The organism is Pseudomonas sp. FR229a, assembly GCF_030209115.1.
Classification (GTDB): domain Bacteria; phylum Pseudomonadota; class Gammaproteobacteria; order Pseudomonadales; family Pseudomonadaceae; genus Aquipseudomonas; species Aquipseudomonas moraviensis_A.
The window spans coordinates 1-115,343 of record NZ_JARVSP010000009.1; the positions used below are offsets into that span (position 1 = coordinate 1).

Annotated in this window: 92 protein-coding genes and 1 pseudogene (1 of these 93 running past the window's edge); 45 read left to right on the top strand and 48 right to left on the bottom strand. The window is 61.2% G+C overall.

The annotated features are described in order from the left end of the window. Nucleotides 1-215 precede the first annotated feature (215 nt). The 9 genes from QRN33_RS09055 to argS form a co-directional block, all read right to left on the bottom strand. Nucleotides 216-836 (bottom strand): TetR/AcrR family transcriptional regulator, encoded by a 621-nt coding sequence (locus tag QRN33_RS09055; RefSeq protein ID WP_042608683.1) that lies wholly within the window; start codon nucleotides 834-836, stop codon nucleotides 216-218. A 30-nt stretch (nucleotides 837-866) separates the two neighbouring features. Further along, complete coding sequence (gene phaC, locus QRN33_RS09060; RefSeq protein ID WP_285408161.1) at nucleotides 867-2,549, bottom strand: class II poly(R)-hydroxyalkanoic acid synthase; 1,683 nt, start codon at nucleotides 2,547-2,549, stop codon at nucleotides 867-869. Nucleotides 2,550-2,689: 140 nt separating this feature from the next. After that, complete coding sequence (phaZ, locus tag QRN33_RS09065) at nucleotides 2,690-3,544, bottom strand: poly(3-hydroxyalkanoate) depolymerase (RefSeq protein WP_042608685.1); 855 nt, start codon at nucleotides 3,542-3,544, stop codon at nucleotides 2,690-2,692. Nucleotides 3,545-3,638: 94 nt separating this feature from the next. Further along, a complete protein-coding gene (phaC, locus tag QRN33_RS09070) occupies nucleotides 3,639-5,318 on the bottom strand; it encodes a class II poly(R)-hydroxyalkanoic acid synthase (protein WP_042608686.1) in 1,680 nt (559 codons plus the stop codon). A gap of 257 nt (nucleotides 5,319-5,575) precedes the next feature. Then, nucleotides 5,576-5,953 (bottom strand): gamma-butyrobetaine hydroxylase family protein, encoded by a 378-nt coding sequence (locus QRN33_RS09075; protein WP_285408163.1) that lies wholly within the window; start codon nucleotides 5,951-5,953, stop codon nucleotides 5,576-5,578. A 124-nt stretch (nucleotides 5,954-6,077) separates the two neighbouring features. Beyond that, nucleotides 6,078-7,415 (bottom strand): ATP-dependent protease ATPase subunit HslU, encoded by a 1,338-nt coding sequence (gene hslU / locus QRN33_RS09080; protein ID WP_016772060.1) that lies wholly within the window; start codon nucleotides 7,413-7,415, stop codon nucleotides 6,078-6,080. A gap of 55 nt (nucleotides 7,416-7,470) precedes the next feature. Beyond that, on the bottom strand, nucleotides 7,471-8,001 hold the full coding sequence (gene hslV / locus QRN33_RS09085) for an ATP-dependent protease subunit HslV (RefSeq protein ID WP_007968352.1): 531 nt from the start codon (nucleotides 7,999-8,001) through the stop codon (nucleotides 7,471-7,473). A gap of 289 nt (nucleotides 8,002-8,290) precedes the next feature. Next, entirely contained in the window at nucleotides 8,291-9,001 is a 711-nt protein-coding gene (locus QRN33_RS09090) for an SPOR domain-containing protein (RefSeq protein WP_016772059.1), read from the bottom strand. A gap of 1 nt (nucleotide 9,002) precedes the next feature. Then, nucleotides 9,003-10,739 carry an arginine--tRNA ligase gene (argS, locus tag QRN33_RS09095; protein WP_285408166.1) on the bottom strand — a complete coding sequence of 579 codons (1,737 nt, stop codon included), beginning with the start codon at nucleotides 10,737-10,739 and terminating at the stop codon, nucleotides 9,003-9,005. Between argS and QRN33_RS09100 the strand changes: the two genes are divergently transcribed. Beyond that, nucleotides 10,738-10,860, top strand: a complete 123-nt coding sequence (locus tag QRN33_RS09100) for a hypothetical protein (RefSeq protein ID WP_016772057.1) — start codon at nucleotides 10,738-10,740, stop codon at nucleotides 10,858-10,860. The two genes, argS and QRN33_RS09100, sit on opposite strands and share 2 nt — an antisense overlap. A gap of 102 nt (nucleotides 10,861-10,962) precedes the next feature. Here the strand turns inward: QRN33_RS09100 and QRN33_RS09105 are convergent, their stop codons facing one another. Then, a complete protein-coding gene (locus QRN33_RS09105; protein WP_285408168.1) occupies nucleotides 10,963-13,182 on the bottom strand; it encodes a primosomal protein N' in 2,220 nt (739 codons plus the stop codon). A 285-nt stretch (nucleotides 13,183-13,467) separates the two neighbouring features. Here QRN33_RS09105 and rpmE point away from each other — a divergent pair, with 285 nt between their 5' ends. From rpmE to QRN33_RS09120, 3 genes are all read left to right on the top strand, one after another. Further along, a complete protein-coding gene (gene rpmE / locus QRN33_RS09110; RefSeq protein WP_041477565.1) occupies nucleotides 13,468-13,689 on the top strand; it encodes a 50S ribosomal protein L31 in 222 nt (73 codons plus the stop codon). A gap of 41 nt (nucleotides 13,690-13,730) precedes the next feature. After that, nucleotides 13,731-14,513, top strand: coding sequence for a thermonuclease family protein (locus QRN33_RS09115; RefSeq protein ID WP_285408287.1), 783 nt, complete (start codon nucleotides 13,731-13,733; stop codon nucleotides 14,511-14,513). Between the two features lie 184 nt (nucleotides 14,514-14,697). Next, complete coding sequence (locus tag QRN33_RS09120; protein ID WP_064363273.1) at nucleotides 14,698-15,966, top strand: malic enzyme-like NAD(P)-binding protein; 1,269 nt, start codon at nucleotides 14,698-14,700, stop codon at nucleotides 15,964-15,966. 357 nt (nucleotides 15,967-16,323) lie between these two features. Here QRN33_RS09120 and QRN33_RS09125 read toward each other — a convergent pair whose 3' ends face one another. Then, complete coding sequence (locus QRN33_RS09125) at nucleotides 16,324-18,768, bottom strand: penicillin-binding protein 1A (protein ID WP_502944973.1); 2,445 nt, start codon at nucleotides 18,766-18,768, stop codon at nucleotides 16,324-16,326. A gap of 219 nt (nucleotides 18,769-18,987) precedes the next feature. Here QRN33_RS09125 and QRN33_RS09130 point away from each other — a divergent pair, with 219 nt between their 5' ends. The 11 genes from QRN33_RS09130 to hemE all read left to right on the top strand — a co-directional run bounded on the left by QRN33_RS09130 (nucleotide 18,988) and on the right by hemE (nucleotide 34,781). Continuing rightward, the gene (locus QRN33_RS09130; RefSeq protein WP_042608693.1) at nucleotides 18,988-20,052 is read left to right on the top strand and encodes a pilus assembly protein PilM; all 1,065 of its coding nucleotides are present in this window, start codon (nucleotides 18,988-18,990) and stop codon (nucleotides 20,050-20,052) included. Beyond that, nucleotides 20,052-20,618 (top strand): PilN domain-containing protein, encoded by a 567-nt coding sequence (locus QRN33_RS09135; protein WP_042608694.1) that lies wholly within the window; start codon nucleotides 20,052-20,054, stop codon nucleotides 20,616-20,618. The genes QRN33_RS09130 and QRN33_RS09135 overlap by 1 nt, the downstream gene beginning before the upstream one ends. After that, nucleotides 20,615-21,238, top strand: coding sequence for a type 4a pilus biogenesis protein PilO (gene pilO, locus QRN33_RS09140; protein ID WP_042608695.1), 624 nt, complete (start codon nucleotides 20,615-20,617; stop codon nucleotides 21,236-21,238). Before QRN33_RS09135 ends, pilO begins: the two co-directional genes overlap by 4 nt. Next, nucleotides 21,235-21,759, top strand: a complete 525-nt coding sequence (locus tag QRN33_RS09145; RefSeq protein WP_285408175.1) for a pilus assembly protein PilP — start codon at nucleotides 21,235-21,237, stop codon at nucleotides 21,757-21,759. Before pilO ends, QRN33_RS09145 begins: the two co-directional genes overlap by 4 nt. A 13-nt stretch (nucleotides 21,760-21,772) precedes the next feature. Next, nucleotides 21,773-23,851 (top strand): type IV pilus secretin PilQ, encoded by a 2,079-nt coding sequence (locus QRN33_RS09150; protein ID WP_123419831.1) that lies wholly within the window; start codon nucleotides 21,773-21,775, stop codon nucleotides 23,849-23,851. A gap of 4 nt (nucleotides 23,852-23,855) precedes the next feature. Then, nucleotides 23,856-24,374: a shikimate kinase AroK gene (gene aroK / locus QRN33_RS09155; protein ID WP_027611316.1), complete on the top strand. Its 519-nt coding sequence runs from the start codon at nucleotides 23,856-23,858 to the stop codon at nucleotides 24,372-24,374. Nucleotides 24,375-24,526: 152 nt separating this feature from the next. Next, nucleotides 24,527-25,627, top strand: coding sequence for a 3-dehydroquinate synthase (gene aroB, locus QRN33_RS09160; RefSeq protein ID WP_285408178.1), 1,101 nt, complete (start codon nucleotides 24,527-24,529; stop codon nucleotides 25,625-25,627). Between the two features lie 10 nt (nucleotides 25,628-25,637). Continuing rightward, nucleotides 25,638-27,224, top strand: coding sequence for an AAA family ATPase (locus QRN33_RS09165; protein ID WP_039756683.1), 1,587 nt, complete (start codon nucleotides 25,638-25,640; stop codon nucleotides 27,222-27,224). Between the two features lie 351 nt (nucleotides 27,225-27,575). Beyond that, on the top strand, nucleotides 27,576-32,021 hold the full coding sequence (gene gltB, locus QRN33_RS09170) for a glutamate synthase large subunit (RefSeq protein ID WP_065615445.1): 4,446 nt from the start codon (nucleotides 27,576-27,578) through the stop codon (nucleotides 32,019-32,021). A gap of 33 nt (nucleotides 32,022-32,054) precedes the next feature. Beyond that, complete coding sequence (locus QRN33_RS09175) at nucleotides 32,055-33,473, top strand: glutamate synthase small subunit GltD family protein (RefSeq protein ID WP_007909438.1); 1,419 nt, start codon at nucleotides 32,055-32,057, stop codon at nucleotides 33,471-33,473. 240 nt (nucleotides 33,474-33,713) lie between these two features. Continuing rightward, on the top strand, nucleotides 33,714-34,781 hold the full coding sequence (gene hemE / locus QRN33_RS09180; protein ID WP_025110257.1) for a uroporphyrinogen decarboxylase: 1,068 nt from the start codon (nucleotides 33,714-33,716) through the stop codon (nucleotides 34,779-34,781). A gap of 176 nt (nucleotides 34,782-34,957) precedes the next feature. Here hemE and QRN33_RS09185 read toward each other — a convergent pair whose 3' ends face one another. Continuing rightward, nucleotides 34,958-36,232 carry an MFS transporter gene (locus QRN33_RS09185; RefSeq protein WP_285408183.1) on the bottom strand — a complete coding sequence of 425 codons (1,275 nt, stop codon included), beginning with the start codon at nucleotides 36,230-36,232 and terminating at the stop codon, nucleotides 34,958-34,960. Between the two features lie 118 nt (nucleotides 36,233-36,350). Between QRN33_RS09185 and QRN33_RS09190 the strand changes: the two genes are divergently transcribed. Further along, nucleotides 36,351-37,253 (top strand): LysR family transcriptional regulator, encoded by a 903-nt coding sequence (locus tag QRN33_RS09190; protein WP_285408185.1) that lies wholly within the window; start codon nucleotides 36,351-36,353, stop codon nucleotides 37,251-37,253. A 262-nt stretch (nucleotides 37,254-37,515) separates the two neighbouring features. Here QRN33_RS09190 and QRN33_RS09195 read toward each other — a convergent pair whose 3' ends face one another. From QRN33_RS09195 to QRN33_RS09295, 21 genes are all read right to left on the bottom strand, one after another. Beyond that, complete coding sequence (locus tag QRN33_RS09195; RefSeq protein ID WP_064363258.1) at nucleotides 37,516-37,959, bottom strand: hypothetical protein; 444 nt, start codon at nucleotides 37,957-37,959, stop codon at nucleotides 37,516-37,518. 29 nt (nucleotides 37,960-37,988) lie between these two features. Beyond that, entirely contained in the window at nucleotides 37,989-39,215 is a 1,227-nt protein-coding gene (locus tag QRN33_RS09200) for a beta-ketoacyl-ACP synthase (RefSeq protein ID WP_083354036.1), read from the bottom strand. Continuing rightward, nucleotides 39,215-39,943 carry a 3-oxoacyl-ACP reductase FabG gene (gene fabG / locus QRN33_RS09205; RefSeq protein ID WP_042608704.1) on the bottom strand — a complete coding sequence of 243 codons (729 nt, stop codon included), beginning with the start codon at nucleotides 39,941-39,943 and terminating at the stop codon, nucleotides 39,215-39,217. The genes QRN33_RS09200 and fabG overlap by 1 nt, the downstream gene beginning before the upstream one ends. Beyond that, the gene (locus QRN33_RS09210; RefSeq protein WP_285408188.1) at nucleotides 39,936-40,400 is read right to left on the bottom strand and encodes a hotdog family protein; all 465 of its coding nucleotides are present in this window, start codon (nucleotides 40,398-40,400) and stop codon (nucleotides 39,936-39,938) included. The genes fabG and QRN33_RS09210 overlap by 8 nt, the downstream gene beginning before the upstream one ends. Beyond that, nucleotides 40,397-41,593 carry a beta-ketoacyl-[acyl-carrier-protein] synthase family protein gene (locus tag QRN33_RS09215; protein ID WP_285408191.1) on the bottom strand — a complete coding sequence of 399 codons (1,197 nt, stop codon included), beginning with the start codon at nucleotides 41,591-41,593 and terminating at the stop codon, nucleotides 40,397-40,399. The genes QRN33_RS09210 and QRN33_RS09215 overlap by 4 nt, the downstream gene beginning before the upstream one ends. Continuing rightward, nucleotides 41,590-42,060, bottom strand: a complete 471-nt coding sequence (locus QRN33_RS09220) for a hypothetical protein (protein WP_401202108.1) — start codon at nucleotides 42,058-42,060, stop codon at nucleotides 41,590-41,592. Before QRN33_RS09220 ends, QRN33_RS09215 begins: the two co-directional genes overlap by 4 nt. A gap of 110 nt (nucleotides 42,061-42,170) precedes the next feature. Further along, nucleotides 42,171-42,908, bottom strand: a complete 738-nt coding sequence (locus QRN33_RS09225) for a class I SAM-dependent methyltransferase (RefSeq protein ID WP_285408193.1) — start codon at nucleotides 42,906-42,908, stop codon at nucleotides 42,171-42,173. Then, nucleotides 42,905-44,152 carry an NAD(P)/FAD-dependent oxidoreductase gene (locus QRN33_RS09230; protein WP_285408194.1) on the bottom strand — a complete coding sequence of 416 codons (1,248 nt, stop codon included), beginning with the start codon at nucleotides 44,150-44,152 and terminating at the stop codon, nucleotides 42,905-42,907. The genes QRN33_RS09225 and QRN33_RS09230 overlap by 4 nt, the downstream gene beginning before the upstream one ends. After that, nucleotides 44,139-45,302, bottom strand: a complete 1,164-nt coding sequence (locus tag QRN33_RS09235) for a cation:proton antiporter (RefSeq protein WP_285408196.1) — start codon at nucleotides 45,300-45,302, stop codon at nucleotides 44,139-44,141. Before QRN33_RS09235 ends, QRN33_RS09230 begins: the two co-directional genes overlap by 14 nt. Beyond that, nucleotides 45,299-47,629 (bottom strand): MMPL family transporter, encoded by a 2,331-nt coding sequence (locus tag QRN33_RS09240; RefSeq protein WP_285408198.1) that lies wholly within the window; start codon nucleotides 47,627-47,629, stop codon nucleotides 45,299-45,301. The genes QRN33_RS09235 and QRN33_RS09240 overlap by 4 nt, the downstream gene beginning before the upstream one ends. Then, on the bottom strand, nucleotides 47,613-48,215 hold the full coding sequence (locus tag QRN33_RS09245; protein WP_285408199.1) for an outer membrane lipoprotein carrier protein LolA: 603 nt from the start codon (nucleotides 48,213-48,215) through the stop codon (nucleotides 47,613-47,615). Before QRN33_RS09245 ends, QRN33_RS09240 begins: the two co-directional genes overlap by 17 nt. Further along, nucleotides 48,212-48,637 carry an acyl-CoA thioesterase gene (locus tag QRN33_RS09250; RefSeq protein ID WP_042608713.1) on the bottom strand — a complete coding sequence of 142 codons (426 nt, stop codon included), beginning with the start codon at nucleotides 48,635-48,637 and terminating at the stop codon, nucleotides 48,212-48,214. The genes QRN33_RS09245 and QRN33_RS09250 overlap by 4 nt, the downstream gene beginning before the upstream one ends. After that, the gene (locus QRN33_RS09255) at nucleotides 48,630-50,174 is read right to left on the bottom strand and encodes an HAL/PAL/TAL family ammonia-lyase (RefSeq protein WP_285408202.1); all 1,545 of its coding nucleotides are present in this window, start codon (nucleotides 50,172-50,174) and stop codon (nucleotides 48,630-48,632) included. The genes QRN33_RS09250 and QRN33_RS09255 overlap by 8 nt, the downstream gene beginning before the upstream one ends. Continuing rightward, nucleotides 50,155-51,102 (bottom strand): lysophospholipid acyltransferase family protein, encoded by a 948-nt coding sequence (locus QRN33_RS09260; protein ID WP_285408203.1) that lies wholly within the window; start codon nucleotides 51,100-51,102, stop codon nucleotides 50,155-50,157. Before QRN33_RS09260 ends, QRN33_RS09255 begins: the two co-directional genes overlap by 20 nt. Continuing rightward, on the bottom strand, nucleotides 51,099-51,833 hold the full coding sequence (locus tag QRN33_RS09265) for a glycosyltransferase family 2 protein (protein ID WP_285408204.1): 735 nt from the start codon (nucleotides 51,831-51,833) through the stop codon (nucleotides 51,099-51,101). The genes QRN33_RS09260 and QRN33_RS09265 overlap by 4 nt, the downstream gene beginning before the upstream one ends. Nucleotides 51,834-51,856: 23 nt before the next feature. Then, on the bottom strand, nucleotides 51,857-53,536 hold the full coding sequence (locus QRN33_RS09270) for an acyl-CoA synthetase family protein (protein WP_285408205.1): 1,680 nt from the start codon (nucleotides 53,534-53,536) through the stop codon (nucleotides 51,857-51,859). Next, nucleotides 53,533-54,078 carry a COG4648 family protein gene (locus tag QRN33_RS09275; protein WP_042608716.1) on the bottom strand — a complete coding sequence of 182 codons (546 nt, stop codon included), beginning with the start codon at nucleotides 54,076-54,078 and terminating at the stop codon, nucleotides 53,533-53,535. Before QRN33_RS09275 ends, QRN33_RS09270 begins: the two co-directional genes overlap by 4 nt. Next, a complete protein-coding gene (locus QRN33_RS09280) occupies nucleotides 54,075-54,329 on the bottom strand; it encodes an acyl carrier protein (protein WP_123419848.1) in 255 nt (84 codons plus the stop codon). Before QRN33_RS09280 ends, QRN33_RS09275 begins: the two co-directional genes overlap by 4 nt. Before the next feature lie 9 nt (nucleotides 54,330-54,338). Further along, complete coding sequence (locus tag QRN33_RS09285) at nucleotides 54,339-54,614, bottom strand: phosphopantetheine-binding protein (protein ID WP_285408209.1); 276 nt, start codon at nucleotides 54,612-54,614, stop codon at nucleotides 54,339-54,341. Further along, nucleotides 54,592-55,404, bottom strand: coding sequence for a lysophospholipid acyltransferase family protein (locus tag QRN33_RS09290; RefSeq protein ID WP_042608718.1), 813 nt, complete (start codon nucleotides 55,402-55,404; stop codon nucleotides 54,592-54,594). Before QRN33_RS09290 ends, QRN33_RS09285 begins: the two co-directional genes overlap by 23 nt. Further along, nucleotides 55,380-56,105: a beta-ketoacyl synthase chain length factor gene (locus QRN33_RS09295; protein WP_285408211.1), complete on the bottom strand. Its 726-nt coding sequence runs from the start codon at nucleotides 56,103-56,105 to the stop codon at nucleotides 55,380-55,382. The genes QRN33_RS09290 and QRN33_RS09295 overlap by 25 nt, the downstream gene beginning before the upstream one ends. A gap of 356 nt (nucleotides 56,106-56,461) precedes the next feature. Between QRN33_RS09295 and QRN33_RS09300 the strand changes: the two genes are divergently transcribed. Then, nucleotides 56,462-57,232: a ParA family protein gene (locus QRN33_RS09300; RefSeq protein WP_064363225.1), complete on the top strand. Its 771-nt coding sequence runs from the start codon at nucleotides 56,462-56,464 to the stop codon at nucleotides 57,230-57,232. A gap of 133 nt (nucleotides 57,233-57,365) precedes the next feature. Here QRN33_RS09300 and trxC read toward each other — a convergent pair whose 3' ends face one another. Further along, nucleotides 57,366-57,800, bottom strand: a complete 435-nt coding sequence (gene trxC, locus QRN33_RS09305; RefSeq protein WP_285408215.1) for a thioredoxin TrxC — start codon at nucleotides 57,798-57,800, stop codon at nucleotides 57,366-57,368. 192 nt (nucleotides 57,801-57,992) lie between these two features. On the opposite strand from trxC, the gene QRN33_RS09310 reads away from it, so the two are divergent. Together QRN33_RS09310 and QRN33_RS09315 are read left to right on the top strand one after the other, a co-directional pair. Next, nucleotides 57,993-58,289, top strand: a complete 297-nt coding sequence (locus QRN33_RS09310) for a type II toxin-antitoxin system HigB family toxin (RefSeq protein ID WP_285408217.1) — start codon at nucleotides 57,993-57,995, stop codon at nucleotides 58,287-58,289. Next, nucleotides 58,286-58,687 carry a helix-turn-helix domain-containing protein gene (locus QRN33_RS09315; protein ID WP_123419853.1) on the top strand — a complete coding sequence of 134 codons (402 nt, stop codon included), beginning with the start codon at nucleotides 58,286-58,288 and terminating at the stop codon, nucleotides 58,685-58,687. Before QRN33_RS09310 ends, QRN33_RS09315 begins: the two co-directional genes overlap by 4 nt. Nucleotides 58,688-58,693: 6 nt before the next feature. Here QRN33_RS09315 and selO read toward each other — a convergent pair whose 3' ends face one another. The 5 genes and pseudogenes from selO to QRN33_RS26695 all read right to left on the bottom strand — a co-directional run. Continuing rightward, the gene (gene selO / locus QRN33_RS09320; RefSeq protein ID WP_285408219.1) at nucleotides 58,694-60,157 is read right to left on the bottom strand and encodes a protein adenylyltransferase SelO; all 1,464 of its coding nucleotides are present in this window, start codon (nucleotides 60,155-60,157) and stop codon (nucleotides 58,694-58,696) included. 48 nt (nucleotides 60,158-60,205) lie between these two features. Further along, complete coding sequence (gene mscK / locus QRN33_RS09325; RefSeq protein WP_083354048.1) at nucleotides 60,206-63,559, bottom strand: mechanosensitive channel MscK; 3,354 nt, start codon at nucleotides 63,557-63,559, stop codon at nucleotides 60,206-60,208. Nucleotides 63,560-63,593: 34 nt separating this feature from the next. Then, nucleotides 63,594-65,336, bottom strand: coding sequence for a potassium/proton antiporter (locus tag QRN33_RS09330; protein ID WP_042608725.1), 1,743 nt, complete (start codon nucleotides 65,334-65,336; stop codon nucleotides 63,594-63,596). A gap of 324 nt (nucleotides 65,337-65,660) precedes the next feature. Then, the gene (locus tag QRN33_RS26690; protein WP_371919857.1) at nucleotides 65,661-66,533 is read right to left on the bottom strand and encodes a methyl-accepting chemotaxis protein; all 873 of its coding nucleotides are present in this window, start codon (nucleotides 66,531-66,533) and stop codon (nucleotides 65,661-65,663) included. 30 nt (nucleotides 66,534-66,563) lie between these two features. Beyond that, nucleotides 66,564-67,286, bottom strand: a pseudogene (locus tag QRN33_RS26695) (MCP four helix bundle domain-containing protein); the annotation flags it as partial. A gap of 277 nt (nucleotides 67,287-67,563) precedes the next feature. On the opposite strand from QRN33_RS26695, the gene QRN33_RS09340 reads away from it, so the two are divergent. Both QRN33_RS09340 and QRN33_RS09345 read left to right on the top strand, forming a co-directional pair. Continuing rightward, on the top strand, nucleotides 67,564-67,794 hold the full coding sequence (locus tag QRN33_RS09340) for a hypothetical protein (protein ID WP_016772015.1): 231 nt from the start codon (nucleotides 67,564-67,566) through the stop codon (nucleotides 67,792-67,794). After that, nucleotides 67,791-68,093, top strand: a complete 303-nt coding sequence (locus tag QRN33_RS09345; protein WP_064363216.1) for a cell division protein ZapA — start codon at nucleotides 67,791-67,793, stop codon at nucleotides 68,091-68,093. The genes QRN33_RS09340 and QRN33_RS09345 overlap by 4 nt, the downstream gene beginning before the upstream one ends. A gap of 182 nt (nucleotides 68,094-68,275) precedes the next feature. Here QRN33_RS09345 and QRN33_RS09350 read toward each other — a convergent pair whose 3' ends face one another. Beyond that, the gene (locus QRN33_RS09350; RefSeq protein WP_285408224.1) at nucleotides 68,276-70,078 is read right to left on the bottom strand and encodes an acyl-CoA dehydrogenase; all 1,803 of its coding nucleotides are present in this window, start codon (nucleotides 70,076-70,078) and stop codon (nucleotides 68,276-68,278) included. A 311-nt stretch (nucleotides 70,079-70,389) separates the two neighbouring features. Further along, the gene (gene putA / locus QRN33_RS09355) at nucleotides 70,390-74,343 is read right to left on the bottom strand and encodes a trifunctional transcriptional regulator/proline dehydrogenase/L-glutamate gamma-semialdehyde dehydrogenase (RefSeq protein ID WP_116657549.1); all 3,954 of its coding nucleotides are present in this window, start codon (nucleotides 74,341-74,343) and stop codon (nucleotides 70,390-70,392) included. A 458-nt stretch (nucleotides 74,344-74,801) separates the two neighbouring features. Here putA and putP point away from each other — a divergent pair, with 458 nt between their 5' ends. The 5 genes from putP (at nucleotide 74,802) to QRN33_RS09380 (ending at nucleotide 80,998) form a co-directional block, all read left to right on the top strand. Beyond that, nucleotides 74,802-76,286 (top strand): sodium/proline symporter PutP, encoded by a 1,485-nt coding sequence (gene putP, locus QRN33_RS09360; RefSeq protein WP_065615468.1) that lies wholly within the window; start codon nucleotides 74,802-74,804, stop codon nucleotides 76,284-76,286. A 351-nt stretch (nucleotides 76,287-76,637) separates the two neighbouring features. After that, nucleotides 76,638-78,650, top strand: coding sequence for a type VI secretion system Vgr family protein (locus QRN33_RS09365; RefSeq protein ID WP_285408227.1), 2,013 nt, complete (start codon nucleotides 76,638-76,640; stop codon nucleotides 78,648-78,650). Then, nucleotides 78,640-79,353, top strand: coding sequence for a DUF4123 domain-containing protein (locus tag QRN33_RS09370; protein WP_285408229.1), 714 nt, complete (start codon nucleotides 78,640-78,642; stop codon nucleotides 79,351-79,353). Before QRN33_RS09365 ends, QRN33_RS09370 begins: the two co-directional genes overlap by 11 nt. 331 nt (nucleotides 79,354-79,684) lie before the next feature. Then, a complete protein-coding gene (locus QRN33_RS09375; protein ID WP_123419859.1) occupies nucleotides 79,685-80,005 on the top strand; it encodes a hypothetical protein in 321 nt (106 codons plus the stop codon). 156 nt (nucleotides 80,006-80,161) lie between these two features. Then, the gene (locus tag QRN33_RS09380) at nucleotides 80,162-80,998 is read left to right on the top strand and encodes a 23S rRNA (adenine(2030)-N(6))-methyltransferase RlmJ (RefSeq protein WP_122508537.1); all 837 of its coding nucleotides are present in this window, start codon (nucleotides 80,162-80,164) and stop codon (nucleotides 80,996-80,998) included. A gap of 73 nt (nucleotides 80,999-81,071) precedes the next feature. Here QRN33_RS09380 and msrA read toward each other — a convergent pair whose 3' ends face one another. From msrA to aceE, 5 genes are all read right to left on the bottom strand, one after another. Beyond that, on the bottom strand, nucleotides 81,072-81,722 hold the full coding sequence (gene msrA, locus QRN33_RS09385; RefSeq protein WP_281922172.1) for a peptide-methionine (S)-S-oxide reductase MsrA: 651 nt from the start codon (nucleotides 81,720-81,722) through the stop codon (nucleotides 81,072-81,074). A 195-nt stretch (nucleotides 81,723-81,917) separates the two neighbouring features. Then, nucleotides 81,918-84,614 (bottom strand): putative bifunctional diguanylate cyclase/phosphodiesterase, encoded by a 2,697-nt coding sequence (locus QRN33_RS09390; RefSeq protein ID WP_065615472.1) that lies wholly within the window; start codon nucleotides 84,612-84,614, stop codon nucleotides 81,918-81,920. Between the two features lie 243 nt (nucleotides 84,615-84,857). Further along, complete coding sequence (locus tag QRN33_RS09395; RefSeq protein WP_285408236.1) at nucleotides 84,858-86,255, bottom strand: alkaline phosphatase D family protein; 1,398 nt, start codon at nucleotides 86,253-86,255, stop codon at nucleotides 84,858-84,860. 277 nt (nucleotides 86,256-86,532) lie between these two features. After that, a complete protein-coding gene (gene aceF, locus QRN33_RS09400) occupies nucleotides 86,533-88,485 on the bottom strand; it encodes a dihydrolipoyllysine-residue acetyltransferase (RefSeq protein ID WP_252875483.1) in 1,953 nt (650 codons plus the stop codon). 11 nt (nucleotides 88,486-88,496) lie between these two features. Further along, nucleotides 88,497-91,142 (bottom strand): pyruvate dehydrogenase (acetyl-transferring), homodimeric type, encoded by a 2,646-nt coding sequence (gene aceE, locus QRN33_RS09405; protein WP_042607752.1) that lies wholly within the window; start codon nucleotides 91,140-91,142, stop codon nucleotides 88,497-88,499. 262 nt (nucleotides 91,143-91,404) lie between these two features. Between aceE and QRN33_RS09410 the strand changes: the two genes are divergently transcribed. The 12 genes from QRN33_RS09410 to QRN33_RS09465 all read left to right on the top strand — a co-directional run bounded on the left by QRN33_RS09410 (nucleotide 91,405) and on the right by QRN33_RS09465 (nucleotide 106,105). Beyond that, nucleotides 91,405-91,530, top strand: coding sequence for a hypothetical protein (locus QRN33_RS09410; protein ID WP_285408237.1), 126 nt, complete (start codon nucleotides 91,405-91,407; stop codon nucleotides 91,528-91,530). Continuing rightward, nucleotides 91,527-94,466, top strand: coding sequence for a bifunctional [glutamate--ammonia ligase]-adenylyl-L-tyrosine phosphorylase/[glutamate--ammonia-ligase] adenylyltransferase (gene glnE, locus QRN33_RS09415; protein WP_285408238.1), 2,940 nt, complete (start codon nucleotides 91,527-91,529; stop codon nucleotides 94,464-94,466). Before QRN33_RS09410 ends, glnE begins: the two co-directional genes overlap by 4 nt. A gap of 175 nt (nucleotides 94,467-94,641) precedes the next feature. After that, the gene (waaF, locus tag QRN33_RS09420; protein WP_285408239.1) at nucleotides 94,642-95,676 is read left to right on the top strand and encodes a lipopolysaccharide heptosyltransferase II; all 1,035 of its coding nucleotides are present in this window, start codon (nucleotides 94,642-94,644) and stop codon (nucleotides 95,674-95,676) included. 1 nt (nucleotide 95,677) lies between these two features. Next, nucleotides 95,678-96,739 carry a lipopolysaccharide heptosyltransferase I gene (waaC, locus tag QRN33_RS09425; protein ID WP_123419864.1) on the top strand — a complete coding sequence of 354 codons (1,062 nt, stop codon included), beginning with the start codon at nucleotides 95,678-95,680 and terminating at the stop codon, nucleotides 96,737-96,739. Continuing rightward, nucleotides 96,739-97,860: a glycosyltransferase family 4 protein gene (locus QRN33_RS09430; RefSeq protein WP_042607756.1), complete on the top strand. Its 1,122-nt coding sequence runs from the start codon at nucleotides 96,739-96,741 to the stop codon at nucleotides 97,858-97,860. Before waaC ends, QRN33_RS09430 begins: the two co-directional genes overlap by 1 nt. Next, nucleotides 97,860-98,666, top strand: a complete 807-nt coding sequence (gene rfaP, locus QRN33_RS09435) for a lipopolysaccharide core heptose(I) kinase RfaP (protein ID WP_064363185.1) — start codon at nucleotides 97,860-97,862, stop codon at nucleotides 98,664-98,666. Before QRN33_RS09430 ends, rfaP begins: the two co-directional genes overlap by 1 nt. Next, entirely contained in the window at nucleotides 98,666-99,400 is a 735-nt protein-coding gene (locus tag QRN33_RS09440; RefSeq protein WP_252873771.1) for a lipopolysaccharide kinase InaA family protein, read from the top strand. Before rfaP ends, QRN33_RS09440 begins: the two co-directional genes overlap by 1 nt. Continuing rightward, on the top strand, nucleotides 99,397-100,149 hold the full coding sequence (locus tag QRN33_RS09445; RefSeq protein ID WP_123419866.1) for a lipopolysaccharide kinase InaA family protein: 753 nt from the start codon (nucleotides 99,397-99,399) through the stop codon (nucleotides 100,147-100,149). The genes QRN33_RS09440 and QRN33_RS09445 overlap by 4 nt, the downstream gene beginning before the upstream one ends. Then, on the top strand, nucleotides 100,149-101,600 hold the full coding sequence (locus QRN33_RS09450; RefSeq protein WP_285408240.1) for a lipopolysaccharide kinase InaA family protein: 1,452 nt from the start codon (nucleotides 100,149-100,151) through the stop codon (nucleotides 101,598-101,600). Before QRN33_RS09445 ends, QRN33_RS09450 begins: the two co-directional genes overlap by 1 nt. 336 nt (nucleotides 101,601-101,936) lie before the next feature. Then, a complete protein-coding gene (locus QRN33_RS09455; protein ID WP_116657168.1) occupies nucleotides 101,937-103,691 on the top strand; it encodes a carbamoyltransferase family protein in 1,755 nt (584 codons plus the stop codon). Further along, entirely contained in the window at nucleotides 103,684-104,592 is a 909-nt protein-coding gene (locus tag QRN33_RS09460) for a glycosyltransferase family 2 protein (protein WP_285408243.1), read from the top strand. Before QRN33_RS09455 ends, QRN33_RS09460 begins: the two co-directional genes overlap by 8 nt. Before the next feature lie 76 nt (nucleotides 104,593-104,668). Beyond that, a complete protein-coding gene (locus QRN33_RS09465; RefSeq protein ID WP_259740534.1) occupies nucleotides 104,669-106,105 on the top strand; it encodes a hypothetical protein in 1,437 nt (478 codons plus the stop codon). Nucleotides 106,106-106,108: 3 nt separating this feature from the next. Here the strand turns inward: QRN33_RS09465 and QRN33_RS09470 are convergent, their stop codons facing one another. After that, the gene (locus tag QRN33_RS09470; protein ID WP_285408246.1) at nucleotides 106,109-106,762 is read right to left on the bottom strand and encodes a lipopolysaccharide kinase InaA family protein; all 654 of its coding nucleotides are present in this window, start codon (nucleotides 106,760-106,762) and stop codon (nucleotides 106,109-106,111) included. Between the two features lie 125 nt (nucleotides 106,763-106,887). Here QRN33_RS09470 and msbA point away from each other — a divergent pair, with 125 nt between their 5' ends. The 7 genes from msbA to QRN33_RS09505 all read left to right on the top strand — a co-directional run bounded on the left by msbA (nucleotide 106,888) and on the right by QRN33_RS09505 (nucleotide 115,145). Then, nucleotides 106,888-108,714: a lipid A export permease/ATP-binding protein MsbA gene (gene msbA, locus QRN33_RS09475; protein WP_064363171.1), complete on the top strand. Its 1,827-nt coding sequence runs from the start codon at nucleotides 106,888-106,890 to the stop codon at nucleotides 108,712-108,714. After that, nucleotides 108,708-109,604 (top strand): GNAT family N-acetyltransferase, encoded by an 897-nt coding sequence (locus QRN33_RS09480; RefSeq protein ID WP_042607766.1) that lies wholly within the window; start codon nucleotides 108,708-108,710, stop codon nucleotides 109,602-109,604. Before msbA ends, QRN33_RS09480 begins: the two co-directional genes overlap by 7 nt. Before the next feature lie 4 nt (nucleotides 109,605-109,608). Beyond that, nucleotides 109,609-111,009 carry a PIG-L deacetylase family protein gene (locus tag QRN33_RS09485; protein WP_285408250.1) on the top strand — a complete coding sequence of 467 codons (1,401 nt, stop codon included), beginning with the start codon at nucleotides 109,609-109,611 and terminating at the stop codon, nucleotides 111,007-111,009. Between the two features lie 64 nt (nucleotides 111,010-111,073). Then, on the top strand, nucleotides 111,074-112,495 hold the full coding sequence (hldE, locus tag QRN33_RS09490; protein WP_042607768.1) for a bifunctional D-glycero-beta-D-manno-heptose-7-phosphate kinase/D-glycero-beta-D-manno-heptose 1-phosphate adenylyltransferase HldE: 1,422 nt from the start codon (nucleotides 111,074-111,076) through the stop codon (nucleotides 112,493-112,495). 130 nt (nucleotides 112,496-112,625) lie between these two features. Further along, nucleotides 112,626-113,600, top strand: a complete 975-nt coding sequence (locus QRN33_RS09495) for a glycosyltransferase family protein (RefSeq protein ID WP_064363163.1) — start codon at nucleotides 112,626-112,628, stop codon at nucleotides 113,598-113,600. Beyond that, nucleotides 113,601-114,287, top strand: coding sequence for a hypothetical protein (locus QRN33_RS09500; protein WP_064363161.1), 687 nt, complete (start codon nucleotides 113,601-113,603; stop codon nucleotides 114,285-114,287). Between the two features lie 57 nt (nucleotides 114,288-114,344). Then, nucleotides 114,345-115,145, top strand: coding sequence for a hypothetical protein (locus tag QRN33_RS09505; RefSeq protein ID WP_042607771.1), 801 nt, complete (start codon nucleotides 114,345-114,347; stop codon nucleotides 115,143-115,145). On the opposite strand, the gene QRN33_RS09510 is transcribed toward QRN33_RS09505, so the two are convergent. Further along, nucleotides 115,142-115,343 carry the 3' portion of a hypothetical protein gene (locus QRN33_RS09510; RefSeq protein WP_042607772.1) on the bottom strand. The gene runs 764 nt beyond the window's last position, so 202 of the gene's 966 nt are visible here — the last part of the coding sequence; its start codon lies off the right edge, out of view; the stop codon is at nucleotides 115,142-115,144. The two genes, QRN33_RS09505 and QRN33_RS09510, sit on opposite strands and share 4 nt — an antisense overlap.

Genomic DNA, 115,343 nt, shown 5'->3' on the forward strand with positions numbered 1-115,343 from the left:
GCTCGCTCAGGTCGGCGTAGCTCTCGAACATCCCCCAATCAATCCCCTCTCCCTCAGCGAGAGGGCTAGGGTGAGGGGCTTTTGGAGTCAGCCGTAATCTTCGGGTAGTTGATTATGGATTCAACGAAGCTCGCTCAGGTCGGCGTAGCTCTCGAACATCCCCCAATCAATCCCCTCTCCCTCTGGGAGAGGGATAGGGTGAGGGGCTTTTCAGGTCAGTCGTGATCCTCAAGGTATTGCAGCGCCATCCGCTCTGTCGCCACCTTCACCGGCGGCAGCAGATGCGGCGCCACCAGCATCATGATCTGATAAACCACCAACCGAACCTCACCCTCACGATCGAGGATCCGCTGGTAATCCAGTGAGAACAGCAACGTCATGGTCACCTGCTCCACCAGTTGCCCCAGCGCCTGGGTATCGCTGACCAGTTGCCCGGCAGCCTTCAACCGCGCCAGCAGCGACGCCAGCGTCCTCTTCAACGCGTTAAGCAGGTTGCGAATGCCCTTGGCCAGTTTCGGCAGGCGTCCGGCGAGGTTCGACAGGTCCTGGAACAGGAACCGGTATTGCGCCAGCCTCTCGACGATCAAATGCAGAAACAGCCAGTAATCCTCCGGTGCCAGTTCCACCTCCGGCGGTGGGTCGAGCAGTGGCGCGAGTTCATGCTGGAAGCGCTCGAACAGACCGAGAATCAGTGGTTCCTTGCCGTGGAAGTGGTAGTAGAGGTTGCCGGGGCTGATCCCCATTTCGTTGGCCACTTCCATGGTGGACACGTTCGGCTCGCCCTTTTCGTTGAACAGTTGCAGCGCACATTCGAGAATCCGGTCGCGGGTTTTCATCCAGTCTTCTTAGAAAAATTCGGTTGAGCGTCAACGTACATGCACGTAGGTGCCGGGTGCCGCTTCCATCGGTGGATAATTCGGGCTGCCGAGGGTGGTACGGGTCTCGTGCAGGGCGCCGGAGCGCTGCGCGACCCACTCCAGCCACTGCGGCCACCAACTGCCCTCAACATGTCTGGCGTCGTAGTACCAGGCGCGCGGGTCGCTGCTCAGTCTGGCGTTTTCGACGTAGGCAGCTTTCGGATTGCTCGGCGGGTTGAGGATGCTTTGCACGTGGCCGCTGTTGGACAGCACGAAGCGCCGCTCGCCACCGAGCAGCAGGGTCGAGCGGTACACCGCGTCCCATGGCGTGATGTGGTCGTTCATGCCGGCGACGCTGAAGCTGTCGACATTGACCTTCTGCAGGTCGATCGGCGTGCCGCACACCTCGAGACCGCCAGCGTGGGTCAGCGGGTTGTGCTTGAAAAAGTCCAGCAGATCACCGTGCAGCGCCGCAGGCAGGCGCGTGTTGTCGTTGTTCCAGTAGAGGATGTCGAAGGCTGGTGGCTCTTTGCCCAGCAGGTAGTTGTTGACGAAGTAGCTCCAGATCAAATCGTTGGGGCGCATCCAGGCGAAGACCCTGGCCATGTCGCGACCGTCGAGCACGCCCCTCTGATAGGAGCGACGCTTGGCTGCTTCCAGTGTTTGTTCATCGGCGAACAGCGTGGCCTGGGTGTCGATCTGGCTGTCGAGCAGGCTGACCAGATACGTCGCGCTGGCGACCCGACGCAGTTGCCGTTTGGCCTGCAGATGGCCTTGCAGGGCGGCGATGGTCAGGCCGCCGGCGCAGGCACCCATCAGGTTCACTTCGCGCGCGCCGGTAATCGCCCGGCAGATGTTCATCGCTTCTTCGACCGCTTCGACGTAACTCGACAGGCCCCACTCGCGATGGCGCACATCGGGGTTGCGCCAGCTGATCATGAAAGTCTGCAGGCTGTTTTTCAGGGCATACTGGACGAAGCTGTTCTGCGGGCTCAGGTCGAAGATGTAGTACTTGTTGATTTGCGGCGGCACCACCAGCAACGGCTTGGCGTACTGCTTTTCGCTCATCGATTTGTACTGGATCAGTTCGAACATTTCGTTGCGGAATACCACCGACCCGGTGGTGGTCGCTACGGTTTTGCCGACCTCGAACGCCTGCCTGGTCACTTGCCGTGGCAGGCCGTCGTTGTGCAACAGATCATCGAACAGGTGGCTGAGACCGCGCACCAGACTCTGCCCGCCGGAGTTGAACAGCTCCTTGACCGCCAGCGGATTGAGCAGCGTATTGGAAGGCGCCACCGCGTCATTGAGCAGGGTGAAAGCGAAGTGCGCACGGGCGCGATCTTCGGGACTCATGTCGCCTTCGTCGATCCAGCTCTTGACCTGTTTCTGCCAGGCCAGATACGCCTGCAGGCTGCGCCGATAGAACGGGTTGAGGCTCCACGCCGGATCGGCGAAGCGGCTGTCTTGCGGATTGGTCGGATGCAGGGTTTCGCCGAGCAGAACGCGGCCCAGTTGTCCGCCCAATGTCAACGCGTGCCTGGCGCTGTGCAACGGATTGCGCAAGCCGTGGGCGGCGACGCTGCGCAGTGTCGACAGCAGATCCCTGCCACGCAGGCCGGCGATCGCGCTTTGGGCGTTGATAAACACGGCGGGGCTGGGCACCACGCCCGTCGCTGGTTTTTCGCGCATGACTCAACACTCCTTCGTCTTCAGGGCAAAAACACACTCACCGAACCAGAACACCATAGACGCTGTTGCCGGTTGCTGCCTGCGCGGCGTCCTGCCGCGCGCTTGATATTAAAAGTGCTGCATAAAGCCTGCCGCCGCCATCAGCCGCCCAGCGGTGTCGGATGCGGGTGCATGACCGCGCGCAGACGCTCCTCCTCGAGAAACTTCATGATGATCGGCGCCACTGCTTCGGCGCGGGTGATCAGGAACAGATGGCCGTCATCGATGATGTGCAACTGCGCGTTGGGAATGCGCCAGGCAAGCATGCGCATGTTGATCAGCGGGATCAGCGGATCGTCATCGCCGGCCAGTACCAGCGTCGGCTGATGGATCTTGTGCAGCCAGTGAATGCTGGTCCAGCCGAGGCCGGCGAACAGCTGCCAGTAGTAACCGAGCTTGCCCGCCGAACGCACTTTCGCCGCATGGCTGGCCGCCAGCGTCGGGTCGCGGCGGAACGAGCCGCCGTAGATCATCGGCGCGATGCGAATCACATGGGACGGCTGAATGTAGCGGCGCGGGCTGGCCATCATCCACAGCACTTTCGGTTTGCCCGGCACCATCACCGCACCGGCAGCGGTGGCCGCCAGCACCAGTTTCTTGCAGCGCTCGGGGTAGTCGTAGGCAAACTGCTGCGCCAGGGCGCCGCCCCACGACACGCCGATCACATTGACCTGACCGTAGTCGAGATAATCGAGCATCCGCGCCGTCAGTCTGGCCAGACCGGGAAAGCGATACGGCCGGTTTGGCGTCGACGAACCGCCGACCCCGGGCACGTCGAAGGCAATCACTTCCAGATCCGGGTCCAGCGCCGCGACGAATGGAAACACCAGCTCCAGGTTGGCGCCGATGCCGTTGAAAATCAGCAGAGGCGTCAAATGAGGCTTGCCGGGGCGCACCGCCGTGCGGAGGGTCTGGCCATCCAGATCGACGGTGCGGAATATGAACGGTTGCGGCATGGGTCAAACCCTTCGGGTCAGTTGGGAGCAGCTGCAAGCCGCAAGCTTCAAGCAGAACCCGCTCAGATTGTCGCTCGCAGCTTGAAGCTTGCCGCTATCTTTCATGTACATAAGTGCCCGGCGAAGCCTCGCCCGCCGGATACGCCTTGTTGCCCAGTTTCGTCGGGGCCTTTTTCAGGTTGCCCGAGCGCTCGGCCAGCCATGCCTGCCAATACAGCCACCAGGAATCGGTGTGCTTGGTCGAGTTTTCCTGCCAGTCATCGGCGGTAGCGGCCATTTCTTCGCCGGTCATATAGCGCGACTTCGGATTGCCCGGCGGGTTGAGGATGCTCTGGATATGGCCGCTGCTCGACAGCACGAATTCAACTTTTCCGCCGAACAGCTGCGCCGACTTGTAGCAGGACTTCCACGGGGTGATGTGGTCGTTGGTCCCGGCCAGCGAGAAAATGTCGGCGGTCACCTGCTTGAGGTCGATCGGCGTGCCGCACACTTCCAGTGCATTGGGGCGGATCAGTGGATTGTTTTTGAACATCTCGATCAGGTCGCCGTGGAATGCGGCGGGCAAGCGCGTGGTGTCGTTGTTCCAGAACAGGATGTCGAACACTGGCGGCTCATTGCCGAGCAGGTAATTGTTAACCCAGTAATTCCAGATCAGGTCGTTGGGACGCATCCAGGCGAAGACCTTGGCCATGTCTTTGCCTTCAAGCACGCCGGCCTGATAGGAGTGGCGCTTGGCGGTCTCGAGGGTCTGCTCATCGACGAACAGGGCGACATCGCTGTCCAGGGTGGTGTCGAGCACGCTCACCAGCAGGGTGAGGGCGTTGACCTTGTTCTGGCCGAGCGCGGCGTAGTGGCCGAGCAGGGCGGTGCAGGTGATGCCGCCGGAGCAGGCGCCGAGCATGTTCACATCTTTGCTGCCGGTGATTGCGGTGACCACGTCAACGGCTTCTTTCAGCGCTTCGATGTAGGTCGACAGCCCCCATTCACGCTGGGCCTTGGTCGGATTGCGCCAACTGATGATGAAGGTCGGCACGTTATTGCGCAGGCAGAAACGCGCCAAGCTCTTGTCCGGGCTCAAATCGAAAACATAGAACTTGTTGATCTGCGGCGGCACCACCAGCAACGGGCGCTCGTGGATCTGCTCGGTGATCGGCCGGTACTGGATCAGCTCCAGCACGTCGTTGCGAAACACCACGGCGCCTTCGGTGACGCCGAGGCTCTTGCCGACCTCGAACGCACCCATGTTGACCTGGCTCGGCATGCCGCCGTTGTGCACCAGATCCTTGGCCAGATGCGAGAGGCCATCGAGCAGGCTCTTGCCGCCGGTTTCGAAGAAGCGTTTGACCGCTGCCGGGTTGGCCGCCGTATTGGTCGGGGCCATGGCTTCGGTCATCAGGTTGATGACGAAGTGCCCGCGAGCGATGTCTTTGGGTGACAGGCTGCTGTCGTCGATCCAGGCATGCAGTTCCTTGCGCCAGGCCAGGTAGGTTTGCAGATAGCGTTTGTACAGCGGGTTCTGGCTCCACGCCGGGTCGGCAAAACGGCGGTCGTCGCCGGCCGGTTGCAGGGCGGATTTGCCCAGCAGCACGTTCTTCAGCTCGAGGCCGAAATGGGTCACGTGCCTGACGCTGTGAATCGGTTGTCTGATGGCCTGTTTCAGCACCATTCGAGCAGAGGCCAGCAGATCCTTTCCGCGCAGCCCAACGACGGGGTTAAGCCCCAGGGTGTTTTCCGAGGCTTGGTACTTCAGGTCATCGTTATTCTTGTCACTCATCTACGACGCTCCATTGTCCTGAGACGAGTACCCGGTCTTGCGCTGTCGCTTCCACAGCCAATGCCGGGTACTACTGCTCGGGTGACCGTTGATTCTGCATGGCTGCTTTACAGTCGTAGAGCACTGCAGGGAACTTGCCAGCTCCATTGGTTACCCGAGTTTAATTTTTTTCGCAAGCGGCCCATCCTGGGCTGCGTGAGCGGAGCATTCAAACAGATGAAGTTAGAAAATGCCCTCTAAAGAGCAAGAGCCACGGGCTAGAGCATCAGCTTGACGAACGACTCGTTCGGATCGCGGGATTTTCCGGCAGCGCGCAACTCGGCGAGATAATTGTCCCAGAGTTCGGTCTGGCGTTTGCCGAGTTCGTAGAGGTATTCCCAAGTGAACAGGCCACTGTCGTGACCGTCGTCGAAGGTCAGTTTCAGTGCATAGTTGCCGGCCGGCTCCAGCTTGCTCAAACCAACATTGAGCTTGCCGAATTGCAGGATCGGTTTGCCGTGGCCCTGGACCTCGGCGGAGGGGGAGTGCACACGCAGAAACTCGGCGGGCAGGGTGAATTCCTCGCCGGACGCATAAGTGAGCGTCAGGGTTTTCGAGGCTTTGTGCAGTTTGATGTCGGTAGGAATATTAGTCATTGCAGGTCATCCGACTGTGATGAGCCCTGTAGGAGCTGCCGAAGGCTGCGATCTTTTGATTTTGCTTTTCAGGATCAAGATCAAAAGATCGCAGCCTTCGGCAGCTCCTACAGGGAGAAGTGACCTACAGGATATAACGGGACAGATCTTCGTTCTGCGCCAATTCGCCGAGGTGGCTGTTGACGTAGTCGGCGTCGATCAGGATCGCCTTGTCATCGTGGGCGCTGGCCAGGTCGCCGGCGCTGAACGACACCTCTTCAAGCAGGCGCTCAAGCAGCGTGTGCAGGCGACGGGCACCGATGTTCTCGGTCTTCTCGTTGACCTGCCAGGCGATCTCCGCCAGACGCTTGATGCCCTCGGGCTGGAACTGGATGTTCAGGCCTTCGGTTTTCAGCAGCGCGCAGTATTGTTCGGTGAGAGAGGCATGCGGTTCGCTGAGGATGCGCTCGAAATCTTCCGGGCTCAGCGCCTTGAGTTCGACGCGAATCGGCAGACGGCCTTGTAGCTCCGGCACCAGATCGCTCGGCTTGCTCAGGTGGAACGCGCCGGAAGCGATGAACAGGATGTGGTCGGTCTTGACCATACCCAGTTTGGTGTTGACGGTGCAGCCTTCGATCAGCGGCAGCAGGTCGCGCTGTACACCTTCGCGGGAGACATCGGCGCCGCCGACATTGCCGCGCTTGGCGACCTTGTCGATTTCGTCGATGAACACGATGCCGTGTTGCTCAACCGCTTCCAGCGCCTTGGCCTTCAGCTCTTCTTCGTTGACCAGACGCCCGGCCTCTTCATCGCGCACCAGTTTCAGGGCTTCCTTGACCTTGAGCTTGCGCGACTTCTTCTTGCCCTTGCCCATGTTGGCAAACAGCGATTGCAGCTGGTTGGTCATCTCTTCCATGCCCGGCGGCGTGGCGATTTCGATGCCGGAAACTTCGGCCACTTCGATCTCGATTTCCTTGTCGTCCAGCTGGCCTTCGCGCAGGCGCTTTCGGAACAGCTGACGCGTATTGGAATCGGAGCTCGGCGCTTCTTCATTGCTGAAGCCCATGCGTGCCGGCGGCAGCAACGCGTCGAGGATGCGATCCTCGGCGGCGTCTTCGGCGCGGTGGCGGACGCGGGTCATTTCCTGCTCGCGGAGCATCTTGATCGCAGCGTCAGCCAGATCACGGATGATCGACTCGACGTCACGGCCGACATAACCGACTTCGGTGAATTTGGTCGCTTCGACCTTGATGAACGGCGCATTGGCCAGTTTTGCCAGGCGACGGGCGATCTCGGTTTTACCGACACCGGTCGGGCCGATCATCAGGATGTTCTTCGGGGTCACCTCAACGCGCAGCTCTTCAGGCAGCTGCATGCGGCGCCAGCGGTTGCGCAGGGCAATCGCGACGGCGCGCTTGGCATCGTCCTGGCCGATGATATGGCGGTTGAGTTCGTGGACGATTTCGCGGGGAGTCATGGACATAATAATTGACGGTCCTCAAGCAGAAACAAGCCGTGGCACACGGGCCGCAACAGGCTTATTCAGCGAGATCCTGCTCCTCAATGGTCTGGGTGTGGTTGGTGAATACGCAGATGTCGCCGGCGATGCCGAGGGCGGTTTCGACGATCTCGCGCGCCGACAGATCGGTCTTTTTCAGCAGAGCGCTGGCTGCGGCCTGCGCATAGGCGCCGCCGGAACCCATGGCGATCAGGCCATCTTCCGGTTCGACCACGTCACCGTTGCCGGTGATGATCAGCGAGGCATCCTTATTGGCGACCGCGAGCATCGCTTCGAGGCGGCTCAGGGAGCGGTCGGTGCGCCACTCTTTGGCAAGTTCGACGGCGGCGCGGATCAGGTGGCCCTGATGTTTCTCGAGCTGGCCTTCGAAACGTTCGAACAGGGTGAAGGCGTCAGCGGTGGCACCGGCAAAACCGGCGATGACCTGGCCGTGGTACAGACGACGTACCTTTTTGGCGTTGCCTTTCATCACGGTGTTGCCGAGAGAAACCTGGCCGTCGCCGCCCATGACGACTTTGCCGTGGCGGCGGACTGAAACGATGGTGGTCAAGGGAAGAGTCTCCACGCAGCGGGGCGAAAATGCCTTATGCCCATTCATATGGGGGTGCTGGAGGGGATTTCAACCGCAGGGCGGGAGAGGGGACGAGCGGTGTCGCGCGAGGGTGCCAGACTCTGTGGCGAGGGAGCTTGCTCCCGCTCGGCTGCGCAGCAGTCGCAAACCCAGCGGATGCGGTCTGTCTGATGCACCGCATTTGCAGGGCTTGGCGGCGCTTCGCACCCCAGCGGGAGCAAGCTCCCTCGCCACAGAGTGAGCCGGACCCTGTACGCCCGGCGTGGGATCAGCGGCTCTGGCGTTGTTGTAACAACAGGTTGCTGAAGCCGGCGCCGGCCAGTTGTTTCTGGGCCGTGGTCAGTTGCTCGCGGTTGCTGAACGGGCCGACCAAAACGCGATACCAGGTTTCATCCTTGACCGTGCCGGACTCCACCGCCACGGCCTGGCCGAGCAGAATGATCTGCGCGCGCACCTTGTCGGCATCGGTCTCTTTGCGGAACGAGCCGGCCTGGAGGAAGAACTTGGTGACCGGCGCGGCCTTGCTCACTGGCGGCGCAGGCGGCGGAGTAATACCCGCCAGAGCTGCCTGCGCGCGCGCCGTGTCGATCTTCGCCGCTTCGGCCGGGGTCACCGGCGTGGTCGGGATCGCCGGCACCTGCGGCGTCGGCAGGGTTTTCTCCGGCACCGCGTCCGGCGGCACGATCACTTCAGATTCCGGCAGCAAGGTGTAGAAGTCGTACTTCGGCTTCACCGGTTGCGTCGGGCTCGGCGGGGTCTTGTTGGCCTCGGCGATCTTCGACGCTTTCTGCTGCTGTTCGACTTTCTCGCGCTTGACCGTGTCGCTGCCCTTGCCCGGTTCCAGTTTCATCAGGAATACGATGAAGGCGCCGACGGTCAGGCCGATGGCCATCCACAGCCAGCCCGGAATCGGTTGTTTTGCCGGAGCCTGATAGCGGCTGGCGCCGCGTTTGGGTGCAGGTTTTTTCTTGGCGGCCAACTTACATACGCTCCAGAGTTTCCAGACCCAACAGCTCCAGGCCTTGCTTGAGGGTGCGACCGGTCAGTGCGGCAAGACGCAGACGGCTCTGCATCTGCGCCGGGGTGTCGGCGGCGAGGATCGGGCAGTTCTCGTAGAAGCTGGAGAACAGGCCGGCGACGTCGTACAGGTAGGTGCAGAGAATGTGCGGTGTGCCTTTCTCACCGACGTTGTTCAGCACTTCGCCGAATTGCGCCAGTTTCGCCGCCAGCTCAAGTTCGTGTTCCGCCTCGAGGACGATCTGGCCATCCACTTCGCTGAAGTCCTTGCCCAGTTTGCGGAACACGCCGGCCACGCGGGTGTAGGCGTAAAGCAGGTACGGCGCGGTGTTGCCTTCGAAATTCAGCATGAGGTCGAAATTGAAGCTGTAGTCGCTGGTGCGATGCTTGGACAGGTCGGCGTATTTCACCGCGCCGATGCCGACCACCTTGGCGATGTTGCGCAACTCGTTTTCGGCCAGGGTCGGGTTCTTCTCTTTCACCAGGTTGTAAGCGCGTTCCTGGGCTTCGGTCAGCAGGTCGATCAGCTTCACGGTGCCGCCGTCACGGGTCTTGAACGGACGGCCATCGGCGCCGTTCATGGTGCCGAAACCCATGTGCTCCATTTCCATCGGATGGGTGACGAAACCGGCCTTGCGCGCCACGGCGAAGACTTGCTGGAAATGCAGCGCCTGACGCTGATCGACGAAATACAAAGCGCGATCAGCCTTGAGCTTGCCGCTGCGGTAGCGCACGGCCGCCAGGTCAGTGGTGGCGTACAGGTAACCGCCGTCGGCCTTGACGATGATCACCGGCAGCGGGTCGCCATCGGCGTTCTTGAACTCGTCGAGGAACACGCACTGGGCGCCGTTGCTCTCGACCAGCATGCCGGCAGCCTTGAGGTCGTTGACCACATTGATCAGGTCGTCGTTGTAGGCGCTTTCGCCCATCACGTCGGCCATGGTCAGTTTGACGTTGAGCAGTTCGTAGATCTTCTGGCAGTGCGACAGCGAGATGTCCTTGAACCTGGTCCACAGTGCCAGGCATTCGGCATCGCCGGCCTGCAGCTTGACCACCAGGCCTCGGGCGCGGTCGGCGAATTCTTCGGACTCGTCGAAGCGCTGCTTGGCGGCGCGGTAGAAGTTTTCCAGGTCCGACAGCTCGTCGCTGGTGATCGGGTTTTCCTGCAGATACGCCATCAGCATGCCGAACTGGGTGCCCCAGTCGCCGACGTGGTTCTGGCGGATCACTTCGTCACCGAGGAATTCCAGCACGCGGGCCACGCCGTCACCGATGATGGTCGAGCGCAAATGGCCGACGTGCATCTCTTTGGCCAGGTTCGGTGCCGACAGATCGACCACGGTGCGCTGCGCCGGGCCGGCCTTGCGCACGCCGACATGGGCATCGGCCAGCGCGGCGTCGAGACGCGCAGCCAGGGCCTGAGTGTTCTGGAAAAAATTGATGAAGCCCGGGCCGGCGATTTCGGCCTTGGTGACGTTCTCGTCGGCGGGCAGTGCGGCGATGATTTTCTCTGCCAGATCGCGTGGCTTCATGCCGGCTGGCTTGGCCAGCATCATGGCGATGTTGCTGGCGAAGTCGCCGTGGGTCTTGTCGCGGGCGTTCTCCACCTGGATCGCCGGCGTCAGGCCTTCAGGCAACACACCTTCGTTGACGAGTTGGGTGAGGGCTTGCTGGATCAGCTGGCGAATGGTGTCTTTCATGGTCTTCTCTTTCGACCGCAAGCGCGGCGGGCGCATCGATGCGCGGGTGGAAAAACTGGGCATTATCCGTTGCGAAGACGGGCTTGCCAACCTTAGCAGGCAGGATGTGGATATGTGGTGACATCAAAGTCAAAAGATCGCAGCCTTCGGCGGCTCCTACAGTGGAATCGGCATTTATCTGTAGGAGCTGCCGAAGGCTGCGATCTTTTGCTCTTTCGGCTCTTCAATACAGATCCACCGGATCGACATCCAGCGACCAGCGCACCGCCCGCCCGCTCGGCATCTGCTCCAGCACCAGCATCCAGCTGGCCAGCAGCCTATGCAACGGTGCCCGCGCGGTTGCCTGCAACAACAGCTGCGCGCGATAACGCCCGGCACGGCGCTCCATCGGCGCCGGCACTGGCCCGAGCAACTCAATGCCGCTCAGATTCAATTCGCCCAGCAAGCGCTCGGCCTCGCTGCACGCCTCATCGAGAAAGCCTTCCGCCTGCCCCGGCTTGTGCGCTTCGGCACGCAACAGCGCCAGATGGGCGAACGGCGGCAACCCGGCGGCGCGGCGTTCGCTCAAGGCCTGCTCGGCGAAGGCGAAATAACCCTGCTCGGTCAGTTGCACCAGTAAAGGATGGTCGGCCAAGTGGGTCTGGATGATCACCCTGCCAGGCTCCTCCGCCCGCCCGGCACGCCCGGCAACCTGGACGATCAGTTGCGCCATGCGCTCGCTGGCGCGGAAGTCGCCGGAGAACAGGCCGCCGTCGGCATCCAGAATCGACACCAGCGTCACCCGGGGGAAATGGTGCCCCTTGGCCAACATCTGCGTGCCTACCAGAATGCACGGCTGGCCTTTCTGGATCGTCGCGAACAGCTGATTCATCGCGTCCTTGCGCGAGGTGCTGTCGCGATCGACGCGCAAAACCGGGTAATCAGGGAACAGAATCGCCAGACGCTCTTCGGCACGCTCGGTGCCAGCGCCGACCGGACGCAGATCGACCTTGCTGCACTTTGGACACTGGCGCGGCGTGCGCTCGACGTTGCCGCAATGGTGACAGCGCAACTCGCCGTAGCGCTGGTGCACGGTCATGCGCGCATCGCAGCGCGAGCACTCCGACATCCACCCGCAATCGTGGCAGAGCAACGTCGGCGCGAATCCGCGCCGGTTGAGGAACACCAGCACCTGCTGGCCGTTGGCAAGGGTCTGGCCGATGGCTTGTTGCATCGGCCCGGAAATACCACTGTCGAGCGGACGGCTTTTCACGTCCAGACGCAGGAAGCGCGGTTGCTTGGCGCCGCCGGCGCGTTCGTTCAGACGTAACAGACCATAGCGACCGGTGTAGGCGTTGTGCAGGCTCTCCAGCGACGGCGTGGCGGAACCGAGCACGATCGGGATGTTTTCCTGCCGCGCGCGTACCAGCGCCAGGTCGCGGGCGTGGTAGCGCAGACCTTCCTGCTGTTTATACGAGCCGTCATGCTCTTCGTCGATGATGATCAGCCCGGGATTTTTCATCGGCGTGAACAGCGCCGAGCGGGTGCCGATAATAATGTCGGCCTCGCCATCGCGGGCGGCGAGCCACGCGTCGAGGCGTTCGCGGTCATTCACCGCCGAGTGCAACAGGGCAATGCGCGCGTTAAAGCGCTGTTCGAAGCGCGCCAGGGTCTGCGGGCCGAGGTTGATCTCCGGGATCAGCACCAACGCCTGCTTGCCGGCTTCGAGGGTTTCGCGGATCAGTTGCAGATAGACTTCGGTCTTGCCGCTGCCGGTAACCCCGGCCAGGAGAAAGGCGTGGTAGCTGTCGAAGCCGGCGCGAATCGCTTCGTACGCCGCGCGTTGTTCGCTGTTGAGCGGCAGCTCCGGTTGCGCCAGCCAGTGCTCGTGGCGCGCGCCGGGGGCGTGGCGGCGGATCTCGACTTGCACCAGACCCTTGGCCAGCAGCAGGTCGAGGCTGTCCTTGCTCAGCATCAGTTTGCTCAGCAACTGATGAGCCACGCCGTGGGGATGCTGGGCCAGCGTGGTCAGCGCCTCGCGCTGGCGTGGCGCACGGGCGACCCGTGGGTCATCGACGCTGGCGCCGGGGGCCACCGACCAGAAGCGTTCCTGCCGGGCCTCGGCCAGCTCGCCCTGACGCAGCAGCACTGGCAAGGCCCAGTTCAAGGTGTCGCCAAGGCTGTGCTGGTAATACTGCGCTGTCCACAGGCACAGCTTGAACAGTGCTGGCGGCAGCGGCGATGTCGAGTCGAGGAGGGCCAGTGCCGGTTTGAGTTTTTCCGCCGGCACCTCGCTGGTGTCGGTGACTTCGACCAGAATCCCGATCATCTCGCGCCGGCCAAACGGTACCCGCAGGCGCATGCCCGGCTGCAATTGCTCACGCCGCACCCCGGCCGGCGCCCGGTAATCGAACAGGCGGCGCAGGGGCGAAGGCAGGGCAAGGCGCAGAATGGCGTCGGGCACGCGGGGGGATCTCGATCAGCAGGCGGTAGGACTTGGCACATAACCTTGTAGGAGTGAGCCTGCTCGCGATAGGTCTTTCATTCAACATTGAGTCGTCTGATACACCGCTATCGCGAGCAGGCTCACTCCTACAAGGGAATCGCATATTGGGTCGGGAGCCTAGCAGACGGTCGGTCTCGGTGACAGCTTGCGTGTTTGAAAAGGTCTGGTAGAATCCGCGGCCTAATTACGTGCGGTATTCAACAATAGTGTTGGGTGGCGGCACGCTAGCCTGAGGAAGACACCATGAAAGCCGATATCCATCCGAACTACCCGGAAATTGCTGTTACCTGCAGCTGCGGTAACAAGTTCGAAACTCGTTCGACCTACGGCAAAGCCCTGGCGATCGACGTTTGCAACGAATGCCACCCGTTCTACACCGGTAAGCAGAAGACTCTGGACACCGGCGGCCGTGTGCAGAAGTTCGCAGACCGTTTCGCTACTTTCGGCGTCGGCAAAAAAGCCTGAGGCTGATCATTTTGGAAGGTCGTCCCGACTTCTCCAGACTGATGAAAAAGGCGTCCCTTGCGGGCGCCTTTTTTGTGTCTGCGATTTGGCTGTCCGCCGCCCAGGCCTTTTGTCCGACCCCCGCGGGGCTGACCAGCGTCAGCGTGCAGCGGGTGGTCGATGGCGACACCCTGCGCCTGAGCGACGGCCGCAGCGTGCGCATGATCGGCCTCAACACGCCGGAGCTGGGCAAGCAGGGTCGCAGCGACGAACCCTTCGCCGTGGCGGCGCGCAAACGCCTGCAAGCGCTGGTCGATGACAGCGGCGGCCAGGTTGGTCTGCGGCTCGGCAAGCAGGCGAAGGACCATTACGGGCGTACGCTTGCGCATGTCTACAGTGCCAGCGGCGCCAATCTCGAAGCGCAAATGCTTGCCGATGGCCTCGGCTTTCAGGTGGCCGTGGCGCCGAACGTCGATCTGGTCGCCTGCCAACAGGCCGCTGAACGCAGCGCGCGACAGGCCAGGCTTGGCCTCTGGCGACAGTCGCCGGTGCAGAAAGCGCAGCAGATTCAGCGCTCAGGCTTCGTCGTCGTCAGCGGCCGGGTGAACAAGGTGGAGCGCAATCGCGGCGGAATCTGGATCGAGTTGCAGGACACGCTTGTATTGCGGGTTGCACCCAATTTGCTCGGGCAATTCGATAGTGCTTTCCTGCAGACTCTGAAAGGCAGGCAGATCGAGGCACGCGGCTGGGTGGTCGATCGATCCCGGCGCGGCGGGTTGCAAAAAGGTCAGCCACGCTGGTTGCTGCCGTTGACCGGTCCTTCGATGCTGAATGTGCCGCGCTGAAGAAAAATTGTAGACATTTTTGCGGCTGATTGTGAACAGTCCAGCCCTTGTGCGCCGTGGCTCTTGGCCCAAAGTCGTAGGGCAGGGCGCTTGACAGCGGTGACTGCCCAGTCTTGTGGGGACTTTGCGAGGCGCGTATCCTCGCTGACCAGTCTGTCCAACAGTAAAAAAGCGGAATGCCAAAATGTCTGATCTGAAAACTGCCGCTCTCGAATACCACGCCAATCCTCGTCCGGGGAAGCTGAGTGTCGAGCTCACCAAGGCCACTGCTACCGCCCGCGACCTGTCGCTGGCCTACAGCCCCGGCGTAGCTGAACCAGTGCGCGAGATCGCTCGCGATCCTGAACTGGCCTACAAGTACACCGGCAAGGGCAACCTGGTTGCAGTCATTTCCGATGGCACCGCGATTCTCGGCCTGGGTAACCTCGGCCCATTGGCTTCCAAGCCAGTCATGGAAGGTAAAGGCGTGCTGTTCAAGCGCTTCGCCGGCATCGACGTGTTCGACATCGAAGTCGACTCGGAAAGCCCGCAAGCCTTCATCGACACCGTCAAGCGTATCTCGATCACCTTCGGTGGCATCAACCTGGAAGACATCAAGGCGCCTGAGTGCTTTGAGATCGAACGTGCTCTGATCGAGCAGTGCGATATTCCGGTGTTCCACGATGACCAGCACGGCACCGCGATCGTGACCGCTGCCGGCATGATCAACGCCCTGGAAATCGCTGGCAAAACCCTGCAGGACGCGAAGATCGTCTGCCTCGGCGCCGGCGCTGCCGCCATCTCCTGCATGAAACTGCTGGTGAGCATGGGCGCTCGCATCGAAAACATCTTCATGGTTGACCGTACCGGCGTGATCCACTCCGGCCGTGACGACCTGAACCAGTACAAAGCCGTGTTCGCCCACGCCACCGAGAAACGCACCCTGGCTGACGCACTGGCAGGCGCTGACGTGTTCGTCGGTCTGTCCGGCCCGAACCTGCTGAGCGCTGAAGGCTTGCTGTCGATGGCGGCCAACCCGATCGTGTTCGCCTGCTCGAACCCGGATCCGGAAATCTCCCCGGAACTGGCGCACGCTACCCGTAGCGACGTAATCATGGCCACCGGCCGTTCGGACTACCCGAACCAGGTCAACAACGTACTGGGCTTCCCGTTCATCTTCCGTGGTGCCCTGGACGTTCGCGCCAAGCGCATCAACGAAGAAATGAAAGTTGCCGCGGCCAATGCCCTGCGCGAACTGGCCAAACTGCCAGTACCGCAGGAAGTCTGCGACGCCTACGGCGGCATCAAACTGGAATTCGGCCGTGAGTACATCATTCCGAAACCAATGGACAAGCGCCTGATCACCCTGATCTCCGACGCCGTGGCCAAGGCCGCGATCGAGACTGGCGTGGCCACCCTGCCGTATCCGAAGAACTACCCGCTGAAAAGCGTGGATGACGTGTTCAACGGCTAAGTTGTTGTAGCGCTTCAAACAAAAGCCCCGGCTCGTTATGAGTCGGGGCTTTTTTGTGGCTAGGGGTTTTGTATTCCATATCTGGAGCAGCCCTCACCCTAGCCCTCTCCCAAAGGGAGAGGGGACCGAATGGGGGATATTGATGAATGACGCCGACGTGAAAGTCTTGCTTTGAATCCATAATCGACTCGGTTGCGCAGGTCGATGCATGAAGCCAGACACCTCGGTCGGCTCCCTCTACCTCCGGGAGAGGGCTGGGGTGAGGGGCTGGATGTTCGTAACGCCGCGAACTCCAAACATCAGTCAATAAAAAGCCCCGCTCTTCTCTCGAATGCGGGGCTTTTCAATGGTGCTGGATCAGAACAGGTCGATCGGCGCCTGTTCATCCGCCGGCAGCGGGCTGCCCGGCACGGTGCCGTTGCCCAGCTCGTTCACCGACGGCGGCGTGTCTTCAGCCTTGAACAGTTCGAAGTAGGCCCCCGGCGTGCTCGGCGTCGCGGCGCGGCCACTGACCGGATCCACCCGGAGGCTGAGCAGGCCTTCCGGCTCAGGCTGGACATGCGGCGGCTTGTCTTTCAGCGCGGCGGACATGTAATTCATCCAGATCGGCAGCGCCACAGTACCGCCAAACTCGCGGCGGCCGAGGCTTTCCGGCTGGTCGAAGCCAGTCCACACCGTGGTCACGTAATCGGCGTTATAGCCGGAGAACCAGGCATCTTTCGATTCGTTGGTGGTACCGGTCTTGCCGGCGATGTCGCTGCGGCCCATGGCCAGTGCGCGACGGCCGGTACCGAGTTTGATCACATCCTGAAGCATGCTGTTGAGGATGTAAGTGGTACGCCCATCGACAATCCGCTCGGCCACGGCTGGCGCTTGCGGCACCGCCGGGTTGCCCGGGGCTTCACCGGCAACCGGTGCGGCATTGACCGTGAACGATTCGGAGGCCGGCGCGGCGATGCCATCGGTCGCCGAACCGCCCTGCGGCACGGTCGGCGGGTTGGCGACGAACAACGTGTCACCGTTACGGCTTTCGATCTTGTCGATGATGTACGGGGTGATCTTGTAGCCGCCGTTGGCAAAGGTGCTCCAGCCAGTGGCGATTTCCATCGGCGTCAGCGTCGCGGTGCCGAGTGCCAGCGACAGGTTCGGCGGCAGGTCCTGCTTGTTGAAACCGAAGCGGGTGATGTAGTCGATGGTCTTGCCCACGCCCATGGCCTGCAGCAAGCGGATCGACACCAGATTGCGCGACTTGTACAGCGCTTCACGCAGGCGGATCGGGCCGAGGAAGGTGTTGGTATCGTTCTTCGGGCGCCAGACCTTGTCCAGGTATTCGTCGACGAACACGATCGGCGCATCGTTGACCAGGCTCGCAGCGGTGTAGCCGTTATCCAGCGCGGCGCTGTAAACGAACGGCTTGAAGCTCGAACCCGGCTGACGCTTGGCCTGCAGGGCACGGTTGTAGTTGCTCTGCTCGAAGGCAAAACCGCCCACCAGCGAACGGATCGCACCGTTCTGCGGATCCAGCGACACCAGCGCGCCCTGGGCCTGCGGTATCTGACTGAATTTCAGCGAGTTGTCTGTCTGCCGCTGCACGCGGATCAGATCACCAACCTGGGCGACATCCGACGGCTGACGCGGGTTGGCACCCATGCTGTTGGTATTGAGGAACGGCCGCGCCCATTTCATCGTGTCCCAGGCAATGTGCTCTTCACCGGTGCGGGTCAGAACCTGCAGGCCGTTCTTGTCGACCTGAGTAACGATGGCCGGTTCGAGGCTGCTGATGGTGCGCTGTTTGGTCAGTTCGCTGGCCCAGGCTTCGCGGGTCTTGCCCGGCAGGCGCGACTCGGGGCCACGGTAGCCGTGGCGCTGGTCGTAGGTCATCAGGCCTTCGTGCAGCGCAGTATTGGCCATTTCCTGCAGGTTGCTCGGCACCGTGGTGGTGACGCGGAAACCTTCGGTGTAAGCGTCGCTGCCATAACGGCCGACCATTTCGGCACGGGCCATTTCGGCGATGTACGGTGCGTTCACTTCCGGGGTCGGCACGTGGTAGCTGGCGTTCAGCGGCTCGTTGATCGCCGCGGTGTAGTCGGCCTCGCTGATCTTGCCCAGCTTGTACATGCGCCCGAGGATCCAGTCGCGGCGTTCTTTACTGCGCGCCGGGTTGGCCAGCGGGTTGAAGCGAGACGGTGCCTTCGGCAGGCCGGCGATCATCGCCATCTGCGCCAGGCTGACGTCACGGATCGATTTGCCGTAATAGACCTGCGCCGCGGCTTCGATGCCGTAGGCGCGGTTGCCCAGGTAGATCTTGTTGACGTACAGCTCAAGGATCTCGTCCTTGGTCAACTGCCGCTCGATCTGCAGAGCCAGGAGAATTTCCGTGGTTTTACGCGAGAAGCTGCGCTCGCTGGTGAGGAAGAAGTTCTTCGCCACCTGCATGGTGATGGTGCTGCCGCCGGACTGAATGTGTCCGCTTTTGACCAATTGGGTCGCCGCGCGCATCAGGCTGCTCGGGTCTACACCGTAGTGGTTGGCAAAATTATCGTCTTCAGCACTTAGTAACGCATTAATGAAATTGGGCGGAATGTCGGCGAAACGGATCGGTGTGCGGCGCATTTCGCCAAATTCTGCGATCAACTTGTTGTCGCTGCTGTAGACCCGCAGAGGAATCTGCAACTGAATGCTTCTCAGCGCCTCCACAGACGGCAAACCCGGACTAAGGTAAAGAAAGGCGCCGCTGAGACCTAAGAGCAGTCCGCAGAAAACGGCGACGATGGACCAACCGAAAAATTTCAGCAGACGAATCAAGGCTTTTGGACATCCAGGGCAAAGAATGAATTTGGCACGGGGCTGCGGTTACACACAAAGCCATCCGCGCGGGCAGTAAAAAGCGGAAAAAATCGCTGGGCATTATAAGCACTTTTCCGTCGGGGGCGTCATTGGCGCTTCTGTCAAGACGGGGGTGAAGGAACGCAATGCGTATTACAGAGTCCGTAACTCACGGAAAGTCATAGGGAATTGGTAGTGCTGGGACTCTTCAATAAAAAGACCAATGCGTTACTGGGGATCGACATCAGCTCCACGTCGGTGAAGCTGCTGGAACTGAGTCGTCAGGGCGAGCGCTACCGGGTCGAGGCCTACGCGGTAGAGCCGTTGCCGGCCAACGCCGTGGTCGAAAAGAACATCGCCGAACTGGAGGGTGTCGGCCAGGCGCTCAGCCGGTTGCTGGTCAAGGCACGCACCGGGTGCAAGAGCGTGGCGGTGGCGGTGGCCGGTTCGGCGGTGATCACCAAGGTCATCGAAATGGACGCCGGGCTGTCCGACGATGAACTGGAAAACCAGCTCAAGATCGAGGCCGATCAATACATTCCCTATCCGCTGGACGAGGTCGCCATCGACTTCGAAGTCCAGGGCGTCTCGCCGCGCAACCCGGAACGGGTCAACGTGCTGCTCGCCGCCTGTCGCAAGGAAAACGTCGAGGTGCGCGAGGCGGCGCTGGCGCTCGCCGGCCTGACTGCACGGGTGGTGGATGTCGAGGCCTACGCGCTGGAGCGCTCGTTCGGGCTGCTGGCGACGCATCTGGCTGCTTCCCAGGAGCGCCTGACCGTGGCGGTGGTCGACATCGGCGCGACGATGACCACCCTCAGCGTCCTGCATAACGGCAAGATCATCTATACCCGCGAGCAACTCTTTGGCGGGCGCCAGCTCACCGAAGAGATCCAGCGCCGCTATGGCCTCACTGTCGAGCAGGCGGGCCTGGCGAAAAAGCAGGGCGGCCTGCCTGACGATTACGTGACCGAAGTCCTGCAGCCATTTCGCGAGGCACTGGTGCAGCAGGTTTCACGTTCGCTGCAGTTCTTCTTCGCCTCTGGCCAGTACAACGCCGTCGACCATATCCTGCTGGCCGGCGGCACGGCCTCTGTACCCGGGCTGGATCGCCTGATCGAACAGCGCTTGAACACGCCGACTCAGGTTGCCAACCCGTTTGCCGACATGGCCCTGGGCAGCAAGGTCAACGCCGGTGCGCTGGCCAGTGATGCGCCCGCATTGATGATCGCCTGCGGGCTCGCGCTCAGGAGTTTCGACTGATGGCGCGGATCAATCTTCTCCCCTGGCGCGAGGAGCGTCGCGAAGAACGGCGCAAACGCTTCCTGCTGGTGTTGATCGGCGTGCTGGCCGGCTCGATCGGTGCGGTGCTGATTGCCGATCAGATCATCAGCGCGGCCATCGAGCGGCAGATGGCGCGCAACGATTACATCGGCAAACAGATTGCCGTGGTCGACGAACGCATCAAGCAGATCAGCGAACTCAAGGCGCGCCGCCAGCAACTGGTCGAGCGTATGCGCATCATCCAGGACCTGCAGGGCAACCGGCAGATCAGTGGGCGGGTATTCGATCAACTGGCGCGTACGTTGCCGGACGGTGTGTATTTCACCGATGTGAAAATGGCCGGCAAGACCCTGTCCATCAGTGGCGCGGCGGAGTCGAACAACCGGGTTTCCGAGCTCATGCGCAATCTCGACGCGTCCGACTGGTTCGACGCGCCGAGCCTGAATGAGGTCAAGGCGACCAGTGCCGATCAGGTCGAGCAGGCCAACGTCTTCCAGCTGACCGTTCGACAGACCCAGCCCAAGGTTCTGGAGGACGAGCAATGAAAGCCTCCGAATGGCTGGAAAGCCTGCGCAACATCGATTTCAACGACCTCGACACCAGCAACATGGGTTCCTGGCCGCCGGCGGTGAAAACCTTGTGCGGTGCGTTGGTGATGGCGTTGATCCTCGCGCTCGGCTATTACTTTTTCATCAGCGATATGGAAAATCAGCTCGACCTCAAGCGCGAGGAGGAAGTCACGCTCAAGGAGCAATTCGCCAGCAAGGCGCGGCTATCGGCAAATCTTGAGCTGTACACCCAGCAGATGAAGGAAATGGAAAACACCTTCGGCGTGCTGCTGCGGCAACTGCCCAGCGACACCGAAGTGCCGGGCTTGCTTGAAGACATCACTCGCACCGGTCTGGGCAGCGGTCTGGAATTCGAAGAGATCAAACTGCTGCCGGAAGTGACCCAGCCGTTCTATATCGAGCTGCCGATCCAGATCACCGTGACCGGCGCCTATCACGACCTGGCAACGTTCGTCAGCGGCGTCGCCGGACTGCCACGCATCGTTACCCTGCACGATTTTGAACTGGCGCCGGCCAACCCCGAAGGCGGGCCGAAGCTGCGCATGAGCATCCTCGCCAAGACGTATCGCTACAACGACAAGGGGCTGGAAAAATGACCCCGATTCGTTATCTCGTCCTGCTCATGGCGCTGGCGTTGGGCGGCTGCGGTGGCGGCGATGACTTCAGCGACCTCGACGCTTACCTCAACGAAGTCCGCCTGCGCCCGGCGGGCAAGATTGAACCAACGCCGACATTCCGGTCTTACCCCACATTCACTTACAGCGCCGCCAATCTGCGCAGCCCGTTTTCGCGGCAGGCACGGGTTGATCTGGCCGGGCAGAAGCACGGCTCGCGCAACGTCAAACCCGACCCCAGCCGGGTCAAGCAGTACCTTGAAGGGTTCAATATCGAGCAGTTCGAAATGGTCGGCACGATCGCCAACGCCTCCGGATCGTTTGCGCTGCTGCGCGGCGCGGGCGGGGTGCATCGCCTGAAGGTCGGCGACTATCTGGGCCGCAACGATGGCCGCATCGTCGCCATCAGCGCCACTCAGGTCGATGTCGTCGAGATCGTGCCCGACGGCGCCGGCGCCTGGCTGGAGCGGCCCCGCACCATTCCTTTGAAAGAGCACTCATAGTGGAAGTCGAACAATGAACAGGATTTTCTCCACCCTCGGTTTTTCGCTATGGATAGCGCTGGTGTCACCGATGGTAATGGCGGCCAATCTGAAAGCGCTGGATGTTGCCGCGCTGCCGGGTGACCGCGTCGAACTGAAGCTGTCGTTCGACGGCCCGCCACCCCAGCCCAAGGGGTACACGACCGAGTCGCCCGCGCGTATTGCACTGGATCTGCCGGGGGTGACCAGCCAGCTGGCCAACAGAAATCTTGATCTGGGCAGCGGCAATGCGCGCACGGCCACGGTGGCCGAAGCCAAGGATCGCACGCGGCTGATTGTCAGCCTGACGCAATTGGCGCCATACAGCACGCGGGTCGAAGGCAATAATCTGTTCGTGGTGGTTGGTCAGGGCGCCTCCGCGACCGCGCCGCGCCCGGCCGCCGTTGCACCACGTGCCGCCCCGGCCGCTGCGGCGCCCGCGAAATCTTCTGTGCCGCGCAGCCGGGCGATTCGCGGCGTCGATTTCCAGCGCGGTACCGAGGGCGAAGGCAACGTGGTCATCGATCTCTCTGATCCGACCATCGCCCCGGATATCCAGGAACACGACGGCAAGATCATCCTCAGCTTCGCCCGCACCCAATTGCCGGAAAAGCTGCGCGTGCGCCTCGACGTCAAGGACTTCGCCACCCCGGTGCAGTTCGTCAACGCAGCGCTCACCGGCGATCGCACCGTGATCAGTGTCGAGCCCAGCGGCACCTTCGACTATTCGACCTTCCAGACTGATAACAAGCTCACGGTGAGCGTTCGCCCGATGAGTGTCGACGATCTGCAAAAGCGCAACGCCGACCGTCAGGCCTATGTCGGTGACAAGCTGTCGCTGAATTTTCAGGACATCGACGTACGCTCGGTGCTGCAACTGATTGCGGACTTCACCAACCTCAACCTCGTGGCAAGCGACACGGTGCAGGGCGGCATCACGTTGCGCCTGCAGAACGTGCCGTGGGACCAGGCACTGGATCTGGTGTTGAAAACCAAAGGTCTGGATAAACGCAAGATCGGCAACGTGTTACTGGTGGCGCCGGCCGATGAAATTGCCGCCCGCGAGCGCCAGGAACTGGAGTCGCAGAAGCAGATCGCCGAGCTGGCGCCATTGCGTCGCGAGCTGCTGCAAGTCAATTACGCCAAGGCTGCGGACATTGCCAAACTGTTCCAGTCGGTGACCAGTGCCGAGGCCAAGGTCGACGAGCGCGGTTCGATCACTGTCGATGAGCGGACCAACAACATCATTGCCTACCAGACCCAGGATCGCCTCGACGAATTACGGCGGATCGTCGCGCAGCTGGATATTCCGGTACGTCAGGTGATGATCGAGGCGCGCATCGTCGAGGCCAACGTCGATTACGACAAGAGCCTCGGCGTGCGCTGGGGCGGCTCGGTGCAGAACAAGGGCAACTGGAACGCCTCCGGGGTCAACGGCTCATCGAGCACCATCGGTACGCCGGGCAGCACCAGCACCAACTCGCCCTTCGTCGACATGGGCACGGTCAACAATACCTCCGGGATCGGTATCGCGTTCATCACCGACAACGTGTTGCTGGACCTGGAACTGACGGCGATGGAAAAGACCGGCAACGGCGAGATCGTCTCGCAGCCGAAGGTGGTCACCTCGGACAAGGAAACCGCGAAGATCCTCAAAGGCACCGAGATACCGTATCAGGAGGCCAGCTCCAGTGGTGCGACCTCGGTGTCGTTCAAGGAGGCTTCGCTGTCGCTGGAAGTCACTCCGCAGATCACGCCTGACAACCGCATCATCATGGAGGTCAAGGTCACCAAGGATGAGCCCGACTACCTGAACAAAGTGCAGGATGTGCCGCCGATCAAGAAAAACGAGGTCAACGCCAAAGTGCTGGTGAATGACGGCGAGACCATCGTAATCGGCGGTGTTTTTTCAAATACTCAGAGCAAGGTTGTAGATAAGGTGCCATTTCTTGGCGATGTGCCGTATCTTGGCCGCCTTTTCCGGCGTGATGTGGTTTCGGAGAAAAAATCCGAGCTGCTGGTATTTCTCACTCCGCGTATCATGAATAACCAGGCGATTGCTGTGAGTCGTTGATTCTGTGCGAAATTTGATACTTGTAGGACCGATGGGTGCTGGCAAAAGCACCATCGGCCGATTACTGGCCAAAGAGCTGCGCCTGCCGTTCAAGGATTCCGACAAGGAAATTGAGCTGCGCACGGGTGCCAATATCCCATGGATCTTCGACAAGGAAGGCGAGCCGGGCTTTCGTGACCGTGAGCAGGCGATGATCGCCGAGCTCTGCGCGTTCGATGGCGTGGTGCTGGCGACCGGCGGCGGCGCGGTGATGCGTGATGCCAATCGCAAGGCCCTGCATGCAGGCGGGCGCGTGGTGTATCTGCACGCCTCCGTCGAGCAGCAGGTCGGCCGCACCTCCCGCGATCGCAATCGGCCGCTGCTGCGCACCGCTGATCCGGCGAAAACCCTGCGTGATTTGCTCGAGATCCGTGACCCGCTTTATCGGGAAATCGCCGATCTGGTGGTGGAAACCGACGAGCGGCCGCCGCGCATGGTGGTGCTCGACATTCTTGACCGCCTCGCGCAGCTGCCACCCCGTTAAAGCGTTGCCCGAAATGCGCTATCCTCGGCGTCCTGTCAGCGCCCGCCGAGGGTGTGGCGGATGCCGGGCGAGCGGCGTCATACCGCTACAGGCCGCAGAACACCAATAATTTCAGGGCAGGATGCCTGCTTCCATCTTCACTGTGGGGACACATGCAGACACTCAAGGTCGATCTAGGCGAGCGCAGCTACCCGATTCATATTGGCGAAGGTCTGTTGGATCAGTCGGAACTGCTGGCGCCGCATATTCACGGGCGGCAGGTGGCAATCATCTCCAACGAAACCGTCGCGCCGCTCTATCTCGAACGTCTGACCCGCAGCCTGTCGCAGTTCTCGGTAATCTCGGTGGTGTTGCCCGACGGCGAAGCCTTCAAGAACTGGGAAACCCTGCAACTGATTTTCGATGGCCTGCTGAGCGCCCGTCATGATCGCCGCACCACCGTGATCGCCTTGGGCGGCGGGGTGATCGGCGACATGGCCGGTTTCGCTGCCGCCTGTTATCAGCGCGGTGTCGATTTCATCCAGATTCCTACCACACTGTTGTCGCAGGTCGATTCCTCGGTTGGCGGCAAGACCGGCATCAACCATCCGCTGGGCAAGAACATGGTCGGCGCGTTCTACCAGCCGAACGTGGTGCTGATCGATACCGCATCGCTGAAAACCCTGCCGCAGCGCGAGTTGTCGGCGGGACTGGCGGAAGTCATCAAGTACGGCCTGATCTGCGACGAACCATTCCTGACCTGGCTGGAAGACAACGTCGACGCCTTGCGCGCGCTGGATCAGACCGCGCTGACCTATGCGATCGAGCGCTCCTGCGCGGCCAAGGCTGCGGTGGTCGGCGCCGATGAAAAGGAAACCGGCGTACGCGCCACCCTCAATCTCGGCCACACCTTCGGCCACGCCATCGAAACCCACATGGGCTATGGTGTCTGGCTGCATGGCGAGGCAGTGGCGGCAGGTACCGTGATGGCGCTGGAAATGTCCGCGCGCCTGGGCTGGATCAGCGAGCAGGAGCGTGACCGCGGCATTCGTCTGTTCCAGCGCGCAGGTCTGCCGGTCATTCCACCGACAGAAATGACCGAAGCCGATTTTCTCCAACACATGGCAATTGATAAAAAAGTGATCGACGGTCGTCTGCGCCTGGTGCTGCTGCGCCGGATGGGCGAAGCGGTAGTGACCGACGATTATCCGAAAGAGGTTCTACAGGCCACGCTGGGAGCGGATTACCGCGCCCTGGCTCAGCTTAAAGGTTAAAACGATTCCGATGACTAGTTTGCATGCCGACGAGGCGTTTCTCGGCCATTTCCAGTTAAGTCACGACCCGTTCGCGCCACGGGTGCCGGGCTTCAAATTCTTTCCGGCCCAGCGCAAACCGGTGCTGGGTCAACTGCATCACCTGGCGCGTTACAGCCAGTTGCTGCTGGTGGTCACCGGGCCGCAGGGCAGCGGCAAGACCCTGTTGCGGCAGGCGCTGGTGGCCAGCACCAACAAACAATCGGTGCAAAGCGTGGTGGTTTCCGCCCGTGGCGCCGGCGACGCGGCCGGCGTGCTGCGCCAGGTGGCGCAGGCGCTGGATGTAGCCCAGGCCGAGGTCGGCGCGATTCTCGAGCAGGTGGTGCAACTGGGTCTGACCGGACAGGAAGTCTATCTGCTGGTGGACGACGCCGAGCAGCTCGACGAGTCGGCGCTGGAAGCGTTGATGGCGCTGGGTGCCGGCACACCGGAAGGTCGCCCGCATGTATTCCTGTTCGGCGAGTCGTCGCTGATTGCTCAGCTCGAAGCTTTGCAGCTCGAAGAAGAGCGTTTCCACGTCATCGAATTGCAGCCGTACACCGAAGAAGAGACCCGCGAATATCTCGACCAGCGGCTGGAAGGCGCGGGCCGGGGTGTCGAACTTTTCACCGCAGATCAGATCTCTGATATTCACGAAAGCTCCGAGGGCTGGCCTGGCAACATCAACCAGGTCGCTCGCGATGCACTGATCGAAGTCATGATTGCCAGCCGCTCCGCGGTCAAGCGTCCAAGTATGGGGTTCAACATGCCGAAGAAACACGTATTGGCGATTTCCGCCGTCGTTGTGGTCGCGGTTGCCGCCGCCTGGCTGATGCCGGGTCGCAGCAAGGCACCGACCACCGGTGCTCCGGCCAATGAACAGGCGCAACTGCCATTGGGTCAGGGCGCCGCGAATGGCGCCAACCCGTCCGTCGAGTTCGCTGGCAACACCCAGCCGATGCCGCTGCCGCTGGTCGGCAACTCGCAGCCGGTCATGCGTGGCCCGCTCGCTGAAGCCGCCGGTGGCATCACCGAAGGCGATGACGGCGTGCCACTGGAAGGCTCCAGCGATACTCCGCCGACCGTAACCACCTCTGCACCGCCTGCGGGCGTTCCGGCCGGCCCTGCGCCGACGCCGGTCCCGACTCCGGCGGCCAAGCCGGCGCCAACCCCGGCACCGACGCAGATCGCCACGGCCAAGCCTGCTCCGGCCACACCGGCGCCAGCTGCGAAACCGGCCCCCGCTCCGGCCAAGCCTGCCGACAAACCGGTCACCGTGGCCAAAGCCGCCGGTGGCAGTTGGTACGCCGGTCAGCCGACCAGCAACTACGTGGTGCAGATCCTCGGCACCAGCTCGGAAACCGCCGCGCAGAACTTCGTCAAGGAGCAGGGCGGCGAGTACCGTTATTTCAAGAAAGTCCTCAATGGCAAGCCGCTTTACGTGATCACCTACGGCAACTTTGCCAATCGTGATGCGGCCGTTTCTGCCATCAAGGCCTTGCCAGCGAAGGTTCAGGCTGGTAAACCTTGGCCTCGCACTGTCGCCAGCGTCCAACAGGAACTGGCAACAACTCGCTGAAGATTCGGCGGCCTTACCCAGGCCGCCTCTCCCGGCACCTCAAAATCTCCACGAGTGCGCGCTTCCTGAAAAGGTCGCGTGCCTTGTGGTGTCTGCGTCACAGTAGTTTTTGAGTCGTTGCGGTCAGAATTTAAAAAAGTTTTGACTAGCACAGCAGATCGCTTTAAACCTTTCACAAATGCGACATGAATTTGCGACAGTTCGTCGTAAAATTTGTGAGCCTCTGTGTCGCTGTGTACAATGACCACCCTTTTGCCCCCGCTAAGCCGGCGTACGTTCGGCGCGGAACGCAAGTGGTTGAATTGAAAAGAAATTTGCCTCGAATAGAGGCAGCCTGGTGAGAAAGTGTCTATGAAAGCAGGTCTGTACCAACCAGATGAATTCAAGGATAACTGCGGTTTCGGCCTGATAGCTCATATGCAGGGCGAGCCCAGTCATACCCTTTTGCAAACGGCCATCGAGGCCCTGACCTGCATGACCCACCGCGGTGGGATTAATGCCGACGGCAAGACCGGTGACGGTTGCGGTCTGCTGATTCAAAAACCCGACGCCTTCCTGCGAGCCATTGCCCAGGAGAGCTTCGGCGTCGAAATGCCCAAGCAATATGCAGTGGGCATGGTGTTCTTCAATCAGGATCCGGCCAAAGCCGAAGCTGCTCGCGAGAACATGAACCGCGAGATCCTCGCAGAAGGCCTGCAACTGATCGGCTGGCGCAAAGTGCCAATCGACACCAGCGTCCTCGGCCGCCTGGCCCTTGAGCGCCTGCCGCAGATCGAGCAGGTCTACATTGGCGGCGAAGGCCTGAGCGATCAGGACATGGCCGTGAAGCTGTTCAGCGCCCGTCGCCGTTCGTCGGTGGCCAACGCCGCTGACACCGACCACTACATCTGCAGCTTTTCGCACAAGACCATCATCTATAAAGGCCTGATGATGCCGGCTGACCTGGCGGCGTTCTATCCGGACCTGAGTGACGAGCGCCTGCAAACCGCGATCTGCGTGTTCCACCAGCGCTTCTCCACCAACACCCTGCCGAAATGGCCGCTGGCGCAGCCGTTCCGCTTCCTCGCCCACAACGGCGAAATCAACACCATCACCGGTAACCGTAATTGGGCACAGGCCCGTCGGACCAAGTTCACCAACGATCTGATGGATCTGGAAGAGCTCGGCCCGCTGGTCAACCGTGTCGGTTCCGACTCCTCGAGCATGGACAACATGCTCGAACTGATGGTCACCGGTGGCATCGACCTGTTCCGTGGCGTGCGGATGATCATTCCGCCAGCGTGGCAGAACGTCGAAACCATGGACCCGGATCTGCGTGCGTTCTACGAGTACAACTCGATGCACATGGAGCCGTGGGACGGCCCGGCCGGCGTGGTGATGACCGATGGTCGCTACGCGGTGTGCCTGCTCGACCGTAACGGTCTGCGTCCGGCGCGCTGGGTCACCACCAAGAACGGTTTCATCACATTGGCGTCGGAAATCGGCGTGTGGAACTACCAGCCTGAAGACGTGCTCGCCAAGGGCCGCGTCGGGCCGGGTCAGATCTTCGCCGTGGACACCGAAACCGGGCAGATCCTCGACACCGATGCGATCGACAACCGTCTGAAATCCCGTCATCCGTACAAGCAATGGCTGCGCAAGAATGCCCTGCGCATTCAGGCGACCATGGAAGACAACGACCACGGTTCGGCTTTCTACGACGTCGATCAGCTCAAGCAATACATGAAGATGTATCAGGTCACGTTCGAAGAGCGTGATCAGGTGCTGCGCCCGCTCGGCGAGCAAGGTTACGAAGCCGTGGGCTCGATGGGCGACGACACGCCGATGGCCGTGCTGTCCCAGCGTGTGCGCACGCCGTACGACTATTTCCGTCAGCAGTTCGCGCAGGTGACCAACCCGCCGATCGACCCGCTGCGCGAAGCGATCGTGATGTCGCTGGAAATCTGCCTCGGTGCCGAGCGCAACATTTTCCAGGAGTCGCCGGAACACGCCTCGCGCGTGATCCTCAGCTCGCCAGTGATCTCTCCGGCCAAGTGGCGCTCGCTGATGAACCTCGACCGTCCGGGTTTCGAACGGGCGATCATCGACCTCAACTACGACGAAAGCGTTGGCCTCGAAGCGGCGATCCGCAATGTTGCCGATCAGGCTGAAGAAGCCGTGCGCGCCGGGCGTACCCAGATCGTCCTCAGCGACCGTCATATCGCGCCGGGCAAGCTGCCGATCCACGCCTCGCTGGCGACCGGTGCAGTGCACCACCGTCTGACCGAAAAAGGCTTGCGTTGCGATTCCAACATCCTCGTTGAAACCGCGACCGCACGTGACCCGCATCACTTCGCCGTGCTGATCGGTTTCGGCGCCTCGGCTGTCTATCCGTTCCTGGCCTACGAAGTGCTGGGTGACCTGATCCGTACCGGTGAAGTACTGGGCGACCTCTACGAGGTGTTCAAGAACTACCGCAAGGGCATCACCAAAGGCCTGCTGAAGATCCTCTCGAAGATGGGTATTTCGACCATCGCTTCGTACCGTGGGGCGCAGCTGTTCGAGGCTATTGGCCTGTCCGAAGAAGTCTGCGAATTGAGCTTCCGTGGCGTGCCGAGCCGCATCAAGGGCGCGCGTTTCGTCGACATCGAAGCCGAGCAGAAAGCCCTCGCCGTCGAAGCCTGGAGCCCGCGCAAGCCGATCCAGCAGGGCGGTCTGCTGAAGTTCGTCCACGGTGGCGAATATCACGCGTACAACCCGGACGTGGTCAACACCCTGCAAGCGGCCGTGCAGCAGGGCGACTACGCCAAGTTCAAGGAATACACCTCGCTGGTGGATAACCGTCCGGTGTCGATGATTCGTGACCTGTTCAAGGTCAAGACCCTCGATACGCCGCTTGACATCAGTGAAGTCGAGCCGCTGGAGTCGGTGCTCAAGCGCTTCGACTCCGCCGGTATCTCGCTGGGCGCACTGTCGCCGGAAGCTCACGAAGCCCTGGCCGAAGCCATGAACCGCCTCGGCGCGCGTTCCAACTCCGGCGAAGGTGGTGAAGACCCGGCGCGTTACGGCACCATCAAGAGCTCGAAAATCAAACAGGTTGCCACTGGCCGTTTCGGTGTAACCCCGGAATACCTGGTCAACGCCGAAGTGCTGCAGATCAAGGTCGCCCAAGGTGCCAAACCGGGCGAGGGCGGGCAACTGCCGGGCGGTAAGGTCAACGGACTGATCGCCAAGCTGCGCTACGCAGTGCCGGGCGTGACCCTGATTTCGCCGCCGCCGCACCACGACATCTATTCGATCGAAGACCTGTCGCAGCTGATCTTTGACCTCAAGCAGGTCAACCCGCAGGCACTGGTTTCGGTGAAGCTGGTGGCTGAAGCGGGCGTCGGCACCATCGCCGCCGGTGTGGCCAAGGCCTACGCGGACTTGATCACCATCTCCGGCTACGACGGCGGTACCGGTGCTTCGCCGCTGACCTCGATCAAGTACGCCGGAGCACCGTGGGAACTGGGCCTGGCTGAAACCCACCAGACCCTGCGCGGCAATGACCTGCGCGGCAAGGTCCGGGTGCAGACCGACGGCGGCCTGAAAACCGGCCTCGACGTGATCAAAGCCGCGATCCTTGGCGCCGAAAGCTTCGGCTTCGGCACCGCGCCGATGATCGCGCTGGGCTGCAAATACCTGCGCATCTGCCACCTGAACAACTGCGCCACCGGCGTTGCCACTCAGAACGAAAAGCTGCGCAAGGATCACTACATCGGCACCGTCGACATGGTGGTGAATTTCTTCACCTACGTCGCCGAAGAAACCCGTGAGTGGCTGGCCAAGCTTGGCGTGCGCTCCCTCGAAGAGCTGATCGGTCGCACCGATCTGCTGGAAATCCTTGAAGGCCAGACCGCCAAGCAACATCACCTGGACCTGACGCCGCTGCTGGGCAGCGATCACATCCCGGCGGACAAACCGCAGTTCTGCGGCGTTGAGCGCAACCCGCCGTTCGACAAAGGCCTGCTGGCGGAGAAGATGGTCGAGCTGGCCTCGTCGGCGATCAGCGATATGAGCGGTGCCGAGTTCGAGCTGGATATCTGCAACTGCGACCGCTCGATCGGTGCACGGATCTCCGGCGAAATCGCGCGCAAGCACGGCAACCAGGGCATGGCCAAGGCGCCGATCACCTTCCGTTTCAAAGGCACGGCCGGGCAGAGCTTCGGTGTGTGGAACGCCGGCGGTCTGAACATGTACCTGGAAGGCGACGCCAACGACTACGTCGGCAAAGGCATGACCGGCGGCAAGCTGGTCATCGTGCCGCCGAAGGGCAGCGTCTATAAAACTCAGGACAGCGCCATTATCGGCAACACCTGCCTGTACGGCGCCACGGGCGGCAAGCTGTTCGCCGCCGGCACCGCAGGCGAGCGTTTCGCCGTGCGTAACTCCGGTGCCCACACGGTTGTGGAAGGCACTGGCGATCACTGCTGCGAGTACATGACCGGTGGTTTCGTCTGCGTGCTGGGCAAGACCGGTTACAACTTCGGCTCTGGCATGACCGGTGGTTTCGCCTACGTGCTCGATCAGGACAACACCTTCGTTGACCGGGTCAACCACGAACTGGTGGAGATCCAGCGGATCAGCGGCGAGGCGATGGAAGCCTATCGCAGCCACCTGCAGAACGTGCTGAACGAGTACGTCGCCGAAACCGACAGCGAGTGGGGTCGTGAACTCGCCGAGAACCTCGACGATTACTTGCGGCGTTTCTGGTTGGTCAAGCCCAAGGCTGCCAGCTTGAAAACCCTGCTTTCCAGCACTCGTGCCAACCCGCAGTGATATGCGCCTGAAGAGTTTGATGAGGTTTTAACAATGGCTGAACGTCTGAATAACGACTTCCAGTTCATCGATGTCGGGCGCAAGGATCCGAAGAAGAAACTGTTGCGTCAACGCAAGAAAGAGTTCGTCGAAATCTACGAACCGTTCAAACCCCAGCAGTCGGCCGATCAGGCTCACCGCTGCCTGGGTTGCGGCAACCCGTATTGCGAATGGAAGTGCCCGGTGCACAACTTCATTCCCAACTGGCTGAAACTGGTGGCCGAGGGCAACATCCTCCAGGCTGCCGAGCTGTCGCACCAGACCAACACCCTGCCGGAAGTCTGCGGCCGGGTGTGCCCGCAGGATCGTCTGTGCGAGGGTGCCTGCACCCTCAACGACGGTTTCGGCGCGGTGACCATCGGTTCGGTCGAGAAGTACATCACCGACACCGCGTTCGCCATGGGCTGGCGCCCGGACATGTCCAAGGTCAAGCCGACCGGCAAACGTGTCGCGATCATCGGCGCGGGCCCGGCGGGTCTGGGTTGTGCCGACGTGCTGGTGCGTGGCGGCGTGACCCCGGTGGTGTTCGACAAGAACCCGGAAATCGGCGGCTTGCTGACCTTCGGCATCCCCGAGTTCAAGCTGGAAAAGACCGTGCTGAGCAATCGTCGCGAAGTCTTCACCGGCATGGGCATCGAGTTCCGTCTCAACACCGAAGTCGGCAAAGACGTGACCATGGAACAACTGCTCGCCGAGTACGATGCGGTGTTCATGGGCATGGGCACCTACACCTACATGAAGGGCGGTTTTGCCGGGGAGGATCTGCCGGGCGTTTATGACGCGCTGGATTTCCTCATCGCCAACGTCAACCGCAACCTGGGCTTTGAAAAGTCGCCGGAAGATTTCGTCGACATGAAAGGCAAGAAGGTTGTAGTGCTCGGCGGCGGCGACACGGCGATGGACTGCAACCGCACCTCGATCCGTCAGGGCGCCAAGTCGGTGACCTGTGCCTATCGTCGTGACGAAGCGAACATGCCCGGCTCGCGCAAAGAGGTGAAGAACGCCAAGGAAGAAGGCGTGAAATTCCTCTACAACCGCCAGCCGATCGCTATCGTTGGTGAAGACAAGGTCGAAGGCGTGAAGGTGGTCGAGACCCGTCTCGGCGAACCGGACGCCCGTGGCCGTCGCAGCCCCGAGCCGATCCCGGGTTCCGAAGAGATCATCCCGGCCGACGCCGTGGTCATCGCCTTCGGCTTCCGCCCGAGCCCGGCACCGTGGTTCGAACAGTTCGAGATCCAGACCGACAGCCAGGGCCGCGTTGTTGCGCCCGAGCAAGGTCAGTACAAGCACCAGACCAGCAACCCGAAAATCTTCGCCGGTGGCGACATGGTGCGCGGCTCCGACCTGGTGGTGACGGCGATCTTCGAAGGGCGTAATGCCGCCGAAGGGATCCTCGATTACCTGGGTGTCTAAAAACAACGCAATCCCTTGTAGGAGTGAGCCTGCTCGCGATGGCGGTAGATCAGTCACCTGATGCATTGACTGATACTCCGCTATCGCGAGCAGGCTCACTCCTACAGTTGTTTTGTGTTGCTGCAAAAAATCAGCATTCCAACGCAATAAATTGACCCGATAGACAAAAGGCTGACCCACATCCGTGCCTTTTGCCTCGCGCTCTGAGAAAATGCCCGCACTTTTTTTCCGGATGCCGACATGACTGCCCTGAAGAACGACCGTTTCCTCCGCGCCCTGCTCAAGCAACCCGTTGACGTCACCCCTGTGTGGATGATGCGCCAGGCCGGTCGCTACCTGCCGGAGTACCGCGCCAGCCGCGCTCACGCCGGCGACTTCATGAGCCTGTGCATGAATCCGGAATTCGCCTGCGAAGTCACGCTGCAACCGCTCGACCGCTACCCGCAACTGGACGCGGCGATCCTGTTTTCCGACATCCTCACCATCCCCGATGCCATGGGCCAGGGCCTGTACTTCGAGACGGGTGAAGGCCCGCGCTTCAAGAAAGTCGTCAGCACCCTCGCTGACATCGAAGCCCTGCCAATCCCCGATCCGCACAAAGATCTCGGCTACGTCATGGACGCGGTCAGCACCATCCGCCGTGAGCTCAACGGTCGGGTACCGCTGATCGGCTTCTCGGGCAGCCCTTGGACTCTCGCGACCTACATGGTCGAAGGCGGCTCGTCGAAAGACTTTCGCAAGACCAAAGCGATGCTCTACGACAACCCGCAGGCCATGCACCTGCTGCTGGACAAACTGGCGCAGTCGGTGACCTCGTACCTCAACGGCCAGATCATGGCCGGCGCGCAAGCGGTACAGATCTTCGATACCTGGGGCGGCAACCTGTCGGCAGCGGCGTATCAGGAATTCTCGCTGGCCTACATGAAGAAAATCGTCAGCGGCCTGATCCGCGAGCACGACGGCCGCAAAGTGCCGGTGATCCTCTTCACCAAGAACGGCGGCCTGTGGCTGGAAAGCATCGCCGACGCCGGCGCTGACGCCCTCGGCCTGGACTGGACCTGCGACATCGGCAATGCCCGCGCCCGTGTCGGCGACAAGGTCGCGCTGCAAGGCAACATGGACCCTACCGTGCTCTACGCCAAACCGGAAGCGATCCGCACTGAAGTCGGACGCATCCTGGCCAGCTACGGCAAGGGCAGCGGCCACGTGTTCAACCTTGGCCACGGCATCACCCCGGAAGTTGATCCAGAGCATGCGGGTGCGTTCCTGCGTGCGGTGCATGAATTGTCGGCGCAGTATCACGAGTGATCGCGCTTCAATAAAAACGCCCGGCTTATGCCGGGCGTTTTTGTTTCCGCGATCCAACGTCGGACACAGATCAACTGTAGGAGTGAGCCTGCTCGCGATAGCGGTGTGTCAGGCAGCATATTCAGCGACTGACTCACCGCTATCGCGAGCAGGCTCACTCCTACATGGGTTTTGTATCAGGCTTTGACACCCTGCAACGGCGGCAGCTTCGCCAGCTTCAGTGCCACCAGCAGCGCGATCAGCAACAACGCACCGATAAACAAGCCGATACCGTTCCACCCGCCCAGATGCCAGAACACCCCGCCCGCCGTCCCGGCAATGCTCGACCCGGCGTAATAACTGAACAGGTACAGCGACGAGGCTTGCCCCTTTGCCTTCAATGCGCGCCGGCCGATCCAGCTGCTCGCCACCGAGTGCGCGGCAAAGAAGCCGAAGGTGAACACCAACATGCCGATGATCACCAACAACAGAGGCGTGAACATCGTCAGCGCCAGCCCTGCAAACATCAGCGCAATGGTCGCCCACAACACTTTGCGCCGTCCCAGCTTGTCCGCGAGCGAACCGATCTTCGCTGAGCTGTAGATCCCCGACAGATAGACCACCGAGAGCAAACCGACAAACACCTGATCCAGGTTGTACGGCGCGGCCAGCAAGCGATAGCCGATGTAGTTGAACAATGTGACGAACGCGCCCATCAGCACAAACGCCTCAAGAAACAGCAGCGGCAGGCCGGCGTCGCGAAAGTGCATGGTGAAGCCGTCGAGCAGGCTGCGCGGGTGCAACGAGCGGGCGCGGAAATTGCGCGACTCCGGGAGGATCTTCCAGAACACCGCCGCCGCGACCAGCGCCAGACCGCCAATTACCAGCATCGCCGTGTGCCAGCTGACGAAGTCGATGAGAACTCCAGTGATCAAGCGCCCGCTCATCCCGCCGATCGCGTTGCCGCCGATGTACAAACCCATCGCCAGGCCGATGTGCTGTGGATGAATTTCTTCGCTCAGGTAAGTCATCGCCACTGCGGCGAGACCGCTCAACGACAGACCGATCAACGCGCGCATGATCAGCACGCCGTGCCAGCTCGGCATCATCGAACTGGCGATGGTGCACAACGCGGCAGCGAACAGCGCCGCGACCATCACCGGTTTACGGCCGATGCGGTCGGAAATCGGCCCGGTGATCAGCAAGCCGAAGGCCAGCATGCCGGTTGCCACCGAGAGGATCAGGCTGCTCTGCGCCGCGTTGATTCCGTACTCATGGGACAGCAGCGGCATCATCGGCTGCACGCAGTAGAGCAGGGCAAACGTCGCAAAGCCGCCACAGAACAGCGCCAGCACCGTGCGCATGAACGCCGGCGTGCCTTTTTCGATGTAGATCTCCTGCAGCTCGGCGAGGGTATCGTCGCCGGCAGAGGGCGGGACTTCGTGGGCAAGGGGCGCGACAGCAGTTTTCACTTCAGACCTCGGAAAGCATAGCCGGGCAGGCAATGAAAAAATCATATAGCTGGCTAATGTTTCTATCCAATATATTGTTCGACCTGTTTGATAGCTTTGACGACCTATTGGAGCCCCCATGGAACTGCGTCATCTGCGTTACTTCATTGCCGTCGCCGAAGAGCTGCATTTCGGCCGCGCCGCGCAGGTGCTGGGCATTTCCCAGCCACCGCTGAGCCAGCAGATTCAGGCGCTGGAGCAACAGCTCGGCGCGCGATTGTTCGAGCGCACCAATCGTCGGGTCGAGTTGAGCGAGGCGGGCAGGTTGTTTCTGCAAGAGGCGCGGCTGGTGCTGGCGCAAGTCGACAAGGCGGCGGACGTCGCCCGCCGCGCGCAGCTTGGCGAACTTGGCGAACTGAAGATCGGCTTCACTTCGTCGGCGCCGTTCAACTCGACGATTCCGCAGGCGATTTTTTCCTTCCGTCAGCGCTTTCCGGCGGTGCATCTGAACCTGCGCGAGATGAGCAGCACCATGGTCGCCGATGCATTGGTCGATCAATCGATCGAGGTGGGCATCATGCGTCCGTTGGGCTTGCCGGATTCATTGAGTGTGGTTGAGTTGATGCGTGAGCCGTTGGTGGCGGTGCTCAGTTCCAAGCATCCGTTGGCGCAGGGCAGCGACGAAGGCCTGTTTCTCTCGGCGCTGGCGCTGGAGCCCTTCGTGTTCTTTCCGCGCAGCTATGGCAGCGGGCTCTATGCACAACTGCTCAGTCTGGCCCGCGATGCCGGATTCAGTCCGCACTTCGCCCAAGAGGCGGGGGAGGCGATGACGATCATCGGTCTGGTCGCGGCGGGGCTTGGAGTTTCGGTGTTGCCGGCGTCCTATCAGCGGATGCGCATCGACGGCGTGGTCTACCGCCCGCTGATCGATCCCGAGGCAATTTCAGCGGTATGGCTGGTGCAGCGCAAGGACCAGAAATCGCCGATGGCCAAGGCGTTTGTCGAACTGCTTACGTACAAGGTTGAGCCACTGACGGTGTGAAGGCGGCTGGCGCTTTCGCGAGCAGGCTCGCTCCCACAGTTGATCTCGGGTCAAAACCGAAGTTGCGTATGACGCCCTATTCCCTGTGGGAGCGAGCCTGCTCGCGAAGAGGCCGGAAGCGGCCTGCGCTCCCGAAAGGGGCTTGTGAGACTCTGAGGATCCTGGGTAACCAGCCATCGCAGAGCCAGGCAGGTAATCGGCGATGACAAGCCGACCTGTCTGTGAAAGGGCGCCAAACGGCGCCCTTTGTCATTTCTGGCGCTTACTGAACCTTCGCCAGATCACCCTTCAACGCAACGCCCGCCATGATCGCGCCGGCGTGGCACTCGTAGGTTTGCGCGTCCTTGCGCTCGTTGCGTTTGTAGAAGCTGACGATGTTGGTCACGGCGTTGGCGCCGGCATTTTTTGCGGCCTGATGCAGGCTGATGATTGCCGATTGGGCGACCCACTCGCAGGCGACTTCGTCAGATTTGTTGAAGGCGTTGGTTTTCTTGTTGGTCACGGCGTCGGGGCTGACGACGGTGACTTTGCCGGCCGGGGTGTTGCCGGCCAGATAGAATTTCACGCTGCCATCGATCTTGCCCGAGCGGGTGGCCTCGGCGACGGCTTTGTCGAATGGCAGGTAGACCGCTGTGTCGCGGGCCTGGCTGACCGCTGGCAAGGCGCAGAGCAACAGAGTGACGGCGGCGAGTTTGTGAAAGTGCATGAAGGTCTCCTTGACCTGGATTGATTCGGTTATGCCCAGCGGCGGAAGATCAACGAAGTGTTGACGCCGCCGAAAGCGAAATTGTTGTTCATCACGTAGTCGTGATGCATCTGGCGGAATTCGCCGCGCAGGTAATCGAGCTTGCCGCAGTGCGGATCGACCTCGTCGAGGTTGAAGGTGTGCACGTACTGGTCGCGGTTGAGCATTTCGATGCTGAACCACGATTCCAGCGCACCGCAGGCACCGAGGGTGTGGCCGAGAAAACTCTTCTGCGAGCTGATCGGCATGTGCTCACCGAACAGGCTGCTGGTGGCCAGTGTTTCGGCGATGTCGCCCTGCTCGGTCGCGGTGCCGTGGCCGTTCACATAACCGATGGCATCCGGGCTGAGGCCGGCATCTTCCAGGGCCAGTTCCATGGCGCGGCGCATCGTGACCTGTTCCGGGCGGGTAGTGTGCTGGCCATCGGCGTTGCTGCCGAAACCGACAATTTCCGCGTGGATATGCGCGCCACGGGCGAGGGCGTGTTCAAGCTCCTCAAGCACCAGCATGCCGCCACCCTCACCGATCACCAGACCGTCACGGCCCTTGTCATACGGGCGTGGGCTGGTCTGTGGTGCATCGTTTTTCAGACTGGTGGCGTAGAGCGCGTCGAAGACCATGGCTTCGGTCGGGCACAGCTCTTCGGCGCCGCCAGCGAGCATCAGTGGCAAGCGGCCGAACTTGATCGCCTCGTAGGCGTAACCGATGCCCTGGCTGCCGCTGGTGCAGGCGCTGGAGGTCGGAATCAGGCGTCCGGTGAGGCCGAAGAAGATGCTGATATTGGCCGCGGTGGTGTGCGGCATCATCCGCACATAGGAGTTGGCGTTGAGCCCCTCGGCCACCGAGTTGAGCAGCATGTTGCCGAAAGCCTTGATCTCGTCAGTGCTGCCGGTGGACGAGCCGCAGGCAACGCCCATGCGCCCGTCCTTGATCGATTCGTCGCCGAGCAGGCCTGCGTCGGCCAGGGCTTTTTCCGCCGCCGCGACCGCCAGGCGGGAAACCCGGCCCATGCTGCGCAATTGTTTGCGGGTCCAGTGCGATGGCACGACAAAGTCATCGATGGGGCCGGCCAGACGCGTGTTGAGTTCAGTGAAGCGATCCCACTCGTCCATGCGGCGAATGCCGCTGCGGTTGGCTGCGAAGTTGCCGGCAATGGTCTGCCAGTCGCTGCCCAGCGAGGTGATGCCGGCCATGCCGGTGACGACGACGCGCTTCATCAGCACAGGCCTCCGTTGACTGCCAGAACCTGACGGGTGATGTACGAAGCTTCCGCCGACATCAGGAAATTCACCGCAGCCGCTACTTCTTCAGGGGTGCCCATGCGCTGCGCGGGGATCATTTTCATCAGCTCTTCCACCGGTACGTTTTCGTCGAGCATGGCCGTGTCGATCAGGCCCGGGGCGACGCAGTTAACGGTGATTTTGCGCTTGCCCAGCTCGATCGCCAACGCCTTTGCCGCGCCGATCACCCCGGCCTTCGAAGCGCTGTAGTTTACCTGGCCACGGTTGCCGATCAGACCCGACACCGACGTGATGCAGACGATGCGCCCGGCGGCGCGGCGACGGATCATCGGCATCATCACCGGGTGCAAAACGTTGTAGAAGCCGTCGAGATTGGTGCGCAGGACCACGTCCCAATCGTCATCGCTCAGCGCCGGAAACGCGCCGTCGCGGGTCAGCCCGGCGTTGAGCACTACCCCGTAATAGGCACCGTGGTTATCGACATCGGCTTCGAGAATGCTTCTGCAGGTGTCACGGTCGGCAACATCGAATTGCAGAATGCGCGCACGGCGACCCAGTGCTTCGATTTCGGCCTGCACCGCTTGGGCTTCGGTCATGCCGTTGCGGCAATGCAGGACGATGTCATGCCCGGCTTGCGCCAGACGCAAGGCAATGGCGCGGCCGATGCCACGGCTGGAGCCGGTGACCAGTACGGATTCAGTCATCGTGCGACTCCTTTGTCTGTTGCAGGTATTGGTTGGCTTCGGGCGGGCGGAACACGTTCAGCCGTGCGCTGGCATGAATGCCGTCGCCATGGATATGGCATTCGAACACGCCCATGCCATTGTCGTCTTCCAATGAGCGAATGCCGTGGACGGTCAATTCGCTGCCCGGCGCAAAGGCTTCGACGTTGCACTCGAACTTGCGCGTGCCGAGGAGAAAGCCCAGCTCCACCGGATTGCCTTTTTGCCGCGCGTGGCAACCGGCGAAAGCGGCGACGCTCTGCGCCATCAGCTCGACGCCGACCCACGCCGGCAGGCTACCGTCGGGCAGGTTGAACAGGCCGTCGGGCTTGACCTTCAGGCGAGTGAAGATCTGCTCGTCATCGAAGCGCTCGATGGCGTCGATCAGAATCATGTCGCCGGCGTGCGGCAGCAGTTCGGCGAGCGGCCAGTGGCTCATGGGGCGTCTCCGATTATCAGGCTGACGTTGTTGCCGCCGAAGGCAAACGAGTTGCTCATCAGGTAGCGCGGTGCAATGGACGTCAGGCGCTCGCTCGCAGTCACCCACTGCAGGGGCGGCAGCGCGGGATCGGCCTGGCCGTCCCAGATGTGCGGCGGCAGCGCCTGTTCAGGGTTGTCGGCGCTCAGGCTCAGCCAGCAGAACGCCGCTTCCAGTGCGCCAGCCGCGCCGAGGGTGTGGCCGGTCAGCGGCTTGGTCGACGAGCAGGCGACGCCGTTGGGAAACAGCGCCGCGACCGCCAGACTTTCCATGGCGTCGTTGTGTTGAGTGGCGGTGCCGTGCAGGTTCAGGTAGTTGATTTGCGCGGCTTGCAGATTGGCGCGGCCAAGGGCTTTTTGCATCGCTTGCAGGGCGCCGCGACCGCTCGGCTCTGGCGCGGAAATATGGTGCGCATCCGAGCTGGCGCCTGCGCCGAGCAGGGCAATCCCCGGACCTTCGCCGCGCTGTTTGCTCATCACGAACAGCACCGCTGCTTCGCCGATATTGATGCCGTTGCGGTTGGCCGAAAAAGGATTGCAGCGTTCATCTGAAACGGCTTCCAGCGAAGAAAAACCGTTCAGGGTGAGCTTGCACAGACTGTCGACGCCGCCGCACAGCACCGCATCGCACAGGCCCAGATCGAGCAGACGCTGAGCACTCATCAAAGCGCGGGCGCTGGAAGTGCAGGCGGTGGAAATCACGTAGGCCGGACCGCTCAGTTGCAGCCACTCGGCGAGAAAATTCGCCGGAGCGCCAAGTTCCTGCTGGCGATAGTCATACTCGCGAGGAAACTGTTGCTCGCGGATGTAATGCGCCAGACCCCGGCTCGCCTCGTCGATGCCTGACGTGCTGGTGCCGAGCACGACGCCGATGCGTTCACGGCCATAGGTCTGGATCGCGCGATCGATGTCGTCACGAATCTGCAGCGCGGCTTCCAGCAGCAGTTGGTTGTTGCGACTGCTGTGCTCGATCAGTTCGGCCGGAATCGCGGCCAATTCACCGTGCACGGCGGCCACTGGCAGCTCACGCTCGGCAACCCGGCCGGCCTCGCGGCGCATCCCCGAACAGTCGCCGGCGAACAGATTGCGCGCGACTTCAGACTTGTCGCGGCCCAGGGCGCAGATTACGCCGAGGGCATTCAGGTAAGCGGTCATGGCGTCGATTCACCTAACTGGGAAACGCGATAGTGCGGGCCTTGGGGCAGATTCAATTCGAAGCTCAACGGTTGTGAATAGCGAACGTTCCAGCGCGCCGGCAGAGAACGCTGATCGGTCTGTTGCCGGGCGTCGGGATAGTTGCGCAGCAGTTCGGCGGACGGGGTCAGGGCGAACAGCAGCGCGGCGAACAACTCCCGCGCCTCGGGATTGGGCGGCAGCAGGCCGTCGGCCTGCCAATGCCCGTCGATCAGTTGCTGACGGGCTTGGGGAATGCCCAGCGGATCCATCATCGACCAGCGCGTGCCGGCGCCTTCGCGCTGGATCACCAGCAACCAGTCCTGACGCTGCCCGGCCTGCTCGCGTTCGATGTGCAGTTGCAGCGGCAGGGGCAGCGTCGGGTTGGCCGCTGGCAGCGGTGCCTGGCTGGCGCAGGCACTGAGCAAAAGGGCGCAGAACACCATCATCAGCCATGCCACAATCCTTGTAGGAGTGAGCCTGCTCGCGATAGCGGTCATGCATTCAAAATAGTCATTGGCTGACCCACAGCTATCGCGAGCAGGCTCACTCCTACAGGTTATGCGTTGCATGAGATAGCACCTGCAAGCGGCTTGCGCGCGACGACATTCACCAGCGTCTCTTCGCGTTCGCCAAACGGCTTCGGCTTACGCAACCCCAACCGCTCCAGCAAGCCAAAGTCCCTCGACCGGCTCCACCACAGGTACGGGTAGGAAACATTGCGCTCGGCAAACTCGAAACCCTGCTCGCGAATCATCTGCAGATACCCGGCGGCGCTCTTTTGTACGTGCATCGGATGACGGAACAGCCAGCGGATGACCCAGGTATCGATATAAGCCTCGGTGGACTCGGCGAACAGCAGATAGCCGCCCGGTTTCAGCACGCGATAGAACTCGGCCAGGGCTTTTTCCTGCTCGACCAGATGATGGAAGGTCTGGTGACAGAACAGCAGATCGACGCTGGCATCGGCGACCTGGAGCGTTGCGCAATCGCTGCCGATCAACTCGACCGGCATGCTCAGGCGCGCAGCCTCTTCGCCGCTCAGGTGCAGGCTGTGCGGGTCGGCGTCGACGCCGATCAGGCGCTGCGGGGCAAAGGTCTGGCGCAAGTGAGCGAACGACTTGCCTTGCCCGCAACCGGCGTCCAGCAGCACCGGCTGTTCCGGCAGCGGCTCACTGAACAACTCACGCAGATCATTGATCGCCACGCGCAGCACATGGTGCTGCCAGGTGTGGCTGCGCAGGAACCAGAAGCCGAAGCGGGTTTCCTCGACGTAACTGTCGCTCAGGTAATTCATGAGGCGTCCTGCGCGCAGAGTTCGGAAATCATCTTCAGCCGGCGCCGCGCTTCGCTGACGAACGGGTTGCGCTCGTCCCAGGCGTAGCCGGCGAGAATCGAGCAGATCATCCGGCGAATGTCCGCCTGGCTGTCCTCGTAGAAAATCACGTCCTGAAAGGTACCGGCGTACCAGCCTTCGACGTAGCAGCGAAAGGTGTCGACGCCGCGTTTCAACGGCTCGGCAAATTCCCGTTGCCAGTCGACCGTTTCACCCCGCAACTGACGGTGCAGCACGCCGGCGGCCATGCTCGCCGAACGCATGGCGATGGTCACGCCGGAGGAGAACACCGGGTCGAGGAATTCCGCGGCATTGCCCAGCAGGGCGAAACCCGGGCCGTGCAGGGTTTTCACGTTGGCCGCGTAACCGCCGAGGGTACGCGCCGGGGTGTCCCAGACCGCGTTGTTGAGAACCCTGGCGAGGCTTGGTGTTTCGGCGATGAAACTGCGCAGGCAGGCATCGAGGTCGCTGTCGCGGCCCTGGAAATGTTCCTCGGCCGCGACCACGCCCACGGAGCAGCGACCGTTGCTGAACGGGATGGTCCAGAACCACACGTCGCGGTGCTGCGGGTGAGTGGTGACGAGGATTTTTTCCCGGTCGAACGCCGGGCTGTCGATGTGATCTTCAACATGGGTGAACACGGCCTGACGCACCGGGAAATTCGACGGCGCTTCGAGGTCCAGCAGACGCGACAGCACGCGGCCGTAACCGCTGGCGTCCAGGACGAAATCGGCTTCGACGCGGTACTCGCTGCCATCTTCGCGGCGCACATCAAGGAGTGGTTTCGCCTGATCGAAATCGACGCTGACGATCGCATCGCCATAACGGATTTCCGCACCTTGCAATGCTGCTTGATCGGCCAGCAACTTGTCGAAATCGGCGCGCTGCACCTGGAACGTGGTCGGCTTGCCGGCGGTGAAAGTGTCGCCAAAATCGAAAGCGCTGTAGCGCTCGCCCCAGGCAAACGCTGCGCCGGTCTTGCGCTGGAAACCAGCGGCGTTGACGGCGTCGAGCATGCCGGCTTCTTCGACGAAATCCAGGCAATGGCTGAGCAGGCTTTCGCCGATGGAGAAGCGCGGGAAGTGCTGACGTTCGAGCACCAGCACATCGTGGCCCTTGCGTTTGAGCAGGGCCGCGGCGATAGCGCCGGACGGGCCGGCACCGATGATCACGACCTGACGGGATTCCATTTCAACGATTGGCACGTGAGCTCCGGGGCAAAGGACTGTTCAGATTCAGGGGTGCGCGATGCAGGCCGATCAGGGCCGGCAGCAGCGTGGCGATCAGGCCCATCAGCATCAGCGCGAAATACAGCGCCGGGGTGATGAGCTGTTGTTGCAACAGCAGGTTGAGAAAGACGATTTCGCTCAGGCCGCGAATGTTCAGCAGCACGCTTTCGCGCCAGCGACTGGCGCCCGCGAACGACCCGCCTGCCCAGCCGAGGCCGAGCCAGTTGCCGAGCAGTTTACTGGTAATCGGCAACAGCAGCAGCGCCGCCCATTGTCCGCCGTCGAGACTGGCAAGAGCGCTGTGCACGTCGATCTGGACGATGCCGAACGTAAGGATCAGCGGGATCGCGATCCACACCTGCAAACGGCTCATCCAGCGCGCCGGCAATGGCAGCACCAGCGGCACTTTCAGCACCGCCATGCACAGCAGATAGCCGATGCCGAAAATCAGTGCGTTGAGTTTGTAATGCTCGGCCATGACCAGCAGCGCGAAGAATCCGAGGCTGTAGGTCAGCGGGCGACGCACGCGTAGCAGATACAGGAACAGCGGCACGCCAGCCATCGCCAAGGGCAGCAACAGGCTGCTCAGCTGCAGGCTGCCCTGGGCGAGGCCGAACAGCGTCCAGCAGGTCAGGTCGATGAGGATCGCGGTCTGCACCAGCCGACGAGTGGCGGCGGGCGGATAATCGATATGGCGCAGGTACAGATACAGCACCGGGATCGCGGTGATCGCGAAGACCAATCCGATCGCCAGTGAGTTGAGCCATGGCTGCGCGGGCAACAGCCAGTGCGCGGCTGCCAGACCGCAGGCGAATGGCACGATGAAACTCGGCAGGGCAATTTTCACGCTCTGACGATCGAGTTTCAGGTCGATCACATCGCTGAGAATGTGCCCGAGCAGCAAGGCGAAACTCAGGCTGTAGAGGCTTTTCAGCCAGTCCGGCGCGATCAGCTGTGCACCGCTGAGCTGCCAGCCCGGCTCGATCCAGAAGTACATCAGCAGCGGTAAGCCGAAGCTCGCCAGCAGCAACTGACTGACGATCGGAATCAGGCCGAAATGGCGGCCGACCCGGGTCGCCAGCGCAAACAACGCCAGGGCCAGCAACCAGAAGCCGACAACCATCATGCTGCTGTCTCCGAAACCGTTTCATGGCGCCCGGCCCATGGCGCGAGCATGAAGCTGAACGCCAGACCGAGGCTTACCGACAGGCCGAAATTGCTCACCGCCGGCGTGCTGGACACTGCCAGCAGGCCGAACGACAGCCATGTCGTTAGCGCCGCGAGCAGGGTGCCGAGCAGGCTCACCGCCGCGCCGCCCACCTGTTCACGCATGAGGATCGCGTAATCGACGCTGATCGCCGTCACCAGCAGCAGGCCGAACAGGCTGAACAGAGTCAGCGGCTGACCGAGCCAGCCGAGGCTGGCCAGACTGCACAGCGCTGCCAGCAGCGGCAGGGCAACGATACGCAGCGCGCCGGTGAGGCCGAACGGCAGAATCAGCACCAGCACGATCAACACGCAGGAGGCCAGTTTCAGTTCGGCGGCGCTGATCTGCGTGGCGGCGAACACTTTGTTCAGATCACCGAGGCGATCGACCAGCACCACTCCTGGCAAGTCCAGCGCCTGCACGCGCAGCAACGACGGATTGTTCAAGCCCTGCAGGCTGGTCATTGCCGCAACACCGTCTTCAGTCGGGCCAAGCCATAGCGTGCGATACGGCTCACCGAGCGGGCCGGCCAGCGCGGCGTCGATGTCTTCGGCGGGCAGGGTCTGCAACTGCTGCAATTCGTTTTGCAAAGCCGCCGCCGGCACGCCGAGGTCGAGCAGCGGTTGCCAGAACGATGGCAGCTTGCTCAGTGATTCGCGCACTTGCTGTTGCTGGCTCGGCGCGCTGACCAGTTGATCGAGGGCGAGAAAGCCCTGCAGCTTGTCGAGGTTGACCAGCTGCTGCAGACGCTCGCTCAGCGCCGCCTGGCGCTCAAGCAATTGCTCCTGATTGGCGGCGCGAATGAGGAAGAACTGGCTGGTCGGTTGGAAACCGGTGATGCGCGCGATGGTCTGCGCTTCGTCGGTCAGGTGCTGCGGCGCCCCGACCCATTGGCGGATGTCGTTCTTGCTTTGCAACTGCATCAGACCGCCGACGCAGAAGGCGATCAGCAGGGCCAGCAGCACGGGCGTGCGAATGCAACCGAGCAGCGCTTCGCGCAGATGAATCAAGCGTTCGGCCAGGCGCAGCGGCCATTGCGCCGGGCGCAGTTCGACATTTTTCAGCAGCGCCGGCAGCAGACAGACCGCCGACAGATAGGCGCCGAGCAAACCGGCGGCGGAGAAAACGGCGATCTGCGTCAATGCCGGGAACGGGGTCCACGCCAGCGCCAGATAGCCGATGACGCTGGTGATCAGGCTCAGGGTCAGCCCCGGCAAAGTCAGGCGCAGGGCCGGCCAGCTGCGCCAGGGCTTGAGGCTCCAGCTCTTGGACAGATAGTGCAGCGGGTAATCCACGGCGACGCCGATCAGGCTCGAACCGAGCACCAGCGTCATCACATGCATGTGACCGAACAGCACCACGCAGGCCACCGCGCCGAACAGCATGCCCACCAGCACGGGAACGAAGGCCAGCAGCACGCGCCAGCGACGAAACGCCAACAGCAGCAACAGCAGAATCCCGACCGTCGCGCCGCCGCCGACCCAGGTCATTTCGCGGGTGGCCTGTTGTTGGCCGTTAGCCGCATACAGCAGGCCACTGGCGGCAAGCAACTGCACGTCGTTTTTCGCTGCCTGTTCACGGCTGTGCTGGAGCAGATCCGCGACTTGCAGCGGCAGGTTCATGTCGAAGGCGTTGCCGGTGGTGCGCGCCCGCAGCATCACCCAGCTCTTGCCGTCGGCTTCGGCGATCAGTGCGCCGCTGCCGATGTCCAGTTGCACCGCGCCGTGTTTCGGCTGGCTGTTCTGGATGCGCCCGGTCAGGCCCAGCCAATCGTCCTGACTCGGCACCAGGGTAAAGCCGTTGAACGGATCGAACAGCGCCTGCACCCGCTGCTGGATGAACACGTCGGGGTGTTCGCTGAGCAGCTGCCGATCATCCGCCGAGAGCATCGCCAGGCGCCCTTGCAGCAATTGCGTGCGTAGCGCTGGCAAGTCGGCGTGCAGATTCCACTGCACGGTTTCGAACAGACCGCTGGCCTGCCATTGCTCGCCCAATTGCCGGGCCATGGTCAGTGCTTGCTGGCGATCGGCGTGGCCGACCAGTACCAGCATTTCGCGGTTGAGCGGCTCTTGCATACGCTGCTCGGCGCGCAATTCCAGCGCGTCGGGATTGGTCCCGGGCACCAGCTCCATGAGATTGGCCGACAACGGCGCACCGTCGCGCCACTGCCACGCGGCCAGCGCGACGACGGCCAGCAGCAGGCTCAGAAACAGCCAGGGCAGCCTGCGTTCACTCGGCAAAGTCATGTTGCTCCGCTTCGCTCAAGGGTTGCTCGGCGGTGCTGTCCTGCGTGCGCAGCAGGGTGCTGTCGCCCTGGGTTTCCAGCAGTTCGATGGTTTGCACCAGAGCACCGCCGTCGATATTGATTTGCTGGAACACCTGCTTGAGCAGCATCGAACGCGGTGTCAGGGTCAGCTTCCATTGTTGCGCCGTGCCGCTCAGGGCCAGCTCGAAATCCCGTTGCAAACCGCTGCTGTCACCTTGCAGCACAGCCAGGAACAGCCGGTTCTGCTCGGCACCGGCGCTCTTGTTCGGCAGCAGTTGCCAGCCATTGGTGTCACGGCGGGCGATGCCTTTGGCGGTGATGCGGTAGTCCTGTTGCAGCGGGGTTTTCAATAGCCACAGCAAGCCATGCGTTTTCGCGAGGACGAAGCTGCCCTTGCTGATCAGCGGCTGCGGCAGGGCGCGCAGGTGTTTTTCCTGAATGAACTGGCCGTGGATAACGTCCGGTTTCGCCAGTTGTTCGCTGAGCTGTTGCATGTCGAAGGCATGGGCCCATGACGACACGGCCAGCAGCGTCAACGCGCCAAGGCTTTTGAACAACACATTCATCGCAGCATCCTTTCCACGGCATCGGTGAAGACTTTCGGTGAAGCCAGCTGCATCTCGCGGCTGCTGACTTCGACGGCGACCTGCACCGAGCTGGCGCGGGTCAGGCGCTCGCCGGTCTGCAGGTCGGTGATCAGGTAATTGATCTTCAGGCGGTTTTCCCACTCGACCAGACTGGCGCGCACATTCAGCCGTTGACCGAACACCGCGCTGCGCACGTAGCGCAGCTGCAGGTCGATGATCGGCCAGGCGTAACCAGACTCGACCATCTGCGTGTAGTTGTGGCCGATCTTGTCCAGCAGCGCGCAGCGCGCCACTTCCAGGTATTTGACGTAATGGCCGTGCCAGACCACGTGCATGGTGTCGACGTCGAAGAACGGCACCAGAATCTCGGTATCGGCGTGAAGCACTCCGGCACTACGCATGCAGCCTCCAGTGTTGCGCGGCGATGCGTTGCAGGCACAGGCGCAATTCGCCTTCCAGCGCGCGGTCTTCGATGACCGGCGGGAAGTCTTTGCCCAGTTCTGCGTGCATCGCCGCCAGCGCCGGCGGCAGCGGACGCGCATCGAAGGCTTGAGCGCGCAGCCACACGCCCTGATTGGCGGCGAGCAGCGTGGCGGCGGCAACCTGCTCGGTCAGCTCCAGCACGCGAATCGCATCACGGGCGGCGATGGTGCCCATGCTCACCTTGTCCTGGTTGTGGCACTCGGTGGAGCGCGAGAACACGCTGGCCGGCATGGTGTTCTTCAGCGCTTCGGCGGTCCAGGCACTGGTGCCGATCTGCACCGCCTTGAAGCCGTGATTGATCATCGCCCGATCGGCGGGTGCGCCGGACAGGTTGCTCGGCAAGCCGTGGTTGTAGCGTTCGTCGACCAGCAGCGCCAGTTGCCGATCGAGCAGATCGGCGACGTTGGCCACGAGGTTTTTCAGGCTGTCCATGGCGAAGGCGATGTGCCCGCCGTAGAAGTGCCCGCCATGCAGAACGCGCTCGGCTTCGGCATCGATAATCGGGTTGTCGTTGGCACTGTTCAGTTCGGTTTCGATGAAACCGCGCAGCCAGTTCAGGCTGTCCGCCAGCACGCCGAGCACATGCGGCGCGCAACGCAGCGAGTAACGATCCTGCAGACGATGCAGCGGCGCGGTTGGCGCGTCGATCGCCAGATCCTTGCGCAGCCACGCGGCCACCTGCATCTGCCCCGGATGCGGCTTGGCGGCGAACAGGCGCTCGTCGAAGTGCTCCGGATTGCCCTGCAGCGCGACGACGTTGAGTGCGGTGATGCGGGTGGCCAGTCGCAGCAGATAATCGGCGCGGGCGAAGGCGAGGCAGGCGAGGCCAGTCATCACCGCCGTGCCGTTCATCAGCGCCAGCGCTTCTTTCGGGCGCAGTACCAATGGCGTCCAGCCGAGTTCGCGATGCACATCGGCAGCCTGCCGACGCTCGCCGCGGAACATCACTTCGCGCTCGCCGGACAGGGTCGCGGCGACGTAGGACAGCGGGGTCAGATCGCCGCTGGCGCCAACCGAGCCTTCCTCGGGAATCAGCGGCAGGATGTCGTATTCGAGAAATGCATGCAGACGCTCCAGCAGCTCCACGCGCACCCCGGAGACGCCGTGACACAACGACTGCAAACGCGCTGCCAGCACCGCGCGGGTGGCTTGCGCGTCGAGCAGCTTGCCGAGGCCGCAACCATGGAAAGTATAGAGATGACGCGGCAGCGCCTCGACGTGATGCAGCGGTACCGCGACCACGCAGGAATCGCCGTAACCGGTGGTGACGCCGTAGATCACCCCTTCTTTGTCCAGCAGCGAATCGAGAAAACGCGCGCCCTTGGCGATGCGCTCGCGATAGTCGGCGTCAGCCTGCAACTGCACGGGCGCCTGACGGTTGGCCAGGGCCAGCACGTCTTCGATGCGCAGAGGGCGTTCGCCGAAGGTTACCGGCTCATGGGTTGGCGTCGTCATCGGTCTTCCAGAAAGGGTAAAAGTTGAACCATTGCTGTGGGGCTTCGAGGCAATAGTGACTCAGGCGCTGCGCGTAGCGGGTGGCCCACTGATGAATGACCTGCTCGCGCTCGCGGCGTGTCCACACCACCGCGTCGGCGAACGGTTCGAGAGTCAGGCGATAGTGGCCTTCAGGTTGCTTGAGGCACATCAGCAGATTGACCGGGCACTTGAGCAGGCCGGCCAGCAACCACGGGCCTTGCGGAAACGGCGCCGGGTGGCCGAGAAAATCCACAGTGACACTGCGCCCGCCGTGCAGCGGCACGCGGTCACCGGCGATCGCCAGCCACTCGCCGCGCTCCAGGCGTTCGTGCAGTTGCAGCATGATCACCGGGTCGAGTTCGCTGACCTGGATCAGGCGCAGGTTGGTCGCCCCGGCCTCACCAAGCAGGCGGTTGAACTGCTCGGCGTGCTTGGTGTGCACCAGCACGTTCATGGTGACCTTTTCGCCGATCTCCGCCAACGCCCGGCACACTTCGAGATTGCCCAGATGCGCGCCGACCAGCAGTTGTCCGCGACTGCCGCGCAACTGCTTGCGCAGCAGCGCCGGGTCGATGATTTCGATCTGTTCGATGCTCAGTTTGCCGTTCCACACATCGAGCTTGTCGAGCAGCGAATCGGCGAATGTCATGAACTGGCCGAATACCCGCCAGTGGCTCGGGCGCAGGTCGGCACGCTGACTCCACTCGGCCAGACGCTGCTGGTACTGCCAAGCGCTGCGCCGGGCGATGCGGCCGAACAGGAAAAAATACAGCACGATGGCGTACAGCAACGGACTCAGCAGGCGCCGGCCAAGCACTTTGGCGGCGAATGCGGTGAATTTCATCAGCAGGAAACTGCCGCGTTCTTCGCGGTCGGCCCAGTGCTTGTTGTCGACTTCTTCGCTCATGGTTTCCACCGCCGCCAGAGGATCAGCGGCCAACGCAGCAACATGCCGAAAAACAGCCGCGTGTGCATGCTGGAGATCAGCGCGTTGTCGTGGAACAGGCGAAAGTGCGACACGCCGTCCAGCGGGTAATGCACGCTGGTCTGCAGCCAGCGCATCGGCTGATTGCGCCAGGCCAGGCGCACGAGAATGTCCGAATCGAAATCCATGCGTTTGCCCACCTTGGCCGAGTCGATCACTGCCAGGGTTGGCGCCAGCGGGTAAACGCGAAAGCCGCACATCGAATCGCGAATCTGCAACGACAGGCTGTTGATCCACACCATTACGTGGGTCAGATAGCGCGCGTACAAACGTCCTTTCGGCACGCTCTCGTCAAACAGCGGATAGCCGCAGATCATCGCCTCCGGATAAGCGCGGGATTCGGCGACGAAGCGCGCGACATCGTGCAAATCGTGCTGGCCGTCGGCATCGACCTGCAAGGCATGGCTGTAGCCCAGGCGCGAGGCTTCGCGCAGACCGGTCATCACCGCGCCGCCCTTGCCCTGATTGGCGGTCAGGCGCACCAGGTGCACGTTATCGCATTCGGCCAGAGCGTCGAGGATTTTTGCGCAGGAGGGCTCGCTGGCGTCGTCCACCAGAATGCATGGCAGACCTTGCGCGAGCAGAGCATCGACCACGGTGCCGATTGCGGTTTCGTGGTTGTAGACCGGGATCACGGCGCAAGGGTTATGCATGGAATACATCCCCTCGCCACAGGTTATGCATTGCCAACTCCTAGCAGGATTCGGCCGCTGGAACAGGTCGCCGTGTCATTGCGATAAGCGAAATACAGTTTGCTGCGCTCCGGATCGAAACGCAGGTGTAACTGGATTTCATCGCCGGGGCGCACCAGTTGCTGGAACTTCAGCACTTCCATGCCGGCAAACGGGCCGGTCAGGTTGAGCAATTGGCGACCCAGGTTCAATGCCCATTCCACCTGCACCACACCAGGTAAAACCGGCGCCTTGGGGAAGTGCCCGCTGAAGTAGGCCAGATCCGGCGGCACGCTGAGTTGCAGGCTCCACTCACCTTCGGTTTCGCTTTGTTCCAGCACTTCGGGCGCTTTTGGTCGTGCGGCCAAAAGCAACGCTTCGACGTCGGCTTGCGCCAGTTTGCCCTGGCTGTTGAATGGCATTTGCCGCAGCAGGCGCCAGCGTCGGGGCAGGGCGAGGGCTTCGCAATGCTGACTCAGATGTTTGCGCAGTATTTCGGTCAGGCCACGGCGGCCGTGCTCGCGCAGGGCGAACAGGCCAGACTCGCTGAGTACCAGCAGCGCACCGAGCGAGGCGCGGTTTTCCTGCACGACACCGAGGCGCGCTTCAGCGACCCAGTCGTGATCGATCAGAGCCTGTTCGAGCATCGGCAGCGAGATGCGTTTTTCTTCCAGTTTGACGATGCGGTCGAGCCGCCCCAGCAGTTCGAAGCGACCGTCAGCGGCAATGCGCGCGGCGTCGGCGCTGTGTTCGATGTGGCCGGCAGGCAGATAAGGCGAGGCGATCAGCAGGGCGCCGTCGCTGTCCTGGCTCAGTTCGACGCCGGCGAACGGCTGCCATAACGACTCGCCCTGGCGCCAGGCGATGCCGCCGGTTTCCGAACTGCCGAGGATTTCCGTCGGCCATTGCTGCAAGCGCTGTTGCAGACTTTGCGCGGCCTCCAGCGGCAACGCGCCACCGGAAGAAAATACCCGGCGCACGGCCCTCAAGGCCGGCCAGTCGAGGTTGTCGCCCATGCGCTTGAGCAGCGCCGGGCTGGCGACCCAGGCAAAGGTCGGGTGCTCGCGGCTGGCGCGCTGCAAGTCTTCGGAAAACGCCAGTTGCCGGCGCACGAATGGACGTCCGGCGCACAACGGCCACAACACGCGAAACAGCAGACCGTAGATGTGTTGCGTGGCGACACTGCCGATGATGCAAGCCTCACCGAGGTCTGCGCCCCACAGCTGCTCCAGCGCCTCGACTTCATTGGCCAATTGACGCAGGGTCTTGTCGATGCGCTTGGGCTCGCCGCTGGAGCCGGAGGTGCACAGGCTCAGTCGGCATTGATCGAGATCCAGTTCGGCGCCGGGTAAACCCGGTTGAGTGAAGTCATCGAGCTGCGCGTCGCCCGGCTGATCGGTCAGCCACAGATCGACTTCAGGGGACCAGCGCTGACGCGTCTGTGCTTGCAGGTCTGCCGGCAGCAACACGCTGACGCCGGCGCGCCACGCGCCAAACAGGGCGATGGCGAGGTCGGCGGCATCTTCCAGGTGCACGGCCAGGTGTTTCACGCCTTGGCCTTGCAGGCCAGCGGCAACGCTCAGGGCCTGCGCGTGCAACTGCGCGTGATCGAGAGCCGGCGCCTGGCAGATCGCCCGTGCCGGCAGTGTCTTGAGCAACAGCTGCTCAAGTTTTATCCAATTCATGTACGGCCTCTTACCCGTTGTCGTATCAGCCATTCAATGGCAAACATCAGGCCGATCAATCCGTAGGAGATCAGGCCGGTGTACAACATCCACCAATCCAGCGGCGCCCACAGGGTGAGGAGGGCGGCGCACAAACCGTTGCAGAAGAAAAACACGCTCCAGGCCAGCGTGACCTTGCGTGTGTAGCGAACGGCAACCTCCGGCAGCTCCGGCTCGCGCAAGCGCGCCAGACGCTCGACCATCGGCGGGCCGTATTTCAGGCTCACGCCGAACAGCACCAGCATGAACGCGCTGATCAGCACCGGGTACCAGCGCAGCAATTGCGGGCTGTCGAATACCGCCAGCAACAGGCAGAACGCGATCGCTACGCAGGCCATCCACAGGCTGCCGGGCTTGCGTTCGCCGGTCAGGGCGCGCGCCAGCCACAGGCTGCCCAGCAGCAGCGCAAATTGCCACGGGGCGAAATGCTCCATGCCGAAATACACCGCGAAGGGGTACAGCAGACCGGCCAGCAGCAGGCCGAGGCCGATCAGTCGGCTCATGCGGCCGGTTGAACCAAGCGGTAGACCGCCTCGACCACGTCACCGACAGTGCGCACCGATTTGAATTCGTCGGCGGCGATTTTGTAGCCGGTCTGGCGCTTGATGTGATCGATCAGGTCGACGGCATCGATGCTGTCGATTTCCAGATCCTGATACAGATTGGCGTCCATGCTTACACGGGCCGGATCCAGTTCGAACAGCTCGACCAGGGCATCGCGCAGGGTGTTGAAAATATCGTCACGAGTTTGCATGGTCCGGTCTCAAGCTGCCTGTTTTGCCGTGACGAATGCCGCAAGGCTGGCCACGTTGGTGAAATGGTTGCGGGTGTCTTTGGCATCGGCGTCAATCTTGATGCCGTATTTTTTCTGGATCGCCAGGCCCAGTTCCAGTGCGTCCACGGAATCCAGGCCGAGGCCTTCGCCGAACAATGTCTGCTCGTCGCCGATGTCCTCGGGGCTGATGTCTTCGAGGCCGAGGGCCTCGATGATCAGCAGTTTGATGTCACGCACCAGGCTAGCGGTGTTCAGTTCGCTCATCTGCGGCGAGCTCCTTAATGAAATAGTCATGCAAATAATCGTTGAGCTTGCGCGAGGCCTGCGGTGCGGGGCCTTGCGCGGCGAAGGTCTGTGGGTCTATATCGGCCCCCACGCGAAAACTGAAGTGCACGCGGCGATGGGGGATGCGATACCACGGCTCGGCTTTGGTCAGGGTGGTCGGGCTGACCTTGATGATCACCGGGGTAACGATTTTCGCACCGCGCAAGGCAATCGCCGCCGCCCCCCGATGAAAGGCCGGCGCCTGCCCCGGCCGGGTGCGCGTGCCTTCGGGGAATATGATCAGGGTCTGGCCGTCCTGCAACGATTGCGCAGCGGCATCGAGCATATCCATGCTGCCGTCATTGCTGATGTACTCGGTGCGGCGCAGCGGGCCACGGGTGAAGGGGTTTTCCCAGAGGGTCTTCTTCACCACGCAATTGGCGTGGCGCACCAGACCGATGAGAAACACCACATCGATCAGCGACGGGTGGTTGGCGATGATCATCTGCCCCGGCCGGCCAAGTCGTTCGGCGCCCTCGATGTCGTAGGTGAGCACGCCGGTGCGCGCCATGAACCGCACGAAAAACCAGAACAGTCGGCTGACCGTACGCCGGGCGCGCAGGCGATGTTCAAGTGCGTCACCGGGCAGGCAACCGAGCAGCGGAAATACCAGCAGGCGCAGACACAGCCCGCCGAGCCCGAACAAGGCGAAGCTCGCAGCAGTGGCCAGCAGGCGCCAGTAATAGGCGTCGCGGTGTTTGGCGGTCACGGGTTGCGATGCCAGGTCCATACACGATTTTTCCACGCATGTTGGCAATCAGGTTGCTGGCCGAGCAGGGTCCGCAGCAGGTTGAGCGCGTGCGGCCAGTGCGCCTTTGACCGGGTTTCGGTGCTGCTGTTCAGGGTCAGCCGCCAGTCGGTACCCGGCGTCAGCAACAAACCGAGCGCGTAAGGGAATGGCACATCATCGACCCACTGTGAGTACGCCTCGGGTGGTTGCTCTTCGGTAATCACCAGCAGCACCGCCGGGGCGCCCTCAGCAAGCAGTGCCGCCGCTTCGAGCATGCCATGTTCCAGACCGTCGCCAGCGGCAGCGAGGGCGGTCATTTCGCTGGTTTCGCCGCGCATGATCGACCACAAACCGATGATCGCGTTATGCACCGAAAGGCTGAACTGGGTCGGCGACAGAGGTTGTTCGGTGGCCAGATCGCGGAGGATTTCAAACGTGCGAGGGGTTTCACCGTGCCGCGAGACGAACACCAGCGGCAGATTGTTCCTTCCGTCGGCCAGCGGCCAGCCAACGCTGAAGGCCATCCGCGCCAGACGGCTGAGGCGGCGGCGTTGCATGGCCGGCAGAAACGACACATCGGGCGCGGCATCACTGCTCTGGAGCACGACCGGTTGTCGGCTCCAGGCCTGCCAGGCGTCCACGCTGTCGAGCCCCGGGGCCCACGCGCGCCATTGGGCGATGTTGAAGTTGATCACGGACATTCATCCCGCCCCTGCGGGCTTTCGTTGACGCGTTGAGTCGCCAGCGCCGCAGCAGGCTTGGCTTGGCGCAGGGCGCCGGGTGGCGCGCATTATCCCGGTGCGACGGGTGTGTAGCAAATGTTGGTTACATTTTGCCCAACAAAATGTACCGAGCGGTTCGTCAGGTGGCTATCACTTGGCCATTATCCATATTCCCCGCGGCCTGTCTGTCAGGAGTCTCTGCGATGGCTGGCGGTTTTTTCCATGGCTGAGCGTCGATATTTACACCTGACGGCGTAGTCCATGTCCGTGAAGGTAGCGAAGCGCAGTCACCGGCAACTACACTCGGTCATTCTTTGATACACGGAGGTTTGGTCATGCGGCGCGTGGTGTTCAATCAGAAAGGTGGCGTAGGCAAATCCAGCATCGCCTGCAATCTGGCGGCGGTCAGCGCCAGCGAGGGTTATCGCACGTTGTTGGTCGACCTCGATGCCCAAGCCAATTCCACTCAGTATCTGACCGGGCTCACTGGCGACGACATCCCCATGGGCATCGCCGATTTCTTCAAACAGACGCTGTCCTCCGGGCCGTTCTCGAAAAAGAATCAGGCAGACATCTACGAAACGCCGTTCGACAACCTGCACATCATTACCGCCACTGCCGAGCTGGCCGATCTGCAGCCCAAGCTCGAGGCGAAACACAAGATCAACAAGCTGCGCAAGTTGCTCGATGAGCTGGCCGAGGATTACGACCGGATCTATCTCGACACCCCGCCTGCGTTGAATTTCTATGCGGTATCGGCGCTGATTGCGGCGGATCGGGTGTTGATTCCTTTCGACTGCGACAGTTTCTCCCGTCAGGCGCTGTACGGGCTGATCGCCGAAATCGAGGAATTGAAGGACGACCACAACGAAGGCTTGGAAGTCGAAGGCATTGTGGTCAATCAGTTCCAGGCGCGGGCCAGCCTGCCACAGCAGATGCTCGATGAGCTGATCGCTGAGGGCTTGCCGGTGCTGCCGGTGTATCTGAGCAGTTCGGTGCGCATGCGCGAGTCGCACCAGGCCAGCATGCCGCTGATCCACCTCGATCCACGGCACAAACTGACCCAGCAGTTTGTTGAACTGCACAATCTGCTGGAAGGCCACTGATTCCCCGAATGACACGCAAATTCCTAATGTGGGAGCGAGCCTGCTCGCGAATAGGCCGGCACATTCAATATCAGCGCTGAATGATCGGCCGCCTTCGCGAGCAGGCTCGCTCCCACAGGATGATCTGGTTGTGTCAGATGCCTTGGCTACGCAACCACGCCATCAACTGCGGCAACGGAAACGCACCACTCTGGCGCGCCACCTCCCTGCCGTTTTTAAACAGAATCAGACTCGGAATCGAGCGAATCCCCAACTGTGCCGACAACTGCTGGTTCGCCTCGCTGTCGAGCTTGGCCAGTCGACACTTGCCCGCCAACTGCGCCGCGGCCTGTTCAAACACCGGCGCGAACGACTTGCACGGCCCGCACCAGTCGGCCCACACATCTACCAGCAATGGCAGATCACCCTTGATCTGACTGGCGTAATCAGCTTGCTTGAGATCGAACGGTTTGCTCAACAGCACTGCAGACTTGCAGCGCCCGCATTTGGGCTGGTCAGCCAAGCGCTCGGCGGGGATGCGGTTAAGGCCATTGCAGGTGGGGCAGGGGATGAGGAGTGGGGTCGTCATGAGCGGAGTCCAAAAGAGAGCTGATGAAAGGTAGTTGGAGACGTTTGCTCATATTTTCAATCGTGCACGGTTCGAGGTTAGACCTAGGCTGAGATTTACCGGACGCGCCGTCGGTCTGTCTGCCTCTATCGCACATTGCGATAATCGCGCCCTTCGATTACTTTCCATAGCAGAATGCGATAAGGATGTTGCATGCATGTGTTTAGCGAAAAACCCATCAGAGAGGCCAAGGAAAAATGGCCACAATCCGCGAGCGCACTGGCGCAGTGGTTTCGACTGGCAAAGAGAAGCTGTCCCAACGACTTCGCGGCGATGAAATCGATATTTCCTGCGATCGACAAGGTGGGCCAATTTCATGTCTTTGACCTGGGCGGCAATAAGCTGCGACTGATAGCCTTCGTCAGTTATCGATCGCAGAGGTTGTACATAAAATATGTTCTGGATCATCGCGAATATGATCGGGGCAAATGGAAGGAAGGGAAGGTATGAGCATTTTGATCAAGACAGTGGCCGAGCACTGGGAATATGTCGCTCCGCTGGTTCGAAAGCCGAAGAGCGAGGAGGATTATGACGCCTTGGTGCGGGCGGTCGATGAGATACTCGAAATAACCGGGGAAGATGAGTCGCATCCATTGATGAGTCTTTTGGACATCATCGGTGACTGGATCGAGGAATGGGATCGCACTCATCATCCGATGGCTGAAGCGAGCGGCGAAGAAGTGCTCGGCTATATGATGCGCGAACACGGCCTCACTCAGAGCGACCTTCCTGGCGTGGGTACTCAATCCGTCGTTTCAGAGATTTTGAGCGGGAAGCGAAAGCTCAACCTCCGCCAGATCCGCTGGCTCGCTGAACGTTTCAATGTACCGATCGAAGTGTTCATCTGAATCGACTCACGACGAACAACTGATCTCCAAATGCTTGCCCCACTCCGGTGGCCGCTCGGCGTAACCTTCCATTCCCGGCTGTTCCTCGAACGGCTTGCTCAACACCGCATGCAGGCGGCGTACTTCGGTGTAGTCGCCTTGCTCGGCAGCATCAATGGCTTTTTGCGCCAGGTAATTGCGCAGGATATACAGCGGATTGACCGCGTGCATCCGCGCGCGGCGTTGTGCCTGATCGGCATCGCCGTCGCGAGCCACCCGGGCGACGTAGCGTTCGGCCCAGGCATCGAAACCCTTGATATCGACGAAGTCATCGCGCAGGCGGGCAATGGCCGGTTCGGCTGAATCTTCACCGAGGCGGCGGAAGAACAGTGTGTAGTCGACGCCGCTGTTCTGCATCAGTTGCAGCAGGTTTTCCAGCAGTTGCTGGTCATCGTCCTCGGCGGTGGTGAAGCCGAAGCGGCGGCGCATCAGGTCGAGATAGTGCGCCTGGAACAGCGGCAGGTACAGGCCGAGGGTTTCACGCAGGGCCTCGACGCTGATGAACGGCGTCAGTGCCTGGGCAAGGGCGCTGAGGTTCCACTGGCCGACCGGCACCTGATTGCTGAACGAGTAGCGGCCCTGATCATCGGAGTGGTTGCAGATGAAATGCGCGTCGAAGTCATCGAGGAAAGCGAACGGGCCGAAGTCGAAGGTGATGCCGAGGATCGACATGTTGTCGGTGTTCATCACGCCATGGCAGAAGCCATAAGCCTGCCACTTGGCGATCAGTTCGGCGTTGCGCTCGACGATCTCGCGGAACATCGCCAGATACGGTTCCGGTTGCTCAAGGCATTCGGGGAAGTGCATCGCCAGCACATGCTCAGCGAGCTGTTTCTGCTGCTCGGGGCGTTTGGTGTAGTAGAAATATTCAAAGTGGCCGAAGCGGATATGGCTCGGCGCCAGGCGCAGCACCATCGCCGCGCGTTCCTGCTTTTCACGCCAGACGGGCGTGTCGGAGCCGATCACGCAGGCGGCCCGGGAAGACGGAATGTTCAACGCGTACAGCGCTTCGGAAGCGAGAAATTCGCGAATCGAGGAACGCAGCACCGCGCGGCCATCGCCCATGCGCGAAAACGGTGTTTGTCCGGCGCCCTTGAGGTGCAAGTCCCAATGCTCGCCGGCGTTGTTGTAGACCTCGCCCAGCAGCAAACCGCGGCCGTCACCCAGTTGCGGGGTATAGCCGCCGAACTGATGCCCGGAATACACCATCGCTCGGGGTTCGGCGTCGGCCCAGAGTTTGTGGCCGCCGAACAGTTGCGCGAATTCTTCGGTTTCGGCGCTGGCCGCATCGAGATCCAGCAGAGCCAGGGCGGCCGGGCTGGCGACCACCAGACGCGGGTTGTCGATCGGCTCCGGCAGTACGTGCGCAGAGAACGCGTCGCCGAGACGGGCGAAGCGGTTGTCGAAAGTCAGTTCGTCGAGGGCTTTCACGGGCCGGCTCCAGCAGAATGTCCGAGCATTCTGCTGGGATCATGACGGTTAGTCGAGTTTGCCCGGCGGCGGTTCCGACAACGGTTTCTGCCCGTCGACGACCGGCACGATGGTTTTGTTCTCCGGTTCCACCGGCACCATCTTGTATTCCTGGCCGTGCAGATTCTTCAGATAAACCTCCATCTGCCGGAACGAGATGTTGATGTGCTGCTTCTTGAACTCGCGGTTGATGAAGCGGTTGACCTCGTCGAGCACCGGGTTACGGTCACCCAGATCGCGCACATGCATGCGCAGTTCGTGGTCGAGGGTGCTTTCGCCGAAGTTGAGGAAGTACACGTGCGGCTCCGGCTCCTTCAGCACGCGCGGATTCTCCCGGGCCGCCTTGAGCAGCAACTCCTTGACCAGATCCAGATCCGAGCCGTAGTCGACGCCGAGTTTCAGCGTGACGCGGGTGATGGTGTCGGTCAGCGACCAGTTGATCAGTTGCCCGGTAATGAACGTTTTGTTCGGGACAATGATGTCCTTGCGGTCGAAGTCGGTGATGGTCGTGGCGCGGATGCGGATCTTGCTCACCGTGCCCGACAGGTTGCCGATGGTGATGGTGTCGCCGATCCGCACCGGGCGTTCGAAGAGGATCATGATGCCGGAGATGAAGTTGGCGAAGATCTCCTGCATACCGAAACCGAGGCCCACCGACAGCGCCGCCACCAGCCATTGCAGCTTGTCCCAACTGACGCCGAGGGTCGACAGGGTGGTGACGAAGCCGACGCCGGCAATCACGTAGGACAGCAGCGTGGTTGTCGCATAAGCGCTGCCCTGGGCCAGGTTGAGCTTGGACAGCACGAACACTTCGAGCAGGCCGGGCAAGTTGCGCGCGAGGGCGAAGGTAATGCCGATGATGATCAGCGCGCCGAGCATGTCGCCGATGCTGATCGGCACCATGCTCATGTTGGCGCCGGTGCCGCTGGTGTATTCGTAGAGGGTGATGTTGTCCAGATACGAGAACACCGAAATCAGGTCCGACCAGACCCAGTACAGCGCCGCGATGAAACCGCCGAGCAGGGCCAGACGGATCAGGCGCAGGGACTGTTCGTTGACCTTCTCGATGTCCAGCGTCGGCTCTTCGATCACCGCTTCGCCGTCGCCGGCCTCTTTCGCCGCCTGCCGTTTCGCCAGCGCGCGCTGGTAAGCCAGACGCCGCGCGGCAACGCTCAGGCCACGCACAAAGGTGGCTTCGATGACCAGCCAGAACATCAGCAGGTACAAGGTATTGATCAAGCGGTCGCTGAGTTTCAGCGCGGTGTAGTAGTAGCCGAAGCACACCGCAACGAACAGGGCGATCGGCAGCAGAGTGAACATCACCCCGACGGCTTTGCGAAACAGCGAAGCATTCTGGTGCGTCGGGCTGCTGATCAACAGGCGACTGAGCAGCCACGCCATCAAGGCGTAGCAGGTCAGCACCACCGGCATGCCAAGCACGTCATCGGCCAGCGCCGCCGGTTGCAACTCGGCAACCGCCACCACCGCGACCAACGCCATCACTACCAAGCCGAGTCGACGTACCCAGCCCTGAAGGAACTCGACCTGCGGTTTCTCCCAGCGGAAGTGCAATTCCGCCACGCCGCCCGGCGCAAGGATCCGGTAAGCGGTGTAGAACACCAGCCAGGCCTGACCCATCTGCAACAGCGCTGCGCCCATATTGGCGTTCTGCCCGCGCGCGTCGATCTGCAAGGCCAGACCGCACAGCGCCAGACCCAGCGCCACCGGCATCGCCAGCAAAATATTGATCAGGATTGCCTGCGGCGTGTGCCATTGGCTGTCGCGCTTGAAGTGGCCGATGTCCTGGTGAACCTTGTTGAGTCTTCCGTACAGCGCCTTGCGTCGCCACAACAGGGCGCCGATCAGCAACGCCAGCGGCAGGAACAACAAGGGGCGCTGGGTCAGGCCGTCGGTCAGTTCGCTCAGGCTCGACGCCCAAGGCAGGGTGTTGACCTGCCGCTCCAGCCGCTCCGGCACACCGCGCATCCATTCCACGTCCAGAGGCTTGTTGCTGGGGATCCAGAACATCTGTTCGTCGAGGGTCGCGCGCAGGCTCTGCGCAGTGCTGAGCAATTGTTTCTGATTGAGCTGCAGGGTGATCGACTCATTGAGCATCGCGCTCAATTCGCGGTTCAGCCGCTCGAGCAGATCGGCGCGAGTGTTGGCCAGATCGAGCAGGCTCTTGCGCAACTGCGGGGTGACCTGCTCCGGCGGCTGCGTGGCCAGCAGATTGTCGACATAGGTCGCCGGGTTGCTGAGCAGTTCGCGTTGCTGGCTGACGTCGAATTGATAGAGGCGAATATCGGCAATCTGATCGGCGAGGTCACGGTCGACCTTCAAATGGGGAAGTGCCTGTTTTTGTTTGTAGAGAATCTTGGACAGGAGCAGGCTGCCCTTCAACACGTTGATCTGCTCGTCCAGCGCTGAATCGCTCTGGGTCAGGGTGTCGAGTTGCTGTTTGGTCTGCAGGTTCTGCTGCGTGACTTCGTTGAGACGGTCGGTGCTCTTGAGCAAATAGTCGGAAAGCTTGAGGTTGGTTGCACTCTCGCTCGCCAGCAGGCTGCTGCCCCCGGCCTTCTGCGCTTCGATCGATTGCTGGGTAACGGTTTCCTGCGACTGCGCCAGACGCTTCTGGTTGATCAGGGTCTGCAGTTCCTGGATTTCGCGGTCGAGGCGATCGGATTTCTCCGAGAGCAAGTCATGCTGAGCGTTCCCCAGATCCTGCAACTGGGTGTTGCCGGCCAGTTCCTGACGGCGCAGCGGAATCAACGCATTGAGTGCGGCCAGTTCGGCATTCAACTGGTCGCGCTGTTCGGCGGTGACCGTTTTGCCGGTGTCCTTGCCGGACTTGAGGATGGTGTTGATCTGCTGGATGCGCGTCTGGCTGGCGGAAATCTCTGCCTGAGCACGTTCGGGACGAGTCTGCGCGGTGATGATCAGGCTGTTGGCTTCGGCCAGGGCTTTTTGCAGATCGCTTTGCTGGGTCGAGCGATCGGTGAGGATCTGCTCCAGTTGCTGGATCGACTCCTTCGGAAAACGCTGGGCTACCGGCACCGGCGCGGTAGCCTTGAGGCGGCTCAGTTCGCGGGTGTTTTCAATCGTCAGCTTCGGCGCATTGGCCAGCTGACGCTTGAGATCGATCAGCTTCTGCTCGTAATCACGCTCGTTATTGAGCTGATTGAGGGTGTTCTGCAGGACGGTCTGCAAAGTCTTCTTGTCGGCGTCCGGCAGTTTGCTGTCGGCCAGCTTGTCGAGGCTGGCCTGCACGGCGTCGCTGGACGGTGGTTCGGCAGCATGCAGCGGGCCGACGACAAGACTGAGGCCCAGCAGGGCCGCGGCGAAAAAGGAGCGCAGGGTAGGCATAGAGACCGGTCAAGCAAGTGAGAGTGGAGGCAGTTTAGAGGAAGAGTCCGGGGCCCGGGCGACTTCCTTCGGGGAATCTGACGCCCACTTTGCCGATCTTGTTCCCGTCCATGACCGCGACCGTCCAGTGGGTATTGTTCCACTCCACCTGGTCACCGACGATGGGTGCGCCCCCGACTTTCTGGGCGATGAATGCCCCCAGCGTCATGTCCGGATCGATGCCTTCGGCCGGCAAGCCATACAGCGCTGCAACCGCTTTAAGCTGGGCGTCTCCTTCGAGCACGAAGTCGCCAAAGAAACGCAGGTCGAGGCCGCGTTGCGGCGCCTGGCTGAACAGTTTGCCGAGGGCCGACAAGTTGTGTTCATGGCCAATAACACACAGCAAATCATCGACTTCCAGCACCGTACTACCCGACGGATGGAGCAGTTGCTGGCCACGAAACAGTGCCGCGATGCGTGTGCCTTCGGGCATTTTCAGTTCACGCAGGGGCGAACCGATGCACCATTTCTCGGCGCCGAGCTTGTAAACGAACAGTTCCCACTCGCTGGTCACGTGCACTTCCAGCGCCGCCCGGGAGATCGGCGCGGGTTCTGGCGGCACCGTCACCTTGAGCAGCTTGGCCACCCACGGCAGGCTCGTGCCCTGCACCAGCAGCGACACCAGCACGATGAAGAACGCGAGATTGAAGTAGAGCTGCGCTTGCGGCAGCCCGGCCATCAGCGGGAATACCGCGAGAATGATCGGCACCGCGCCGCGCAGACCGACCCAGGAAATAAAGGCTTTTTCGCGACCGTGGAAGGCCTTGAACGGCAGCAGACCGACCATCACCGACAGCGGCCGCGCGAACAGGATCATCCACAGCGCCAGACCGAGGGCGGGCAGGGCGATCGGCAGCAGATCATGGGGCGTGACCAGCAGCCCCAGCACCAGGAACATGCCGATCTGCGCCAGCCAGGCCATGCCGTCGAGCATGTGCAGAATGCCGTGGCGGCTGCGCACCGGGCGGTTGCCGATCACCAGACCGCACAGGTACACGGCGAGAAAGCCGCTGCCATGCAGGGCGTTGGTCAGCGCGAACACCACCAGGCCGCCGGCGATGATCAGAATCGGGTACAGGCCGGCCGCGAGGTTGATGCGGTTGACCAGTTGCAACATTACCCAGCCGCCGCCCAGACCGATCACGCCACCAATGCCGAATTCGCGGATCAGGTGGGTCAGCAGGCTCCAGTGCAGGCCGGTCTGGCCGCTGGCGAGCATATCGATCAGGGTAACGGTTAGAAACACCGCCATCGGGTCGTTGCTGCCGGATTCGATTTCCAGGCTGGCGGTGACCCGCTCGTTCAGCCCTTTGCCGCCGAGCAACGAGAACACCGCAGCGGCGTCGGTCGAACCGACGATGGCGCCGATCAGCAGGCCCTGAATCAGATTGAGGTCGAACAGCCACGCCGCGGCCATGCCGGTCAGCCCGGTAGTGATCAATACACCGACCGTGGCCAGCGACAGCGCCGGCCATAACGCCACGCGGAAACTCGACACCCGCGTGCGCAAACCGCCGTCGAGCAGGATCACCGCCAGAGCGAGGTTGCCGACCAGATAGGCCGTCGGGTAGTTATCGAAAATGATCCCGCCACCATCGACCCCGGCACTCATGCCGACCGCGAGGATGATGACCAGAATCGGAATGCCGAGACGTGAAGAAAGCGAGCTGACAAGAATGCTTGCGCCTACCAGCAACGCGCCGATCAAGAACAGGCTGTTGATGGTCGTCGCATTCAAAGGCAGTACTCCAGAAGCGTAAAGACGGGGGCACAAACTGACCATGCAGTCTGCGTGCCAGCGATTCTAACCTGTTGAAATGTGATGCTGTCAAAAAGGATTTCAGAAGGGCATCAGAATTTGAGTTCGACACGGCATTGCTGCCCCTCACCCTAGCCCTCTCCCGGAGGGAGAGGGGACTGATCGAAGTGAATGTGCCTGCTGCGGCGCCCTGAACTACCGAGTCGAACGGGCATTTCGAAAGCCCCCCGATCTGCTCCCTTCCCCCTCGCCCCCTTGGGGGAGAGGGCTGGGGTGAGGGGGTAGCTTTTGATCTTGCGTTGGTTACAGGCTGAACCGCCCAACCATGTTGTTCAGATCCAGCGCCAACCGCGACAGCTCGTTGCTCGCCGCACTGGTCTGACTCGCGCCGGTCGCCGATTGCACCGACAGATCACGGATGTTGACCAGATTGCGGTCGACTTCCCGCGCCACCTGCGCCTGCTCTTCGGCGGCGCTGGCGATGACCAGGTTGCGCTCGTTGATTTCGACGATGGCGCTGTTGATCGTGTCCAGCGACATCCCCGCGCCTCGGGCGATGTTCAAGGTCGATTCGGCGCGCTCGGTGCTGTTGCGCATCGAATCCACGGCGTGTTCGGTGCCGCTCTGGATGCTGCCGATCATGCGTTCGATTTCGCTGGTCGACTGTTGAGTGCGATGGGCCAGCGCGCGCACTTCGTCCGCCACAACGGCGAAACCACGACCGGCCTCACCGGCGCGGGCCGCTTCGATCGCTGCGTTCAATGCCAGCAGGTTGGTCTGGTCGGCCAGGCCACGGATCACGTCGAGCACCTTGCCGATGTCGCGGGATTCATTGGCCAGGTCGCCGATCAGCGAAGCCGTGCTCTGCACATCGGCGCTCATGCGTTCGATGGCGCTGACGGTTTCCTGCACCAGATCACGACCGTCGCCCGCCGAAGTGGTGGCGTTTTTCGAGGCTTCCGAAGTGCTGACCGCGTTGCGCGCGACTTCTTCGACGGCACTGGTCATCTCGTTGACGGCAGTGGCCGCCTGCTCGATTTCGTTGTTCTGCTGGGTCAGGCCGCGAGCACTTTCGTCGGTGACGCTGTTCAACTCTTCAGCGGCGGAGGCCAGCTGCGTGGCCGACCCGGAAATGCGCTGCAGGGTGTCGCGCAGCTTCGATTGCATCTTGGCCATCGCCGCCAGCAGGCGCCCGGCTTCATCTTCGCCATCGACATGGATCGGCTGGGTCAGGTTGCCTTCGGCGATGGTTTCCGCCGCTTCGAGTGCCTTGGAAATCGGTTTGGTAATGCTCACGGTCAGCAGCCAGGCGAACAGCAAGGTCAAGCCGCTGGCGATCACCAGCAGAGTGACGACCAGATCGAACGACATCGAGTACTGATCCTTGGCGCCCTGATCGGTTTCGGCGATCTGCTGGGTATTGATTTCCAGCAAACGCGCCAGCGCGGTATTCACCGCTTCCGAATTGCTCAGCAAATCGCTGTTGAGCATCTGCCGCAACTCGTCGACCTGATTGTTGCGCGACAGGGTTTTCATGCGCTCTTCAAGCTGACGGTACTGCGCCAGCAACTGCACGTACTGATCGTACGCCGCGCGTTCCTGCGGACCTTCGATCAGCGGCTCGTATGCGCGCTGCGCATCGCTGATCTGGCGGTTGCGCAGGTCGAACAGTTCGATGGTTTTCTGCTGCACATCGGGTTCGCGGTTGATCAGCAAGCGGTAGGACAGTACGCGAAGGCGCAGGGTCAGCTGGGTGAATTCGTCGAGGGCCTTGATCGATGGCACGCTGGCAGTGGCGATGTCTTCGCCGGCCGCGCGGATCTTGCTCATCTGGTTCAGGGCAAACACGCCGAGAATCAACATCAGGCCGCCGATCAGGGCGAAGCCGGTGAACGCCCGTGGGGCGATATTCATATTGCGGAGGGACATGGGCGGATACCGAAAAGGGCCGCATCCATGCGGGCTGAGACTGCTGTATGGGTGACTTATCGGTCATACGACTAAAGTCTTGAGGTGGTGTGCGTATTTGTCGCAGACGGCTCTGTGCGACGAAGTGCAGGAACCAGATCGACCAATCACAGTCTTTTAAACTCGCGAGAAGCTTCGCCACCCAGGCAAATCAAGGCCTTGCGCCGGTTTAACCCTGGCATCCGTGGTGACTTTTCTTTATCGTACGCGCCCTTTGAAAAACGCTTGGAAGATCAAAATGTTGGAAGCATCCCTCAGCCAATTGGAACAGCTCGTCAGCGACCTGGTGCAACAGAACCAGACCTTGCTGCAGACCAACCAGACCCTGTCCACGGAACTGGCCCAGGCCAAGGATGAAAACGAAAACCTGCAACTGAACCTGATGGAGCAGGAAGAAAAACACGGCGCCACCGCCGCGCGCATCCAGGCACTGGTCGATCGCGTCAACGCAGGTCCCGTCAGCGCATGAACCACGGCACAGCAGGGGTAAAAGTCATCTCCATTCTCGGCGAAGACTATTCGATCAAGGCACCGGCCGGGGAAGAACAGACCCTGCTGGATGCGGCGATGATGCTCAAGGCCGCGCTGGAAGACACCAAGCGCAAATACCCGACGCTGATCGGCGACCGTTTGCTGGTGCTGGCGGCGATGAATCTGTGCTCGCAGCAGATCGAAATGAAGAAGCAGCACAAAGAAGAACTCGACCGTTATCAAGAGCAAGTCAGCGCCACGGTCGAGACCATTGCCAAGACGATCAATCAGGGTTGATCGGGTTGCTGGCGTGCAGATGAGTGGATTCACGCTGGGCTGATGTGTCGTCAGCCCCGGCCCTTTCGCGGGCAAGCCCGCTCTCACAGTTATCGTGGTGATTCACTGGGTGTGTGAACGCCACCGAACCCATTGGGAGCAAGCCTGCTCGCGAAGGTTTGAAGCGCTGAACAGCTTTTGGATCAGAACCACTCCTCGCGCATCGTCAGGCACGTATCATCCCGCGCCTCCAGCAAGTCCAGCTCATGCTGGCAGCCCGGCACTTCCCACGTCAGGAAGTACCGCGCCGCCTGCAACTTGCCCATATAGAAGTCGACATCCGCCGCATGCCCTTTGGCCAGGCCTTCCTCGGCGCGAATTGCCTGTTCCAGCCAGCGCCAGCCGATCACCGCGTGGCCGAACACTTTCAGGTACAACGCCGAGTTCGCCAGACTGCTGTTGACCTTGCCCTGGGCCAGATCGGTGAGCAGGCCGATGGTCACGGTTTGCAGGCGGGCAACGAGTTTTTCCAGCGGTTCGCGCAGTGCGCTCAGCGAGTCGTATGCGGTCGCGCGTTGCGCGGTGTTGGCGATCAAGCGAATCAATTGCTTCAACCCGGCGCCACCGTTCTGCGCCAGCTTGCGTCCGAGCAAATCGAGCGACTGGATACCGTGGGTACCTTCGTGGATCGGGTTCAGGCGGTTGTCGCGGTAGTACTGCTCCACCGGATACTCGCGGGTGTAGCCGTGACCGCCAAGAATCTGGATCGCCAGTTCGTTGGCCTTCAGGCAGAACTCCGAGGGCCAGGATTTGACGATCGGCGTCAGCAGGTCTAACAGTTCATGCGCCTGCTTGCGTTCGGCTTCGGTCTCCAGCGTCGTGGTGTCATCGAACAGCCGCGCTGCATACAGGCCAAGATCGAAGGCACCTTCGACGTAGGATTTCTGCGTCAGCAGCATGCGTCTGACATCCGCGTGCTGAATGATCGCCACTGGCGCCGTGGTCGGATCCTTGCTGTCCGGCACCCGACCCTGCGGCCGCTCGCGCGCGTACTCCAGTGAATACAGGTAACCGGCATAACCGAGCATGACCGCGCCCATGCCGACGCCGATCCGCGCTTCGTTCATCATCTGGAACATATAGCTCAAGCCGTGGTGCGGCTTGCCCACCAGATAGCCGACGCACTCACCGTTATCGCCGAAGTTCAGCGCGGTAGATGTGGTGCCACGCCAGCCCATCTTGTGGAACAGCCCGGCGAGCAGCACGTCGTTGCGCTGGCCGAGGCTGCCGTCGTCGTTGACCAGAAACTTCGGCACGATGAACAGCGAAATACCTTTCACTCCCGGCGGCGCGTCGGGCAGTTTGGCCAAGACCATGTGCACGATGTTTTCCGAGAGCGGATGATCACCGCCGGAAATGAAGATCTTGTTGCCCTTGAGACGATAGGTGCCGTCGGATGCGGGCTCGGCGCGTGTACGAATATCCGACAGTGACGAACCGGCATGGGGCTCGGTCAGGGCCATGGTGCCGAAGAAGCGGCCGTCGATCATGGGTTGCAGGAAGCGCTGCTTCTGCTCTTCGCTGCCGAAGCTTTCGATCAGGTTCGCTGCGCCCATGGTCAGGAACGGGTACGAAGTCGATGCGGCGTTTGCCGACTGGAAGTGCGCGAAGCAGGCTTGCGACAGCAGGGTGGGCAGTTGCATGCCGCCGGCTTCGAAACTGCGTGCGGCATTGAGAAATCCCGCCTCAAGGAAGGCATCCACCGCCGGTTTCACTTCGGGGATCAGAATGGCCTGGCCATCTTCATAGCGCGGCTCGTTTTCATCGCCCTTGCGGTTGTGCGGGGCGAAATACTTTTCGGCGATGCTGCGCGCGGTGCCGATGGCGGCGTCGAAAGTCTCGCGATTGTGCTCGGCAAAGCGCTCACGTCGAGTCAGGCCCTCGGCATCAAGGACTTCGTACAGCTCGAAAGCCAGATTGCGGGAACTGAGCAGCGTCTCGGACATGGCGGCTTACCTTGAGATTGGGGTTGGGCCGAGTCTAGGTGTGCTGATGAAGGCTGAACAGGATGATTGATGAGCGTGATGCAGAAGCAAAAGATCGCAGCCTTCGGCAGCTCCTACATTTGGAATGCGGTTCCATGTAGGAGCTGCCGAAGGCTGCGATCTTTTGATCTTCTGTGGGAGCGAGCCTGCTCGCGAAAGCGGTGGCTCAGGCAACATCGATGTCGACTGGAACGCCGTCTTCGCGAGCAGGCTCGCTCCCACAGGGTATTGCGTACCAGGCGACCATTGCGGTCGCTTGGATTTACAGCGGTTTAACCGATGGTCATCAAGCTGGCATTACCCCCCGCCGCAGCGGTGTTGACGCTCAATGCCCGCTCGATTACCAGACGCTCCAGGGCAATGTTGGTCTCGCCCTGGGACAGGCCCTGAACCCCAACGATGGCGCCGCCGCGCTGGGCAATCTGCTGGCAGACGCCGCGCAACTGGTCGGAATGGCCGTGATGCAGCACTGCATCGAACACCACCTCGTCCTTGTTCCAGTCGGCAACGCGCTTGATCCGCGCCTGGACTTCCTTCGGCAGACGGGCGAACAAGGCCTTGGTCTGCTCGGATTCCGGCCATACCGCCGAACCGCCCACCGCCAGCACCGCGGCCAGTTGCGTCAACAGATCACCTTCAACCTCCGCGAGGCACAGTACGTGCTCGCGCGGCAGGATAGCGTAGCTGTTTTTCTCGCCGGTCGGACCGGCCAGCACGCGGGTGATGCCGCTCTGCGATTGCGCTGCGTATTGCACGCACAGGGTGCTCAGATCGGCGAACTTGTTGTTGTCGGCCCAGGCTTTCAGAGCGTTCAACGATTGGCTCATGGCATCGCGCAAGCGCACGTCCGGGGCGACGATGGCGTCACCGCGAGCGAAGGATTGTTCGATGGCGTCAGCAGGACGCGTCGACAGCAGGCGGTACAGATACAACGGGCCGCCGGCTTTCGGGCCAGTACCCGACAGGCCTTCGCCGCCGAATGGCTGCACGCCGACCACGGCACCGACGATGTTGCGGTTGACGTAGACGTTACCGGCGTTGACGTTGTCGATGACCTTGGCAATGGTTTCGTCGATGCGCGTGTGCACACCCAGCGTCAGGCCATAACCGGAGGCGTTGATCTGGCCGATCAGTTGATCCAGCTCTTTGCGCTTGTAGCGCACCACGTGCAGCACTGGGCCGAAGATTTCGCGTTGCAGTTCGTCGAAGCTTTCCAGTTCGATCAGGGTCGGCATGACGAAGGTGCCGCGCTTGACCTCTTCGCTGTCGGCAATCGCTACCTGGTAAACATTGCGGCCTTTATCGCGCATGCCCTGGATGTGCTTGTCGATGCCAGCCTTGGCTTCGGCGTCGATCACCGGGCCGATGTCCACGGACAGGCGTTCCGGGTTACCGAGGCGGCTTTCAGCCATGGCACCCTTGAGCATTTCGATGACGCGATCGGCGGAGTCTTCCTGCAAGCACAGTACCCGGAGGGCCGAGCAACGCTGGCCGGCACTGTCGAAAGCCGACGACACCACGTCGATCACGACTTGTTCGGTGAGTGCCGAGGAGTCGACGATCATCGCATTCTGGCCACCGGTTTCGGCGATCAGCGGAATCGGCCGGCCCTGGCTGTCGAGGCGCCCAGCGATGTTGCGTTGCAGCAGGCGCGCGACTTCGGTCGAACCGGTGAACATCACGCCTTTGACGCGTTCATCGCCTACCAGGCCAGCGCCGACCGTTTCACCACGCCCCGGCAGCAGTTGCAGCACGCCTTCCGGAATCCCGGCTTCGAGCAGCAAGCGCACGGCTTGCGCGGCGACCAGCGGGGTTTGCTCCGCAGGTTTGGCCAGTACCGGGTTGCCGGCAGCCAATGCCGCAGCGACCTGGCCGCTGAAGATCGCCAGGGGGAAGTTCCACGGGCTGATGCACACCACCGGACCCAGCGGGCGGTGGGCGTCGTTGCTGAAATCGTTGCGCGCCTGCACTGCGTAATAACGCAGGAAGTCGACCGCTTCGCGGACTTCGGCGATGGCGTTGGCGAAGGTCTTGCCGGCTTCGCGAGCCAGCAGGCCCATCAGCGGCTGGATTTCACCTTCCATCAAGTCAGCGGCACGTTCCAGAATCGCTGCACGTTCGGCCGGCGGCGTGGCCTGCCAGATCGGCGCGGCGTTCAGCGCGCACTGAATGGCGTTGTCGACGTCTTCGACGGTGGCTTCCTGCACGTGACCAACCACATCGCGGTGATCGGCCGGATTCAGCACGGCAACCGGCGTTTCGTTGCTGGACGCGCAACCGAGCATCGGCGCGGCCTTCCAGTCGTTATGCGCAGTGGCGAGCAGAGCGCAGGACAGCGAAGCCAGACGATGTTCGTTGGCCATGTCGATGCCGCTGGAGTTGGCACGCTCGGCACCGTACAGGTCTCGCGGCAGCGGAATGCGCGGGTGCGGCAGACCGAAACCACCTTCCACGGTCGCCATCTGCTCGATCTGTGCCACCGGATCGGCCACCAGTTCCTGAATCGAAATCGACTGGTCGGCGATGCGGTTGACGAACGAGGTGTTGGCGCCGTTTTCCAGCAGACGACGTACGAGGTACGCCAGCAGGGTTTCGTGGGTGCCGACCGGAGCGTATACGCGGCACGGACGGTTCAGCTTGCCCTCGGATACTTTGCCTACAACCTGTTCGTACAGCGGTTCGCCCATGCCGTGCAGGCACTGGAATTCGTACTGGCCCGGGTAATAGTTCTGACCGGCAATGTGATAGATCGCCGACAAGGTGTGGGCGTTGTGCGTGGCGAACTGCGGATAAATGACTTCCGGCACCGACAGCAGTTTGCGTGCGCAAGCGATGTAGGAAACGTCGGTGTACACCTTGCGGGTATAGACCGGATAGCCTTCCAGGCCTTCGACCTGGGCGCGCTTGATTTCGCTGTCCCAGTACGCGCCTTTTACCAGACGGATCATCAGGCGATGACGGCTGCGACGGGCCAGATCGATCACGTAGTCGATCACGTACGGGCAACGCTTCTGATAAGCCTGGATAACGAAACCTATGCCGTTCCAGCCAGTCAGTTGCGGCTCGAAGCACAGACGCTCGAGCAGATCCAGCGACAGCTCGAGGCGGTCGGCTTCTTCGGCGTCGATGTTCAAGCCGATGTCGTATTGCTTGGCCAGCAGGGTCAGCGACAGCAGACGCGGGTACAGCTCGTCCATGACGCGCTCGTATTGCGCACGGCTGTAGCGCGGGTGCAGCGCCGAGAGCTTGATGGAAATGCCCGGACCTTCATAAATCCCACGACCGTGGGACGCTTTGCCGATCGAATGGATCGCCTGTTCGTACGACGCCAGGTATTTCTGCGCGTCGACTTCGGTGAGTGCCGCTTCACCGAGCATGTCGTAGGAATAACGGAAGCCCTTGGCTTCGAACTTGCTCGCATTGGCCAGTGCTTCGGCGATGGTTTCGCCGGTGACGAACTGCTCGCCCATCAGGCGCATGGCCATGTCGACGCCCTTGCGGATCATCGGCTCGCCGCTCTTGCCAATGATGCGGCTCAGCGAAGAAGTCAGGCCGGCTTCATTGTGGGTGGAAACCAGTTTGCCGGTCAGCAGCAGGCCCCAGGTCGCCGCGTTGACGAACAGCGAAGGGCTGTTGCCCAGGTGCGGATGCCAGTTGCCGGTGCTGATCTTGTCGCGGATCAGCGCATCGCGAGTGCCCTTGTCGGGGATACGCAGCAGCGCTTCGGCAAGACACATCAGCGCCACGCCTTCCTGGGACGACAGGGAAAATTCCTGCAGCAGGCCCTGAACAATACCGGCACGACCGCCGGCACTCTTCTGGTTACGCAGTTTTTCCGCGATGGTCGCGGCGAGTTTGTTGGTGGCTTCGGCCATTGGAGCCGGCAGGCGCGCCTGCTCGATCAGCATCGGCACCACTTCCGGCTCAGGACGGCGGTAGGCCGCGGTGATCGAGGCACGCAGAACCGATTGCGGCAGGATGCTTTCGGCGAATTCGAGGAAACATTGGTGAGCGTGATCGGTCTGCACTTCGCCTGCGTCATCGGCATCTTTGGCGGTCAAACCGTTCAACTCAGTCAGGGTTGCACCACCCTCGAGTTTTTCCAGGTAATTGAAAATTGCCTGTTTGATCAGCCAATGCGGCGTGCGATCAATCGAGGTTGCGGCGGCCTTGAGGCGCTCGCGGGTCGGGTCATCAAGTTTGACCCCAAGGGTGGTGGTAGCCATATTTTTATCCTCATGGTTGCCACAGTTGCGTGGCATCAGCTGGCCGCAAGATTAGCCGTGCGCCGAATGAGGTGCAACCGGGTGCAACCCTTTTTTTGTCGGAATAATTCGCAGCTCGTCAGGAAATAATTTCTGGTACGAAAGTGCCGCTCCTGCTTGGTGCTTTTGCTTCTAGCAACGAGCGCTGACTGCCACAAAAGGGAGCAAAAACACGCTGGTCTTCGATTATTCCGACTAGGTGCAACTGATTCTGGCGAAACTGGTTGCACCTTATTTGCTTTGTTGCATAGCATTCGCCGCCAAGGTGCAACCGGGAATAATCCGGTGTACCGGCTGATGGCTTTACTGGGGAAACATCAGTCTTAAATGCGCGGGATCCCGGATCGTCTGCCAAACGTCGTCGTTTGCGAGCGGTTCACCACCGCCGCTACATAAAAACAAAGCCAGGGCGTAACTTAATGAGCGTTAGCAATCCAACCTTGATCACATTCGTGATCTACATCGCAGCAATGGTGCTGATCGGCTTCATGGCCTATCGCTCCACCAACAACCTTTCCGACTATATTCTCGGCGGTCGCAGCCTCGGCAGCGTCGTAACCGCGCTGTCCGCCGGTGCCTCGGACATGAGCGGCTGGTTGCTGATGGGCCTGCCGGGCGCCATCTACATGTCCGGTCTGTCCGAAAGCTGGATCGCCATCGGCCTGATCGTCGGTGCTTATCTGAACTGGCTGTTCGTCGCCGGCCGTCTGCGGGTGCAGACCGAGCACAACGGCGATGCCCTGACTCTGCCGGACTATTTCTCCAGCCGTTTCGAAGATAAAAGCGGCCTGCTGCGGATTATCTCGGCGGTGGTGATCCTGGTGTTCTTCACCATCTACTGCGCTTCCGGCATCGTCGCCGGTGCGCGTCTGTTCGAAAGCACCTTCGGCATGTCCTACGAGACAGCGCTGTGGGCCGGTGCGGCGGCGACGATTGCCTACACCTTCGTCGGCGGTTTCCTCGCAGTCAGCTGGACTGACACGGTACAAGCCACGCTGATGATCTTCGCACTGATCCTCACGCCGATCATCGTGCTGCTGGCGACCGGCGGCGTCGACACCACGTTCCTGGCCATCGAAGCCAACGATCCAAGCAACTTCGACATGCTCAAGGGCACCACCTTCATCGGTGTGATTTCGCTGTTGGGCTGGGGCCTGGGTTACTTCGGTCAGCCGCACATCCTCGCGCGTTTCATGGCGGCGGATTCGGTGAAATCGATCGCCAATGCCCGTCGCATCTCCATGACCTGGATGATCCTGTGCCTGGGCGGCACCGTGGCCGTGGGCTTCTTCGGTATCGCCTACTTTTCGGCGCACCCGGAGGTGGCTGGCCCGGTGACCGAGAACCACGAGCGTGTGTTCATCGAACTGGCGAAAATCCTCTTTAACCCATGGGTTGCCGGTGTGTTGCTGTCGGCGATTCTCGCCGCTGTGATGAGCACCCTGAGCTGCCAATTGCTGGTGTGCTCGAGCGCCCTGACCGAAGACTTCTACAAGACCTTCCTGCGTAAAACCGCGTCCCAGGTCGAGCTGGTCTGGGTCGGTCGCGCCATGGTGCTGCTGGTAGCACTTATCGCTATCGCACTGGCCGCTGACCCGGATAACCGCGTACTGGGCCTGGTCTCCTACGCCTGGGCTGGTTTCGGCGCTGCGTTCGGCCCTGTTGTGCTGATCTCGGTGGTCTGGAAAGGCATGACCCGAGACGGCGCACTGGCCGGTATCCTGGTCGGCGCGATCACCGTTGTAGCATGGAAACACTGGGAAGTGATGGGTTTGTACGAAATCATCCCTGGCTTCATCTTCGCCAGCCTGGCCATCTACATCGTCAGCAAGCTCGGCGCGCCGACAGCCGGAATGGTGCAGCGCTTCGAAGCGGCGGAGAAGGATTTCCACCTGAACAAGTAATGCGCTGAGCTCCGGCTCACACGAAAACGGCCCGTTTCCTACAGGAGGCGGGCCGTTTTTTTGTGCCTGTGATTTCTCCGGTTCACTGCGATCTTCTGTAGGAGTGAGCCTGCTCGCGATAGCGGTCTGACATTCACCATCGATGTCGCAGAGACACCGCTATCGCGAGCAGGCTCACTCCTACAGTGGGACGATGGTGAGTTTGAGGGATATGTCTGTAGTTAAAGGCGTGACGTTCTGAAGGGCTTTCAGCAAACCACGTAGGGCAATTCTGAATTTCCCGTCACCTGCTCATCCCCCCTTGCCCCTCATGCAGAATCGCCCGCCCTTCATTCTGCAGAGAGACATCGGATGTTCGCCCCTGCCAATCAACCGCGTTTCACGTTGACCCTCGAAGGCACCCAGCATGACCTCAAGGTCCTTGAATTCACCGGCAGGGAGGCCATCAGCCAGCCTTTTCGCTTCGAGCTGGAACTGGTCAGCGAGCGGCCGGACCTGGAGTTGGAAAGCCTGCTGCATAGTCAGGCGTTTCTGAGTTTCGATGCTCAGGGTTCCGGCATTCATGGTCAGATTTATCAGGTCGGGCAGGGCGATTCCGCGAAGCGTCTGACACGCTATCACCTCAGCCTCGTCCCGCGTCTGACGTATCTTGGGCATCGCATCAACCAACGGATTTTCCAGCACCAGAGCGTGCCGCAAATCGTCACTCGGATTCTCAAGGACCATTCGATCCTGCGCGATGCCTTTGAATTTCGCCTCGGCAGCGAATACCCGGAGCGCGAATACTGCGTGCAATACGCTGAAAGCGATCTGGCCTTTATCCAGCGTCTATGTGCCGAGGTCGGCATTCATTACCACTTCCAACACAGCCCCGAAGGCCATTTTCTGGTCTTCGGCGACGACCAGACCGTGTTCCCGAAACTGCCCGAGCCGACGCTGTATCTGCCGGGCAGCGGCATGTCGGCTGGCGCGCCGGCGATTCAGCGTTTCAACGTGCGCGTGGAAACCCGCACCAGTGTCGTCACCCGGCGTGACTACAATTTCGAAAGACCACGCCTGTCTCTGCAAGGCCGCAGCGACGGCGAACAACGTCCGGTGCTGGAAGACTACCACTTCCCCGGGCAATTCAATGATCGCGAAACCGGCAAGCACCTGGCGCGGCGAGCGCTGGAACGACACGTCGCTGACTACCGTCAGGCCGAAGGCCGCAGCGACGAATCTGCATTGGTCTGCGGACATTTCCTGCAGCTCACCGAACATCCGCGCAACGACTGGAATGACCTGTGGTTGCTCACTGCCGTTGAACACCGGGGCCGCCAGCCGCAGGTGCTCGAGGAGTCGGTGACCAGCGATGGCGAATCGTTCCAGGGTTACCGCAATACCTTCGTGGCCACACCGTGGGACGTGTTCTATCGTCCGGCGCTCGGGCCGGAGAAACCGCGCATGTCCGGTTACCAACCCGCCGTTGTCACTGGCCCGAAAGACCTGGAAATCCATTGCGATGAATACGGGCGGGTCAAAGTCCAGCTGGCCTGGGATCGCGATGGCGAGCTGAACGAGCACTCCAGTTGCTGGCTACGTGTCGCGGCCGGTTGGGCCCACGATCACTACGGCAGCGTGTTGATTCCGCGAGTCGGAATGGAAGTGCTGGTCGGCTTCATCGATGGCGATGCCGACAAGCCGCTGGTCATGGGTTGCCTGCCAAATGCGGCGACTCCGGTGCCGCTGGACCTGCCGGCGGACAAGACCCGCAGCATTTTCCGCAGCCAGAGCAGCCCCGGCGGTGGCGGGTATAACGAACTGCGCATCGAGGACAAGAAGGGCGCCGAGGAAATCTACCTGCGTGCCCAGCGCAACTGGACCCAGCACGTACTCAACGACCAGCAACTGCAGGTCGATAATCAGCGCAGTGTGGTCGTCGCCGGCACTGCCCGCCATGAACTCAAGGCCGATGAGCAACGCATCACCCATGGTCAGCGGCAGACCGAGGTCAGGCAGGATGACCATTTGTCCGTACTCGGCGACCAGCAGGTTCGGGTGAACAGCCAGGCGACCAGCGCTTCTGCGCAGATCCATATCAGCGCGGGCCAGCAAGTGGTCATCGATGGCGGCGCGAGCGCGACGATTCAGGCGGGCGGGCAGTGGATCAATATCGGCCCCGGCGGGATTTTCAGCAGCGTACCGATTGTCGTGGGCGGCGCGCCGATGCTGGCGACCAGCGCTGCGCCAGTGGCGCCGGGGCTGGTGGAAAAACTCGCCGCACCGGCAGCCATCCTCACCGCCGCACAAATCATGAGTTTCAAGGGCGATGCGCCGTTCTGCGAAGAGTGTGAACGTTGTAAGGACGGTGTTTGTGCAGTCTGAAGAATTGACGCCCGAACAGTGGCTGGCGCGTCAGCCGCTGCACGCGTCGGAGCAACTGTTCGCAATTTTCAGCCGCGCCAGTGATGCCGATGTTTTTGCGGCCTGGCAGGGCACGGCTGATCCGGTCTGGGCCGAGACGATTTATGCCGAGTGGGACGCGGTGATGCCTTACGTGGGAATTGTCGCTGCGGACAGTGAGTTTTTACGTTGGGTGGCACGAACCGACTCGCGGGACTGGGGGTGGCTGGCGGTGTCTTCGGCGGATCTGGAAGCGCTGGTGGAACATTTCCGCAGCCTGACTCAAGTGCTGATGCCGGACGGTAAACCAGTGTTTTTTCGCTTCTGGGATGGGCGGTATCTGCTGCCTCTATTGCAGGTCGACGAGGTCAATCCGGCGCAGTTGCTGACGGTGATTTCGCGAGGCTTGATCAATGGCAAAGCCGTTGAAATCGGCGGCCGGGCGCTGGTTTCGGGGCGAGTCTTTCCGTGGTGGAGGGTGCCGGACCGGGTGTTGACGCAGACCGATGAAAGCGTACGCGTCGCGAATGTTCTGCAATGGCTAGGCGAGGAGCAACCGGCCGTGTTCGAGGCGTTTCCCGAGGCGGTGCTGCGCTGCAAGGTCGGGCAGTTTTTCAAATTATCGATGTCGGAAGATTCGTCACGATCGGCGCTTCTGGAGTTTTTGCTGGCAGAGGCAGAGTGAAATTTCGGGGCAAACGCTTCGGACGTTTCCTTCGAATTGCGGCGGTTTTCATGAACTGGTGCGCGGTGGGTTGCAGGGATAGTCTTTTCGTTGTCACTGCGAGAGTGGTGACAGGGTGAAGGATCCCCGCATTCATGACGTTACAGTTCGTTGGCTTTTTGCGGCGCTTGGTTCAAGTCCGTAAGATCGTTCGCGGCGGCTGTGCGTGGGGCACGCTTCGGCGTGGCCGAGGTCCATGATTGCTCGGTTCCTACTCCTGCGCACAGCTGCCACCCTAACCCGAAGGAAGGTGTGATGGCGGCTCACGTTAATCAATCATGGAACGACAAAAATGGCCAATATGCATACTGATCCTCCTTACGAAAAAATCACCCCTCACCCCGATAACCGCTTCATGGCCCTGACCGGCAATTGCAGCGACATGCCCAGCCTGTTCGTCGACACCCACGTGCCCCTCGACATCCTCATGGACGCCGCCAACTACCGCATCCGCGCGGTGGCCCAGGTCCTGGAAAACATGTGCATGCGCGGCTCGATCGAATGCGACTCCGTGATCCTCAGCGACTTCGCCCTGCTGTGCGCCATCCCATTGCGCGATGGCTGTGATGTGCTGGACGTCATCGGCAAGCGCCTGCGCAGCTTACCCGCCTGAAGATCAAAAAGACCGCAGCCGTCGGCAGAGTGAGCGCCTGTCCCGTGTAGGAGCTGCCGAAGGCTGGGATCTTTTGATGTTGAGGCCCGCTCGGCTGCGAACCCCTGACTTGCCGCCCGGTAAAAGGTAAACTTTGCGGCCCTCGCAGGAGCAGCCATGAATTATCGTCACGCCTTCCATGCCGGCAATCACGCCGATGTGTTCAAACACCTGACCTTGACCCGCCTCATCGCCCTGATGTCGCGCAAGGAGCAGCCGTTTGCCTATCTCGACACGCACGCCGGCATTGGTCTGTATGACTTGCAGGGCGATCAGGCCAATCGCACCGGCGAGTACCTGGAAGGCATCGCGCGGTTGTGGGATCAGCCGGACCTGCCGGCGCTGACCGCCGACTACATGAAGGTGCTGCACGAGATGAACCCGGATGGCCAGTTGCGCTACTACCCGGGTTCGCCCGAGCTGGCGCGGCGTCTGACCCGGCCGCAGGATCGGGTGATGCTCAACGAGAAACACCCCGAAGACGGTGTGTTGCTCAAGGACAACATGGCCGGTGATCGTCGGGTGAAAGTGCATCTGGGCGAGGGCTGGCACGTGGCGCGGGCGATGTTGCCGGTGCAGGAGAAGCGCGCGGTGATGCTGATCGATCCGCCGTTCGAGCAACTGGACGAGATGCAGCGCTGTGCGGCGTCGATGAAAGAAGCCATCGGCCGCATGCGCCAGACCGTCGCGGCGATCTGGTATCCGGTGAAGGATCAGCGTGCACTGCGGCGCTTCTATCAGGATCTGGCCGGCACGGGTGCGCCGAAGCTGCTGCGTGTGGAGTTGCTCGTGCATCCGCTGGACACGCCGAACAGCCTGAACGGTTCCGGGCTGGCGATCGCCAATCCGCCGTGGGGGCTGGAGGAAGAGTTGCGTGAGTTGCTGCCGTGGCTGTCGAAGAAGCTGGGGCAGACCCAGGGCGGCTGGCAGATGGATTGGTTAATAGCGGAATGAAGCCGTAAGCTACAAGCTACAAGCTGAAGCGAGCACAGCGCTTGCAGCTTGAAGCTTGCCGCTAGCAGCTTTTTTAGCTCGGCATGCACACGCCGGTGCCGCCAATGCCGCAGTAACCTTCCGGATTCTTCGCCAGATACTGCTGGTGATAGGCCTCGGCAAAGTACACGGTCGGTGCCTGGTCGATCTCAGTGCTGATTTCGCCCAGACCGGCCTTCGCCAGTTCAGCCTGATACACGGCTTTGCTTTTCAAAGCAGCATCCAGTTGCTCCGGGGTGGTGGCGTAGATCACCGAGCGGTACTGGGTGCCGATGTCGTTGCCCTGGCGCATACCCTGGGTCGGGTTGTGCAGCTCCCAGAACATTGCCAGCAGCTCTTCATAGCTGACCTTGGCCTTGTCATACACCACCAGCACCACTTCGGCATGGCCGGTCAGGCCGGAGCAGACTTCTTCATAAGTCGGGTTCGGCGTGAAGCCACCGGCGTAACCGACCACGGTGCTGACCACGCCTTCGCGCTGCCAGAAGCGTCGTTCCGCGCCCCAGAAGCAACCGAGACCGAAAATCGCGAAGTCGACGTCCTGAAAGAATGGACCGAGCAGCGGAGTTTCTTCGAAAACGAAATGTTTTTCCGGCAGGGTCATCGGGGTTTCGCGGCCGGGCAGGGCTTGTTCTTTGGTTGGAAGCACGTTTTTGTTCACCAGAATTTCCGAGCGCAGAACCATGATCGTTCCTCTCAGTCAGGTTGGAGGTAAAAGGTCAGACCGCCAGTGTGCCGAATGATGCCGGAATTCGCACTATCAAAACTGTGGGAGCGAGCCTGATCGCGAACGCGGGGTGTCAGGCGACGAAGATGTCGATGGTTTTATCGCCTTCGCGAGCAGGCTCGCTCCCACAAGGGATCTTCATAGAGGCAGGCTTTAGAGGCAAAGCGGCCCACGCGGGTAGCGCTTGAGGGCTTTGATCAACTCGTCACCGGGAATCGGTCGGTCGAACAGATAACCCTGACCGACGTCGCAACGATGCCGGCGCAGGAACGCCAGTTGCTCGGCGGTTTCGATGCCTTCGGCGACCACCTTGAGTTTCAGGTTATGGGCCATGGCAATCACCGCGGAGGTGATTTCCATGTCGTCCTGGTTGTCAGGTATTTCATGGATGAAGCTGCGATCGATCTTGATGATGTCAATCGGGAATTTCTTCAGATAACTCAGCGATGAATACCCGGTGCCGAAATCGTCCATCGCCAGGGTCAGGCCCAGACGCTTGAGCTGGTCGAGCTGCAGATGCGTGTCTTCGGTGGCTTCCAGCAGCAGGCCTTCGGTCAGCTCCAGCTCGAGCAGATTGGCCGGCAGCGCTTCCTCCTTGAGGATGTTGGCGATCGAGGCGACCAGATCCGGATCGGAGAACTGTTTCGGCGACAGGTTGATTGCCACTTGCAGATTGCCCAGGCCGGCGGCGGTCAGGGATTTGCTCATGCGACAGGCCTGACGGGCGATCCATTTGCCAATCGGAATGATCAGGCCGGTCTCTTCGGCGACGCTGATGAACTGGTCCGGACGGATCATGCCGCGCTCCGGGTGGTTCCAGCGCAGCAGTGCTTCCATGCCCAGCAGGCGACCGCTGCGCAGGCACAGTTTCGGCTGGTAGAACACGTCCAGCTCGTTCTGGGTCAGGGCGCGGCGCAGGTTGTTCTCGACGAACAGTTTGTAACTGGCTTCGGCGTTCAGCGCTTCAGTGAACACCTGCAACTGGTGTTTACCGTTGGCCTTGGCCTTGTGCAGCGCCAGACCGGCGTTGCGCATCAGGGTTTGCGGATCGCGCCCGTGCAGCGGCGCGCAGGCGAGGCCGACGGAGCCGGTGACGCTGATCAACTGATTGTCGACGAACATCGGCTTGTCGAGCGTCATCAGCAACTGACTGGCAATCTGCTGACCGGCTTCAAGGTCGGTGTCGTCGAGCAATACGGCGAATTCGTTACTGGCAAAACGCGCCAGGCTGCCACTCGGGCTGAGGCTGTTGCGCAGGCGCCGGGCAAGACTGATCAACAGCTTGTCGCCGGTCTGGTGACCGAGGCTGTCGTTGATCCGCTTGAAGTTGTCGATGTCGACCAGCAACAGGCTGATCGGCGCATCGCTGTCGCGCGCGAAACGCTCGTCAAGATTGCGGATGAATGCCGGACGGTTGCCGAGGTTGGTCAGGTTGTCGGTATACGCCAGGCGCTCGATGCGTTGCTGCGCCAGTTTGGTCTGGGTGATGTCTTCGTAGATGCCGATGTAATGCGTCAGCTCCCGGTTGTCGCCATACACCTTGGAAATCGACAACTGGCCCCAGTACGGTTCGAGGTTCTTGCGCCGGCTTTTGAATTCGCCCTGCCAGCTATTGCTCTGGGCCAGCGCCGAGGGCGCGTCGAACAGCAGCTCGCTGAGGTTTTCCAGTGCCGGCAACTCCGACAGGCGCTGGCCGTGGACTTCATCGGTGGTGTACTGGGTGATCGCCGTGAAGCTCGGGTTGACGTACTCGACCACGCCGTCGCAGTTGACCAGCAAAAAGGCGTTGGCACTTTGCTCGACCGCGCGCTGGAACAGGTGCAGGGCGCTGGTGGCGGTGCGGCGGTTGTGGTTGTTGATCACTTGCGCGAACTGGTCGGCCAGCTCGCCGGCAAAGGCGATTTCGTCGGACTGCCAGGCGCGGGTGGCGCCGGTCTGTTCCAGGCACAACACGCCGACCACCTGGCCGTCGACGCGAATGCTGGCGTCGAGCATCGCATTGACGTCACGCGGACGCATGGCCTCGGCCATTTCGCGGGTACGCGGGTCATGCATCGCATTGTGCGCATCGATGGCGCGGCTGCTGTGCAGCGCTTCCATGTAATTGGGGAAGCCGCTGATATCGATGGGCTCCGGCAGGAGATATTCCTGGGTCGCACGATGGTAGGCGGAAATCGGCAGCAACCGCTGGCCTTCGAGGTTCCACAGGCTGGCGCAGTCGATCTCGTAGATGTCGCAGGCGCAGCGGGTGATCAGCTCGGCGGCTTCCTGCAGTGAGTTGTGCGTGCTGTAACGCTGGCGCGCGAGCAGCAGAATCAGATCCTGCTGGGCACGCACGCGTTCCAGATGCTGCAGTTGTTCCTGCTGGGCGCGCTGGTTAAGCTCCAGCGCGATCTGCAGGCGCGAGTTCTGGGTTTCCAGATCGACCGAAGGCAGTGCCTGGGTTTCGTCGAACACGTCGTCGACCGCCAGCAGATAGCCACGCAGCAAGTGCCGGTTGTGCTGTTTATAGGCTTCGCCCAACTCAAGGATGTTCAACGCACCGGCGACGGTGTGCAGGGTGTAGCGCACGGCGTAATGCGGGTTACTGCTCAACTGTTGCTGGATCGCATCGTGCAGCTGATAGCGCGCTTCCGGCTCCATCAGACTGGCGTAGGGCGAACCGACCAGTGCGCAAAGCTCGACGGCCGGCTGGCCGAATTGGCGTTCGCAGTTGGGATCGAGAAACAGCATCGCCCAACTCGCTTCATTCAGGCGCTCGAAACGCAGCATGCCGAGCCGCGAGGGCACAGGCAACTGCGTCACTACCTCGGCCGCCTTACGGCTGGCGGCATCGGGTTGGCTCTTCATGAAGGAAACTCGCTTGGAAATATGCTGAATGCGCCGGGCTCTCGCCCTCTTGTCTGTTGGCTGCGGCAAGGTTGCATCATTGCGGCACCGACTGACAAGAGAGATGAAGGCCAAGTGCTATAAGAATATGTCGGCTGCAGTGAACATTTCTCCAGTGCACAACTGAAATGAGCAAAAGATCGCAACCTCACCGGGAGTGCAGGTCCATGCAGGAGCTGCCGAAGGCTGCGATCTTTCGCGGGTTCAACGCAATTTCATACTGATCGATTGCAGTAGTTTGCCGTCACGATCGTGATACTTGACCAGGATCCGATCAGCCTCGACGACCACATGCGCAAAGTTGTCCTGGCTCACCACTGTACTGGTCAGGTCGTTCCGATAGTCGCCGGCCGCCGTGCGCACCAGCGGTTGATCGAGGATGAACGTCGACGCCTTGGCATAGGGCAACAGTTTGCTGTTGTGAAGCGGCGAGGACACGATGGTGTGGACTTCGAAATCGGCGTCTTCGCTGTGAGTCAGTCGACTGGTCAGCGAGCCATGGACATCGCCTGAGACAAACACCACGTTCTTGAGCCGATGGGTGCGAATGGTTTCCAGCAAGCGCAGCCGCTGTTCGGGGAACGCTTTCCAGGCATCGTCACCGTTGAACTTGCGGTCGGGATAGAACATCACGCTGGTCACAACGAACTTCACCCGTGCCGTGTTGTGGATCAGCCAGTCAAGCAGCGCCTCTTCCTGCTCAGTATCGAGAATGCGCCGGTCATCCTTCGACAAGTTGCGCCGGGTGCGACTGTCAGTGACGAACCAGGCAATATCGCTGTCGCCGAACTGGTACCAGTAATGTTTCAAGCTGTCCCGGTCTATCTGACCCTTGCCGTTACATGCATAAACCGGGCTGTGGCTGGCTTGATATAGTTCATAAGCGGCCATGGCATTGCGATATAAGTCCTTGTCCGCTGCTTTCGCATTGGCGGGCCAGTTATCTTCAATTTCATGATCGTCGAGCATCATGTAAGTCGATGTATTGGCCATCAGTCGTTGAATATTGGGTTGCGAAAATGCGGTCCGATATTTTTTCAGGATGTCTTTGGCTTCGCGATCCGGTGCAATGATATTCAAATCGTCTACATACACTTGATCCCCGGTCATGATTACCGCACTGACGGGAGGCCGGCTGCTTTCAATGAGCTGATTGATCGAGCCGAAAATGCGGTCGCCCAGTTGCGGTAACGTCGCGATGCCGGCGGTGATCCGCAGATAGCGGCACGATCCGACCACAAAAGCTCGTGGTTGGCTGGATTGCGGGGTGCGGGTGCGAAAGCGGTAAAGCTGTCGCGGCCATTGCAGTGGGAACTCCACTACCGTGTCGATCGTGTGTACCGGGTTCATCGGACTCAACCAGCCGGCCTGGTATTCATATTCGCAATCGGCTTCGAGATCCTGCAGTACCAGTACTCCCGACATGTCATTGGCTGGATTCAAAAGTGCAAATACACTGTTTGACCATTTTTCCGCGCCCGCTTTGCGAGCGCGGACTCCGGCAAACACGCGTTTCTTGTCCTGTTGTTCGCCGCGCATGAATATGCGAACTTCATTAGTTGTGGCATGACCCACGATGGGGCCGATAGTCGGTTTGAACATAATCGATTCCGTTCGAAAGCTGTAGTGATAAGAATTAAATAAGCGGAGCGCGTTGATGCAACTTTCCTGAGCAGAGGTTAGTTGGCCGGCGACGGAAAATATTGGCGTGAAGTGGACCAGGCCTGTGGCCGATGTCAGCGCAGGTTGTAGGAAAGGGGTGGGGGCCGGTTTATTTCGGGCAAAAAAAGCCCCGCCAGAGTGGCGGGGTTGAGGTACGAGCGTGTGGCGCTCGAAAGGGTGCAGCAAGCGGCCCTCCGTTGCCGGAGGGCCGTTCGGCTTACAGCAGGATGGTGCGGATGTCGCCCAACAGGCTGCCCAGACGCTGGGTGAAGCGTGCGGCGGCTGCGCCGTTGATCACACGGTGATCGTAGGACAGCGACAGTGGCAGCATCAGCTTCGGCTGGAAGGCTTTGCCGTCCCAGACTGGCTGGATGGTTGCCTTGGAAACACCGAGGATCGCCACTTCCGGCGCGTTGACGATCGGCGTGAAGCCGGTGCCGCCAATGTGGCCGAGGCTGGAAATGGTGAAGCAGGCGCCTTGCATCTCGTCCGAGGACAGCTTCTTGGTGCGGGCCTTTTCAGCCAGCGAAGCTGCTTCGGCAGCGAGTTGCAGCAGGCTCTTCTGGTCGACGTTCTTGATCACCGGCACGAGCAGGCCATCCGGAGTGTCGACGGCGAAGCCGATGTTCACGTACTTCTTGCGGATGATCGCCTTGCCACTTGGTGCCAGCGAACTGTTGAAGTCCGGCAGCTCCTTGAGCAGGTGCGCGCAGGTCTTGAGCAGCAGCGGCAGGATAGTCAGCTTGACGCCAGCCTTCTCGGCCACGGCTTTCTGCGCAACACGGAAGGCTTCCAGCTCGGTGATGTCCGCCGAGTCGAATTGCGTCACGTGCGGCACGTTCAGCCAGCTGCGGTGCAGGTTGGCGGCACCGACCTGCATCAGGCGGGTCATCGGCACTTCTTCGATTTCGCCGAAACGGCTGAAATCGACCACCGGGATCGGCGGGATGCCCGCACCACCGGTAGCGCCGCCAGCAGCGGCCGGTGCTTCCTTGGCCTTCTGCATCATCGCCTTGACGTAAACCTGCACGTCTTCCTTGAGGATGCGACCGTGCGGACCGCTGGCGCCAACAGCGCTCAGCTCGACGCCAAACTCGCGGGCCAGTTGACGCACGGCAGGGCCGGCGTGAACTTTCGCGCCAGGCTTGGCCGGCGCAGCGGCTGGAGCGGCAGCAGGTGCAGCGGCGGCCGGAGCAGCAGCGGCAGGTGCCGGAGCACTCGGTGCAGCAGCCGGAGCCGGGGCAGCAGCAGGTGCTGCGCCTTTGACTTTAAGCTTGAGAATCAGGTCGCCAGTACCGACTTCGTCATCCAGCTTGATCGAAACGCTTTCGACCACGCCAGCGGCTGGCGATGGAATTTCCATGCTGGCCTTGTCGGATTCCAGGGTGATCAGCGACTGGTCGGCTTCGACGCTGTCGCCGGCCTTGACCAGCACTTCGATGATCTTCGCCTTGCCGGCCGAACCGATGTCCGGGACGTGGATGTCCTGAACACTGTCAGCGGCCGCTGCTGCCGGAGCAGCAGCCGGGGCTGGCGCAGCGGCGGCAGCAGGCGCAGCAGCCTGAGCCGGGGCGGCAGCAGCAGGGGCCGCAGCACCTGCCACTTCCAGATCCAGAATCAGGTCGCCGGTGCCGACTTCGTCGTTGAGCTTGACGCTGATGGCCTTGACCACGCCAGCGGCAGGCGACGGGATTTCCATGCTGGCCTTGTCGGATTCCAGGGTGATCAGCGATTGATCAGCTTCGACGCTGTCGCCGACCTTGACCTGGATTTCGATGATCTGCGCCTTGCCCGAAGAACCGATGTCCGGCACGTGCACTTGCTGTACCGAAGCGGCAGCAGGGGCAGCGGCAGGCGCGGCAGCAGCAGGGGCTGCGGCCGGTTTCTCTTCGGCTTTCGCAGGAGCGGCGGCAGGTGCAGGGGCCGCTTCTGCGGCGCCCTCGACTTCCAGCTCGAGCAGTTCGTCGCCTTCTTTCAGGCGGTCGCCCAGCTTCACTTTCAGGCTCTTGATGACGCCGGCTTTCGGGGCCGGCACTTCCATGCTGGCCTTGTCCGATTCCAGGGTCAGGATGCTCTGGTCGGCTTCGATGCGGTCGCCGACCTTCACAAACAGTTCAATTACTTCACCTTCACCGCTGCCGATGTCAGGTACGCGAATGAGTTCGCTCACAAAATGTCTCCTCAGCAGTCCAGTGGGTTGCGTTTTTCCGGGTCGATGCCGAACTTGACGATGGCTTCAGCCACGACTTTAGGTTCGATATCACCACGGTCAGCCAGTGCTTCCAGGGCTGCCAACACCACGAAATGACGGTCGACTTCGAAGAAATGACGCAGTTTCTTGCGGCTGTCGCTGCGGCCGAAACCGTCGGTGCCCAGGACTTTGAATTCCTTGGACGGTACCCACTGACGAATCTGCTCGGCGAACAGCTTCATGTAGTCGGTAGAGGCGATGACCGGACCCTTGCGACCGCTCAGGCACTCTTCGACGTAGCTCAGCTTCGGCTTCTGGCCAGGCTTGAGACGGTTGCTGCGTTCTACAGCGAGGCCGTCGCGACGCAGTTCGTTGAAGCTGGTAACGCTCCACACGTCAGCGCCGATGTTGAACTCTTCACGCAGGATCTTCGCCGCTTCACGCACTTCGCGCAGGATGGTGCCGGAGCCCATCAGTTGAACGTGGTGCGCCGCATCGCGAGTGTCTTCCTCGAGCAGGTACATGCCTTTCTTGATGCCTTCTTCGGCACCGGCCGGCATGGCTGGCTGCTGGTACGACTCGTTCATCACGGTGATGTAGTAGAAGATGTCCTGTTGCTCTTCGGTCATCTTCTTCATGCCGTCCTGAATGATCACCGCCAGCTCGTAGCCGTAGGTCGGATCGTAGGTGCGGCAGTTCGGGATGGTCGCGGCCAGCAGGTGGCTGTGACCGTCTTCGTGCTGCAGACCTTCACCGTTCAGGGTGGTACGGCCGGCGGTGCCGCCGATCAGGAAGCCACGGGTACGGCTGTCGCCAGCGGCCCAGGCCAGGTCGCCGATACGCTGGAAGCCGAACATCGAGTAGAAGATGTAGAACGGCAGCATCGGCTGGTTATGGCTGGAGTACGAAGTACCGGCAGCGATGAACGAGCTCATGGCGCCTGCTTCGTTGATGCCTTCTTCAAGGATCTGACCTTTCTGGTCTTCCTTGTAGAACATCACCTGGTCTTTATCGACTGGCTCGTAGAGCTGGCCGACGGACGAGTAGATGCCCAACTGACGGAACATGCCTTCCATACCGAAGGTACGGGCTTCGTCCGGGATGATCGGGACGATGCGCGGGCCGATTTCCTTGTCCTTGACCAGTTGCGCGAGGATCCGCACGAAGGCCATGGTGGTGGAAATTTCACGGTCGCCGGAGCCATCGAGGATGGCTTTGAGGGTATCCAGATCCGGAGTCGGTACGCTGAAGCTCTGCGCGCGGCGCTGTGGCACGAAACCGCCCAGTGCGGCACGACGCTCGGCCAGGTAGCGGCCTTCGGCGCTGTTCGGCTCTGGCTTGAAGAACGGCAGGTGCTCCAGTTCTTCGTCCTTGACCGGAATGTCGAAGCGGTCGCGGAACAGCTTCAGGCTCTCGACGTCGACCTTCTTGGTGTTGTGCGCAGTGTTCTTCGCTTCGCCGGCACCGGTGCCATAACCCTTGATGGTCTTGGCCAGGATGACGGTGGGTTGTTCCTTGTGGTTGACCGCTTCGTGGTACGCCGCGTAGACCTTGTACGGGTCGTGGCCGCCACGGTTGAGTTTCCAGATCTCGTCGTCAGACAGATCGGCAACCATTGCCTTGAGTTCAGGCGTGTTGAAGAAGTGCTCGCGAACGAACGCGCCGTCTTTGGCTTTGTAATTCTGGTACTCGCCATCGATGACTTCGTCCATGCGACGTTGCAGGATGCCGTCGACGTCCTTGGCCAGCAGTGGGTCCCAGAAACGGCCCCAGATGACTTTGGTCACGTTCCATTGTGCACCGCGGAACACGCCTTCGAGTTCCTGGATGATCTTGCCGTTGCCGCGAACCGGGCCGTCGAGGCGCTGCAGGTTGCAGTTGATGACGAAGATCAGGTTGTCCAGCTTCTCGCGGCCGGCCAGGGAGATCGCGCCCAGGGATTCCGGCTCGTCGCACTCGCCGTCGCCCAGGAAGCACCAGACTTTCTGTTTGCCCGGCTGGATGAAACCGCGGTGTTCCAGGTACTTCATGAAGCGCGCCTGGTAGATCGCCTGGATCGGGCCCAGACCCATCGATACGGTCGGGAACTGCCAGAAGTCAGGCATCAGCCAAGGGTGCGGGTAGGACGACAGGCCCTGACCGTCGACTTCCTGGCGGAAGTTGTTCATCTGGTCTTCGGTGATGCGGCCTTCCATGAATGCACGGGCATAAACGCCTGGCGAGGTGTGGCCCTGGAAGTAGATCAGGTCGCCGCCGTGTTCGTCGGTCGGGGCCTGGAAGAAATAGTTGAAGCCGATGTCATACAGGGTCGCGCTGGAAGCGAAGCTGGAGATGTGACCACCCAGGTCCGAATCTTTCAGGTTCGTGCGCATTACCATGGCCATCGCGTTCCAGCGTACCAGCGAGCGAATGCGGCGTTCCATGAACAGGTCGCCAGGCATGCGTGCTTCGTGGGTAACGGGAATCGTGTTGCGGTAAGGCGTGGTGATCGCGTAAGGGAGCTGCGAGCCGCTGCGGGTCGCGAGTTCGCCCATACGGGTCATCAGATAGTGAGCACGGTCTTCGCCTTCTTTGTCGAGAACCGATTCCAGGGCGTCCAGCCATTCCTGGGTTTCGACGGGATCGAGGTCTTGCATGGCTTGCTCCAGGGCGGAAAGGCTTCCAGAATCGGTTGCCTGAGTTTGCGACTGGCCTTGTGGGCAGACGATTTAAAATTCTTGGATTGCCGACAGGTTGTTCCGGCGGCGTGTAGTTTTACTACAAATCTTCCGGCATTTCAGCCTTTCGAATGTATAGACGAGTAGTAAAACTACAGATGAAAGGCTTGTGGCCTCCGACTGCGTTGTGAGAATAATCGTTAAGGCGGGTCGATTTCCATCCGAATAAGGTGAAAGTTTGATGCTGGATGCCAAAGAAGAAGAAATTTCAGCTATTTCTAACTTTTGTTCGACACTCCTTCACGTAGCGGGTTTTCATCATTCACTACAAGCGGCCCCTTATACGCCGATCAAGGATAGACCATGACCCTGCCCGCGCTTGCCGAACTGCCCGCCATTCTCCTGCCGTTGGTCAGCCGATCGGAGCAGTCGTTCCGTACGTCCGTCGCCGCCCTCGAAGACGATCACGGCCTGTCGAACTGGTCGCCGGAGCGCTGGGCGCAATTTGCCCGCGTCACCGCCGCCAGCGAGTTTGTCATTGAACAGAGCGTTCGTGACCCTTTGATGTTGCTGTCGCTGGTGGCGTCCGGCGAACTCGACCGACCCTTTGCGCCCGGCGAGTTGCGCGCGCAGATCGCTGCCGCCGCGAACAGCGCGCAGAACGAAGATGAGCTCGGCCGTGCCCTGCGCCGCCAGCGCGCGCGCCATCAGGTGCGGATCATCTGGCGCGACCTGACCCGCCAGGCCGATCTGGTGCAGACCTGCCGCGACCTCTCGGACATGGCCGACGCCACCATCGATCAGGCTTATCAGTGGCTGTACAGCCGCCACTGCGAGCAATTCGGCACACCGACCGGGCGGCGCAGCGGGCTGCCGCAGCAGATGGTCATCCTCGGCATGGGCAAACTCGGCGCGGTCGAGCTGAATCTGTCCTCGGACATCGACCTGATCTTCGCCTACCCCGAAGGCGGCGAAACCGTTGGCGTCAAACGCTCGCTGGATAATCAGGAATTTTTCATTCGTCTCGGTCAGCGTCTGATCAAGGCCCTCGATCCGATGACGGTCGACGGCTTCGTTTTCCGCGTTGACATGCGTCTGCGCCCCTACGGATCGTCCGGTGCGTTGGTGCTGAGCTTCAATGCGCTGGAGCAGTATTACCAGGATCAGGGCCGCGACTGGGAACGCTACGCGATGATCAAGGCGCGGGTGGTGGCTGGCGATCAGGTCGCCGGTGCGCAGTTGCTCGACATGCTTCGGCCATTCGTTTATCGGCGCTATCTGGACTTCTCGGCGATCGAAGCGCTGCGCACCATGAAGCAGTTGATCCAGCAGGAAGTGCGGCGCAAGGGCATGGCCGACAACATCAAGCTCGGCTCCGGCGGCATTCGTGAAGTCGAGTTCATTGCTCAGGCCTTCCAGTTGATCCACGGTGGCCGCGACCTGAGCCTGCAACAGCGTCCTTTATTAAAGGTGCTGAGCACGCTGGAGGGGCAGGGCTATCTGCCGCCGGCGGTGGTCAGTGAGTTGCGCGAAGGTTACGAGTTTCTGCGTTACACCGAGCACGCGATTCAAGCGATTGCCGATCGGCAGACGCAAATGCTGCCGGACAATGCGCAGGATCAGGCGCGTATCGCCTTCATGCTGGGTTTCGCCGATTGGCAGGCCTTCCATGAACAATTGATGTTCTGGCGCGGCCGCGTGGCCTGGCATTTCGCCCAGGTGATCGCCGATCCCGACGAGGAGGAGGGTAGCGAAAGCGAAGTGGTGGTCGGTGGTGAATGGCTGCCATTGTGGGAAGAAGAACAAGACGAAGAGGCCGCGTGCCGACAGTTGCAGGAGGGCGGTTTTGTCGATGCCGGCAAAGCGCTGAAGGCGCTGGCCGGTTTGCGCGGCAGTCCGCAATTGCGCGCGATGCAGCGACTGGGGCGCGAGCGTCTCGATGCCTTTATTCCGCGACTGCTCGCGCAAGCGGTAGAGCACGACAATCCCGACTTGGTACTTGAGCGCGTGCTGCCACTGGTGGAAGCGGTGGCGCGGCGTTCGGCGTATCTGGTGTTGCTCACGGAAAACCCCGGTGCGCTGCGGCGTTTGCTGACCCTGTGTGCGGCGAGTCCGTGGATTGCCGAGCAGATCACACGCTTCCCGCTGCTGCTCGACGAATTGCTCAACGAGGGCCGGCTGTTCAAACCGCCGCTGGCGCCGGAACTGGCGGCCGAGTTGCGCGAGCGCCTGACGCGGATTCCCGAGGACGACCTCGAACAACAAATGGAAGCCCTGCGCCATTTCAAACTGGCGCATCGCTTGCGCGTGGCTGCCTCGGAAATCGCCGGCAGTCTGCCGTTGATGAAAGTCAGCGATTACCTGACGTGGCTGGCCGAGGCGATTCTCGAACAAGTGCTGGCCCTCGCCTGGCGCCAGACCGTGGCCAAGTACGGCACGCCGCTGCGCACCGATGGCACCTTGTGCGATCCCGGCTTCATCATTGTCGGTTATGGCAAAGTCGGCGGCATTGAATTAGGGCATGGTTCGGATCTGGATCTGGTGTTCATCCACGACGGCGATCCGCAGGCGGAAACCGATGGACCGAAATCCATCGATGGCGCGCAGTTCTTCACGCGCCTGGGGCAGCGGATCATTCACCTGCTCACGGCGCAGACCAACTCCGGCCAGCTGTATGAAGTGGACATGCGTCTGCGTCCGTCCGGTGCTTCCGGGCTATTGGTGAGTTCCCTCGGCGCGTTTGCCCGCTATCAGGAAAATGAAGCCTGGACGTGGGAGCATCAGGCTTTGGTGCGCGCGCGGGTGCTGGTCGGCAGTCAGGATGTCGGCCAGGCTTTCGAGAAGGTCCGTGCACAGGTATTGGGCAAGCCGCGAGATCTGGCCAGGCTGCAACAGGAAGTCAGCGAGATGCGCGCGAAGATGCGCGACAACCTCGGCACCCGGATTACCGCGGCCGGTACCGCGGCGAATGCTTTCGATGCGGGCGTGCCGTTCGACCTCAAGCAGGACGCCGGTGGTATCGTCGATATTGAATTTATGGTGCAATACGCGGCCCTGGCGTGGTCGCAGAGCCATCCGCCGCTGCTGCGCTGGACCGATAACATCCGCATTCTGGAAGAGCTGGAACACGAAGGGCTGATGCGCGCCGAAGATGCCAGCCTGTTGCGCGAGGCCTACAAGGCCTACCGCTCCGCCGCCCATCGGCAGGCCTTGCAGAAAGACGCCGGGGTGATACCGGGCGACCAGTTTGCCGACGAACGCCGGCAGGTTTTGCGGATTTGGAAAGAGTTGGGGCTAAGCTGAGCCACAAATGTATGGCCGGATGCAAAACCCTGTAGGAGTGAGCCTGCTCGCGATAGCGGAATGACAGTCGACAGTCATGTTGAAGCAAGTGACCCATCGCCAGCAGCGCCGCTTCCACAATGATTATCGAGGCGGGGAGGCGTAAATGCCTCCCCGGTTCGTTTTTGGAAACCACATGAATATTCTGATCGTTGGGCCCAGTTGGGTCGGTGACATGGTGATGGCGCAGACACTGTTTCAGTGCCTCAAACAGCGCCACCCGCAATGCGCAATCGACGTGCTGGCGCCCGAATGGAGCCGGCCGATCCTTGAGCGCATGCCCGAAGTGCGCAAGGCCTTGAGCTTCCCGCTCGGCCACGGTGCGCTGGAACTGGCGACGCGCCGGCGTATCGGCAAATCCCTGCGCGGTCAGTACGATCAGGCGATCCTGCTGCCCAATTCGCTGAAATCGGCGCTGGTGCCGTTTTTTGCCGGCATCCCTAAACGCACCGGCTGGCGCGGCGAATTCCGCTACGGCCTGCTCAACGACGTGCGCACCCTCGACAAACAACGCTATCCGCTGATGATCGAGCGGTTCATGGCTCTGGCCTACGAGCCGAACGCCGAGCTGCCGAAGCCGTACCCGCGGCCGAGTCTGCAAATCGACCCGGTTACCCGCGAAGCGGCCCTGGCGAAATTCGGTCTGACCCTCGATCGCCCGGTCCTGGCCTTGTGCCCCGGGGCCGAGTTCGGCGAATCCAAGCGCTGGCCGTCCGAGCACTATGCCAAGGTCGCCGAAGCGCGCATCCGCGAAGGCTGGCAGGTATGGCTGTTCGGCTCGAAAAACGATCATGCAGTGGGCGAAGACATTCGCGCCCGGCTGATCCCGGGTTTGCGCGAAGAGTCGGTCAATCTCAGCGGCGGCACCTCACTGGCCGAGGCCATCGATCTGCTGTCCTGCGCCGGTTCGGTGGTGTCCAACGACTCCGGTCTGATGCACGTCGCTGCGGCATTGAATCGTCCGCTGGTCGCGGTCTACGGCTCGACCTCGCCGGGCTTCACCCCGCCATTAGCCGAGCAGGTCGAGATCGTGCGCCTGGGCATCGAATGCAGCCCTTGCTTTGATCGCACTTGCCGTTTCGGCCATTACAACTGCCTGCGCCAGCTGATGCCGGATGCGGTCAATGATGCCTTGCAGAAACTGCAGGGCTCTGTGGTCGAGGTCCATTAAGTTGCGGGTACTGTTGATCAAGACTTCATCGCTGGGCGACGTGATTCATGCGTTGCCGGCGCTGACCGACGCCGCCCGGGCCATTCCCGGAATCAAATTCGACTGGGTGGTGGAAGAAGGCTTCGCCGAGATCCCGACCTGGCACCCGGCCGTCGACAAAGTGATTCCGGTGGCGATCCGCCGCTGGCGCAAAAATATCTGGAAGACCATTACCAGCGGTGAGTGGAAACGTTTCAAGCAAAGCGTGCGCGCGAACAAATACGATCTGGTGATCGATGCCCAAGGCCTGCTGAAAAGCGCCTGGCTGACCCGCTACGTCAAAGCGCCGGTGGCCGGTCTCGATAAAGGTTCGGCCCGTGAGCCGATGGCTTCGCGTTTTTATGACCGCAAACTGGCGGTGGCCCGTGGTCAGCACGCCGTCGAGCGCCTGCGGCAGTTGTTCGCCATTGCCCTCGGGTACGACTTGCCCAAAGGCCTCGGCGATTACGGCCTCAACGTCGAACGACTGGTCGAGTTGCCACGCAGGAATGCCTACGTGGTGTTCCTGCACGGCACCACCTGGGACACCAAGCACTGGCCGGAACTCTATTGGCGCGAACTGACCGAGCGGGTTGGCTATCTTGGCGTCGGCATCAGACTGCCGTGGGGCAACCCGCAGGAAAAGGCCCGCGCCGAGCGCATCGCTGCCGGTTTCAAGCACGCCGAAGTGCTGCCGAAGCTGAATCTGGCCGGCGTCGGCAAAGTCCTCGCCGGCGCGCAGGCTTGCGTGGCGGTGGACACCGGACTCGGCCATCTGGCCGCTGCGCTGGACGTGCCGACCATTTCGTTGTTCGGCCCGACCAACCCGGGCCTGACCGGCGCTTACGGCAAATTGCAGATTCATCTGGCCAGCGACTTCCCGTGCGCGCCTTGCCTGCAGAAGAAATGTACTTATCAACCGACCGAGCAGGATGCCCGTCAGTTTGACCTGAAACGCGAGCAGCCCTTGTGCTTCACGCGTGTAAATCCCGAGCGTGTCGCCAGTCGACTGAGCACGTTGTTGATGGCTGAGGAGCTGCGCTGATGCAATTGGCATTCGTCCTGTACAAATATTTCCCGTTCGGTGGCTTGCAGCGCGATTTCATGCGCATAGCCCTCGAATGCCAGAAGCGTGGTCATCAGATTCGCGTCTACACGCTGATCTGGGAAGGCGACGTACCGCCGGGCTTTGAAGTGCTGGTGGCGCCGGTCAAGGCGTTCTTCAATCACCGCCGCAACGAAAAACTCAGCGCGTGGATGGCAGCGGATCTGGCCAGGCGCCCGGTCGATCGTTTGATCGGCTTCAACAAGATGCCGGGCCTGGACGTCTACTACGCCGCCGACGGCTGCTTCGAAGACAAGGCGCAGAACCTGCGTAACTCGCTGTACCGCCGCTGGGGCCGCTATCGCCACTTCGCCGAGTACGAGCGCGCGGTGTTTGCCAAAGACGCGAAGACCGAAGTACTGATGATTTCCGAAGTGCAGCAGCCACTGTTCATCAAGTATTACGACACCCCACTCGAACGCTTCCACCTGCTGCCGCCGGGCATCGCCCAGGACCGTCGGCGTCCAGCGAATGCTGATGAAATCCGCGCCGGGTTCCGCGCCGAATTCAATCTCAAGGACGACGAACTGCTGCTGGTGCAGATCGGCTCCGGCTTCAAGACCAAAGGTGTCGATCGCAGCCTGAAAGCGCTGGCCGGATTGCCTGGCGAATTGCGCAAACGCACGCGGCTGTTTGTAATCGGCCAGGATGACCCCAAATTGTTCCAGATGCAGAGTGCGACGCTGGGCCTGGGCGACAATGTGACCTTTCTCAAAGGGCGCAGCGATATCCCGCGTTTTCTGCTTGGCGCCGATCTGTTGATTCACCCGGCTTACAACGAAAACACCGGCACCGTGCTGCTTGAAGCGCTGGTGGCCGGGTTGCCGGTGCTGGTCAGCGCGGTCTGCGGTTACGCCCATTACATTGCCGAGGCGGATGCCGGGCGAGTGCTGGACGAGCCGTTCGAGCAGGCGCAACTGACGCAGTACCTGACCGAGATGTTGAGCAACGACGCTGCACGTGCGGCCTGGAGCCGCAACGGTCTGGCCTTCGCCGAGACGGCCGACCTCTACAGCATGCCGCAGCACGCGGCCGATGTGATTCTGGCGGAGCACGCTTAATGAAGTTGATGCTGGCTGAACCGTTCAAAAGCCTTTGGGCCGGACGCGACCCGTTCGCCGCAGTCGAAGGCTTGCAGGGCGAGGTATACCGCGAGCTGGAAGCGCGCCGGACATTGCGCACCGAAGTCGACGGCCATGGCTTTTTCGTCAAGATCCACCGTGGCATCGGCTGGGGTGAAATCTTCAAGAACCTGCTGACCGCCAAACTGCCGGTGCTTGGCGCCGGGCAAGAGTGGAAAGCCATTCAGCGGTTGCAGGAGGTCGGCGTGCCGACCATGACCGCCGTCGCTTATGGCGAGAAGGGCAGCAATCCGGCGGATCAGCATTCGTTTATCGTCACCGAAGAACTGGCGCCGACCATCAGTCTTGAAGATTACAGCATCGACTGGGTCAAACAGCCGCCGGAGCCGAAGCTCAAGCGCGCGCTGATTGCCGAAGTCGCGCGGATGACCGGCATGATGCACCGCGCCGGGGTCAACCACCGTGACTGCTACATCTGCCACTTCCTGCTGCACACCGACAAGCCGGTCACGCCGGAAGATTTCAAGCTCTCGGTGATCGACCTGCACCGTGCCCAGACCCGCGCGAAGATCACTCAACGCTGGCGCAACAAGGACCTGGCGGCGCTGTACTTTTCGGCGCTGGATATCGGCCTGACCCGCCGCGACAAACTGCGTTTCCTCAAGGGCTATTTCCAGCAGCCGCTGCGGCAGATTCTGGCGCAGGAAGCGCCGCTGCTGAACTGGCTGCAAGGCAAGGCCGACAAGCTCTACGAGCGTAAGCAGCGTTACGGGGACGCGCTCTGATGGCGGGCTGGACGCTTGAGCCGCAGTACAGCGACCTTGCCGAAGATTTCGGCAGCCTCGAAGCGGTGTTTGCGTTGCAGGGTGAACGCCTGACCCGCGATCCGCTGTCGGAGGTGATCCGCGTGCAGCGCGACGGTGTCAATTACTACGTCAAGCGCTACGTCGGCGCCGGTAAGGGCCTGCGCCGCTACCTCGGCAAGCCGCGGGTGAAGATGGAGTGGCAGAACCTCAAACGCTTCGCCAAGTGGGGCATTCCCACCGCCGAGGTGGTGGCCTGGGGGCTGGAGCGGCGGGGCGCGGCCTACGATCGTGGCGCGATGATCACCCGTGAGTTGCCCAACACCGAAGACCTCTCGGCACTGGCCGAGCGCAAGGATCCCAAGCTTGAAGATCGCGCCTGGGTCGACGGCGTCAGTCGTCAACTGGCCGGCTATACCCGGACAATGCATGATCACCGCTTTACCCATAACGACTTGAAATGGCGCAACCTGTTGATCGATGATCAGGCGCGGATTTTTCTGATCGACTGCCCCAATGGCGAATTCTGGCGCGGCTTCTGGCTCAAGTACCGAATCACCAAGGACCTGGCCTGTCTCGACAAGCTGGCCAAATATCACCTGTCCAATACCCAGCGCCTGCGCTTCTATAAGCAATACCGCCAGTGCGATCGGCTCGATGTCGCCGACAAGAAACGGATTCGGCACGTGGTGAGATTTTTTGAGGGACGGGAATGACTGATTTTCTCGCCGAACAAGACCGTGCGCTGCTGGAGCGTCACGGTCTCGGCACTTTCGATGCGCTGTGGGCCAAACAGCTTGAGGCTGTGGATGAGCCCAACACTGCCGGTGGCGGCTGGAGCAGCGTGTTTCGCCTGGATCTGGAAGGCCAGGGTTACTACCTCAAGCGTCAGAGCAACTATCTGACGCGTACCTTGCATGCGCCCTTTGGCGAGCCGAGTTTCGCCCGCGAATTCCGCAATATCAGCCGCTATCGCAAGCTCGGCATTCCGGCGCTGCAGGCGGCGTTTTTCGGTGAGCGCAAGGTCGACGGAGAAGTGCGCGCCATTTTGCTCACCCGCGCACTGGATGGCTGGAGCGATCTGGATTCGTTGCTCGAACGCTGGGGGCAACTCAGCGCCGCGCAACATTCGGCCATCCTCAAGGCTTGCGGATTGCTGGCGCGGCGTCTGCACGGCGTGCGGCAGGTGCATGGCTGTTTTTATCCCAAGCATATTTTTCTGCGTGCCACCGGCGACGGCTATGAGGCGCAGCTGATCGATCTGGAGAAAACCCGGCCGCTGCTGTTCGGCATGCGCGACCGGGTCAAGGATCTCGAACCGTTGCAACGCCGCGCGCCGCAGTGGAGCGAGGCAGACTTGCGGCAATTGCTCGCGGCTTATCTGGATCAGCCGGATGACAGTTCACTGCTCGACCGTTGGCTGGTGCGGCTGACGGCGCGGCGCAGCCACAAGGAGGCCCGCTGATGCGCTTGTCCGAGCTGGCCCTGGCCGGGCGCACACCTTCTTTACCGCTGACTGTGACGTTGGCGGATGCGGCCGGTGCGGCGGATCTGCAATTGCTGAGTCTGCTGCGGGTGTTGCCTGGGCAGCGCTATGTCGGTGCCGGGGTCTGGCGTGGCCGGCCGGTACTGGCGAAATTGCTGGTGGGCAGCAAAGCCGCCCGGCATTTCCAGCGTGAGCTCGAAGGCGTGCGGTTGCTGGCCGCCCAGAGCATGACCACGCCGCTGCTGTTGGCCGATGGCCTGAAAGACGGCGAGGGCGGCTGGCTGCTGTTCGACTTTCTTGAAGAGGCTGAAAGCCTCGGCGATGCCTGGGCGAAAGTCGAGTCGCTGCCCGTGCTGGCTGATGAGCAAACAGCGGTGTTGGCCGAAGCGCTGGATGCGATCGGCCGGCTGCACGGCAAAGGACTCTGGCAGGAAGATCTGCACCTGGACAATCTGTTGCGCCACGGCGCTCAGCTGTATCTGATCGATGGTGCCGGCGTGCGTGCCGAAACGCCGGGGCAGCCGTTGTCGCGGCAAAAGGTGCTGGAAAACCTCGGGGTATTTTTCGCCCAGTTGCCCAAGTCACTCGAACCTTTCACTGAAGAATTGCTGGTGTATTACCTGCTGAGCAACAGCGAACATGCCTTGCCGCTGGAGGCATTGCAGAAGCAGATCGACAAGGTCCGTAGTTGGCGACTCAGGGATTATCTGATCAAGGTCGGCCGCGATTGCACCTTGTTTTCGGTTCACCGCGGCGCATTCGCTTTGCGCGCGATTCGCCGCGAAGAAGAGGCTGCCATGCTACCGGTGCTCGATCAGGCAGACGCCTTGCTTGATCGGGGGCATCTGTACAAGACCGGCGGCGCGGCCAGCGTCGGCCGAGTCGAGGCGGGCGGCCGCACGCTGGTGATCAAGCGCTACAACATCAAGGGTTTTGCCCATTGGCTCAAACGCTTCTGGCGCCCGAGCCGGGCCTGGCACTCGTGGCGCGAAGGCAATCGTCTGGCCTTTCTTGGCATCGCCACGCCGAAACCGCTGGCGGTACTGGAGAAGCGCTTTTTGTGGCTGCGTCGCAGTGCCTATCTGGTCACCGAGTATCTGCCTGGGCCGGACATCATCGAGCGCTTCGCGCCCTACGTGGAGAGTGGCCAGGCACCGGAAGCCGAGTTGCAGGCGCTGGATCAACTGTTTACCCGGTTGATCGCCGAGCGCATCAGTCATGGCGATTTCAAGGGGCACAATCTGTTCTGGCAGCAGGATCGCTGGGCGCTGATCGATCTGGATTCGATGTGTCAGCATGGATCCGACGGCAGTTTTGCACCGGCCTATGCCCGTGATCGCGCGCGATTCATGCGCAACTGGCCTGAAAGCAGTGCATTGTACAAGGCGATTGATCAGCGGTTGCCGAAGGCAGCCCCCGGCGCTGGTTGAAGGCTTTGGCGAAAGGGCGCGAATGCGTTGAAAGATGCCCGTTTGCGTTGGCGGACAGAAAACCGCGATTTGTCCTACAACTTCTGTGGAAGCCATCAACTGTGCTCTGCTGGGCTCCGATGTTAATTTCACCGGATGGTTGCTCGGGGGCGGGCTGTACTTGAATACTCGCGCCCGGTTTCTTTCCTCCGATCGCCACGAGTCAATTCGTACAGGGTAATTTCAGTGACGTTTACGCTATAATCCCGCCCTTTAGCTGTCACTCGCCCTGTGCGAGGACACATCAATTTTCAAGGCGCATCGCGCCTGCATGCAGACTAAAGAGGCTAGACCCCTGTGGCATTGACGATTCTTGGCCTGTCCGGCGCCCTTAGCCATGATCCTTCCGCAGCCTTGTACATCGACGGCAAGCTGGTCGCGGCGGCAGAAGAAGAGCGCTTCGTACGCGATAAACATGCAAAGAACCGCATGCCCTACGAATCGGCAAAGTTCTGCCTCGAGCAAGCTGGCATCAAACCTTCCGACGTTGACGTAGTGGCGATTCCCTTCGCCCCGATCAGCCTGTTCGGCAAAGCCCGCTGGCACTACGCCAAGCGCTACTGGTACGCACCGGATCGCGCGCTCGATGCGATCCTGATGGGCAACCGTCGCTACAAGCGCTATCGCAACAAGATCGTCTGGTGCCTGGAGCAACTGGGCTTCGATCCGAAGAAAATCAAGATCGAGCCGGTCGAGCATCACTTGGCTCACGCCTCCAGCGCCTACCACTGCTCGGGTTTCAAAGAGAAAACCGCGATCCTCGGCATCGACGGCAAGGGCGAATACGCCACGACCTTCTTCGGCTACGGCGAAAACGGCAAGATCCACAAGATCAAGGAATTCTTCGATCCGGACTCCCTCGGTGGTCTGTACGGTGCGATCACCGAATTTCTCGGCTTCGAGATGCTCGACGGCGAATTCAAGGTCATGGGCATGGCGCCGTACGGCGATGCCAGCAAATATGATTTCTCGCGTCTGGCCTCGTTCGAGAATGGCGAGCTGGTGATCAATACCGACTACGCCAACGTCATCGGCCTGCGCCGCTATAAAGAGAAGGGCAAAGGCTTCTACTTTTCTCCGAAGCTGATCGAGTGGCTGGGGCCGAAGCGAGAAGGCGACATCGCCGACGAGCCTTACATTCACTACGCCGCCAGCATGCAAGCGCTGTTCGAGAAGCTGGCGCTGCAGATGATCGACCACTACCTGGGCGATGTGCTCAAGGAAACCGGCAAGCTGGCCTTCGCCGGCGGCTGTGCGTTGAACGTCAAACTGAACCAGAAAATCATCGCCCGCGACGACATCAAAGAGCTGTTCGTCCAGCCGGCATCCGGTGACGCTGGTACGGCCGTAGGCGCCGCCGCTTACGTGTCCCACGCTCGTGGCGTACCGGTGGAGAAGATGGAGCACGTCTACCTTGGCCCGTCTTACAGCAACGAAGATGTGATTGCCGCCTGCGCCCGTCATGAGAACAAGCCGACCTGGCGCAAACTCGACAACATGCCGCAAGAGATTGCCAGGATCATGGTCGAGGGCAATCCGGTGGCCTGGTTCCAGGGCCGCATGGAATTCGGCCCGCGTGCACTTGGCGGTCGTTCGATCATCGGTTGCCCGAGCATTCCCGGTGTGGCTGACCGCATCAACCACCAGATCAAGTTCCGTGAGCGCTGGAGGCCTTTCTGCCCGTCGATGCTCGACACCGTCGCGCCACAGATGATCAAGATCGATCACCCGGCGCCGTTCATGACCTTCACGTTCGAAGTGGCCGAGGAGTGGAAGACGCGCGTGCCGGAAGTCGTTCACGAAGACGGTACTTCACGCGCTCAGGTGCTCAAGCGTGAGTACAACCCGCGCTACTACGACATGATGAAGGCGCTGGAAGACCTGACCGGTAACGGCGTATCGCTGAACACGTCGCTCAACCGTCGGGGCGAACCGATGATCTGCTCGCCGACTGACGCCCTGAACATGTTTTTCGGCTCTGACCTGCAATATCTGATCATGGAAGATATTCTTGTCGTCAAAGAAGGCGTGCAAGGAAACGGTCTTGACTGAAACACTGATCAGCGTCGTGATCCCCGCGTACAACTACGCCAGATCGCTGCCACGGGCAGTGGAGTCGGTATTGGCGCAGTTGCACGAGGCCGCAGCGGATCTGCTGGTCATCGATGATGGGTCTACAGACACGACGCCTGAAGTGTTGGACAGACTGCTGGTCGAGCATGCCGGACGATTTCGGGCAATACGACAAAGCAATGGCGGACTTTCCTGCGTGCGCAACCGCGGGATCGAGGAAACCAGCGGGCGTTTTCTCGTGTTTCTCGACGCTGATGACGAAATGGCGCCGGGGGCGCTGGCCGCTCTGGCGCGACATATCGCGAGCAACCCCGAGACCAGAATGATCATCGGCGCGCACTGGTCGGTTTTCTCCGGGGGCAAACGCAGCCTGCAGCCTGTAAAGCCATTGCCTGCCACGGTGCGGCAGCGGGTCAAGGGCTATCTGCTGGATAAAACCGTGTCGATCTCCAACGGCGCCTGTGCGATGCATCGCGAGGTGTTCGCACCGGGCAACTATCCGGAACAGTTGCGCAACGTCGAGGACTTGCCGGTCTTCGCGCAGGTGTTGGCGCGGTTCCCTTGCAGCGTCCTGCAGCAACCACTGGCGCTCATTTACAAGCACGCAGACAGCATGCGTCATGACCTGCACCAGAGTCTTGCGGCGGGTACCGAACAAGTTGTCAGCGAGGTCTTTTCCAGTCGGCGAATGCCCCAAGAGTTTCATGATTTGCGTCAGGCCTATCTGGCGCAGCGTTGCCTGTCATTGTTCCGGGATTGCTACTCGCATCGTGAGTACGCGCTGGCGAAGACCTTCTATATGCAAGCGCTACGGGCCGACTGGCACATCCTGGGGCGTTGGTCGTACTTGCGCAAAGCGCTGCGCCTGCTGTTTCGATAAACCGGATTATTGATTTCTGCGTACCTGTGGCGCGTGATGTTGAGGGGGCTGGGTGAAAGGTACGGATAGGAAATGGGTGGCCAAGGCCGCTCAGGTAATCAGTGAACGACCGGTCAGCGTGGCGTTCTGGGCAAGCATTCTGCTCTCGCTGGTCGCCGTGTCAGGTACTGCCACGGTCGGGCGCGATGCCGCCTTGTACATCGATATCGCGCAGCAGGTGGTCTTGCATGGCACTGATGCCGCCTGGCAGCATTTCGACTGGCCCTGGTTTTCCTTCCTTCTGGCGCTGACCCATCGCGTCACGCACCTGCCCCTGGAATTGAGTGCCTATCTGTGGTGCGGCCTGTTTTTCGCCGGCACCAGTGCCCTGATGGTGGATTGCGTGCGCCGCCGCTCTCCCGAGATCGCCGGCTGGGCATGCCTGGTCGTGCTGGCGATGCCGGCAGTCAATGCGTTTCGAAATGACATCATCCGCGAATGCGGCTTCTGGTTTTTCTGCACCCTGACATTGTGGCAGGCGTTGCGCTGGCAAGCCCTGGGCGGCTGGCTCAGAGCCGGGCTGATTCATCTGGCGATCGTGGCCGCAGCCTTGTTTCGACTGGAAGCTCTGCTGTTATTGCCGGCGCTGGCGCTGTGGCAGTTGCCGGGTTTGTGGCGCTCTGGCCAGCGCATACGATTGTTGCAGCTGGGGTTACTGCCTGTGTTGGGGCTTGCGGTCGCCGCGGCCTCGGGCGTGTTGATGTCTGCGCGCTTCGTGCTCTATCTGGACATGATTGCGCCGCAAGGCGTGTACGCCTCGTTTCAGACACTTTCAGAACAATTTGCCAATTCGTTGATCACCAAGTATTCGCAGGACGAAGCTGGGCGCATTGTGTTTTTTGGCATGCTGGCCGCAATGGCGATCAGTTTCGTCAAACTGGCGGGACCTTTCGCTGCGCCTTTCGTACTGCGCCGCAACTGGTCGGTGCTGAGCGATTACTGGCGCGACTATCGCCTGTTCGCCTGGGTTGCGCTGTTGTATCTGGTGGTGCTGATTCTGTTTTTCATCAAGCTGCAGTTCATGAACACGCGTTACCTGAGCTTCCTGAACCTGTTGTTTGTACCTGCGCTGGCTATGGCATTGGCAGCGTTTGCCCGGCAGTTTCCACGCTGGACCAAGGCGCTGGTGGTCGTAGCGCTGCTGGTGATGCTGTCAAACGTGATCTCCACCGGCGCCGGCAAAACCCATTACGTGGCGGCGGGACGCTGGTTGTCCGAGCATGTCGAGCCTGACGCTGCAGCCTGGTTCGAAGACGGTCGCATCAGCTACTACGCGGGACGGGGTTATGTTTTGCCGACGCTGACCCGCGAGCAGGCGATGTCGCCGGAGCATGCCGGTCAGTACCGCTATTTCCTCATTGAAGGAAAAGGTGATGAGCCGTGGCTTGGCGAGTGGCTGATGGCGCACAAAATGCGCATCATCGAGCGCTTCGCCAATCGCAAGGGCGCGACAATTCTGGTGATCGGCCGTTAAAGGTCAGCTCAGCAGCAGGCGCAAGCGCTCGATCAGCGCATCCTGACGATTGCCTGGCAACGCCTGGCGGTAGCCTTCGAGGAAAGTTTTGCCGGCGTCCTGGCCGAGCAGCCATTGCCGGTCTTGCTTGTAGCGCAGCAGATGAGCGAAGTTGCGCAGTCGCTTGCTATCGCTCAGGGCGCGTCGCTGGCAACGCAGGTCGGCAATGTCGATCAGCCCGAGATGATTGTCCGGTGTCTGCACCACGTTGCCGAAATGCAAGGATCGAAAGTACACGCCTCTCTCATGCAGTTGCGCAATGAACGCCCCGAGTCGGGCGCGCAACGTGTCGGTTTCTTCGGGAGTGCCCTGCAATTGCCGCACGGTCTCGCCCGCCAGCGGCGCGTAATAGACGCCGTCACGTTGAATGCTCGGAATACGGTAAACGGCGATCACATCCGGGCAGAGGATGCCGCGCTGCTGCAACGCTCTGGTGTTGTTGGCAAAGCGTTGGGCATAGGGAAAGAACAGCGCCGAACTCAGCAAGCGCTTGCGGCGAAACAGTTTGAGCATGCGACCGTCGGCCAACCTGAGCACCTTGTCGCCGGAACCGTCGGCTTCGAGTACCTGAGCACCTTTGCGCATTGCCTCGTAAGTGCTGTGATCAATCGATTGCATGCCAGACTCCCCATCGTGAGCCGGCTATCTTAACCGACTTGGCCAAAGGCTGGCGCCCGGTGATGTTTATCGGCGCAAAAGGGCCTGTGATATCATCGCCGCCTCACTGATTTACGCGGATTCCCATGAGCAGTCCTGAACCGAAAGCCCAGTCAACGCTGGCGATCTATTTCCGCCTTTTGGCTTACGTGCGTCCCTACGCCGGCCTGTTCATCCTGAGTATCGTCGGCTTCCTGATCTTCGCCTCGACCCAACCGATGCTTGCCTACATCCTCAAGTATTTCGTCGATGGCCTGGCCAATCCAGAGGCCAGTCTGTTCCCCGGCAACCCCTATCTCGGCAAGTTGCAGCTGCTCGAAAGCGTGCCGTTGTTGATCGTGCTGATTGCCGTGTGGCAAGGCGTCGGTTCGTATCTGGGCAACTACTTTCTGGCGCGGGTCTCCCTGGGCCTGGTGCATGACCTGCGGGTTGTGCTGTTCAACAAGCTGCTGGATCTGCCCAACAGTTATTTCGACAAGAACAATTCCGGTCATCTGATTTCCCGCATCACGTTCAACGTGACCATGGTCACCGGCGCCGCCACGGATGCGATCAAGGTGGTGATCCGCGAAGGCATGACGGTGATCTTCCTGTTCTGCACCCTGTTGTGGATGAACTGGAAACTCACCTTGGTCATGGTCGCGATCCTGCCGGTCATCGGCCTGATGGTGAACAGCACCAGCAAGAAATTCCGCAAGCAGAGCAAGAAGATTCAGGTATCGATGGGCAATGTCACGCACGTGGCGTCCGAGACCATTCACGGGTACCGCGTGGTCCGCAGTTTTGGCGGCGAAACCTATGAGAAGACCCGCTTTCGCGACGCCAGCCAGAGCAATACCGATAAACAACTGACAATGACCAAGACCGGCGCGGTGTATACGCCGATGCTGCAATTGGTGACGTACAGCGCCATGGCCGTGGTGATGTTTCTGGTGCTGTACCTTCGGGGTGATGCGTCGCCTGGTGATCTGGTGGCCTACATCACCATGGCCGGCCTGCTGCCGAAACCGATTCGCCAGCTCTCCGAAGTCAGCTCGACGATCCAGAAGGGCGTGGCTGGCGCCGAGAGTATTTTCGAACAGCTGGATGAGCCGGCGGAAGTCGATCACGGCACGGTCGAGCGCGACCGCCTGCAAGGTCGCCTCGAAGTGCGCAACCTCAGCTTCAGTTATCCGAACAGCGAGAAAAAAGTCCTCGATGACATCAGTTTCGTCGTCGAGCCCGGGCAAATGGTGGCGCTGGTCGGTCGTTCCGGCAGCGGCAAGTCCACCCTGGCCGGCCTGATTCCACGCTTCTACCAGCACGAGAAAGAGCACGGGCAGATTCTGCTGGATGACGTGCAGGTGCAGGACCTGACCCTGCGCAGCCTGCGTCGGCAGATTGCCCTCGTGACCCAGCAGGTCACGCTATTCAACGACACGGTGACCAATAACATCGCTTACGGCGATCTGGCGGGAGCACCGTTCGACGAGGTCAAGCGCGCGGCCACTGAAGCCTACGCCGATGAGTTCATCATCAAGATGCCGCAGGGCTACGAGACGCTGGTTGGCGAGAATGGCGTGCTGCTGTCCGGCGGCCAGCGTCAGCGCATCGCCATTGCACGGGCATTGCTCAAGGATGCGCCGCTGCTGATTCTCGATGAGGCCACGTCGGCCCTCGATACCGAGTCCGAACGGCATATCCAGGCGGCGCTGGATCATGTGGTGCAGAACCGCACGACGCTGGTGATCGCTCACCGCTTGAGCACCATCGAGAAGGCCGATCTGATTCTGGTCATGGACGAAGGCAAGATCGTCGAGCGCGGCACTCATACCCAGCTCCTGGCACAGAATGGTTATTACGCCCGCTTGCACGCCAAGGAATTCGAAGAAGGCGACGAGCTGCAACCGACCCATGTGACCGACCTATGCTGACGGCGTTTCGCGCCTGGCGTGAGCGCGGCTGGAGCGAGATCGATCAGGCCGCTTACGCCCAAGCCTGGCAGCGCTTCGGCGGCAGTTTTGCGACTCATCCCGAGGTGGTGGAGCGGCTGTCGACGTTTGTCGGCATCAAGCTGCACTACCTCGGCTGGATCGTCGATGGTGACGTCGTCGCGGCTGTTGCTTGCTGGGGCCGGCACGCCGCGCTGTCCAAGGAAGTCCTCAAGCGCGAGGGCAAGCGCGGGCTGCTCGACATGGGCAATGCCGAACTGATTCTGCCGATTGCCGCAGACGTCGTCGTCCCGGTGCGCCAGCGCATGGCGTACGTTTCGCAACTCAACGCCGAGCAGATCAGCACCCTGCGCGCGCAACCGGAAGGGCTGGCACTGGCGCGGTTGCCCGAGGATTACTCGAAGAAGTTTCGCTACAACCAGCGACGCGAGCAGCGCCTGCTGGAAGAGGCAGGCGGGTCGCTGGTGCCGATGTCCGACTTGACGCCACAGGAGCAGGCTGCCGCCTATGGCGATCTGTTTCAGCGTCGCTGGGGCTTTGAAGTGCCCGGCAAGGCCGGGCTGGTCGAAGTGTTCACCCTGCTGCGCGAGTTCATGACCGGGTCAGTGGTCATGCTTGAATCGGCACCGGTGGCGATCCAGATTCTCTACCGGGTCGAAGCGCCGCAGTGGGTGTCGCTGGAGTACGTCAATGGCGGCGTCGATCCGCAAAGTCGCGAGTTCAGCCCCGGCAGCGTATTGAGTTTCGTCAACACCCAGCAGGCCTGGGCGGATGCTCAGGCACTGGGCAAGACGCTGCGCTATTCATTCGGCCGTGCCGACCGTGAATACAAGGATCGCTGGTGTCACACGGTGCCCGTCTACAAGGTCTGAATCCATGACTGCTCGCAAGCAACAGCTCCTCAAGGCCCATCGCCGCAGCAAGCGCCTGTTCCTGATTGCGTTCTTGATCGTGCTGTTGGCGGCCGGCTTCCTGCTGGGCTGGTGGCTGCTGCCGTTATTGCTGGTGTTGGCCTGGGTGGCGCATGAGGCGTGGTTTGCCGACCATCTGTTCTATCGCGCCGCTGACGACTATCAATATCACTTTCCCAAGGATGCTGCGCAGCAGGCCGTGAAGCTGGATGCCGGTGTCCTGCGTCTGAGCGAGTGGCTGGCGCCGGGAGAAACGCTGGTGCTTGAACTCGAGGTCAAGGCGACCTGGCTCGGGCGCTGGCTGGATCCTTATGTCGAGCTGGGCGACGATCGCCAGGACTTCGAGCGGGGCGTCAACGGCCGGCGCTTTCTCAATCTGTCCGGGCAGGGCGTAGCGCTGGGTGAAAATACCCTGACGTTGCGCGGCCGCCATTGCACCCTGAGCGCTGCCGGTACGTTATGGGTCATGAGCAATCCCGATTACGCGCAGCAACGGGTCATGGTCATCGCGCCTCACGCCGATGATGCCGAACTGGCTGCGTTCGGCCTCTACAGTCGCTGCGAAGAAGCAAGCATCGTCACGCTGACCCAGGGCGAAATCGAGGCCGAAAACTTCCAGCGCCTGGGTCTGGACAAGGCTCAGGCAGCTCGGCTGAAGGGCAGGCTACGCAGTTGGGACAGCCTGAGCATTCCGATGTGGGGCGGGGTGCCGGCCAGTCGATGCGTACAGCTGGGCTATTACTGCCTGCAATTGCCAGCCATGGCCGAAGAGCCGGACACTTCATTCGGCTCGCGCGAATCCGGCGAAAACGATGTGCGCACTGTCCGCCAGCACAATCCGCTCACACTGCCGGGCGATGTCGACGGTGCGCCGACCTGGAACAATCTGGTCGGCGATATACAGCGATTGCTGGAGCACTTTCGCCCCGAGGTCGTCGTCACTCCGCATCCCGAACTGGACCCGCACAGCGATCACGTCGCCTCCACCCGTGCCCTGCTGGAAGCCATCGCAACCAGTGCGTGGAAGCCGTCGACCCTGCTGATGTACGCCAACCATCTGCATGACAATGATCGTTGGCCAATGGGCCCGGCCGGTGGCGGTATCGCCCTGCCGCCGGCGATCGAGCCCTTGCCGGCTGATCGCTTGTGGAGCCCGGTGCTGTCGGCGGATGTGCAACTGGACAAGGCCATGGCGCTGGCCATGGAGCATGACCTGCAGGGCGCGCTCGGATTCAAGCGGCAATTGCGTCGCGTCATTCAACAGATGCTTGCCGGACGCCGCTGGCCGGTCACAGGCAGTAACGAGTTTTTCCGCAAGGCCGTGCGGCGTCACGAACTGTTCTGGGTGCGTGACCTTTCAGATTGAGGCGGACGGCGCTTTACCCTGTGGTAATATCGCGCCCCTGTTCATTTTGTATGTGGGTTGCTCCATGAAGTTGTCCATGCCGCGTTTCGATCAAGCCCCTGTCTTGGTAGTCGGCGATGTCATGCTCGACCGTTACTGGCATGGCGGAACCTCACGGATTTCCCCTGAGGCGCCGGTGCCGGTGGTCAAGGTCGAGCAGATCGAAGACCGTCCGGGCGGTGCCGCGAACGTTGCCTTGAACATTGCCGCGCTGGGTGCACCGGCGTCGCTGGTCGGTGTGACCGGCGATGACGAGGCCGCCGACAGCCTGAGCAACAGTCTCAAGGGCGCCGGCGTCCGCGCCCTGTTCCAGCGCATCGCGCACCAGCCGACCATCGTCAAGCTGCGGGTCATGAGCCGGCACCAGCAATTGCTGCGTATCGACTTCGAAGAGCCCTTCGCCACCGACGCCCTGGCCCTCGGTTCGCAGGTCGATGACCTGCTTGAAGGCATCAAGGTGCTGGTCCTCTCCGACTACGGCAAAGGCGCGCTGAAAAACCATCAGGCGCTGATCCAGGCCGCGCGGGCGAAAAACATTCCGGTGCTGGCCGATCCGAAGGGCAAGGACTTTTCCATCTATCGTGGCGCGAGCCTGATCACGCCGAACCTCAGCGAATTCGAAGCCATCGTTGGCGGTTGTGTCGACGAGCACGAGCTCGTCAGCAAGGGCGCGACGCTGATGCACGAGCTTGAACTCGGTGCGCTGCTGGTCACCCGTGGCGAGCATGGCATGACCTTGTTGCGCCCGGACCAGGCGGCATTGCACTTGCCGGCACGTGCGCGGGAAGTGTTCGACGTGACCGGTGCGGGCGACACGGTCATCTCGACCCTCGCCGCCGCGATCGCTGCCGGCGAAGATCTGCCCCATGCCGTGGCGCTGGCCAACCTGGCGGCGGGTATCGTGGTCGGCAAGCTCGGTACGGCCGCCATCAGCGCCCCGGAACTGCGCCGCGCCATTCAGCGTGAAGAGGGTTCGGAACGCGGTGTGCTCGGTCTTGAGCAATTGGTGCTGGCCGTCGCCGACGCCCGTGCCCATAACGAAAGAATCGTTTTCACCAATGGCTGCTTCGACATTCTCCACGCCGGGCATGTGACCTATCTGGAACAGGCACGGGCCCAGGGCGACCGTCTGATCGTTGCGGTCAACGATGATGCTTCAGTCAGTCGCCTGAAAGGGCCGGGCCGTCCGATCAACAGCGTCGACCGACGCATGGCCGTTCTGGCGGGCCTTGGGGCGGTCGACTGGGTCATCAGCTTCCCCGAAGGCACCCCGGAAAATCTGCTGCGCGAGGTCAGACCCGATGTGCTGGTCAAGGGTGGCGATTACGGCATCGACCAGGTGGTCGGCGCGGATATCGTCACCGCGTATGGTGGCACCGTGAAAGTGTTGGGACTGGTGGAAAACAGCTCGACGACGGCGATTGTCGAAAAAATCCGCAGTCGCTGATCAGATGAATCTTTACCGTTGTGTACTGCGTGTGAACGGATTTTGCCTTGGGGATCTCACCGTTTCCGTTGATGTTGGCAGGTTTGAATCCGCTGCGCTTGCCTGCCTACATTACGTGGTCGATTAATTTATGAAAGTCATGCTCCTGGTGATGGACGAACAGCGGGTCATTCTCGACCGGCTCTACGACATCGTGCAGCAGAACTGTGATGAGTGTTTCATCTATCGTCTGAGCAAACAGCAGCAGATGAACCTGGGTGCGTTTCTGGCTTCAGTCGACTACCAGACCTTTGACCGCGTGGTGATTTTCTCCCGGGTCAAGCGACTGGCTCCGCAACTGCGGGTGCTCAAGTGCATTCCCGGGCTGGTCTTTCTTGAACACGACGCCTATCAGAACTACATGCCCGCCAGTAAGTACCGTGGCGTCTACTCGCGTTTGTACAGCCGCTTGCCAAGCTGCCGGGCCTTGGTGTCCGGCGCTGTTGTCGCGCGCAAGATGCTCGCCGAAGGCATCGATACGCTGTTCGTCTCCAAGGGCTACGACGAGCAGATGCTGCACAACACCGGTGTCGAACGAGACATTCCGATCGGCTTCCTCGGCAGCCTGAAAAGCACCGAGTACGCCGAGCGCAAGGCCATGCTCGAATCGCTCTCGCGGCGCACCGGCATGCTCGTGACCCGCACCCAATCAGGCGCCGAATACCTCGAAACGCTCAATCGCATCAAGATCTTCGTCAGCGCCGATATCGGTATGAACGAATTCATGATCAAGAACTTCGAGGCCATGGCGTGCGGCTGTGTGCTGCTGGCCTGGAGCCAAGGCGAAGAAGATCGCTTGCTCGGTTTCGAAGACATGCACAACACGGTGTTCTACCGCAGCGAAGACGAGGCGGTAGCAAAAATCAAAATGCTGCAGGACGACCCCGAACTGGCACAACGCATTGCCAGCAACGGCCAGGCGTTCGCAGAAAGTCGCTATTCGTTTGCGCGGGTCGGCCAGGCACTCGCCGAAGCCATCCAGCGTGAGATGCGCCCATGGCAGCCGCCGTCGGCGTTCACCCGGTTCTGGGTCAAACTGCGCTACGGCATGAAGGTGCCAGCCTGAATGACGGACGAATACATGGCGCTGGATGCGCTGCCCGGTGGCGACCAGTCGGTTTTGCAGGCCTTGCCCGATGCACTGCGTGAATGCCTGAGTCGCGCCGCCCGAGTGGTGCTGATCGCCAATAATCCCGCCATTACCGCAGCCGACTTCGAGGCGCTGAACATCGGCGCCGATGATGTCGTCGTCAGTTTCAACCACTGCATCAAGGCGTCGCTGCTCAACGAGCAGAGCGTCAATCTCTTCGTGCACGGCTACAACGCGCCCGATGCCTATTTCTTCGGCTTGCCCGGCAATGCGGACGTACAGCGACTGTTCGACCGCGCGGCTCAGCGTTGCTTCACCATGCTGGTGGGGTGCGCGGCGCCGATGTGTCCACTGCCGCGCGTGGCAATGTATTGGGATCGCATCCCGTTGCCACCGCTGTGGAATTACCCGATCGACCGCCCGGGGGGTAAACGCTACGTCGGGCCGTCCACGGGCTTCAACACGCTGGTGCTGTTCGACTGGCTGCGCGGGCATGTCGGTTACACCTATCAGTTGATGACCCTGGGCTTCTCCAACGAGGCGGGGAAGCTGTGGGGCGGCCATGCCTGGGACTACGAGCGGGACTGGTTGCAGAAGTCCGATGTGATTGTCGTGCCGCTGCAACCCCGGCGCTGGTGGCAAAAACTGTTCAAGCGCAAATAAGCGGCGCCGCAGTCACGTGCCTGCCGGGCCGAACCATTTCTTCATAGGTGCAATCGAGTGTTGAAAATTGCCGTGGCATTTTTCGGGATTCCGAGGAATTCCCAGATTTGCTTCCCCTCCATCGAACAGAACGTATTGGCACAGTTGCCTGCGGGCAGCGACGTCCAGTGCTTTTATCACTTGTATAAAATCGATGAAGTGCAGAATTCGCGCTCCGGCGAGAAGGGCGAGCTGGCGGCCGACAACTATCGGCCCTTCGAGTCCATGCGCGGCGCGCTTACCTCGACCGACGGTGTGCTGGAGCGTTGGAATTTCGAGCAGGTCAAGGCACTGGGCGATACCTGGGCCGATGACTATGCATCGCTGCGCAACCTGATTTATCAGCTCAACTCGTTGCACACCGTCACCACCGAGATCGAGTCCTTCGATCCGGACTTTGTCGTGTTCGTGCGGCCGGACAATTTCTTCCACACCGCGCTGCCAGGCTACGTGTTCAACCACGTCGAGGCGCGGCGGCACAACGTCTATATCCCCGACTGGCAATGGTGGGGCGGTCTGAATGACCGTTTCGCCGTATGCGGGCGCGATACCTATGTCGCCTACGGCAAGCGCATCGAACGCATCTTCGATTTCTGCAAGGCGACCGGCCGCAAGCTGCACTCCGAGCGCTTGCTCAAATACGCGCTGCTGGAGGCGGGCGCCAAGGTCTGCACACTGCCGATTCAGGCCTCCCGGGTGCGCATCACCGGGGCATTTGCCGAAGAGTCGTTCTCACCCAAGCGTGGCATGGGCAAGCGCGAAAACCGTTACTTTCACTTCTTCGCGACGTTGCGCACCTGGTGGGATCGCCGCCGCTAGCGGCTTGCGCGTTTCCTGCCCAGCCCGACCAGACGCAGTGCCTTGATGCTCAACTGCTTGAGGCCGGTGCGGGGTGCCTTGGCCGGTTGCAGGCCCTGTTGCACCAGCCAGTCCTTCCAGCGAATGCGCTCGTCGTGCACGACCCAGCCCTGTTGCGTCGCGAAGCTCTCGGCCAGATGAATGCCGCGGGTGCTGGCC

Excerpts from the sequence above, each read along its gene's own strand:
- QRN33_RS09100 (WP_016772057.1), top strand. The coding sequence starts at position 10,738 with ATGGTCTTCTCTTTCGACCGCAAGCGCGGCGGGCGCATCGATGCGCGG.
- argS (WP_285408166.1), bottom strand. The coding sequence starts at position 10,739 with ATGAAAGACACCATTCGCCAGCTGATCCAGCAAGCCCTCACCCAACTC.
- QRN33_RS09495 (WP_064363163.1), top strand. The coding sequence starts at position 112,626 with ATGAAAGTCATGCTCCTGGTGATGGACGAACAGCGGGTCATTCTCGAC.
- QRN33_RS09350 (WP_285408224.1), bottom strand. The coding sequence starts at position 70,078 with ATGTCCGAGACGCTGCTCAGTTCCCGCAATCTGGCTTTCGAGCTGTAC.
- aroB (WP_285408178.1), top strand. The coding sequence starts at position 24,527 with ATGCAGACACTCAAGGTCGATCTAGGCGAGCGCAGCTACCCGATTCAT.
- hslU (WP_016772060.1), bottom strand. The coding sequence starts at position 7,415 with ATGTCCATGACTCCCCGCGAAATCGTCCACGAACTCAACCGCCATATC.
- hldE (WP_042607768.1), top strand. The coding sequence starts at position 111,074 with ATGAAGTTGTCCATGCCGCGTTTCGATCAAGCCCCTGTCTTGGTAGTC.
- phaZ (WP_042608685.1), bottom strand. The coding sequence starts at position 3,544 with ATGCCGCAACCGTTCATATTCCGCACCGTCGATCTGGATGGCCAGACC.
- pilO (WP_042608695.1), top strand. The coding sequence starts at position 20,615 with ATGAAAGCCTCCGAATGGCTGGAAAGCCTGCGCAACATCGATTTCAAC.
- QRN33_RS09210 (WP_285408188.1), bottom strand. The coding sequence starts at position 40,400 with ATGAGCCACTGGCCGCTCGCCGAACTGCTGCCGCACGCCGGCGACATG.
- QRN33_RS09410 (WP_285408237.1), top strand. The coding sequence starts at position 91,405 with ATGCTGGATGCCAAAGAAGAAGAAATTTCAGCTATTTCTAACTTTTGT.
- QRN33_RS09310 (WP_285408217.1), top strand. The coding sequence starts at position 57,993 with ATGCATGTGTTTAGCGAAAAACCCATCAGAGAGGCCAAGGAAAAATGG.
- fabG (WP_042608704.1), bottom strand. The coding sequence starts at position 39,943 with ATGACTGAATCCGTACTGGTCACCGGCTCCAGCCGTGGCATCGGCCGC.
- msrA (WP_281922172.1), bottom strand. The coding sequence starts at position 81,722 with ATGGTTCTGCGCTCGGAAATTCTGGTGAACAAAAACGTGCTTCCAACC.
- QRN33_RS09345 (WP_064363216.1), top strand. The coding sequence starts at position 67,791 with ATGAACCACGGCACAGCAGGGGTAAAAGTCATCTCCATTCTCGGCGAA.
- QRN33_RS09215 (WP_285408191.1), bottom strand. The coding sequence starts at position 41,593 with ATGACCGCTTACCTGAATGCCCTCGGCGTAATCTGCGCCCTGGGCCGC.
- QRN33_RS09500 (WP_064363161.1), top strand. The coding sequence starts at position 113,601 with ATGACGGACGAATACATGGCGCTGGATGCGCTGCCCGGTGGCGACCAG.
- QRN33_RS09280 (WP_123419848.1), bottom strand. The coding sequence starts at position 54,329 with ATGCAAACTCGTGACGATATTTTCAACACCCTGCGCGATGCCCTGGTC.
- QRN33_RS09265 (WP_285408204.1), bottom strand. The coding sequence starts at position 51,833 with ATGCATAACCCTTGCGCCGTGATCCCGGTCTACAACCACGAAACCGCA.
- QRN33_RS09375 (WP_123419859.1), top strand. The coding sequence starts at position 79,685 with ATGGCCAATATGCATACTGATCCTCCTTACGAAAAAATCACCCCTCAC.
- QRN33_RS09470 (WP_285408246.1), bottom strand. The coding sequence starts at position 106,762 with ATGCAATCGATTGATCACAGCACTTACGAGGCAATGCGCAAAGGTGCT.
- QRN33_RS09190 (WP_285408185.1), top strand. The coding sequence starts at position 36,351 with ATGGAACTGCGTCATCTGCGTTACTTCATTGCCGTCGCCGAAGAGCTG.
- QRN33_RS09055 (WP_042608683.1), bottom strand. The coding sequence starts at position 836 with ATGAAAACCCGCGACCGGATTCTCGAATGTGCGCTGCAACTGTTCAAC.
- QRN33_RS09220 (WP_401202108.1), bottom strand. The coding sequence starts at position 42,060 with ATGATGGTGTTCTGCGCCCTTTTGCTCAGTGCCTGCGCCAGCCAGGCA.
- QRN33_RS09440 (WP_252873771.1), top strand. The coding sequence starts at position 98,666 with ATGGCGGGCTGGACGCTTGAGCCGCAGTACAGCGACCTTGCCGAAGAT.
- QRN33_RS09365 (WP_285408227.1), top strand. The coding sequence starts at position 76,638 with ATGTTCGCCCCTGCCAATCAACCGCGTTTCACGTTGACCCTCGAAGGC.
- hemE (WP_025110257.1), top strand. The coding sequence starts at position 33,714 with ATGACTGCCCTGAAGAACGACCGTTTCCTCCGCGCCCTGCTCAAGCAA.
- QRN33_RS09450 (WP_285408240.1), top strand. The coding sequence starts at position 100,149 with ATGCGCTTGTCCGAGCTGGCCCTGGCCGGGCGCACACCTTCTTTACCG.
- QRN33_RS09315 (WP_123419853.1), top strand. The coding sequence starts at position 58,286 with ATGAGCATTTTGATCAAGACAGTGGCCGAGCACTGGGAATATGTCGCT.
- QRN33_RS09195 (WP_064363258.1), bottom strand. The coding sequence starts at position 37,959 with ATGCACTTTCACAAACTCGCCGCCGTCACTCTGTTGCTCTGCGCCTTG.
- QRN33_RS09270 (WP_285408205.1), bottom strand. The coding sequence starts at position 53,536 with ATGAATTGGATAAAACTTGAGCAGCTGTTGCTCAAGACACTGCCGGCA.
- QRN33_RS09380 (WP_122508537.1), top strand. The coding sequence starts at position 80,162 with ATGAATTATCGTCACGCCTTCCATGCCGGCAATCACGCCGATGTGTTC.
- putA (WP_116657549.1), bottom strand. The coding sequence starts at position 74,343 with ATGGCTACCACCACCCTTGGGGTCAAACTTGATGACCCGACCCGCGAG.
- QRN33_RS09430 (WP_042607756.1), top strand. The coding sequence starts at position 96,739 with ATGCAATTGGCATTCGTCCTGTACAAATATTTCCCGTTCGGTGGCTTG.
- QRN33_RS09145 (WP_285408175.1), top strand. The coding sequence starts at position 21,235 with ATGACCCCGATTCGTTATCTCGTCCTGCTCATGGCGCTGGCGTTGGGC.
- aceE (WP_042607752.1), bottom strand. The coding sequence starts at position 91,142 with ATGCAAGACCTCGATCCCGTCGAAACCCAGGAATGGCTGGACGCCCTG.
- QRN33_RS09445 (WP_123419866.1), top strand. The coding sequence starts at position 99,397 with ATGACTGATTTTCTCGCCGAACAAGACCGTGCGCTGCTGGAGCGTCAC.
- QRN33_RS09115 (WP_285408287.1), top strand. The coding sequence starts at position 13,731 with ATGAAAAAGGCGTCCCTTGCGGGCGCCTTTTTTGTGTCTGCGATTTGG.
- trxC (WP_285408215.1), bottom strand. The coding sequence starts at position 57,800 with ATGACGACCCCACTCCTCATCCCCTGCCCCACCTGCAATGGCCTTAAC.
- QRN33_RS09200 (WP_083354036.1), bottom strand. The coding sequence starts at position 39,215 with ATGAAGCGCGTCGTCGTCACCGGCATGGCCGGCATCACCTCGCTGGGC.
- QRN33_RS09225 (WP_285408193.1), bottom strand. The coding sequence starts at position 42,908 with ATGAATTACCTGAGCGACAGTTACGTCGAGGAAACCCGCTTCGGCTTC.
- putP (WP_065615468.1), top strand. The coding sequence starts at position 74,802 with ATGAGCGTTAGCAATCCAACCTTGATCACATTCGTGATCTACATCGCA.
- rpmE (WP_041477565.1), top strand. The coding sequence starts at position 13,468 with ATGAAAGCCGATATCCATCCGAACTACCCGGAAATTGCTGTTACCTGC.
- QRN33_RS09485 (WP_285408250.1), top strand. The coding sequence starts at position 109,609 with ATGACTGCTCGCAAGCAACAGCTCCTCAAGGCCCATCGCCGCAGCAAG.
- QRN33_RS09275 (WP_042608716.1), bottom strand. The coding sequence starts at position 54,078 with ATGAGCCGACTGATCGGCCTCGGCCTGCTGCTGGCCGGTCTGCTGTAC.
- phaC (WP_285408161.1), bottom strand. The coding sequence starts at position 2,549 with ATGCGCGAAAAACCAGCGACGGGCGTGGTGCCCAGCCCCGCCGTGTTT.
- QRN33_RS09390 (WP_065615472.1), bottom strand. The coding sequence starts at position 84,614 with ATGAAGAGCCAACCCGATGCCGCCAGCCGTAAGGCGGCCGAGGTAGTG.
- QRN33_RS09075 (WP_285408163.1), bottom strand. The coding sequence starts at position 5,953 with ATGACTAATATTCCTACCGACATCAAACTGCACAAAGCCTCGAAAACC.
- QRN33_RS09395 (WP_285408236.1), bottom strand. The coding sequence starts at position 86,255 with ATGTTCAAACCGACTATCGGCCCCATCGTGGGTCATGCCACAACTAAT.
- QRN33_RS09165 (WP_039756683.1), top strand. The coding sequence starts at position 25,638 with ATGACTAGTTTGCATGCCGACGAGGCGTTTCTCGGCCATTTCCAGTTA.
- QRN33_RS09260 (WP_285408203.1), bottom strand. The coding sequence starts at position 51,102 with ATGAGCGAAGAAGTCGACAACAAGCACTGGGCCGACCGCGAAGAACGC.
- QRN33_RS09285 (WP_285408209.1), bottom strand. The coding sequence starts at position 54,614 with ATGAGCGAACTGAACACCGCTAGCCTGGTGCGTGACATCAAACTGCTG.
- rfaP (WP_064363185.1), top strand. The coding sequence starts at position 97,860 with ATGAAGTTGATGCTGGCTGAACCGTTCAAAAGCCTTTGGGCCGGACGC.
- QRN33_RS09240 (WP_285408198.1), bottom strand. The coding sequence starts at position 47,629 with ATGACTTTGCCGAGTGAACGCAGGCTGCCCTGGCTGTTTCTGAGCCTG.
- QRN33_RS09250 (WP_042608713.1), bottom strand. The coding sequence starts at position 48,637 with ATGCGTAGTGCCGGAGTGCTTCACGCCGATACCGAGATTCTGGTGCCG.
- QRN33_RS09175 (WP_007909438.1), top strand. The coding sequence starts at position 32,055 with ATGGCTGAACGTCTGAATAACGACTTCCAGTTCATCGATGTCGGGCGC.
- QRN33_RS09290 (WP_042608718.1), bottom strand. The coding sequence starts at position 55,404 with ATGGACCTGGCATCGCAACCCGTGACCGCCAAACACCGCGACGCCTAT.
- QRN33_RS09135 (WP_042608694.1), top strand. The coding sequence starts at position 20,052 with ATGGCGCGGATCAATCTTCTCCCCTGGCGCGAGGAGCGTCGCGAAGAA.
- QRN33_RS26690 (WP_371919857.1), bottom strand. The coding sequence starts at position 66,533 with ATGGCCAAGATGCAATCGAAGCTGCGCGACACCCTGCAGCGCATTTCC.
- QRN33_RS09480 (WP_042607766.1), top strand. The coding sequence starts at position 108,708 with ATGCTGACGGCGTTTCGCGCCTGGCGTGAGCGCGGCTGGAGCGAGATC.
- glnE (WP_285408238.1), top strand. The coding sequence starts at position 91,527 with ATGACCCTGCCCGCGCTTGCCGAACTGCCCGCCATTCTCCTGCCGTTG.
- gltB (WP_065615445.1), top strand. The coding sequence starts at position 27,576 with ATGAAAGCAGGTCTGTACCAACCAGATGAATTCAAGGATAACTGCGGT.
- waaF (WP_285408239.1), top strand. The coding sequence starts at position 94,642 with ATGAATATTCTGATCGTTGGGCCCAGTTGGGTCGGTGACATGGTGATG.
- QRN33_RS09235 (WP_285408196.1), bottom strand. The coding sequence starts at position 45,302 with ATGATGGTTGTCGGCTTCTGGTTGCTGGCCCTGGCGTTGTTTGCGCTG.
- msbA (WP_064363171.1), top strand. The coding sequence starts at position 106,888 with ATGAGCAGTCCTGAACCGAAAGCCCAGTCAACGCTGGCGATCTATTTC.
- QRN33_RS09245 (WP_285408199.1), bottom strand. The coding sequence starts at position 48,215 with ATGAATGTGTTGTTCAAAAGCCTTGGCGCGTTGACGCTGCTGGCCGTG.
- QRN33_RS09120 (WP_064363273.1), top strand. The coding sequence starts at position 14,698 with ATGTCTGATCTGAAAACTGCCGCTCTCGAATACCACGCCAATCCTCGT.
- QRN33_RS09340 (WP_016772015.1), top strand. The coding sequence starts at position 67,564 with ATGTTGGAAGCATCCCTCAGCCAATTGGAACAGCTCGTCAGCGACCTG.
- QRN33_RS09255 (WP_285408202.1), bottom strand. The coding sequence starts at position 50,174 with ATGACGACGCCAACCCATGAGCCGGTAACCTTCGGCGAACGCCCTCTG.
- phaC (WP_042608686.1), bottom strand. The coding sequence starts at position 5,318 with ATGAGTGACAAGAATAACGATGACCTGAAGTACCAAGCCTCGGAAAAC.
- QRN33_RS09150 (WP_123419831.1), top strand. The coding sequence starts at position 21,773 with ATGAACAGGATTTTCTCCACCCTCGGTTTTTCGCTATGGATAGCGCTG.
- QRN33_RS09295 (WP_285408211.1), bottom strand. The coding sequence starts at position 56,105 with ATGTCCGTGATCAACTTCAACATCGCCCAATGGCGCGCGTGGGCCCCG.
- mscK (WP_083354048.1), bottom strand. The coding sequence starts at position 63,559 with ATGCCTACCCTGCGCTCCTTTTTCGCCGCGGCCCTGCTGGGCCTCAGT.
- QRN33_RS09300 (WP_064363225.1), top strand. The coding sequence starts at position 56,462 with ATGCGGCGCGTGGTGTTCAATCAGAAAGGTGGCGTAGGCAAATCCAGC.